Below are 115,343 nucleotides of genomic sequence, written 5' to 3' on the forward strand. Positions count from 1 at the left end.
GGAGCCCAGCTCCGCGCCTCTTTTTGTTTCCCGCTCGCCTTCTCTTTTGCTCCCCTTCGAATGTGCCTGAGGCTGGGTGCCGGTATATCGTGAAGATGTTGTCCTATTCAAGGAGGAAAAATGAAGGTTTTCACTGTCGAGTACCACTACGTCACTGACCGTGATGAGGAAATGGCAGAGGTGCGCCCCACGCACCGCGCCTTTAACTGTGAGCTTGCAGCTCAGGGTCATCTGATCGCGGCGGGCCCCTACACCGGCACTCATGACGCGTTGATCATTGTGCGCGCCGAAGATGCCGCGGGAGCTTTGGAGCTACTGGAAGCCGACCCGTTTAATCAGGCAGGTTTCATTGCTGAGCGTATCCCCCGCGAGTGGAACCCGGTGATTGGGAGCATCCCGGCGGAGGGCTAAAACCAATAGACTCATAACGGTCGATGCAGCGGTAGATTGTTCGAAGACGGAGAATTCAGCACGTCGTTAAGTAGATGTTTGTGGGGGCCATTGGCTATCACCAACGGCCCCCACCCGTACTTTTACCTCAAAGGCCCCAATCTTGAGAAGCACTCACTTTCCCGCACCCGAAAGTTTGGTATTAATACGTTGCTGCGCAGAATCAAGAGCATTTTGCAAGGTTGCGAGGTTTGTCCTCGGAACCCCTGGATCATCTTTAGAACCACTCGCTTTAATCACATTCCCGTTTCCATCTACAGAAACTTGCTCTTTCAGGTAGTCCGCGAACTCTCGACGCTGCTCTTCCGTCATATCATCATATGCGGGTAATGTCAAGTACTGCGATGCCGGAAGGTTAACTTGCGCTCCTCTATTACGAAGAAAGTCATCCATTAAGTATTCTTTCGATAGCCCAACGCTGCTTGGCCACTCATCTCGCTTGATATACGCTGCAGCAAGCGCATCTTGGAATTTCTGACCAGTCTGCATATGTTGCTCAAGTAACGCCGTCGCCTGCTTGCTATCCATATCTGTCGGTAAGAAGTGATCGAGCAGGCCGTCTTTCGCGTAATCAGTGATAGCACTTGGAAGTTTCGTTGAAGGCGCATAACTCAAAGCATAGTCAACAGCCCCGCGAATCATCTGGTTCCGTTGGACGACATAGTCATCTTCTCTGAAACCTGCGTTCGTCGGAGCCTGATCCAGAACGCTAATCAGAGTTTGCCATCCTTGCGTGTTTGAAAAGACATCGGCCATCCACTGATCTCCCACAGGCTGATTGACCCAGTAATCAAGCTGAGGTTTGTAATAAGCCCATGCGGCGGCATTCAACGCCAACATCGCTGGCGGACGTCCGCTGTAGACATCGTCTTCGATAGTTGGGGTGTCTTTCCCACTAACGGGCTCAGGTTTATCAAACATAAGATCAGTAAACAGCCCTGATTTACCGAACATTTTTTGCAGATCCTCGCGCCCAAGATCGATTCTCGCATGCCCAGTTAGCCCGGCAGTGTTATTTGTTCCAACCGTGCCTTCGCCCGCATATTCGTTAGCAAGCTCTGCGAAATCGACAATACGCTGCGTTGCAATATTCCCTACCCACGAGCGCATGTTCGGGTTATTTCTTCCGAACTCATCCTCGCCATTACTCTCGGTGAGGGCGCCTTGGTCGAGACCATCCTGGTAACCCAACATGAAATTCTGAGCGATCTTTGCACGTCGTACATCGTCAGCCTGCCACGCTTCAAAAAGTTTCTGTTGCTTGATCCATGCAGGATTACTCTTCCCCCCTTCATAGTCATCTGGAGATGGAGAAACCATTGCAGCTTCGTTGATCTTCGAAGCGTCATTGATCATATTCCCCAACGCTTCACCGCCGTCATAGTAGACGGCAGCATCAGAACCAGCACGCGAACCAGTTAAGTAACGAGTGGTATTCATCTTAGTGCCGAACTCGGTATTTGAATCCAAAGCGCGTCGAAGAGCTTGCAAGCGAGTTTCTTCAGCCTGATGAAGAACCGTGTCATCATTCGATTCCAAATAATCAGGAGTATCAGATAATTCAATTACACCTTGAAGGGCATCGAAACTCCGTTGGTCTTCAGAGTAAGTTCCTCGCGGGACAAGCGAGTGGAAATAAGAAGTTTGTGCATACGAGTCCGCACGTGCATGTCCCGCAGTGTTGTAATCCCAATCGACCATATCCTCAAATACTGATCTAACATGCGGATCGTTAGGGTCAAGCGGTGCAAGCCCTAGCTGCCTGCGAGTTTCTGGATCAATCGGATAATCGCGGCCTTCAGGATCGAGCGGATCATGATAGAAACCTGGGCCTAGAGTCAATGATGGGTTCTCACGCCCCGCGTACCCCATGAGCTGGCCCAGAATGTCATATCCTTGAAGCTTATACCAGCTTGTAGCAGAGTTAACGTCATTAATTTGATATTCGTTTCGGCCAGTAGCTTTCATATCAGCGAGCTTTGCCTGAACAATCCCGTCAATTCGGGCACCGTCTTTCCCGACTAGCCCCTCTTTGATTACATCAAACGCATGCTGATTTCCTACCATGTCAGCAGAAAGATTACTTCCACCTGTAGACATAGCCATGAAAGCACCCAAATTTTGATTGAAGCGGTAAAGCGCATCCTCAGAACCAGGATTCTGGTAGCTAACGTCTCCCGCTCTCACCACCGTTGCGTAGAGGTCATCCATATTCACATGCTGCGCGATCGCTGCCACATAGAAAGGATTCTGAAGATAACCGCCGTATTTATCGTTAAAAGCGGCAATATCTTCGACCGTAAGAGGCTCTTTCGTGAGAGCATCCGCAATCTCTGGAGCAATCTCTTGGGCGTGAGCCCACTGCGCAGCGCCACTCAGAATAGGTGTGTCTGCACCGAAAAGTTCAACCCCGATCGCATTGCGCCCCTTTGAACCGGCTTCATCAGAGACAATAGTCCGGCGCGTACCATCAATCGCCTTTGCAGCAGCATCGGCGCGGTCGTCTAAATCATTAACGCGCTTTGTGTACCGCTCCAAAATGCGCGTTTGCTTGCTGGACAAAATTGACCCGGCCACAGCAAGATTACCGTCGGGATGAGAAACTGAACCGCTACCATGTGTTCCTGTGGTAGAGGCTGATTCCGCCTCAACGTCATTATATTCTGCGACTGCAGCATTCCATTCTTCTTGGAGCTTGGTTATGTCAGAACACGCAGAGCGCACATCCTCAGCCCACGTGTTAAGAGCCGTCGCAGCAGGGGAGAAAGCTTGAGATAACGTGACGGTCTTGTCACCCAAGCTCTGAATCTCCGCTGAAGCTGCATCTGCTGCCGCACCAGTCCATTCTTCAGGAGGCAAGGATCTGTTCTGAGCCACTTGTGTGTTAGCAATTGCGGTTCCTTGCCGACTGATATCAGTAGCGACTGCCTCTGCGGACATCTCAACAAGAGGGACCTGTGGGAGGGCTTCCGCCCCACGTCTTACATCAGCCATATCAGAGATACTCCCCAACACCTAGACGAGTGGCTGCAGCACGAGCCTTATCTCGATTGTACGTTTCTGTGCTATCCATATTTTGTGAGACTTCTGCGACGCCAGATCCTAATTCTGAACAAGCGTCGGAATACTCCAACACTGCCACACTCATATAGTCGCGAAAGTGATTCAGCGCCTCACGCAACGCTGCTACCCCGCTATTATCACCGGAAGGAAGATCGTAGGCTATACCCACCATATTTAGCTTACCTACAGCAACACCGACCTGTGCGAGGTCGTCACCATCGGTCCACTGATCTTTCATCACAATGCCTAACGCATAGCGATCATAGCTAATTTCCGTCATTTGAACCTCTCAATGCTCGAGCACGCGAAGCGCGGATCACCATCGGTCGTACGTTACCGCTAAAGGATAACATTTCAACCTTACTAGATACTAAAAGGGCGTTGGATGCGAGAATCCTTGCATCCAACACCCTGTTGCTTGAATCAGCGAAGTACTGACCTGAAGATTATTTGTGGCGACCCTGCTCTTGCTTTGTAAAGGCAGACCAAGTCGAATCGCCAGCCTCATCAAGTGAATCCTTCAAATAGGTACGTTCCTTTAAGAAGTCCCTCAAACGGCCTCGTTGGGCTTCATCCATCGTGTTGTACGAGGGAAGGTCACCATCTTTGTCTGCTTTAACGGGATCTGAGTGCGATGCCTCTTCCTTCAAGAATTCAGCGACCAGTTCCTTCTTAGACTTATCATCCGAATTTGGCCATTCATCACGGTCTGTGAAGGTAGTGACCAGCGTATCTGAGACCTTCTGGGTTGCAGCATACTTGTGATTAATCCTGTTTGAAAAGTCTTCGTCAGAAAAATCAGTGGGCAGGATAGAGTCAAGCACCTTATTCTTCCCCTCTTCAAACGCGGAGGAGGCTAAGGAATCCACAATCTTACCGCCTGGAAGCCCATCAAAAGAGACCGTGGAAGCGACGGCATCAATCCCTTGACGAATCAGATTATTTCTGTCGGCAATAGCCTTGTGCTCAGCAACCGACTGATCCGAAATCGCAGACTCAATATGCTGGAAGAGCCCACCCCACTTCTTCACTTGGCCACTAACACCGTCACTCCAAGATGGGCCTGGCGTCGTATCGTTGGGGTTAACGTGATAATCAGAAGCCATGGCTTGGCCGAGATCATGCTTATAACCCGCATATGCGCCAGCTTCAATAGCACTCAGCGCAGGGGGACGCCCACCTTCAAAAGTATCGTCAAACGGGTTATCAGGGGTATCCTTTCCCCCCAATTGTTTCGGATTATCAAAAGCAAGATCCGCAAACAGCCCATCCTTGCCATAAAGCGCATCACGCAGCTTCGGCGAGAGGGTAAAACGCGCCTGAGTGGCCCCTGAACTCATGCGAGCTTCACCGACGGAATCATGTGCATTTCCTCCGACAGCTCCAGCGTCATCACCGTCCATCGCGGCCAGGCTCTCTGCCCAGTTTCCAAGGATCATGCCGGCGTGTGAACGAAGCATCGAATTCGCTGAACCAAAGTGACTCTGGGCTCCATCTTTCTTACCATGGTCACCATCAAGACCGTCTTGATATCCCGCAGTAAAGTTGCCGACAACACTCGCCTGTTGATTCGACGCTTTCTTCCAGTCGTCACCCAGAAGCCCCTTCTCAGCATCGCTCAATGGGTGGGTAGCGTCTTCGATCATCGTGCCAAATGCGTCGCCATGATCAATGAAGCCCTCATACCCGCTATCGCCATAATTGCGGCTTCCTGTCAGATAGCGGACCATAGGAATTTTTTCTGAGCGGTCCTTGCCATCATGGTCCCAGTCTCCATCCACCTCAAACGGCGTATCTTGAGTCAAGAAACCACGTAATGCGCTTAAACGCCCCTGCTCGGCTTTAGCAAGCGCATGATGCTCTGAAGCGAAACTCGAATACTGCAAGCTATCCGGAGTATCCGACAACACATACAGCGATTGAAGCGGGTCCCCTAACTGTATGAACGCAGCCTCATCAGCATCCCTGTAGTGGAGCAAATTCATGTACCCTTGGGAACCGGTTTCCCATTTGAGTCCCGCTTCATACTCGTAATCGTATTGAACAAGTTTTGAAGCGAAGGATTTATCTCCGCCTTCGTAGATTGCTTGCCCAAATGCCAGATCAGGGTTTTTAGCTCCGGCATAAGTCGTTGCTTGAGCAAAAATCTGATATCCCTGCATCGTGGGACCACTACTAGATGGGTTTCGAGGAAATTCCTGCTCGCCCGTCGCTTCGAAGCTCTTGATGTTTGCCTTCTCCATATTGGAGATAGTTGTTTTACCATCTTGTCCAAACAGATGGTCTCTCATCTGAGCGTAGGTCTCACTACGTTGAATGCTCTCAGAGTCAGAAGCGTTCACGCCGCCAGTCGAAAGAACCATTGCGGTTCCGATATCTTTTATCAGCGAATTTCGCGTCGCTATCTCCGAGTCAGCAGGGTACTTGTAGGGATCACCCGAAGTATTAACGACAAGCTTATTGAGCACTTCAGAGAACTCGCCCTTACCACTGTGCTTTTCACGATATACGTCTGACATCGCCTGAACACAGAATGGGTTTTGAAGATCCTTACCCCATTTTTTCTGAAGTTCCTTTACTTGCTCTTCAGTCAGGTACTCTTTTGAGTTTGCCGCTTTCTCAATATCCTTCAGCATTTCAGGAGCGACATCTCGGGCATAGTCCCACTCGGCAGCACCGTCAGCAATGGGCATATCCGAACCGAAAAGTTCAACTCCGACTGCGGTACGACCACCCTTCACGGCCTCTGGCGAAATGATGCCGGCCGACGTCCCTCGTATTTGACTTGCAGCGGTACTCGCAGCTGCACTGAGATCGTGGATCTCTTTGTCGTAAGACTTCTTCAGAGGCGTCTGAGCAGAGGCCAAAGTACTCTCGGCAGCTTTGCGATCCGAATCCGGATTATATTTCTTATCCGCCGCAACACGGGTATCGATTTCGGCCATTGTCTTCTTGTAGGCAGCAATCGCTTCATCCCACTGAGTTTGAAGACCCTCGACGGTTTTGATCCCCTGGCTATTACGTTCTTCCCAAGTAGTGAGCGCACTTGCAGGAGCAGCAAATTTGCCAGAAAGATCCGAAAGCTTCCCACCCAATGCCTGAATTTCAGCCGATGCCGCATCCGCGGCTACTCCCGTCCACGATTCAGCAGGAACCGAGGAATGCTGAGCGGCCTGAGTCTGGCCGATCGCCGAACCGATAGCTTTCCAATGCGAAGCAACTTCGGATGCTCCAGCAACAGGCTCGGGCGACTTAAGGGCGTCCGCGCCAGGTCGAAGATCAGCACTCATTTATTCCACTCCACTCCCAGCTGAGCCGCACGTTCACGGTTGTAACCCTCAGTGTCATCAAAGTTCGCCGACGCACCAGCTGTTGCCGATCCTAAGTTCGATGCAGCATCTGAATACTCATAGATGACCATGGACATCGCCTCATTGAAGTCCTTCACTGCAGAGATCAAATCCTGCGGACCAGGACCTCCGGGAGCAGGAAGAGGCTCTGCGACTTGGTCGGCTGAGATACGTTTGGTTGACGCCCCAATTCGTCCGAGTGACTCAGCGTCCTGCCACTGTTTTTTCTCGATGATCCCCATCGCGTTGCGATCGAAAGTGATCTTATCTGCCACAGTTCAATTCTTTCCGTTATGACCGGCAATACCAGTAGGCGATACGCACGAACCTAGCCTGGTCAGGGAACTTATCAGACGACAAATTACCATCTCAAACATCGAGCTCCCTGAGAGTTTCACGCTTCAAGACTCGATGCGGCCCGAATAAACGACCAGCGTCTACTTCACCCGCGATTCGGACCATGCCATCTGCGCCAAGAAGGTTCCTTGATCACGCGAGACAACCAGGCCTCGCCCCTTGGGAAGAATGCGCGGACGCTCACGGCCAATGACCATGCCCTCGGAAGGATTACCCGACATCATGATGCCGGTTGCCGACAGCTCAGACAGGGATTGCAAAATCTGCTCGTAGGACGCACGCGAAGCACCACCCATACGGCGAGTAATCACCAAGTGGAAACCAATATCTTGAGCCTGCGACAACAGAGGCTGAAGCGGAGCCAAAGGTGAACCGCTCAAACCACCGGTGGAAATCAGGTCATAGTCATCAACGAGAACCCAGGCCTCGGCTCCCTTCCACCAGTTACGCTTACGCAACTGCTCGGGGGTCACGTCCGGTCCCGGAAGGCGCATACGCAGCTGTTCGGCAACTGCCTCCATGCTTCCCTGGATTTCATCACGGTTGGTGATGTACATCGGCATATCCGATTCATCCCACTCGCCCAGCAGGGAGCGTCGCACATCAACGACAACCAGCATGGCGCGACGCGAACCTGGCTTTGCCAGCACCTGGTTGCCCAAGTTGCGCAAGAACGCGGTCTTTCCACACTTCGCGTCACCGTAGACATACATGTGTGATTCGTTTTCCGGATCGAAAGTCCACGGGCTCAAGCGGCGTTCTTCCAAACCAAGAACAATCTTCTGCTGTTTGCCGTGAGTTGCCTCGATCTGAGAAACGGTGATCTTTTCGGGGAGCAAACGCAGACGCGGGCCAGGTTCGGTCGCAGAAGCAATGCGCACAAGCGTCTTTTCGACGCCCTCACCGATCGTTGCCGGATCATGATCGCCATCAGTACGCGGGAGGGCAACCAGCATGTGGTGACCGGTCATAGACAAACCGCGTCCCGGACGCCCCTCGGGGACCTTACTACCGATCTCGCGGCGGAACTCAGAATCCGAAGGATCACCCATACGCAGCTCCATGCGAGAGCCGAAGATGTCCTGCATCTGGATACGGAAGTCCATCTTGCGCAGTGCCGTGGCAATGAAGTGAACACCGAAAGACAGCGCGCGTTCGGCCATCAGACGGATACGGTCTTCTGCGTCCGAGAAATCGCTTCGCAATGTTCCCCAGCCGTCGACAACAAGGAAGATATCGCCGTAACCATCGTCAAAACGTCCCTGAGCGCGACCTCGGCGATAGGTCGCCATGGAGTCGATACGGTTCGCACGGAAGTAGGCAGCTCGGTCCTCAATGATGCCTTCGATTTCAGACACCATACGGTTCAAGATGTCCTCATCCTCTCGAGAGGCAACACCCGCAACGTGAGCGGCCCCCTCGAAAGCGGCAAAAGTACCCGAGAAATCGATGACGAAGAACTGGACTTCCTTCGGAGTATGGGTCAGGGACAGGGCCATGACAATCGAGCGCAATGCCGTGGACTTACCGGAGAGCGGACCGCCCAAAATCGACATGTGACCACCGGCACCGGCGAAGTCGTATTCCAAAACCTCGCGTCGTTGTTCGTGTGGGAGGTCGACGATACCCATGGGGATATGCAGCGGTCCCTTCGCACGCCATTCGTGCGAGATGAAGCCAAGCTCGGGATCCACAGCCAAGTCGGGCATGAGCGAATCCATGGTGTCGGGAACATCCAAAGGCGGCAGCCACACCTGGTGGGCAGGCATACCCTTGCCCTTCATGCGGGCGACCGCAATATCAATCTCGGTCATGCCCTCCCAGCGCTCATCGCCGGGTGCAACCAAGCCGCCCTCGGGAATTGCCTCTTCCTCGGGAGTATTGTCCAAGACCTCTCCCAAAGAGAAGGGAAGCAGTCGGATCTGCGAGGCCTCGGAACCCGAACTGGGAAGCACACTACGAGGCGGCGGCGGGGCTGCGACGTAGGAGGCGCGGAAGCGGATCAGCTGGTCGGTACCCGGCTGGAGGAAGCCCGAACCCGGGTAGGGAGGAAGGTCGTAGGCGTCCGTCACGCCCAGGACTTCTCGAGATTCAGAGGCGGAGAAGGTCTTCAGACCAATGCGGTAGGACAGGTGCGAATCCAAGCCCTTGAGCTTGCCGGATTCCAATCGCTGTGAAGACAGCAGAATGTGGATTGACAAGGATCGGCCCAGACGACCAATTGCCACGAATAGCTCGCCAAAGTCGGGCTTGGCGGTCAGAAGTTCGGAGAACTCGTCAAGGATGATGAAGAGCGCCGGAAGGACTGGGTAGTCATGTTTTCCAGCCAAACGATCCGCTTCATAATCCGTGACATTTGCATAGTTACCGGCATCACGCAGGATCTCTTGACGGCGAACCATTTCACCGTGAAGGGCATCTTCCATACGGTCAACCAGAGACAGCTCCGACTCCAGGTTTGAAATCATCGCAGAGACGTGAGGGAGGTCTGACATACCTGCGAAGGTCGCACCGCCCTTGAAGTCAACCAGAACGAAGTTCAGCTGCTCGGGAGAGTGCGTGAGCGCAAGTGCAAGCACCAAGGTACGCAGCACCTCGGACTTACCGGAACCGGTAGCACCGATCAGCAGGCCGTGCGGACCCATGCCCTGCTGGGCGGCTTCCTTAATGTCCAAAACGACCGGAATACCCTCGGGGGTGACAGCGAAGGGAACGCGCAGACGATCACGTCCATTGCGGCGCTTCCACTGCCGTTCCGCATCGAAGTCACGAATATCGCCGATATTGAGCAGTTCCATAAGATCTTGAGAACGCTTCGGATCGGGCTTGCCGACGGGAGTTGCCGCGTCCCTGCCACCGGCAGTCAGGAAGCGAGTGAGGCGACGGGCCACGGCCTCGGCCTGAGGAATTCCCATGTAGTCGGCGTTGGCGAGCACTGGCTTTGCCTCAAGAAGCAGAACTTCCATGGGGGTGTGCTCATCGTTTGCGGGATGAAGAAGCAGACGAACACCGGTGGGGTTCATGAACATACCCCACGAGGTCAGGACCTTCATGATCGTCACGCCCGCACAGCCCTCGATAGAGCCCAGGTGCGAATCGGGAGGAAGCTCGGCACCGTCGGTAATCACGATCAAATGCGGCCAGGGGCTTGCGTCATTTCGAGGCTGGAAGTGGCCTCGGGTCGTCATTTCCTCACCCAAGAGATCCTCGAGCTCGGCGTAGCTGGTGCACACCATTCGCGCACCACCCAGAGCGTCAGTGACCTCTGCGGAACGGATATGAGGCAGCCACTTCATCCACTCCCAGTTCGGGAGGTTTTCGGGAGTCGTCAATACCGCGATCTTCAGGGCCGAATCCGGCGTCATAACCGCAAGGTGGCAGATCATCGAGCGGACTTCTCCGCGAGCGCGCTCGCCATCACCGGCGACCTCGACGTGAGAGAACTGACCCAAGTCCAGGCTGAAAGGAAGGTCTTCAACGGTCTTGTGGACATCTAAGAAACGGCGCATCGCCGAATGGCAGACGACATCGGGGTTCGCCATCTGGGGAATATCGGGTTCGACCAAGCGCATGGCCAGTTCCTGGTCAGATGTTCCGATTCGAGTGGAGACAGAAGTATCGTCGCCCACTTCTCGTTCCCACAGGCGCGAGCCTTCTTCGGCTAAAAGCACCAGCGAGTCCGGCTCAGGCAAGTACCACTGCATGAAGATTCGCTGCTTCGCGGCAATGTTACGCACGCTGGTTCGAGTCTCTGACAGATAGGAGAGGTATTCGCGACGCTGGGAGTTGACCTTATTACGGTACTGCGAGACCTGGCGGTAGATATTGAAACCAACCATGGAGAGCATCATGAAGACCATGCCGCCCGCCATCAGAAGCATTCGCGTGTTCTGCCCCTGAGTCAGCGCCATGATGACCATGACACCCATGGAGCCCATCATGGGGATCGCGGTAGCAAGGATCGAACCCATACCGCCGGCTTCAACCTGGCTGGGTGGCTTTTCTACAGCGATTTCACCGCTGGGGAGCTCGGGGGCTTCCGTTTCATTGACGGCCATACAGTCTCCTGGAGTGCAATCTCCCGTTTTCCTTCATTTCTGTATGTATCCTAGCTTGTAGCACGAGCAGTCGTGGCATGGCACTGATCTGGTCGGGTAGTCTGAATGATGACTTTTGAACAGAATCGGTGAAAGAACCTCAGCGGATCAATAGCCGGATCGGCACCGAGGACAATTTCCGGCACAACCGCATGAAGGAGGAGGCGTGACCCAGAAACAGGCGGCGGTAACCGTCACCGACGCTTCCGGCGTCAAAGATTTGGTTGTTCCGCTGGGAACAACGGTCACAGGCCTACTCTCCATGCTTGATATCGATTCAAGCGATCCGAGCCTACAAATCACTGGTGCCGACGGTCGTCCCCTTAATCTTGGCGCGGTCTTGGGGACTGACCTTCCCCAGGGAGTCCTCATCTCCATTACCTCTGGCCGCGAGCGCCAGCGTCAAGAACAACGCGCAATTGAGCGAGCTTCCGACCCCTGGTTCCGCCCTTCCCTTGCTCTGAGCATCTGCGCCCTGCTGGCATTTGCAATGGACGCGGTTCTCATTTTCTGCACTCTCTTTGCCCACCTATTGGCCATCATTGCGGGTGTGCCATGGTGGGCACCTTTGACAATCGGCGTGCTCTCGCTTGCTCTTTGCCTTGTCGTCCTCTACCAAAAACACGTCCACTCCAACGCCGGATTGTTGTCCGGCTGGACTCTCGCTGCGGGACTTTCTTTCCTTGGCGTCCTTCCCGCTCTGGGAAGCGCAGGAATCTATCTTGAGGCCTCGCAAATCTCCACAATGTCGCAGGTCGCTGCCCTCCTCTTCCCCCTGTGGGGAGCAACGGGCGTTGCACTTGGGCTCTGGCTCTGGCGCCCAACTCCTCTCACAAGCGCACATGCGCTCAGTTGGGGCATCCTTACGGCAAGTGCGACTGTGTTGACCTATCTCAATGCTTCTCTGACCAGAGTTGCGCCCTTCGCAATCGCTTGCGCAGTATGCGCAATCACCGCCTCGCCCAGCTTGTCAGTACGCATCCCCGCGACCCAGCTGCTGGATATGCCCCTCGTGACGACCTCCGCGCCCACTGTCCGAGCACCCGAGGTTCCCTCTCCTTCGCGCATTACCGGCCGCCGCGTCAACCGCACTGTCACTGATGCGACCTCGCGTACTCGACTGGTCCAATACCTTGGTCTTGGCCTGATCATTGTTGCGCTTCCAGTCATCTACTCGATGATCGGGATTCATTCGTTACAGCAGATCGCCTCACTGGTGCTGGTTTGCGCATCAGTGATCGCGCTTGTCGTTGTTCCCCGCGAGCGCCGCTGGGCATCCTCGCGAGTCGTTCCGCGCGTGGGAGCAGTCATTTTGCTTGCAACGCTACTTATTTCCCCCGCTTCCCGAGCCCTTCTTGGCACGCCCATTGCGGCAGCTGTTCTTGTCTTCATCGGCTGTGTTTCTCTTCTGTGGACTCGCCTGCGTTCAGGCAAAGAACAATCCGCACTTATTGGGCGTTTTACCGACATTTTCCAAGCACTGTCATTGACTGTTGTTTTCCCAGCTGCGTTTTTCGCCGCGGATCTTTTTGAACTCGTTCGACAGGTGGCATCATGAGTGAGCTTCGCATTACCCCGGTTCAGCTCCCCGTTTCTCAGGCAATAGGTGTGGACCCGGCTCATCTGGCCGCTGCTCAACAAGGTAGTATCCAGCGAGGCCTCCCCCAGCCCAGCGTGGCGTATTCAGCGCCCGCGACCGGTGGTGCTCTGGTTACGGCCTACCTCATTGACCTTGCATGCCTTGTCGCAATTACCGCGCTTTCTTGGTGGTTCTATCCTTCGATCGCCATTGCAGTGATCGTTGCGCTTGAGACATGGATCGTTGGCACTCTGATTCGCGCGCATTCAGGAAGGACTCCCGGAGCTTTCGCCATGCAAGTGGCCGCAATTTCAATGGCACCCGTAGCCACCGATGCGGGTCTCGAGGCCGGTCACGCCCCCGGCTTGGCTCGCCAGAGCGCGCACAGCCTGATCATGTTGCTCTTGCACGCGACTGTCGTTGGACCGGCAGTCACTTGGGTGATCGCCCGAGATGGCCAAACCTGGGTTGACCGCGTCTGCGGGATGGGAAACCTTGACGTCCGCGCTGGCCGCACAGACACTGGAGCTTCCGCTTATTCCCAGCAATATTCCCCCTCGTTTGCCGAGGCCTCGGCTGGGGTTGGGGCCGCACCTGCGCAGCTTCAGGGAATGGATCCCGCCGCACTTGCCCCGGCACATCAGTGGGCAGGGCCGCGCGTTACGTCCCCCGAAGTTCCTGCTTCCGATCCTGCTGCTTTGAGTATTCCGCCGGCGGGAGTTCCCGCAGCCGACCTACCAGCACCTTCACCGATGCCCGAGGCTCCCAGCCAAGTCCTCAGCGAGATGCCCGCGCCCATGCCTACGCAGCAAGCTGTACAAACTCCGGCCACACCCAAGGTGCCCACTCCCCCGCGCCACAGCCCGGCCTCGGCAATGCCACGAGTTCCGCAAGTACCGACGCCTCAGGCCACTCCCGCAACGAGCGCACCGGCCTCTGCCCCCGCATTCGCGCAGGCGGCGCCTCTGGCAATCATCGTTGATGACGGACAGCGAATCGAAGTCAATGCTCCCATCGTGTTGGGGCGCGCCCCCGAACAGACACCATCTGATGCACGGGCAGTGGCAATTGCGGATTCCACGCGTTCCCTGTCGCGCACGCACTTGCGTGTCGCACCGGCCGATGGCGATGCGATATGGGTCGAAGACACCTTCTCAGCAAATGGCACGCGACTACAGGCGCCCGATGGCACCACTCAGCCACTCCCCCGCGGTGAACGTGTCAAGGTGCCGCTTGGAACGGTGCTTCTGCTGGGCGAGCGGAAGTTGTCGGTTAGTCGGTAAATCTACTTCTCTGGGATATCGATATCAACACGCCCAGGAATGAAATCACGAGGGTTAGCAGTCGTCCCATCCGATGGACGCAAACCCGTCTGATAGCGCATCAAGGTAGCTTTGCCCTCATGAACGGTCACATAGAGGAAACCACCATTAACCGGATCACTCCACGAAAGCTGACGAACACCACCTTTATCCGAGCCCAATTGATACTCGGGATACGTCTCTGACAAGAGTTCACGGCCGATCTTTTCGACCTCAGGAACGGGAACATAAGGACCAGCAACAACTTGCCCAACAAGCTCCCACGACGGCTGATCATCGCCTGAGGATTGGTCAGTCTCTTTATTGATCTGGGACCCAAAGGCGCGCGCTTCCCACGCGCCTCCACCACCGGCCTCGGCAAGGCGACGACGGAACTCAAGAATCTTCGGCTCCTCATCACGCTGAAATGCCTGAATGGACTGACGCTGCTCCAGGGGGAGGCTTCCATCCCAATAGACAGCCTTCTTGACAGTCGGGGTGGATGTGGCAGTGGACCGGTTAGTGCCCACACCTCCAATAGAGCAGGCACTCAAAGCAATCATTGCCACTCCAAGTACCGCACATACGCGAACAATACCCCGATAGCTCACTACTTCACCCCTGCAACAACTCGGCCAAAGTCCTGAACCGTCTCCGTTCCATCTTCTAAATAGACGCTATGGTTATCAAAATTCGGTGGGTAGACAAGACCGAGTCTAAGCATCGGCAGCCACAAATGCGAATCACTCGGCGGCGCGCCATGGTTATACTTCACATACCCAGTCGCATCATTTGAAAGATGTGTGAATGTCTTGTCGTGCATCGGATCGGTTCCGAGGTATCCCAAGCGGATAGTGCTTCCAGGAAGTAGCGATCCCATACCTTGAACACTATCCCCAATTGGGACACCCGAAACCCAACGATGCCCCTCAGCAACATGTAGATCTGAAGCGTTATAGGTCCCCATACCCGGCGAACCGCAGAGAACGAGATCATCGATTACGCCATCATGAACCTTTGTCGCCGCCATTCCGACGTTGTCGAGCCATAGGAATGACCAACCAAAGTCATGTGCGCATCTCCCGCACCGTGTTCACGCGATGCTTGCATTCCGTTCAAGAAACCAGCTAAACGATCAGAGCCGGCCTGAGCGAGTTTAGGCGAGGTGATATCACTAAGATTCTCAAATTTGGCGTCACCGGGAGCATCGTAACCGAGCCACGCAACCGTTGCTACGTCTTTCAATGCGAGGTTACCTTGATCCGCGGCTGCCTGACGTAAATTCTCCATCTGGCGAATATAGTCTTTGAGACTCCCGTTAACAGTCGTACTAATCCCCGGTACAAAAGTACCGATATGCGCTGCATTATCGACGTCACCTTGAGCCACCGCAGCCTTAACACGGCGTCCGTCATCCTGAAGCGTCAATAGCGAAATAGGCTTTCCCGCCTTGCCATGCTGATAGTCTTCAAGGCTGATGCATTCGCAAGTGTAGAACGGATTTTTTCATAAGCGGCAAGATCCGACTTTGCGCGTTGTATTTTCTCCCCTATCAGGTAGCGATCTTCATTCGTCCGCGCTTTGGTCCAATAACCCTCATAGCGAGCCAGGTTCTCCCTAGCTCGATCTTCCTTGGCATCAAGATTCAACCGATTTGCGCGATCTCGTGCCCAAACCTCAACACCATCAGCGTTACCAATCAGTTCAGGATAGGTATCGCAAAGATGACGTTTCTGCTCATCGCTTTGCGCCGACCAGTACTCTGCTCGTTCCTCTGGAGACATATTCTTGAAACGCTCTTGCTCGGCCTGGGATAGGTCGCGAATTTGTCCGGGTTTCGTGGGTTCCTTTCCCGGGGCTGTCCCAAAAGAACTCAGCTTCTGATTGAGCGCGCTATCTGCGGAATCTGCCAATGCAATTGCACGCGCCACCATTCGTTCAAGGTTCGCATCAGCACCGTGTCGATAGCTTTCACTCTGCACACTTGTCGCGTCTCTCCACGCAACTTTTCCATCTTGGGAAATTACGCAACCATATCCAGCAGCAACTTTCTCTACCTGTTTAATCGCTTCCGCTACTTCAGCAACCTCAAATAGAGCGTTCCTCAAAGCAACTTGGAGGTCACCTAGTTCGTCGCTATAATTCCTGAGCTGCCAACGAGCTTTCCCCACTGCTCTGCGTAGTGCATCTGCGGTTGCTCCTTCGCCGCTGAAAGACAACGTAAGCTGCTGCAGAGCCTCAGTCTGTCTATCCACAACGTCAAGACGAACTCCAACTTTTCCGACATAGATATCCAGATCTGATGCTCTCCAGGTTTTCACCTGCGCCCAGGTTAACGACATTGTTATTCCTTTGAACCCACTGGATGGATACTACAGCACTTGCTTCACAAGCTACTTCTCTGGGATATCGATATCAACGCGCCCAGGAATGAAATCACGAGGGTTAGCAGTCGTCCCATCCGATGGACGCAAACCCGTCTGATAGCGCATCAAGGTAGCTTTGCCCTCATGAACGGTCACATAGAGGAAACCACCATTAACCGGATCACTCCACGAAAGCTGACGAACACCACCTTTATCCGAGCCCAATTGATACTCGGGATACGTCTCTGACAAGAGTTCACGGCCGATCTTTTCGACCTCAGGAACGGGAACATAAGGACCAGCAACAACTTGCCCAACAAGCTCCCACGACGGCTGATCATCGCCTGAGGATTGGTCAGTCTCTTTATTGATCTGGGACCCAAAGGCGCGCGCTTCCCACGCGCCTCCACCACCGGCCTCGGCAAGGCGACGACGGAACTCAAGAATCTTCGGCTCCTCATCACGCTGAAATGCCTGAATGGACTGACGCTGCTCCAGGGGGAGGCTTCCATCCCAATAGACCATGCTTGTTGCCTTTCCGCTCTTAGATGGTGATGCCGATTGTGTAGCCGCACTCTGGGGATCCCTCAGGACGGGCGAGCAAGCTGCCAGGGCCAGCACACAAGCCGCCCCCAACACAGACCGCCACACGGCGCGCATCAGCGCTTCACCCCCGCAACAACGCGACCGATATCCTGAAGCGTTTCGGTGCCGTCTTCCAAATAGATACTGTGGTTATCAAAGTTGAAATTAGACAGCTTACTTGCGGGGGCATCCTTATTGTATTTCGGCGAGCCTGTCGCATCGTCCGAGAGGTGACTAAACCCTGAATCAGAGTCCATGGGGTTCTTACCCAAGCTACCGACGATTCCACCTCTGAATGCCCCCGCACCTTGGACACTATCACCCTTCGGGACCCCCGAGACCCACAGATGATTTTGATCAACGTGGTAGTTTTTCGCATCGTAAGTCCCCATACCAGGAGAACCAAACAACACTAGGTCATCGATCACGCCATACTTGACCTTTGTTGCCGCCATGCCTGAGGTACTCGAACCATAGGAATGCCCGACGAGGGTCATATGCGCATCACCCGCGCCGTAGTCACGCGAGGCCTGCATACCGTTCATGAAACCAACCAAACGATCTGACCCCGCCTGAGCAAGGAAGGGGGAAATAATCCCCGGAACATCCTCAGGGTGCTTCTTCCAATCAAACTCACCCGGAGCATCATAGCCCAGCCAGGCAACAGTCGCCACATCGCTTAAAGCCAGGCTCCCCTGAACCATCGCAGCCATACGCAGGTTTTGGGTTTGTCGCATGTACTCAACCGTGCTGCCTTCAACTGTCGTGCCAATACCGGGAACAAAAGTCGCCACGTTCTTCGCATGATCAACGTCGCCTTGACCCATCGCGGCCTTGACTCGCGCACCATCGTTTTGAAGAGTCAGGAGCGACACGGGATCCCCCTCCTTCCCATGCTGGTAGTCTTCAAGGCTTATGCCCTTGTCGAGCTGTTCTTGCACGATATCATAGGCTTTCACTGCCTTCTCTGCCTTATCCAACTCACTCAGATAGAGCGCACGAGTATTGTCATCAATCCACGGGATCTTCAGGAGCTCCGTGTACATGGAGACATTGTCCTTAGCTTCCTGCTTCAGTTTCGGGAGACGATTTCTGTTTGCGCGATCCCTTGCCCAGCCCTCAACGCCATCAGCGTTACCGATCAGATCCGGGTACGTATCGCACAGATGCTGTTTCTGCGCCTCAGATTGCTGCGACCAATACCTCGCGTGCTCCTCCGGCGTCATCTTTTTGAACTTCTTCTGTTCTGCGTCCGAAAGATCATGAGTTTGCGTCGAGGTCGATTTCGCGGTACTCCCCGGCGTCCCGACGGTTTTTAAGCGAGCATTCAACGTCGTGTCGGCAGTATTGGCCAAGTCGACCGCCTGCCCCACCAATCGATTAACCGAAAATTCAATGCTTTGCCGAGTGTATTCACTCATCGAGTTCCCAGCCGAACTGCATGTCGCTATTCCCGCTGCGGAAATGGTGCAGTGCGTCGAGGACGCTTCTTGCAGCGCCAGCTTGACTGCACTTTCAACCTGGGAAACGTCACCCGATGCAACTTTGACGGCCTCTTGGATTTCTAGAAGGTCATCGGCGAGCGTCGTCAATTCCTTGTGAGCAACGCCCATCTTCGCACGCAATGCATCCGCGGTTGCTCCCTCGCCCTTGAAGGAACTCATGCGCGCCTGAAGAGCTTCAGCCTGCTTAACGACAGTATCTCGCCTTACGCCAACCGCCCCCGCATATGTGGACAAACCGGCTGAACTCCAGGTCTGAATCTGGCCCCATGTTAACGACATTGTCTTTCCTTCGACTTCCTTGAACAGACACTAGAAGTTGAATTTCACAAATTACTTTTCAGGGATATCGATATCGACACGACTGGAGATGAAATCACGAGGGTTAGCAGTCGTCCCATCCGATGGACGTAATCCCGTTTGGTAGCGCATTAAAGTGGCTTTTCCCTCGTGAACGGTCACGTAGAGGAAACCACCATTAACCGGATCGCTCCACGAAAGCTGACGAACCCCGCCCTTATCAGAACCCAACTCATAATCGGGATAAGTCTCAGACAGAAGCTCGCGACCAATCTTCTCGATCTCAGGGATGGCAACAAAGGGACCAGCAGTCACCTGACCTTGCAGCTCCCATGAGTCTTGAGAAAATCCAGCAGAATCGTCATCCCATTTCGCAATGCTCGACCCGAAGCTACGTGCTTCCCACGCTCCCCCACCGGCCTCGGCAAGCCGACGACGAAACTCAAGAATCTTCGGTTCCTCATCACGCTGAAAAGCCTGTACAGACTGACGCGCTTCCAGAGGAAGATCCCCATCCCAATAGTTCATTTTCTTTGTCTTTCCACTTGATGAAGATGATGATGCTGTCGAAGTACCGCTGGTTGGATCAAGCACACCAGGCGAACACGCGGCAAGCATGAGCGCACTTGCTCCAAGGAGGCATAAGGCATGCAGAAACTTCAGAGACTTCATTTCTTTGTCCCTGCAACGACACGGCCAATATCTTGAAGCGTCTCGGTTCCCTGTTCGAGGTAAAAATTATGGTTATCGAAGCTCGGAAGCGAAGGGTGATTATGCGTATAAAGACGCACGATGGTGTCGAGAGCGTAAAGACCCGGGTTGCTGGGCGGTGCATCGTGGTTATAACGTTCATAACCTGTTGCATCATCAGACAGATGGGTGAAAGTGGAATTTGCATCCATGGGATTTTTACCTAATCCGGCGATTCCGATCTTCTTTCTGAGAATCCCCCCTAGGCCCTGAACGTTATCCCCCACAGGAAGACCAGAGACCCAGCGATGGCTCTCATTTACATTTAGCTCGGATGGATCAAAAGTACCCATACCAGGCGAACCGAACAGCACCAAATCATCAATGACACCTGGTTTTACCTTCGTCGCTGCCATGCCAGAAGTCGTCGAACCATAGGAATGCCCGACCAACGTCATATGCGCATCCCCAGCGCCGTACTCGCGAGAAGCCTGCATCCCGGTCAGGAAGCCCGCCAAACGATCCGAACCAGCCTGTGCGAGCTTCGGAGAGGCAATGTCACCGGCATTGGATAGATTTGCCTCACCGGGAGCGTCGTAGCCCAGCCACGCAATGGTTGCAACATCTTTGGTCGAAATATTTCCCTGAGCAGCCGCAGCCTCACGAAGATTTTTTGTCTGACGGACATAGCCCTCGAGTGATCCCTCGACAGTAGTCGCAATTCCGGGGACAAAGGTCGCGATATTACTCGCATGGTCGACATCGCCCTGAGCAACAGCAGCCTTTACCCTGCGGCCATCATTTTGCAAGGTTAGAAGAGAAACCGGATCCCCTTTCATCCCATGTTGATAGTCCTCAAGAGAGATACCGTTCGCCAGAGTCGATTCAACTTTGTTTAGGGCTTTTAGGTCCCTTCTGGCTCGGTCAAGTCTGTCGTCGAGATCCTTATTTCTCTGATAGATATCGTTTCCATAGGCGCCACCTGGATAGGTGTATTGAGCAGAATTACGTACTGAGATTTCAAGGTTTCGAATTAGTTTCTCAGTCTTAGCTTTTTCTTCCCTCAAGTTAATTCGGTTTGCACGGTCTCGCGCCCACGCCTCAACACCATCCGCATTTCCGATCAACTGCGGATAGCGATCACATACATATTGCTTTTGCTCGTAGGTCTGCTCAGACCAGAATTTCGCACGCTCCTCCGGCGACATATTGCGAAACTTTTCTTGTTCCTCTTTCGACCACGGGCGGGCTCCCTTCTCCGGCATTGAGGAGGTGCTTTTCTCGGTGCCCGCCGAAGCTAGCTGCGCTTGGAACGTTGAATCCGCGTAATCCGCCAGTGTTAATGCTTCAAGAACTAGCACCTCAATCTTCTGGATTGCAGCTTGAATTGCACCTGTTCCATCGGTTCCGTAGGGAATATGGCAGGAGACACTACCATCATCAGAAATGTCGCATCCATTCAGCGAGGCGGCCGAGAGAGCATTCTTAACAGCACTTTCAACTTCGGAAACATTTCGTTCCGCGGCAACAACCGCATCTTGAACCTCTGCCAAGTCATCGGCAAGTATTTCGAGTTCTTTCTGGGCAGCGGTCATCTTTTCGCGTAATGCATCTGCAGTTTGCCCCTCCCCTTCGAAGGAGCTCATCCGAGCTTGAAGGGCATTGACCTGCTTAAGAACAGTGTCCCGCCTACTGCCAACCGTCCCTACATAACCTGACAAACTGTCTGAACTCCAGGTTTTAACCTGACTCCACGTTAACGCCATTTTTACGCCTTTAGGCCTTTAGCTTCACTGTGCCACAGGAGCTGGAGCGGGCGATGGGTGAGGAACAGGACCTTGCACAGCGGGACTCGGCGCGTAGGGAGGCATTCCCTGCCCAGGTCGATACACAGGCATTTCAGGTTGAGCACCACCCGCAGTCGTCGGCAAGGTGGGCCCCTGATACCCCCCACGCAGCGGACCTCTGGAAGAACCATTGAGTGCCGATGCTTGTTCAGAATATCTTGCCAGACTCGGAGTCGCCCCCGCTGTTCCTGCAAGAGCAGCCTGGCCCTGAGCATTGGCCTGTTGAGTATTATCTGCTTCGGTCTGAGCAAGGTTGACACCGGCTGCATGCGCAGCTCGAGCGAGTTCCTCAAGAGCTATCGAATGTGAGACAAGAAGGGATGTGTAGCGGCCCTCTACCTCGGTTGCCTTCGCGATCGAATCGGCACCTCTCATTGAAGACTCTACTGCCTCGGACAAGTCATCAATTTTTGCGCCTTGCAATTCGCCGGAAACTTGTTGCAAGGTATTCGCGGTCGCGCCGTACTCTCCGTCAACGACATTGATCATTACCACGGCTGTTTTCCCCTCTAAGGAAGCCCAATTCAACGATCTACCCACTTCGGCCGATCAAGTTGCTGTAAGTACGGCAGTGGGTGAGCAGATTTCTCTACTCACCCACACACCGTTTACGCGCAACACTCACGAGCGCTACGCATGAGTCGCATCAGCGGCCAATACCTAGGCCATTGAAGGTACGCGCACCCGTGTTATCGGTGACGACGTAGTTGCCGGCAAGCTGATCAACCAGACCTGCGAAGGCATCAAGAGCCTGCTGCATCTGGTGCATACCAGCGGTCCACTCACCATGCTTCTGGGTGTAGGACTCCTTCGCAGCACCTTCCCATGTGGCGCTACGTGCTTCAACGTCCTTATTGAACTGCTCAAGGCGGCTGAGCAGATCGGTCGCCTGCGTGCGCAGATCAGCCGAGACCTGCTGGAGCAGCTGCGGGCTTACGCGAAAATCTCCACCGTTCATTTCTTTTCCGATCTACTCACATGTTCAGCATGGCTGCGCCGGTCTTGGCAACAGTCTGCTGGGCATCTTGTTCGTTCTGAATTGTCTGAGCGCCAACCGAGGCAAGTGCGCTTTCGAAATCGGTCAGTGCCTGAGTGGTCTTGGACGAGCCAGCATCCCACTGCTCCATGACGGAGTTGAACGCCTGTGAGGCGCCACCCTGCCAACCACCGATAGCGGTAGCGACCTCACCCTTAACCTTTGCGTTCAGGCCCTGCAGGTAGGCCTGCAGGTTAGTGACAGCTGTGCGAATGGCATCATAGCTGGCTTGTTCTGCAGAAATATTTGCACCGCTCATGGTCCACCCTCCTAGTTTGTCGTTCGGGTCCCCCCGAAGTCTTGCATTGATCGACCCTCTGTAACGGAGGGCACAATCGCGATTTCGGTTATTACATTATCGAAGCGCTCTGGGAATGCAAATACAGGTTTCATGAAACCAGCTAGGCTTAAGGCAGCACTATTGAGCAAAGGAACCTCATGGCAAGCACTACCACATCCAGGCCTCCAGCCCTTATGCCCGTTAGCATTCGCATGGGTGAGAACACCGTCGATATGTCGGTCCCGACGAACGTTGCACTGGCCGAATTTGCCCCAAATATTGTGTCGCAAATCACACAATTATCGGCCAGTTCTGCCTCTCAGGGGTACCGAATTACGAATTCTCAGGGCCGAGTTCTCGATCAGAGCCAGACCCTGATCAACCAAGGAATCCAAGCCGGATCCGTTCTGATTCTGTCCAAAATCGGCGACAGCACACAGGATTTGCGCTATGACGACTTAGTCGAGGCCGTGGGAACCGCAGTCGAAAACGATCAGGCTCCATGGAATTCTGACAATTCGGTAGATCTTAGCACACATGCTTCTGCACTGTTGGTCCTCACTGCAGCCGTTCTGATCTTCACCGGAGGCAAAGGAAGCTACCTTGGTTTAATTACCGGATTGGCCGGAACTTTACTGGCCTCTCTAGCCTGCGCACTGATTTCGCGCTCAACCCAGCGCCTTGCTCCCCTCTCTCTTGCGCACTCAATTCCGATCCTTGCCGGTAGCGCAGTCATGAGCGCAATCCCTGGCTCTTGGTCAGCCCTTCCACTGGCTGGCTTTGGAATTGCAGCGATGGTTAGCGCAGCAATCCTGCTGATCATTCTTCCCAAAACCTTGCACGGCTCCATTGCTGCGCCCCTCACCTATGGCTTATCAGCAGCAATAATCGGCTTGCTTACGGGATTTGCACACCTTTCAACCCAGCGCTCGGCAAGTGCAATCTATACCTTATTAATAGTGCTTATTTTGATCGCTCCCTGGTTTGCGATGGCTCGAATTCCTATTCGCGTGACAGGAAACCCCGAAACTATCGACGCCTACCAGGTTGTTCGTAAGGTAAACGACGGTCATATCCTGACCATTTCTCTTAAAACTGGCGCTTCGCTGGGAATCTTGATCTGTGTTCCACTTCTTCTTGATACCCGCTACTCACTGCTCCTTCTTATCTGCGGAGGCGTTGCTCTTCTGCTTTCAACACGGTCCTTGCGTTCACGAGTCGAGGTCCTGATCGGTGCGATTCTGGGCATCATCCTGATCCTTGTCAGCGCAATCGGTAGCGCAATCCTCATGCCTCAGGCACTCATTCCAATTGTCCTATTGCTCTTCATTGCAACCGGGCTTGTCCTGGCACTGACCGTTATCGATCCGAAGATGCGCCCATGGGTCACCCGAATCGCTGACACTCTCTCGCTTATCACCTTGCTGGCACTGGTGCCCATCACGACTTTGGTATGGGGGGTCCTGTAATGCCATCAAATAAGGACATCCTTGAAGCGCAACGTTTCAATCGTCGCCGCCTGGTCACGGCATTCACCTCTGGTACTCCCGGAGGAAAAGAGCTCGAATCAAAATCAACCACTCGCCCTCTAATCGTCGGAGCCTCGCTTGCGGCACTTGCAGTTCTCATTGCAGTTGCTGTCGGTAGGTTCGTGCCGACGCTTCCCAGCGGCTGGCAAGACTCGCACCTGATCATCACGAAGGCTGAAGGTGCACGCTACTACTCGATCGAAGGAACACTTCGCCCCGTTTCTAACGTCACCTCCGCCAAGCTTCTCAGTGAAAGTGGAAAGCTTGTGACTTCCTCGGTTTCGACTTCCTCGCTCGAGGGAATTCCCCGCGGAAGCGCGATCGGCCTGAGCGATGTTCCCGACGACATCCCAACTGCAGACCAACTGCACTCCTACGACTGGACCGCATGCGCGGCCTCGTCTGGAATCAAAACTTGGGTTGCTGGTAGCCCCGAGGGCCTCAGCAACGCAACCAGCGCCCTCGTTTCCAACGAAGGAAGGCTCTACCTGGTCACAGGTGGGGTCCGCTACCCCATCGAAATTGCGCACGCACAAGCCATTGTCAACGTGCTCGACCTGTCCGGACGCACTATCACCCCGGTGAGCGCGGCTTGGCTGAACTTGTTCACCGAAGGGTCAACTTTGGCGCCCGTCGATATCCCGAACCTGGGTCGCCCGGTTTCTGGAATGTCGCCGCGAATCACCGCAGCACAGGTCGGAACAATTATCGAGGTCGACGAATCCGGAACACCGCGTCGCTACGTCATCACTGACGACGGAACTATTACTCCGCTGACGGACTTCTCGTACAAGCTCTACCAGGCCTCGTGGGCAGATCGCGGAAGTCCGCAAAACCTCATGATTGACCTCTCAGAACTGGCATCACTGACGGTGAATAACCAGGGCGTCATCCCCTCGGATTGGCCCAGCCAGGTTGGTGAAGTTCTGGGGGCCGATGCAGCGCCATGCGCTCAACTCGTCGTGAACCACTCCAAGGCAGAGACCGTTCTTAAGTCCATTCCCACCTCCGAGCTCGCTCAACTTCACCCGCGCGAGGTCAATGTTCGAGGCGGTTCAGGTGCACTGGTCCGTTCCTCCTCCGGTGGGTCAAGCGGCCCTATCGTGTTTGTCTCTGACATTGGTAAGGCCCACGGTTTAGGAAATAACCCCAGCGATACACTGCAACGCTTGGGACTGCCCGAAACTGCGGTCTCCCCCCTTCCGGCAGCATGGCTAGCGCTCATTCCTGAGGGTCAAGAACTCACTTCCGCTGCGGCTTGGGAAACGGTTGGTGCTCAGTGAATCGACTGACAAATTGCACGCTGAGCTCTCTTGCTGCTCTGGCGCTGTGTGGCGCAGTTGCGCTTCCTTCCGCATATGCGGATACGCCCACACCGGGTGAGACTCAGGGAAGCGACCAGACGAACTCGCAGCAAAAGCGGGGATCCGCCACAAAACAGCCCGAGGAAGGCTGCCAAATCGGTATCGATAAGTGGATCACTCAGCCTCCTTCGGCCTACTCGTTCCTCGGAATGAAAGAGGCCCTGAAACTCTCGCAGGGTCAAGTGCGCGTTGCGATCGTTGATTCGGGTGTTGCCGCAGGAAACGCCCACTTCAAGGATTCAGTTGAGCCGGGTACCGACCTGGTTGAGTCTGGTGACGGGCGAAAAGACGCCTTCGGACATGGCACCGCAATCGCCGGACAGATCGCCGCGCGTGAGGTCTCAGGTTCAGGCGTTGTCGGCTTCGCCCCGCGAGCAACCATTGTCCCCGTGCGCGTCTACGTTGACTCCAGTGACGACGCCAAGCGCGCGGGCAAGGGGCCGACAGCTGCGCGCACAGCCGATGGTATTCGTTGGGCTGCCGATCAGGGAATTCGCGTGATCGTCGTCCCGCAATCCTTGACCTCTGACGATGTTTCCCTGCGCACAGCCACTCAGTACGCGCACTCAAAGGGCGCGCTGGTCGTGGCCTCGGCAGGCAATGTCGAGCAAACCCAGTCGGGATCGCAAGACACTGCGGTCCGCTTCCCCGCGGGATACCCCGAGGCCTTGGCGGTCACCGCGGTCGATGCGCAAGGTAACCCCAGCCAATCCGTCGTTCACGGAACCCACGTAGAAATCGCTGCACCCGGTTCGCAAATTGCGTCAACCTTCTTTGCAAACGGTGACTGCATGTTCGCAACGCAGGGAGCCTCGACCTCGTATGCGACGGGGTACGTGGGCGCAATTGTTGCGTTGATTGCTGCAAGGTATCCGAACGAGACCCCTGATCAGTGGAAGTATCGCCTTCTGGCCACCGCACTTCGCCCAACGCCTTCCCAGCGCACTGCCGAAGAGGGATGGGGAATCGTCGCCCCCTTTAACGCATTGAATTTCGTCAATGACGGGAAAATGCCTGGACCCACAAACCCCTTGTACCCACCGATTCAAAAGACAGCAGATCCGGTTATGGTGAAACCTGATCTTCCGGTTGATACGACGACTCCACGTCGAATGTGGGCATTGGGAATCTCCAGTGCGGGCCTCACGATTGTTGTCGCAGTGCTCTTAATTCGCAGGTTGCGCAGTAAAGAGGCCTGAAGTCGCGTATGCCGAATTTCAGAGTAGTTAGTGCTGCTCTTTATTCGTATTTGCGTCGCCCTGTGGGTTCTGCCCATTACCTTGCTGGCCGTTACCCTGCTGGTTCTTGTCGCCCTCTTGATTCTGGCCATTCCCATTTTCAGGGATTGTCACGCAGTTCTTCGTGGGCTGCGAGGAGCGCCCATTCTCTGCCACTGACACGACCTCGATGCATACCTCACCGGGAACTGCCTTCACCGACACCGCATTTTGGCGCGTCTCAGCAACCGCATCATCCGTACCCGGTTTTGAAACGGTGTAGACATAACGCCTATGCCCAGCCGATGTCGTCCCAACCGCGGGGTCAGTCCAACTCCACTGAATATCCTCACCATTCACGCGTGCAACCAATTGGTCAACCGCGGGCGGAGGAACAGCAATCGGGTCTTCACCCTGCGATCCCTGCGTGGAAGAGCTACTTGCCGAGGCCGTAGGGGAAGCAGTCTGATTCCCCACCCCGATGATGCTGCCTCCACCCGTCAGCATTGCAACAATGACGGCGCCTAAAACCACCATCGCCATGACGACAAGCGCGATGATCGCGATGATCTTCTTCGGGCCCGAACGTCGACCATCTGGAAGATAGCCCAAGGGGTGGCCGGTATCGAAGGTATTTTGAGTGGTATGCCCCGGAGCATGCCACGAGTCTGGGGCAGGTGCATATCCGGCACCAAATTGCTCGCTAGCTGCGCCAACCGCAGATGCATCCTGCTGGTGGAGACCAGGGAAATCCTGCTGGTTCTCCGGGGTCTGGGTTGGTGTCGGAGCGTGCATACCCGGGCCTTGCACACCCGAAAGCGAGGCATCGACGGGCTGAGACTGCATTCCACTGGACGCACTCCCTTCCGCGGCATTCCCGCTGACCGGATTGGTTACGGATGCGGGTGAAGGAGATGCGGCCTCGGCAGCGGAAGAAGAGGCAGCCTGCCCCAGGTCAAGGGAAGGCGCACGCAAACGCGTTCGCTCGGCATCGATCGAAGGCATCGCACGCAGACGGGTCGCCTCATCTTGAGCCGCATTCGGGGAATTTTCGCCCTGGACAGCCCCCCACGAAGCCGCAGTGTCATCAGCGGCGCCGGCCGAAGAGCCATGAGCCCCAAAACTGCCTACGGTATTACCGTCACGCAGCTCCATCTTGGTGACCGGGCGTCCCATGAGGGTCTGAATATCTTGAAGCTGCCGGCCCAGTTCAGCCGCTGAGGCAGTCCTCTTCCGGGGATCCAGCTGCATCGCGTGGCGCAAAACGCGCTCAAGTTCCTTGGGGGCATCCGGGCGAGAAAGCCCACGGATGCGTCCCTCATAGACTCGAGCAGCTACCGAGGCAGCACTATTGTCACCAACCGGATCCTCGAATGGGCTACGCCCGCTGAGGAATGTCCACAAGGTTGTTGCCAGTGCCCACACATCCTGAGTCGGATGTGCGTGGGTGGAACGATTGTGTTGTTCAGGTGGAGCCCAGAGCACTGAGAAGCCATCTAGGCTTCCTTTTTCCAAAGCTCCAATACGAGAGGCAACGCCGAAGTCTCCCAAGACCGGGTAGTTGTAGGAGTCGAACATGACGTTCGCAGGCTTGATGTCGCGATGGACATAGCCATTACGGTGGAGCATCTCAACGCCACCGCACAAACGAATCACGACATCAAGTGCCCGATCCACAGCCATCGGCATTCGACGTACCTGTTCGGCAACGTTTGCGACCGGGCAGAATTCCATTTCCAAATAGGGACGACCATCGGGTGAAGTCCCAATCGAATACAACTCCACCACAGCGGGGTGGCCGGCAATGGAGGTCATGACATCGGCCTCGTGACGGATTTGCGCGTACTCAACCTGGTCGCCCACCGAGCGCGCAACCTTCACCGCAACTTCACGCGCAGGAAGCTCCTGGCGGTAGAGGTGAACGTCAGCGAAACCTCCAGAGCCTAGGGCACGCAGCCACGTGTGACCGGGAAGCTCGGGAGGAGGAAGACGCCTAGAGGGAACCGAAGGGGTCATGATTGCTTACCTCTAAAGGGATGACGAAGACGGCGACGAAGCACACCCATCGGTGAAGCACCGTGCTTTTGACGGTAGCGCGCGCTGAGTGAGGACAAGGAAAGCGCACGGCGAATCCGGGTCCAGCGAGTTGCATTTTCGCGCAGCTCCTGAGTCAGCTCATCAACAATCTGCCAGGAATCAGTCGCTTGTTCGGGCTGAACCTCATCACCAGAGAAATCAGCCGTATCTGCCCAACGAGCAACGCGAACAGGCCTGGGAAGTTCTTCGCCAAATTCATACCACTGAGGGGTTGAGGTGCTGCTCTTGGCTGCGCTTGCTGGCCACAACGGTGACGTCGTGAGCATCCACGCGCCCTCTTGACGTGTAAGGTCGGTCGGCACGACAACGCCGGCATCGCGTGCGAGATCAACGACTTCGTCCCATGAACCTGTCAGTGCCTGCGGAGGCGCGGACCAGCGGCGCTTCTTGGTACGGCGACTCTTGGCCAGCACAATAGCCAGAAGTGGGATTGCGATGATCGCAAGAATTCCACTACCGGTTGCAATGATTCGCCACGGAATCTTCAGCCGCGAGTCATCATTCGAATCTGAACCACGATCAGTAGTTGTCGGGGGAAGTTCCGCGGGCTGTTCGGGTGGCTCTGGCGGTTGAAGAACCTGAGGACGTGGCACGGAACGCGGCTTCGGGACATCGGTTTGAGGCACCTGGTCGCGCGGCGGGGTCGGGTCGAAAACTGCCCAACCGACTCCTTGGAACTCGACCTCAACCCAGGCGTGGACATCCGAACCACGAAGATCGACATCGCCGCCCTTCGACTCATTCGGATAGGCGCCCATGACAACCCTGGCGTTCATACCGAGGTTGTGCAGCATCAGAGCCATGAGCACGGAGTACTGCTCATCGTCACCGATCATCTGCTCGGCTTCAAGCATGCGGCTCAGGCGGTCTGCCCGGTTACCCGGGCGTGACTGAGCGTTATCTTCATTCGAATAGAAGCCTTTTTCCTTCAGGTAGCGCTCGATCGCGCGGGCTTTTGCAAGATCGCCCTGCTCGGCTGCTGAGGTCTGAGTCGCCAGATCGCGAACCGAGTCGGGAACGCCTTTATCTCCACCGCGATAGGGAACAGCACGGGTTCCTGACAGCTGACCATCCGACCAGATTGGAGCAACCGTTGAATCCATGGAGTACACCATGGTTCCGCCCTGAACGTTCTTCGATGTCGCAAGTGCAGCATTCGCCCACATGTCGTAGTAGAGACCATCAGAGAGCGTCGTCACCACAGCGGCGTTCGGATTACCCTCTTGTTGGTTCGCCTGGGTACCAGAAGCTGAAGCCGATTGATCAAAATTCATGGTCGAAGGCGTACCGACGATCGGAACCCACGGGCCAAGGAGCTGCGAGGTTGTGAAGGTCATATGAGCTGACGAACTGCCTTCGGGAGCCTGTTGCTGCGGCAAGGTCGATCCCACGTGAATAAAGCCATCGGAGGGACCACTTCCCGGAGCACTCATTGTCATGGTCGTTCCGTCGTAACTATCCATGACGCCGATACGCACGCGTGCGCCTTCTGGAAGACCATCCACGTGGATCAAATTCTGCTCTTGCAAGTCAACGTTGTAGTGACGGAAAGCAGATAGCGGAGAGGGATACTGACGCGCGTCCAACGGGGGTTGGATAACATCGCGAAGCACAACGCGGGTATACCACGGTCCATAGGCATTAGTGAGCGGAATAGCGGCAGCGGCAACAACCGCAATGACCAGCGCGCCACCGGCGATTTGGCGTCCCAGGTGGATACTTCCTTGAGAGCCGCCCTGAGTGGTCTCCCCCAGCGTCGCTGAGGTATCCGATGCGGTTCCGCCGCCGACACGAACATCCAATCCTGCTTCGAGTCGACGGTACTGATCTGCCCATGCACACCAACCCAAGGCAAGTGCCCACCATGCGGCGATCAACCAAATGTTCGGGAAGGTACCGCCCTTACCCCAAGCAATACCGATAACTCCCATTACGGCCACGGGAATAACTGCAGCAATTGCACGCCCAGCGCGAAGCACCAATAGCGCCGAGATGAAGGAGCACAGCAGACCGCTCAGCCACGGGACCATTGCTGGACCAACGTAGGCCGAGGCCGGCGGGGTGATTGTCAGCAGGTCCTTCCACGCATAGACCACCTGCAAAACCAAGAGCTGCAGGGTGCGTGGAGTAGGAAGCCCGTAGAAAGTTGTCGAGGGGTAGGCCGCAACACCGCCAATAAGGAAGTGAGCTGCGATCAGCCCAGCAATTGTCGATAGCCAATCCCAGCGCCAGAAGCTCGAGGCCCAGGCGACGAAAAGCCCCGCAGCAACGCCGGCTGCAGCGGCACGCACGCCAACCCACGAGCCAAAAACGGCCTCGTGAACCCAAATGGTGGGAAGGAAAAGCAGAACTAGACCAATGAGGAACCAGGCCGGCAGGCCTCGGCGAGAGATCTGGAAGCCGGCACGGGCGCCCAGGTGAAAACCGGTGGTGGTTTGAGACATCAGGCCAAACCTCCCGCAGCAACCAAGCGAGGAAGATCCTCAAGAGTCGGGCAATCAGCCAAAGTTCCGTGGCTCAAACGACGCAGCTTCGGATGGCCGGGGCGAACCCGAACCACCGCGCTGCGCACATCAACCGGAATGGCATTCAACAGGTGCGAAGCCTGATCGTCATCAACCGTAGGCGCAGCAATGACCGTGACAACCGAAAGACCGGGACGCTTAGCGATTGCCTCACGCAGACGCGCCATAAGATCGGCTTCACCCGAGTCATGAATTGCACACATCGCATCGAGCATGCGCGTTGCAGCACTGGTCGTGACCCAATCGGAGGCAGTCGTCAACGACACGGTTCGAGAAGCAGCCATGTCGGCAACGGCCAAAGAAGCCGCAATCGATACAGCATTTTCGAAAGAATCACGGTCATTCCACTGTCCCAGACGCGTATCCAAAACAACCAAATGGTGCGAACGTCGCGTTTCCTCAAACTGGCGAACAACAAGGCGCCCGGTGTGAGCGGTCATTGGCCAGTGGACATTTCGGCGGTCATCACCGGGGACATAATCACGAAGCGCATGGAATGAAACATCAGAGGACGACAATTTCGCAGTCGTGACGCCCTCAACATCGGCGTGGATACCCGTCGCATCGAAAGGAACGCGAATGGTCTTCGGGTGGACGTATAGGGTCACCGGTTGAGACCACGTGCCAATTCGACGAATCAGACCCAGAGGATCAGCGCGAAGTGCGCGCGCGGGGCCAACGGTCACCAGGCCTCGGCGATGGGTAACGACAGAGAACACTTCACTCCAGACTCCCTTTCCCGGAAGAGGAGGAACCAAGAACTGAAGTGCAGATGAGGCAATTGGAAGTTCGATGAGACCGGAGCGCGCGCGGCGATCCGACATATTCTCAGCGGTGATCTCGCCAACGGCGGTTTGGCCAGCAACAATGCGCTGACGTGGAAGTCGCACTGACACCTTGTGAGGGGAAGGAACAATCACCCACACAACGGCGATAAGGAAGGCAAGAAGGCATGCGCAGGCAACAAAGAAGGCTTCGACCCAACCAAAAGCGTGAGACACGATGGCTGCGATGAGTGCTGAGAAGAGCACAACCCAGCCAACCGAGGTCACCGAGCGAGCTGCTTGACGCAGGTACTTCACACCCGGAGCAGTCCCCAAAGATTGCGCGAAACGAGAGATTCCCTGGCGGAGTCCGCCCACGCTTGTCTTCACCGTCGCGCGTGCCGAGGCGAAGACTGAGCTCTTTGCCGAGCGTGCGCTTGCATCCTTTGAGCTTGCGCCTTGTTTGGCAGAAGAGCGTTTTCCTTGACGACGTTTTCCGCTGTCAAGGTGCTCTCCCCCTGGGCGTTTTGCGCCGCGGCGCGAACCTGAGGTACGCGAAGCGGCAGGAGCTTTCGAAGCCGAATGCTTAGCCACGATCACCCACCTTCACGCCTTGGACTTCCTTGATGCGCATGTTTAGGCGCTCACCGCCGGGGCGGGAACGGAGGAAAGTGCACGCGCAATAACGCCTTGAGCGGTTGCACCGGAGAAGGCTGCGTCGGGATCGACAACAATTCGGTGTGCCCACACGGGAGCTGCCAATGCCTTGATGTCATCGGGAAGGACGAAGTGACGGCCCTGAGCTGCGGCCCATACTCGTGCACAGCGAACCATACCGATAGCACCACGGGTCGAGACACCCAAGGTAGCGGAATCATCGTCGCGCGTGGCCTCGGCAAGGGCTGCAACATAATCCAGCACTGCGCGCTCCGTGTGCGTCTGCGCAGCGAGTTCAGAAAGGCGAACCACCTGTCCGCTCTCAAGAAGCGGCTTGAGACGCTTGGAACGGTCGGGGGCTGCGGAGCCATCAAGGATTTCAGCCATTGCCGCGCGCGAGGGGTAGCCGACCGAGGCCTTCATCAAGAAGCGGTCGAGCTGCGCTTCAGGCAGCGGGTAGGTTCCAGCCTGTTCCACCGGGTTCTGCGTCGCGATAACCATGAAGGGACGAGGCGCAGCATGGGTGACGCCATCAACCGTCACCTGTGCTTCTTCCATGACCTCAAGAAGAGCCGACTGGGTCTTCGGCGACGCACGGTTGATCTCATCGGCAAGGACGATAGAGGCGAAGATCGGACCGGAACGGAAGTGCCACTCGTTGTTCTTCTGGTCGTAGACATTCACGCCCGTAATATCAGCAGGGAGCATATCGGGGGTGAACTGAATACGAGAGTGCGTGCCAGCAATTGTTGCTGCGATCGCGCGAGCAAGAGCGGTCTTTCCCGTACCGGGAGCATCTTCAAGAAGAAGGTGTCCCCCGGCGAACATAGTCGTCAGAGCCAGGCGAATCACCGGTTCTTTGTCCAGCAGCGCCTGGGAGATACCGCCGACCAAACCGGCGAAGGTTTCGGCGAAACGCTGGGCATCTTGCGAGCTAAGCGCCATGGGAGGGACTCCATTCATCTGTCGGTAGTGAGTGTTCAGTTCTGAAGTGAATATCTTGGATGAGCTGAGGTCTTTGGGCGGTGAGCCCGCAGTTCTCATCGTATGTCGGGGATCCGGTTGCGTGACATGGGTGAATCATCATTTACCGCCCCACCGAACAGTTAATACGATGCAGCAAAATGGGGAGGTTACCCGAGTTGGCCTTACTCAGTCGCACACCGGTTTCTACAGAGGCCCCTGCCGAACCACGAGGTGTGAAGGTCCAATTGGACTGCGAGAAATCATCCCACATCGTGCACTTCATGGGGAGCGCATCGCTGGCCCAGGTCGAGGGAAGCGTCAGATAAACCATCTGGCACTCGTTAACATCCGCGCCACGCGCATTTGCACTTGTGCACTGGCTTGTCGTGCCGTCGAAACCACCGATCACGTTGATCTTCGCGGTGTCGGTTCCAGTTCCAGCCAAGTTACCCCACGTCGTTCCAAGCGAATTACGGGCAGCCACACCAACCTCAATTGCCGAACCAGCGGATGCGGTAATTGTTGCGCTGCCATTGAGGACTGCTCCCTGCGGAACTTCTGTCTCGACGCCACCGACCCTTTGCCAGACCACAACTTGATCGGGTGCAAGATATCCAGCCGGCGGGTTCGCATTCCAGCTCACTGTCACGCTTCCCTCGTGAACCGCAACTGTATAGGTCGGCTTCGTGGGGGCAGAAAGCGCCTTCGCGGTCACGGGAACCGCGCCACCAGCAACCTCTTGACCATTGACGTTGCCAACTTGGCGAATGAAGATCTGGACATCTCCATCGGAACCAATATTGATGATTTCACCACTGGTCACAGAGTTCCAAGGGCCTCCCGCACTGTGCGACCACTCGAGGTGAAGATTGCGGCTATTGAAGCCCTGCCCAGGATTCACGGAGAGTCCACTAACCTTCGTCATACCGTGGTCACCAGTCGGTGTCGAGGAGAAGGAACCCACATTCGGGTTGAGAGGCGAGGTGAACACCTGGAAGGCGACTTCATCGGATTCTGAACTGTCGTTCTTCCAGTTGTACGCGCGAATCTTCACACGGTAGTTCTCACCCACGGGAAGATCGGTAGCGTAGTCATTGCGATCCCCACCAGCTTCACCAACGGTTCGACCATTGACTTCAATGGTGTAGCGAGTAATTGCCGCGCCATTTGTGCGCGGTGTTGTCCACGTGAAACGAACGCGTCCGGTATTGCCCTGTCCGCCAATGTTTTCGACGCGGACTCCATCGGTGCGATCCGGAGGACCGAAGGGTGTCACCTTCGCGGAGTTCTGCGAGGTCGGTGAAGGTTCTTCTGCACCGTTCTTCGCAGAGATTGCGACAGAGTAGGTCTGGCCGTTACGCAATCCATCGACGCGCCATTCAGTGACGTTGCCTGGGACCTCAATCTGACGTGCACCGCCGTTTTCGTACACGTAAAGCGTGTAGTTCTTGATCGCGGAACCCTGGTTGGTCGGAGGCGTCCATTTCACGACAATTGCACCGTTTTCGGGCTCAACTGTAGGTGCCAGGGGCGCTTCGGGACGCATATCGATGAGGACTTCGGGAGAGGGCGCCGAAGGATCTGAAGCACCAACCGCGTTATGGGCAACAACGGTGAAGGAGTGGCGCAGACCATTCTCAAGACCGCTCAGTTCACACGATCCTGACTCGCAAGAGTAACTACGGCCCGTTGCGCGGTCCGTCGCAGTGAAACCGGTAATGGTTGCACCGTTATCGGCACCCGCTTGGAAGGTCACCAGCGCGGTGCCCGGGCCGGTCGCAGTCAGTGAAACATTTGTCGGAGCATCGGGGCGGTCACGGACCACCAAACGCACCTTACCTTCAACGATACGGTCAGGGTCGCCCGTTGCATCCATTAGGCGATAGCGAACGGTCATCTGTCCACGGAAACCAGCCGCAGGAGTGATATTAAGGTTCGTTCCCTGGGGGTCAACGGTTCCTTCACCGATCTGAATAGAAGCCCCAACAATGCGGATTGGCGTCTCGGGGAAGGGATTGATCGTGTAGCGCGTCAAATCAACGACCTCGAGACCACCCGAACGTGCTGCTTCCAAAAGCGCATCCGAGACCTGAATCAGCGGTCGGGTAGATGCGACAACAGTGATCGGAATCTGACCGCTTACTGCACCCGCACCGTCATCAACGCTGACGGTTACCGAACCGACAGAACCCTTTGGACGGTCAACATCAGCTCGGACGCGCAGGATATGCCCGTCGAGGCTGATTGCAACGCCTTCGGGAAGGTTCGAAATGTCGTACTTAAAGCCCGCTGGATCTGCACCTTCTGGGTCACGTACCATCTGCGCGAGGTCAACGGCAGTTGCTTCTTCTCCGGCAGCCACCTTAATCGCGGTAGGAATGAAGGAAACCGGCTGATTTTGCGTGGCTTCTACCTTCAGGGGCAGAGTCAAGGTCGCAGTCAGCGCTGAGTCATCGCCCGCAGCTCCATCAGAGACTTCGAAGGAGAAGGAGGACTTCCCCGACCACTCTGAATTCACGTGGAAGCTCACATGCCGCTCATCGCTCAAGGTCATTCCCTGATCGATGCCGGCAGAAGGACGAAGTGTTGCGGCATTGGTGATACGCGGACTGCGTCCTTCGCGAACGATGACGTAGTCGGAAATATCGAGGGTGACGTCTTCACCGGCACGTACCTTGACGGGGACCTTCGTGGTATCGATTGTCGGCTGGTTGTGCTTAAGTCCAGGTACGGAAACAACTGCCGAGGAGCTCAAACCGTCGGCATCAGTAACCGTGTAGACGATCATCATGCGTTCTTCTTGAGGAGTGATGATCAAGTCGGAACCGTTCACTTCGACGCCTTCGGCCTTCGTGGACACACGCAGGTTGTTGACATCGCCATCCGGGTCTTCATCATTCGCTAAAACCGGGACCTTTACAGTGCCGCCCTTTGCTGGCAACTGCGAGGCCGCAACAACGTCATCGCGCGCAATGGGAGCTTGGAGCAGCGCGTCATTTGCGACGTTGATTGTCAATGTTCCACGTGAAGTACCACCGCGGTTATCGGTGACTTCATAGGACACCAGATAGGAACCATCCTGCGCGGGGGTCGTCAAAACAATGGAATTTCCACGAATTTCAGGCTTTAGTTCAGCGGTCGCAGTCTGAAGAGAGCCGGGGACAATCGAGATTGGATCGCCGTCGGGATCAATATCGTTTTGGAGCACTGCGACACCCAGTTGCCTGTTCGGTCGGGTCAGAACGGTATCTGGAACCGCCGTCGGAGGTTGATTGACTGTTGCAGGCGGGGCAATACCCACGCGTACACGCGCAGATGCTTGCTTCCCCTGGCGGTCCTCAACGATGTAGGTAAAGACATCGGTACCCGTCGTATTGGGCGCTGGGGTGTATTCCAGCCAGTCCACGCCGAGCTCGACAGTGCCCTTGGTCGGGGATTGTTCGATACCAACCAGCGTGACTGAGTCACCGTCGGGATCAATGCCATTCAAAGGCACCGGAATACGGGTCGTTTCACCGCTCACAGCCCAAGCAGTCAGTGCCTTCGGCTGCGGCTGTGCATTGGTTCCGCTCTTGGGAAGAACCTCAAAGGTCACGGTTGAGGTCGCCATGTTCCCAGCGCTGTCGCGCACCGTGTAGGCAACATGCATGACACCGGGAGTATTCCCCGCCTCAAGACGGACCAAGTTGCCCGTCACAAAGGGGGTGCCCACGGCCTCGTTCGGGGTGAATTGGAGGTTCGGGTCGACCTTCAAGGTCAAACCGGAAGGAGAACGATCGTTGGCAAGCACTGGAACCGAGGCGATATCGCCAACACGTACGCGCGTGCGGTCTGGCTGCAACTCGGGAGGCTGCTTCGTGTCCTGTGCGCTAGTTGGAACGACGGTTATTCGTGCCTTAGCAGTATTCGTACCGTTGGAGACGACGTAGTCGAAGGACACTGAGCTCTCGAGGCCGCCGGGGGCAGTAATGCGCAACAGATGGCGGTCGACCAGAGTCACTTCCAAGCCGAGATTTGCAGGGACTTCAATTCTTTGGACGACCAGCACGCCGCCAGCGGGATCTGAGTCGTTATTCAGGGGCGCAACCAGTGCAGAGCCGCCTGCGGGCAGAACGGCGAGGTCATCCTCAGCGATGGGAATTGCCTGCTGATCGGCCTCGACAACGTCAACGCGAATAACACCCAGTGCGGTCGAAGGACCGTCGGAAACGGTATAGGTGAATTGGTAGGAACCGGGAGCTTGGGCAACGAAATTTACCGTTCCCAGTTCAAGATCGGGTGTAATTTGGCTTCCCGCGGGCGCAACTGAAAGAGCAACCAGGGACAGATTGTCTCCGTTGGGGTCAGTGTCATTTGCTAGCGGGGAAATTGTCGCTACTTCACCGGCACGCGCGACGTAGAAGTCTGCGTTCGCTACGGGAGGCAAGTTTCCGGGGTTCTGAACATTAACAGTGAGGGTACCCGTGGTGCTCTGACGGCCATCTGAGACCTCAAGGGTGATCGTGTGCGCACCCACGCTCGCACCGAGATCTCGGATTTGAAGGGTTCCTTCCTCGCGGAATTGAAGTTCAATACCTTCTGGCGCATGAGCATTCGCCAAGAAGATTGGGTCGCCATCCGGGTCTTGCCAGTCAGTCAACACGTTGTACTCGATTTGAGCACGGTTACCCAGAGTGACGCCGGGATCGCGAAGCTGCTTCGGACCAGAGTTCATCTCCCACGGGTGCACGGTCACATTCACGTGAGCGGTGGCAACCGCTTTACCGTCGGATGCCTCATAAGTAAAGTACGTGCTACCGGTCTGCTTATCGGGAACATCCGTAATTTGAAGAGCTCGCCCGCCGCGGGTACGCGTGACCTTCCCAAACTGCGGGTCGGTGACTGGACGAGCGGTCAGGACGTCTCCATCCGCATCAGAATCATTGTTCAGGACCGGAAGCGTAGTGGTTCGACCGGGACGAATGCCGAAGTCGTCATCAACCGCATCGGGAGGAGTGTTCTGCTCTTTTCGCTCTGGGTCTGCGATCTGGTCCGTGACCTGAGGAGAGTCCTCTTGCTTTTCCTTCTTTTCAAGCTGAGATTCGATCTGATCCCAGTCGTTCATCAAGACCATGTCGTGTTCGGGCATCCATACCGATCCCGAAGTGGTGTCATTGAGAACAATACGAGTGCGGTTTGTTCTGAAAACAATTGATTGAGCTGACTTCAATGAGTCAACTGTCATCTGTTTGTTAAGACTGGGATCAGTGCAGTTTCGCAGGTATGCACCGGATTTTGACCACGCGGCGTAGGCACACCCCTTATGGAAGACGGGGCGCGAAGGCTTACCCGATGCACCATCATTTGAAGCCGGAATCTTCGTGGCTGCTCCACCCTTGAGAGGGATGGAAATCAACTCGCGGTCTGTTGCAAGAAGCACAGAAGACGATTCGGGACCAGATTCTTGCAGGGTGATGTTTCCACTGATGCCATCATCGGCAAGGTTGCGAAGCTTTCCATCGGGAAGAACCAAAACACGATTTCGCTGATCCAAGGCAACGGGCTGCTCGCCCACTGCGGTCATCACCAGTTCAGCGTTCCCCGAAAGCCCCTCAACATTCTGCGATTTCAGGCGGTCCAATTGACCTTCGCGGGTGACGGTAATACGACGACCGCCCTGGGCTGAAATCGCAAAAAGAGTGCCCTTCTGAGAAACAGCAACAGCTCCCTGTTCCATATCGCTTGCCAGCGCGCCCTCGTCGGTATAGGCAGTACCGGAAGGACTGGACACTTGAGCAAGCCAAACCTGACCTTGGGACGCATCCATGACAGCAAGTCGTGATCCGCCCTGGACTACCTTCGCATTTTCGGGTAGCGAAGTCGCTGCGCCTACAGAAACCTGAGCAACGTCAATGGGGGCAACCGAGTGACTTGTTTTATCCGTGAAGCTGACATCATTACCCGATTGACCGATATCAAATTCGGTTGTTTTTGTGCGCAGGGCACCGTCAAGGATCCGGGAATCATAGTTCAGGTGGCCAACAAGCCGTTTCGAAGAGTTTGTCACCCAAATACCGCCATCATCGACGTCGACTTCAGCGGTCGTGACACCCTGGTGAAGGATGGCAAGAGTCGAGACGGTAACGGTAAAAGCAGCAACCAACGCAGCCGGTAGACGGCGTCGATGAACGCGCGATGCGGATGCACCATGCTGCTGCTTCATATATTCTTCACCACTCTTGCTGATGGGTAGGGGAATTTATTCTTCTATTTAGCCTCTTTTAGTGTCCCACGAGGTGCCCTCATTTGAAGAACTCAAGTCAAACATCACATTGACCGTTTTCAGATTTTCCGCAATATTTCGCGGAAAAAATCCTACAAATTACATTCATGTATGTACTGAGTACCTCAGTTTGAATCGAACACAAACCGGGCGGGGGCCTGCGCAACAATTCTCGCAGACCCCCGCCCGGCCTCGTACAACACGTCACGGCGAACTCAAAGAAACCATCCAAGGAGCCCCGCAACTATCGGTCTTACTGACCGTTGAAGGTGAACTCGCGTTCTGCACCTTCTCCCTTCACGCCGACAGTGACAACCTGTCCCGGAAGGATATCGCCGAAGAGAATACGCTCGGAAAGCGCATCTTCGATATCGCGCTGAATCGCGCGGCGCAGCGGACGAGCACCCAGAACCGGATCGAAACCGCGATCTGCAAGCAGCTCGCGCGCCTCGTCGGTGATCTGAAGCTTCATATCCTGAGCCTCCATGCGCTTGGCAAGGTTGGCGATCATCAGATCCACGATCTGCTTGATCTGCTCCTTATCGAGCGGCGGGAAGACAACGACCTCGTCCACACGGTTGAGGAACTCGGGGCGGAAATGCTGCTTGAGCTCTTCGTTAACCTTTGCCTTCATGCGCGAGTAATCGTGAGTGATGTTCTCGCTGGACTGGAAGCCCGTGAGCACGCCCTTATTGATATCGCGCGTACCCAGGTTCGTCGTCATGATGATGACCGTGTTCTTGAAGTCAACCTTGCGGCCCTGCGAATCGGTCAGGCGGCCCTCTTCCAGAATCTGCAACAGGGAGTTGAAGATATCCGGGTGAGCCTTCTCGACCTCGTCGAAAAGAACGACAGAGAAGGGGCGACGACGGACCTTTTCGGTGAGCTCGCCGCCTTCGTCGTAACCGACGTAGCCGGGAGGGGCACCGAAGAGACGCGAGGAGGTGTGCTTCTCAGAGAACTCGGACATATCGAGTTGGATCAGCGCATCCTCATCGCCGAAGAGGAATTCGGCCAGAGCCTTCGCAAGCTCCGTCTTACCGACACCGGTCGGGCCGGCGAAGATGAAGGAGCCACCGGGACGCTTCGGGTCCTTCAGGCCGCTTCGAGTACGACGGATCGACTGAGCCAGAGCCTTGACCGCGGCATCTTGACCGATGACGCGCTTGTGTAGCTCGTCTTCCATCTTGAGTAGCTTCGCAGACTCGGTCTGGGTCAGCTTGAAGACCGGAATACCCGTCGACATCGCCAAAACCTCGGCGATATCATCCTCACCGACCTCGGCAATCGCCTCGCGCGAACCATCGCGCCAGCTGGATTCCTTCTGCTTGCGCTCTTCGGTCAGCTTTTGTTCCTCATCACGAAGAGCAGCGGCCTTCTCGAAGTCCTGATCGTCGATCGCGGACTCCTTATTGCGCTTCACTTCGGCGATCTTCTCGTCCAGCTCGCGCAACTCCGGCGGCGCAGTCATGCGGGAAATACGCAGGCGAGCACCGGCCTCGTCCATCAGGTCAATAGCCTTATCCGGAAGGAAGCGGTCAGAAACATAGCGGTCGGCCAGCTCAGCAGCAGCCTGGATCGCGGCGTCGGTAATGATGACGCGGTGGTGGGCCTCGTAACGATCGCGCAGGCCCTTGAGGATGCCCACGGTCTCTTCGACGCTGGGTTCGTCAACCTTCACCGGCTGGAAACGACGTTCAAGAGCCGCATCCTTTTCGATGTACTTGCGGTACTCGTCGCTGGTGGTTGCACCAATCGTCTGCAGCTCACCGCGCGCAAGCATGGGCTTGAGCATTTGCGAGGCGTCGATGGAGCCTTCCGCGGCACCTGCACCGACCAGGGTGTGGATCTCGTCGATGAAGAGGATGATGTCGCCGCGAGTACGAATTTCCTTGAGGATCTTCTTGAGGCGCTCTTCGAAGTCACCGCGGTAGCGCGAGCCAGCGACCAGCGCGCCCATATCGAGGCTGTAGATCTGCTTGTCCTTGATCGTTTCGGGCACGTCACCGGCAACGATTGCCTGGGCAAGGCCCTCAACAACGGCGGTCTTACCGACGCCCGGCTCACCAACCAGAACCGGGTTGTTCTTCGTGCGGCGCGAGAGGATCTGCATCACGCGCTGCATTTCCGTGCGGCGACCAATCACCGGGTCGAGCTTATTTTCACGGGCAGCCTGGGTGAGGTTACGACCAAACTGTTCGAGAATTGCCGAATTTGTCTGACCTGAACTGGTGGAAGAAGCACCAACACCAACGCTTTCGCGGCCGTCATCGCTATTGCGCTGGTAGCCGGAGAGAAGCTCAATGACGGTCTGGCGAACCTTGCCCAGATCGGCACCGAGCTTGATGAGAACCTGGGAGGCAACGCCTTCGCCTTCCTTGAGCAGACCAAGGAGAAGGTGTTCGGTGCCAATGTAGTTGTGGCCGAGCTGCAACGCCTCACGCAGGCTGAGCTCAAAAACGCGCTTGGCACGAGGGGTGAAGGGAATGTGCCCTTCGACCGGCTTCTCGCCTTCACCGATGATGTCGATGACTGCTGCGCGGACCGCATCCTTATTGATGTCAAGGCTTTCCAAGGCCTTCGCGGCCACGCCTTCACCCTCGGTAATCAGACCAAGCAGGAGATGCTCGGTACCGATGTAGTTGTGATTGAGGCTGCGCGCTTCATCTTGCGCGAGGACGACGACCCGTCGGGCTCGGTCCGTAAAGCGTTCAAACATCGTTTCTCCCTTTGGTTCAGGTCACAGTCTCACGTACGCGACCTGCTTTTCACTGAGTCCCACACTACGGGGTAGCGAGGCCCTGCGCGCGTTTGTTCACCAAGGGCAGATGCAATTAGTTGACGCGAGTTCCACGAGCGTCCCCTTCACGGCATAGTGCGTCTTTCCAGACGCGCATCTGGCCTATTCTCTAGACCTCAATAACTAGGGTGTAGGGGCCGTCATTGACAAGTTCCACGGACATCATTGCGCCGAAACGCCCGGTCTCAACATGGATTCCGCGGGTACGCAGCTCCTCAACAACGGCGTCGACCAGAGGTTCGGCGACGGGTCCCGGCGCCGCCTTTGACCACGAGGGACGCCGACCTTTACGCACATCTCCATAGAGCGTAAATTGCGAAACAACGAGGACACTGGCTTCTTCCGCGCGATCCTGAATAGATGTCTCGTCCTCAAAGATCCGCAATTCTGCAATCTTCCGCGCAAGAGTTTTTGCCTGATCGAGGGTGTCCTCGTGAGTGACACCGACAAGGACAAGAGCTCCCGGCCCCGGGCATTCGCCGATGACCTCACCATCGACCGATACCGAGGCGTGAGTGACGCGCTGCAAAATTCCACGCATGAACGTGCTCCTTGGCTCTTAAGTGTTGTGTCCACGAACATGTTCTGTCCGCAGATTATTCCGCTGATCAGTCTGTTACCGGCCGCCGATTGATTTGCCGCCGAGTGCGGGGACATCGGGCCTGCGCAGATCTGGATTGTGCAATCCAGCGCCCGGCCGTTCCTTCGGCGACACCGAGGACTTCCCATCGATCGGGACAATAAGTTCTTGCGCTGCTGCAATTCCATCCAAGTCCAGAACGACATCGGGTGAGAGCGCGCGTGAAATCACAGCAAGAGCAATCGGCCCCATATCGGCATGACGAGCAACCGATGTCACCACGCCCACGCGACGTCCACCCACTTCGATGAATTGTCCCGGATTTGGAAGATCTCCCCTGGAACCATCCAATTGCAGGAAGACCAACCGCCTTGCAGGACGCCCCAGGTTCAAGATCCGAGCAACAGCTTCTTGTCCTCGGTAGCATCCCTTATTCGTGTGGACCGCAGTACGCAGCCAGTCCAGTTCAGCCGGCATCGAGCGCGCGTCAGTCTCATGGCCCAGACGTGGGCGCCACGCTGCAATCCGCGTTGCTTCCCATGCTGCAATTCCCGCAGCCCGACGCTTCGGCGCACCTTCACTCCACACGCGCCAGAATTCGTGGGCCTGTTCTCGTGGAACAAGGTGGATGTGGAAGGCAAGAGATTCACCCGGGTGCTTCCCCTGGTAATACGCCGCTCCCCCATCGACGACTCCCGGCCAAGGATCATTCCATGTCAGCGCAACCTGATCACACTGGGAAACCCCACTGTCCCCCATGCTTCCAAGCAACCACCAGCGCTGCGAAATCGTTATTTCGACACGAAGCGCAAAACGCATGGAGTTGAGCCAATCAGCCAACGCGTGGGCGTCAGAGGCCTCGGTTATGAGGTAGAGAATTTCCCCATCATCGATGGTCCCGCATGCGTGCTCGATATGCCCCTGGGGGTTCATAATCAGCAGTTCGCGTGATTCTCCGGGAGTCATACCCGTCAAAACCTGGCTTGATATTGAGGTCAGCCACGTCAGTCGATCAGGACCTGATACTTCAACAACGGCAAGGTCAGGGCGGTCGGTAATTGCTCGACCTGCCTCTAGGGCCCACTGTTCCCCAGAGGGATCACCATAGTGAGCAGTTACGCCAAAAGCGACATCGTCTTCTACGTCTTCAAGGGCGACCGCGCCTGGAAGCGTCGCCAGTGGAGACTTCCACTGCGTTTCGCTCTTTGTCACTTACTCGCCATCCTTCTGCTCAGTTTCCTCAAGCTCATCGACGCGCATGAGTCGTCCAGAAAGCTCAACATGACTTTCATGGTCATCTCCCTGGCGCTCATTCGCCCAGAGCATTTCGCCCGCGACCAGGCCATACATTCGCGAAAAACGTTCAAAATCGCCAACCTTAGGGTCACGAATCAGCAGATCAGTCTCCATCTGAATTCGCGGTCCCATTGAACGACCAACCCAACGAGCGCTGTAACCATCACTTTGAGCACCCTGCGCAACCATTTCACGGGTTTCGTAGTGACCGGGTTCGGGCAGCACGCCTGAACCGGGAAGCAATGAGACGTACAAAGTTTCCTCACGCATCAGGTCACCAACTTCCAGCGCCGCAATACCGCGAGCCGCATCCCAAATCGGATCGATACTTTCGCGGGCAGTTGCAGAGTAGATTCGCGTGACGAGCTTCATCTGCTTTCCGCAGATCGTGCCTTCTGCCTCTTCATAAATCGGCTGGTCATCACCTTCGTCGATGCTGAGCATTCCCCAGCCCTTCCACGGGCCAAGCATCCAAGCCAAAGGAGCGATTTCTAGGGGCAGGTTTTCTGGAATGGAGAACATGACTCCAGCCTAAGCGGCTACACCCCCATCTGCGAACTGAGTTTGGATTAAATTCCACCGATTCGGAACATGATGTACACCGGTAGCGAGGCCATGAGGAACTTCGCGCTCCCCCGCGCAATCGCGCCAATTGTCGGCCGCGCCCACTCGGTATCGCCCATCAAACCATCCAGAACAATCACGACCAAGGCGACAGCAACCCCCGTGAAAATACCGAGAATTGCAACAGCGGTTGTCAGTCCCGAATAGGCCGCAAGCCCGGGCAGAACGATCGGGCTGAGATCCGCGCTTTGACCCAGTTTCCACACCGCAACCGAGGCGATCACTCCAGAAAGCAGCGCCGCACCCAGAGCGCCTAGAGATTGCGAACGGAAACCCGCTCCAATCTGGTCGCCCCACACGGTACACGAAACAATAACGCAGGCGATGGGAACCGCAATCCTCCAGCCCTGCGAAGATGCAAGCGTCACCCACGAGGATCCCGAAACCACGACAAGCAGCGCAGTAAGCGAGCTCATTAACGAGGCCGTTGTTGAGCGTGTCGCCCAAGAACCGTGACCGCTGGAAGAGTAATCGCGCGGCGTCGAGGCAGTGAAGACTTCCACCGCGACAACCGCAACCGTCCCCAGGCCCATGACTGCAGTAGCAGCCATCAAGTCAGCACTGATTGTCACAACCAACGCTGCAATGCAGCCGGCGAGGCCGACGGTAACTTGGGCCGGAACCGTAACCTTCGTATTCGTCAGAGAGGGCCAGCCTGCGGCAAGCAAGCACGAGGCCAGCGCGACGACTAATGAACAGGCCCATGATTCCCATGGAGTGAACCACAGGATGAATGTTGCCAGCGAAAGAGCTGCAACAGTGAACGCGGAGGTATGAAGCCCTCGGCGCAGAGCGGGGTTAATTGATTCGCTCTCACTCATCGCATAGGGCACGCGCGTGGTATCTGGAGCGTGCCGAACTCTATGTCGAATGCGAATAATCCCCGTGTGAGTGCTCACGTGCTCACGCGTGGGGGCATATTCCTTAGCTTCGCGTGTTGTCGTCCGATGAGACGCATCTTGCTTATGTGAGTGGCGACCTGAAGATAGCTGCTTTTCACCCGAACTTTGAGCGCTTTCCTGCGCGTGTGCTGCAGCGCGTTGCCGTTGGCGCTCGCGGCGCGAGGGCAGTTTCGCAGGGGAAGACTCAAGATGCTCCATTCCTCTATGGTCCCACATGGCTGCTATTGAGGCCTCAGCGGCACGGAATGCGTCGACCAGTGCTGTGCTCTATGCTCGGTGATGCGTACCGAGTTGTTAAGCCCCGGGCTCCAACCTCTGCCGCTACGAGCGGCCTTCGCGCCGACAGGCGCTTTCGGCTCGGTGCGCGCTTTTTTATTGGCCAAAATGCACCAACGCCGCACCCCACACTGTGGGAGCGCGACGCCGGCCTCGAAAAAACAACCGCTCAGCAGAGGGTTACTCCCCCAGCAGCGGGAAACGGATAATGGTCGCCTCGCGGCCAGGGCCAACCCCAATCGAGGAAATTCGGCAGCCCACTAGCTCCTCAAGACGCAGGATGTACGCCTGCGCGGCCTCGGGAAGCTCATCGAAACTCCGGCATCCGGTGATGTCTTCACTCCAGCCTGGAACCATTTCGTAAACGGGGAGTGCGCGGGCGAAATCAACCTGATCCGGTGGCATTTCATCGACGACAATGCCGTCAAGTTCATATCCCACACACACGGGAATTTCCTTGTACCCGGTGAGAACATCCAGTTTGGTCAGGCACAGGTCGGTCAAACCATTCACGCGTGCTGCATAGCGCACGACAACGGCATCAAACCAGCCGGTACGGCGCGGACGGCCGGTGGTCACACCGAACTCGCCACCGCGGGTACGCAAATCCTCGCCGACTTCATCATCAAGCTCGGTCGGGAAGGGCCCCTCACCCACGCGAGTTGTGTAGGCCTTCGCCACGCCAACAACGCAATCGATGCGAGTCGGGCCAACACCCGCACCCGCGAGCGCACCACCAGCGGTCGGGTTGGAGGAGGTCACAAAGGGGTAGGTTCCGTGGTCGATATCGAGCATGGTCGCCTGACCGCCCTCAAATAGAACGGTTTCACCGCGGTCGAGTGCCTCATTCACCACCAAGGACACATCGCACATCATCGGCTCGATACGGTCTGCGAAAGACAGAAGGTGATCGGTCACTTCGGCAGGGTCCAAGGTAGGCAGGCCCACGGCCTCGAAAATCGTGTTCTTCGGCCCCAGAGCGGCTTCAACCTTGGCACGAAGGGCATCGGGGTGGAAAAGATCCTGAATACGGATGCCAATGCGGTTCATCTTATCGGCATAGGTCGGGCCAATACCGCGACCTGTCGTGCCGATCTGATTGTTGCCGCGAGCACGCTCATTCGCCTGATCCATCAGGCGGTTATACGCGGGAATGATGTGTGCATTCGCTGAAATAAGCAGTCGTGAACAGTCCACTCCGCGGCCTGAGATCTCGGCAAGTTCCTCGAAAAGAACATCGAGGTCGACGACAACGCCATTGCCAATGATCGGTGTGACGCCCTCGGAGAGAATCCCCGCGGGAAGTAAGTGAAGCGCATACTTTTCACCGTCGATAACAACCGTGTGACCTGCATTGTTACCACCGTTGAACTTAACGACGTAATCGGTGTGTTGTCCCAGCTGGTCGGTAGCTTTTCCCTTGCCTTCGTCGCCCCATTGGGCGCCGAGAACGATGACGGCGGGCATGTTTTCTCCGTTTTTCAATGCATTGCGGGTATGAAGTTGTTGCGTGCGCAAGGCGCAACGGGTTCAAGTTTAGCCGAGGATCGCGCGAGGCGAGAGGGACCTTGCGGGCAAGGCCGCTGAGTAGCAATCTCGGGGCGTCCTCACTATTCCCAGTCGCTACTTAGGCCGCAGCGGGACTCTGGAGTAGCAGGCCAACAACCCACAATGTCGCGGCGCTCAGAGCGGTAATCAATTCAATCGCAATGGTCCAACCAAAAGCCTTGAGTGCAACAACCGTGGCCTTCCACGCCTTTTGAGTGTCCTGGTTGCGCAAATACTCCACAATGAAGATGGCGGCAATCATGCCCAAAATTAGCCCGAGAGGCAGACCAATAAACCAACCGACGAAACCGCCGATTCCTCCCCACACCAGGGTGGATTGGGGGATTCCTGCCTTAGTCATTCCTCGGGCGGGGACGATGTACTTCAGGATTGTTCCGACAATCAAGATGGCAGCGGAAATTGCAAAAATAATCCACGCGCTGCGCGTCCCGGTCATCCATGCCCACACCAAAATTGCGCCGCCAACGAAGGGTGAAGACGGCCACACTTGGACAACCGCACCGATCACGCCAAAGAGAATGACGACTGCGATGATCAAGACTGCTGTAAGACTCATGAATGGATCATAGCGTTTTTGAATTGAGAATCTTTCGCGGCATGATTGACCCAGTACCCCAGCGAAGGAGTGAACGATGGGTTTCATTAAACGCCGAGATCCCAATAAGCATCCCGGTATTCTGACAACGTCGGTCGCTCGCTATTCAGCGATGTACCCGGTCAATGAATCACCCGAGCACGCGGTGGGACGCTGCCTTGACTTTTGGAATCGCTTCGGCGCTCGCGGAGAAACTCCCGGCTATAGGGAGGAGCTTGCCCTTCACGGATGGACGGGCACCGAGATCATTATCGGCTCAGACTTCAAAGAGCTCATGTGGACTGGAGTTTCTGATTGGGTGGAGGTTGTGCCGCATTTGTTCCCCCAAAAACTCAAGCGTTCGATGCTGGGGATGAATCGATTGGTGATTGCCGCGCGCCGTGTGTCCGCAGGAGGCGAGTTCTTCACAGAGCTTTACTGCACCCCAAGCGACATCATCGCGAATAATGACTCGATTCTGAACGATGTTTTATACGTGACACTGCACCAGTTCGAAGAGGAATACCGAAACACTGGTTTCTTACGCGGGGGCGCAACGTATTTCTACGCCGACGACCTGCCGAAAGACCATTTCTTAGAGACTCAAAACATCTACTGCATCCGCAGAGACGTCAAGCGCCGCCGCAAGGGCAAGATTTAAGGAAACACCCCCCCCCAGCCAAGTCTTAGGTAGGGGGGTGTTGTTCCCTTTGAGCGCTATTTTCGCTGCTCTCACTACTTTTCTGCGCGGGCGCGACGAAGCGAATCGACCTCGTAAAGAGCAATTCCCGTTGCAACTGCTGCGTTCAGGGACTCAACCGAGGAAGCAATCGGAATTGAAACGATTTGATCGCAGGTCTGGCGAACGAGGCGAGAAAGGCCATTGCCTTCAGCACCCGTGACGACAACCAGCGGGCCATCGGCCAGCTTCAGGTCGCGCAGTTCAGTGTCGCCACCACCATCGAGGCCGACGACGAAGAACCCCGCCTTCTTGCAGTCTTCCAGTGCACGAACAAGGTTCGTGGCGCGTGCGACGGGCACGCGAGCTGCGGCACCGGCCGAGACCTTCCACGCAGTGGTATTCACACCCGCACTGCGACGCTCTGGGATGATCACACCATCAGCGCCGAATGCACCCGAACTACGCAAGACGGCGCCAAGGTTATGCGGGTCGGTGACCTGATCCAGTGCTACCAAAAGTGGAACACCCAGCTGCTGCAAAGAATCTGCAATGAGATCCTCAACGTCACGGTATTCATAACCACGCACTTCGATGGCAACACCCTGGTGCACTGCGCCATCGGTGGCAACATCAAGGTCGCGGCGCGTCACTTCGTAGACGGGTGCGCCCAGTCCCGAGGCCAGGCGGACAACTTCCTCAACGCGGTCATCCTTCACGTTGTCAAGGACAAAGACACGTTCGATCGGCACTCCCGCACGCGCGGCCTCGGCAACAGGATTGCGGCCGGCGATAAGTTCATGTCCCTCGGCGATCTTGATGGAGGATTTCGCGCGAGCGCGTGCGATTGCGGCTTCTTGGGCCTCGCGAGCTTCACGTGCTTTCTTACGCTTGAACGCGGGATGGTAGGTGCGGTCTTCGGCCTTGGGGGTCGGACCCTTACCTTCGAGGCGACGGCGCGAGTGACCACCGGTGCCAACCTTCGGGCCCTTCTTCGAGCCAGGCTTCCTTACGGCGCCGCGCCGTCCATCATTTCCAGCCATCGTGTCTCCTTGTTTTGTCGTGAACTGACACAAGCATACGGTGTCAGCTCAGCATCGGGGCGGCTAGGGCGCGCATTAATCGATTTCGCACCCGCATGCGAGTCGCCTCCGCGAGCCGGCCGAATTATCCAAGGCTCCAGGTTGCTCCGTCTTTTCCATCCGCAACCTGAACACCGGCCTGGGCCAGTCGATCACGGATTTGATCGGCAGTAGACCAGTCCTTATCAGCACGCGCCTGAGCACGCTGTTCAAGCAATGCCCCGACAAGCACGTCAAGCGCATGCTTTTGCGGGTCCTCAGCCACTTCTCCCGAGGCCGATACCCCCGCCCCAGCATATGCCCACTGGGGTGATGCCGGATCCAACCCAAGCACATCGAGCATGGAGCGGACCAAGATTTGCTGGCGTTTAATCGCCTGGTTATCCCCTTCAGCCAAGGCAATATTGCCCAGTTTGAGCTGCTCATGAACCGCTGCCATTGCACCGGCAACATTGAGATCATCATCCATAGCAATGGTAAAGGCCTCGGGGAGCTCTTCAGGGCTCAAGAACAATTCTTCCGGGCTTGCTGCGCCAACGGCCTCGATTGATCGGGTAACGAAAGCTGAGAACTTCTCCCAGGCAGCGTTTGCATCCGGAAGAGTGTCAGGTCCCCACTCGATGGCACTGCGGTAATGCACCGTTGAAAGTGCCCAACGCACTGCAGCTGCGGGGAAATCCTGTGTCAGAGTCTCAATTGAAAGGACATTTCCCAAAGACTTCGACATCTTTTCGCCCTTGGTAGTCACCCAGGCGTTATGGACCCACAACTGCGCAAAATCCCATCCCGCAGCGTGCGATTGTGCCTGTTCATTTTCGTGGTGAGGGAAGCGCAAATCGATGCCACCACCGTGAATATCAAAGGTTTCACCCAAGTAGCGGTAGGACATCGCAGAGCATTCGAGGTGCCAACCCGGGCGGCCCCTCCCCCAAGGAGAATCCCACGAAGCCGTGGCTGGTTCTTCGGGCTTTGCGGCCTTCCAAAGCGCGAAGTCACGCGGATCCTTCTTCCCGGCCTCGGTCGCGGAATCAATCTGCGATTCGTCTTCGGTCGTGCGCATATCTTCAAGACGCTGGTGGGTGAGCGAGCCATAGTCTTTTTGCGAGGCGACCGAGAAGTAGACGTTTCCTGCGCCGTCGCTGTACGCGTGACCGCGATCCACCAAACGTTGGATCAGAGCAATTTGCTCTGGGATATGTCCGGTCGCACGCGGCTCATAGGTGGGGTCAAGCACACCGAGCTTGTGATAAGCCTCAGTAAATTCACGCTCATAGCGCTGCGCCCATGCCCACCAGGGCACGCCAGCTTCTGCAGACTTGCGAAGGATTTTGTCATCAATATCCGTGACATTACGGATATAGGTCACCTCAAGACCGCTGCGCTTAAGCCAACGAATCAAGGAATCGAAAGCGACCGCAGAACGCAGATGCCCAACGTGAGGAGAACCCTGAACGGTTGCACCACACAGGTAAATTCCCACATGTCCGGGCACCACTGGATTCAGTGGCTGCAAGCGTGCGGTTTTCGAATCGTACAGGTGAAGGCTCATACCTTCATGGTAAAGGGTGCCACCTTCATTTGGAGACCGGTTCGGCTTCCGGGACCGTGTAACGAAGAAATTAGCGCTCTGGCTTGACCTTGCTCTGAATAAGCTCTTTCAAGGCATCAACGTCGCGAGGCAATTCAACAACCCTCTGCTCGTGCCCTTCAATATCTGCAAAACGGGGCGGTACCGGTGGGACGAAACCAACGGCCTCGGCAATGGTTTCTTCGAACTTCACGGGAAGCGCAGTCTCCATCACCACAACGGGGCCGTCCAGCTGCCCAGCGATTTGGCGAGCAACCTGCACCCCATCGGCGGTGTGTGGATCCAAGAGGTAGTGCGATTCCTCCCAGGTGCGCCGAATTTGGGCCAGCCGATCTGCGTGAGTGGACGAGGCCGCGAGGAAACCGAAGTTCTGCTGAAGTTGTGCGAATTCTTCAGTTTGAGAAAGGTCGAAATATCCCTGAGTGGCAACGTGGTTGAAGAGATCGCGCGTACGGGCCGCGTCCCGACCGAGGAGATCAAAAATAAAACGTTCGAAGTTCGAGGCCTTCGAGATATCCATCGAAGGTGAGGAGGTCGCAAGAGTATCTTCACTGCTTCGAACCCGGTATACGCCCGTTCGGAAGAACTCCTCAAGAACGTTATTTTCATTTGTAGCAACGACCAGAGACTCAAGGGGAAGCCCCATCTGGCGGGCAATATGCGCCGCGCAGATGTTGCCGAAATTCCCACTGGGGACGACGACATTGAGGCGTAGGTCAGGCATTCCTGTCTGAAGACGAATGCGCAGCCAAGACGCAATGTAATACACAACCTGTGCCAGCAAACGGGCCCAATTGATGGAGTTAACCGCACCGATATGCCACTGCTGTTTGAAGTCGGCATCGATGTTGACGGCTTTAACAAGGTCTTGACAGTCATCAAAGACGCCATCAACTGCAACATTGACGATGTTGTCGTCAAGGAGGGAGAACATCTGTGCGCGTTGGAAGGGAGTCATGCGTCCGGCGGGAGTGAGCATGACGACGCTGAGGCCTAAGCGGCCTCGGAGCGCGTATTCCGCTGCGCTTCCGGTATCACCCGAGGTTGCACCAACGATGGTCAACCAATCCCCACGTCGTCCCAACTCGTATTCGAATAGCTCACCAAGAAGCTGCATTGCCATGTCTTTAAATGCAGCCGTAGGGCCATTAGACAGGTGAGCAAGCCAAAGGCTTTCTTCTGCGTTCACACACGTAACCGGCACAATTTCGGGGTCCGAAAATACGGGGGTACGGTATGCACGAGCGCAGATACCATCGAGATCCTCACGCGGAATGTCATCGATGAAGAGCGCCAGTACCTCAGCAGCAAGCGCGGCGTAGCCGTGCTGAGTGAGCACATCCTGCCAACGATTCAGCTGCTCAGCACTGAGCTGAGGGTATGTTTCGGGCAGGTAGAGCCCACCATCCGGAGCTAGACCTGCGAGCAAAATATCGCAGAAGGAGGCGGAAGCGGCCTGAGGATCTCTGGTCGAAATGTAACGCACGCTCTCACCCTACCGTGAGCGGGTGGCTCGAGAAGGATGAAGCGTTTCATCTGAGACGCTTTGTGGAGAGAACCCGAAAGTAGACGCAAATGCCCGCCCGGCGATTTAGGCTACTGGCATGAGTGAAATGTCTTCGCTTCCTTTCCCCTACCGGGTTGGGCAAGCAATTGATGTCCATGCATTCGCTGATCCGCAGTCAGATTTCGGGAACAAAACGCTGTGGCTTGCATGCCTTGAATGGCCGGGAGAAATCCCCCTTGAAGGGCATTCGGATGGCGATGCTGCCGCTCATGCCACCTGCGACGCGCTCTTGGCCGCCGCAGGACTTGGAGATCTTGGAACAAATTTTGGAACCGATCGCCCCGAATGGGCAGGAGCGTCAGGGAAAGCATTTCTTGAAGAAGTCCGCCGAATGCTGGCAGATGCCGGTTGGTTCATTGGGAACATCACGGTTCAAGTCATTGCAAAGCGTCCGCGCATGATGAAACGCCTTGAAGAAGCCTCGCAGGCGATGAGCCAGATTCTTGGGGCCCCCGTCTCTGTTTCGGCAACAACAACTGACGGCCTCGGGTTCACTGGCAGGGGTGAAGGTATCGCTGCAAGTGCTACGGCTCTGATCTATCGCAAGTAACAGCGAACTTCACGTGAGTTTCACGCAAAAAACAGGGCGGAGCCTAAACTCTCCTCGCGCGTACTCGAAAGCTACTTCAGCGAATCCAGCCTTGCCTTTGCCGGGTGAACAAAGAGTGTCATGACCAATCCCAACGCAAGGATCAAGATGATGCCAAGGATTCCCCAGTAGGTGTAGTCGGCACCGGCAGGCGTCCAATTGCGACCAAACGCCAGAAAGATGCCGTACATCGCTGGTGCAAGGAAGGACACTGCACGACCGGTCGTCGCATACAGCCCGAAGACCTCGCCTTCACGCCCCTCGGGGATCATGCGTCCAAGGAAAGATCGTGATGCAGACTGAGTTGGACCCACGAAAACGCAGAGGGCCAGACCGAAAGTCCAGAAAATAATCTTTCCGCCATTGTGCAAGAAGAAGACGCTCATGCCCGCAATCACCATGCAGCTCAGCGAGATCACAATGAGGCGCTTCGGTCCGATGATGTCGTCCAAGGCACCCATGGCGATAGTGGCGATTCCTGCAACGATATTTGCCGCAATCGCAAAGATAATCACCTCGCCAGATGAGAAGCCGAAGGCCGTTCCCGCAAGGATCGCGCCGAAGGTGAATACACCCGCAAGACCATCCCTGAACACGGCAGAGGCAGCGAGGAAGAACAGCGTGTGCGGCGATTCCTTCGCCAGAGACTTCACCGTGCTCCACAGCTTTCGGTAAGAATCCCATAGAGTTTCGTGCTCACCGTGGTGCTCATCAATATGCCGAGGCTTGACGGGGTGAAGCATCAAAGGCAGTGCAGACAGCAGCATCCACGCTGCAGCAATCACCATTGAAACGCGAATGTGCAATCCATTCGCATGGGTAATACCAAACCATCCGACCTCGGGGCTGATCAGTCCAACGTACAGAATCAGCAGCAAAACAATGCCACCGACATAGCCCGATCCCCATCCCAGACCGGAAATACGGCCCATGTTTTCTTTGGTCGAGAGGTGGTTGAGCATCGCGTTGTAATTGACCGATGCAAATTCGAAGAAAATATTGCCAATGCCCAAGAGCGCAATGCCAAGGAAGAGGCCTCCGCGCGGCCCCAAAGGTCCTTCCGGAGCGACAAAGAACATCAGTGCCAGACAAATAACGACCAAGATCGTGAATACTGTTAAGGCAAGACCACCTTTTCCGCGGCGATCAGCGCGTTGACCGGTAATCGGTGCGAGAAGCGCAATGATGATGCCTGCAGCAAAAAGACCCCACGAAAGGTAATCACTAGCGGTTCCCTTATCGGTGAAAGTCCCATCACTGGTCAGATAGACCGAGAAGACGAAAGTCGTTGCAACAGCATTAAATGCTGCCGAACCCCAGTCCCACAAAGCCCATTCAATGACCGGCTTCGTCAGAATCGATGCTTTCTTCTTCGCCGAAGGTGCCATCGATTGAGGGGGCGTCGATTCACTCATGTTCACTCCTTATACGCCTACCACCGTAGGCCTACCAGTGAAACTATCACGGAGAAGCAGCGAAAAAGAAAAAATACAAGTAAGGGTCGTCACGCACGAGCGTCTTCAGCAAGGATTGCGCGCGCAAAAACCAGATCAATTGGCGTCGTAATCTTCAATGCGCGACCTTCACCGGGAACAATGCGAACGGGAATTCCCGCCTGCTGAGCAAGCCCGGCATCATCAGTAAGCGCTGTGGCTTCGCTATTCGCCGAGGCCACGGCACGCCGATGCAGCTCACGAATAACTTTCCAGGGGAAACCCTGCGGAGTCTGAACGGCAACCAAACCAGCACGGTCAACCGTCGCCTCAACGTAGCGCGCGCCCCGCACTTGCCCTGCCGAGGCCTCGGGAACTTCATGGAAGCTCTTCAGCGTATCCGCCACCGCAAGGCCTGGGATCACCGCCCGCTCTCCCGCGCGAAGAGCATCAATCACGCGAGAAACCAGCTGAGGGGAAACCAGAGGGCGGGCTGCATCATGAATCAAGACGGGGCTGTCATCGCTCAAAGCGACCGCTGTTTGGGCAAGCGCCTCGAGTCCAGCCGCGACGGAAGCCTGCCTAGACAGGGGGGAACCCGGAACAACACGGACAACATCACGAAACTCAGCAGTATCAAGAAGTGCGCGGAACTCTTCAAAACGTTCTGGAGGTGCTGTCACAACGGCACAATCAACGCCACCAGAATGGAGGCTCCTGAGCGCGTGCTCAACCAAAGATATTCCGTCGAGCTCAACCAAAGCTTTCGGGCGATCTGAGCCCAAGCGCGTACCCGATCCGGCCGCAGTAATGACCGCGAAAACCTGAGCCGGGGATGTTGAGGTCACTCTTGTTCCGCGTCTTCTTCCGGGAGGTCATCCGCGATTGCGAGGGACTCATCGTAGCCCTCAGCCAAGACTTCGTCGAGGCGCGCAGCCGCAGCGGTCTTATCGATATCGCGGGCAAGTGCAAGTTCAGAGCTGAGGATCTGACGAGCCTTCGTCAGCATGCGCTTCTCACCGGTCGACAGCTTCTTCTGATCATCACGGCGAGTAAGATCTCGAACAACCTCGGCAACCTTGACGATATCGCCAGTCGCAATCTTCTCTTGGTTGGCTTTGAAACGACGCGACCAGTTTGTGGGCTCTTCAATGTAGGGGGCGCGCAGGACCGAGAGCACCGTCTCCAAACCGTCTTCGTCAACAACGTCACGCACACCGACAAGATCAACGTTTTCGGCGGGTACCTGAATGGTGAGATCACCCTGACTGACGCGCAGAGTCAAGTAGGTCTTCTCTTCGCCGCGAATAACACGGGTGGAAATTTCCTCAATCTTCGCGGCGCCGTGGTGAGGATAAACAACGGTCTGACCGATCTCAAATGACATAGAAGAAACTCCTGCGCTTCAGCTGAACTGCGGTCTATATTCTATCAGTTCACATACTTTCTGCGCCTTTGAATGGTGAGCAGCTGTGCACAGACGCACGTGGGACCAGAAAGCCCTGCCCATCACACTCACGGTGAATTTTCCAGAAGGACAGCTTTCAAGAGGGCCAGCGCGATCGCAACAAAACGCAAACGCGGCGGTCCCGAAATTCGGAACCGCCGCGCCTATTGCAGAAATTACTTACCTTGGTTGGCGACCGCAGCGATCTTCGCCTCGGCTTCGGGATCCAGGTAGGTGCCACCCTTCTTGATGGGCTTGAGGGTTTCCTCGTCAAGCTCGTACACCAGCGGAATGCCGGTGGGGATGTTGACACCGGCGATGTCCTCGTCGGAGATCTCATCCAGGTGCTTGACGATCGCGCGCAGAGAGTTGCCGTGCGCGGCGATCATAACGGTCTTGCCGGTCTTGATCGCGGGAACGATGGTCTCATCCCAGTAGGGCAGCAGACGTGCGATGACGTCCTTGAGGCACTCGCTCATGGGAACGGGTTCACCGGCGTAGCGGGGATCCTGATCCTGCGAGAACTCAGAACCTGCTTCGATTGCGGGCGGAGCCACGTCGAAGGAACGGCGCCACAGCATGAACTGCTCCTCGCCGTACTCGTCGCGAATTTCCTTCTTATTCTTGCCCTGGAGCGCACCGTAGTGACGCTCGTTGAGGCGCCAGTTGCGCTCAACGGGGATCCAGTGACGGTCAGCAGCGTCAAGTGCCAGGTTCGCGGTCATGATCGCGCGACGCAGCATCGACGTGAACAGGAGATCCGGAAGAACACCGGACTCCTTGAGGAGTTCACCACCGTGGGTTGCTTCCGCGCGGCCCTTGTCCGACAGCGGAACATCCACCCAACCGGTGAAGAGGTTCTTTGCATTCCATTCGCTCTCGCCGTGGCGGAGCAGCACCAGTTTGTAGGTCATGCACATATTCTTTCATTCTTTTCGCATATGTGTCACGGGACCTGCGTCACGCGTCCCGCCTTTTCCCCTGTTTCTCGGAGATGAGAAGAAATACAGCGACATCCTGCATGCGTCCTGTCCACAACACCCCAGCGCATGAGCTCTCAAACTCATCAAATAACCGCAACCTAATCAACTTCGATCAGTGTCTCAGTAGGGGCTATCCAGCAACTGCTCAGTATGTTCCTTTTAAACTTTGGGCATGAGTGACACAACATCAAAGCGCCACTTTTTCCGTACGGCGACCGCATTGTCCACCTTGGCAGCACTCGTTTCACTGAGTGCATGCTCTCAGAGCGCGCCTTCCGCATCGACCTCCGCAACGAGCGAGGCAACCCCCGAGGCAACCGCTTCAGCCACCTCCGCAGTCCCCGCTGTCGCAGGCTACAAACCCGGCGAGATTCCGCCAGTTCCTCTTTTCAAAGTTCCACCAATCGGCGTATTCGCCTCAAATGCTGACAAGGCTGTCATTGACGCGACCTCTAAGATTTCCTCCGTTCCCGGCGTAACCGTTGCCCCCGCCGTGTGTGACGGTTCCGGCTTGGTGACCAACGGTGGAAATACCGTACTTGGTGGCGACGGATCAGGTGTCTCCACTAACGGCGATAAGCAGGTCGTCAACAGTGGTGACGGCTCCGGCGTTATTAACGAGGGTCCGGTAAGCATCGTTGTCGATGGCACGGGCGGTGGCGTCTACAACGATTCATCCAACGGACTGAACATCACGATTAGTTCCGATGGCTCCGGTACCTACACCTCAAACACTCTGAACATCACGGTTAGCCCTGACGGTTCCGGCGTCTACAACAACTCCGAAACCGGCGAAAAGATCGTGATTAGCTCCGACGGTTCCGGCAACTACAGCAACAGCAAGACTTCGGTGACCTACAACCTTGATGGCAAGGGCGGCGGCGTCTACAACGGCCCGAACTTGAACATCATCAACAACGGCGATGGCACCGCGATGGTGAACGGCCAGCAGGTGAAGGCTGACAAGGCACCGACCGTTGGCAAGGTTGGTAAGTTCCCCAAGGTCGATAGCCTCAAGCCCGTCGAGAGCTGCGGCACAACCATCACCTTGGAAGATGGCGTCCTCTTCGACTTCGGCAAGTCCGATATTCGTCCCGAGGCAGCAGCAACCCTGAAGAAGCTTGCTGAGGTACTCACGAGCGCAAAGGTTCCGGCTGCGCACATATACGGCCACACCGATTCGATTGGTGACGATGCTTCCAACCAGACCCTGTCTGAGGAACGCGCTACTGCAGTCGTCAACGAACTGAAGAAGGATGGCGTCACTGCAACCTTGGATTCTCAGGGCTTCGGCGAAAGCAAGCCGGTCGCACCCAACACGAACTCCGATGGTTCGGACAACCCCGCCGGTCGCCAAGCGAACCGCCGCGTGGAGATCTTCATTCCTGCATTCTGACAGTAAGTGGCTGGGGCACACCTTTCATCGACGGGGCTAACAACTCTGTCAACCTAGAATCCGCAAAGAAAATTACTTTTACGGGTTCTCAAGACGTCGTACGCTACACTTCAGGTGACCCCGACATCAGCGATTCCGGTACGGGTAATTCCGTCTCGGAAGACTGATAGGGCACTGAATTTAACTTTCAGCAAGGAAGCCGGGGTACATAACTACCTCAGCTTTTTGCACTTAATTTCGACTGTTTAATTTCAACTGAGCCCCCCGAACCAGTCGATCACTCTCAAATGAACTTCTCCCCCACAGCCAGTGTCCAACCAGATGGAAGGTACGCATGTCTACTCACCAGCCCACTACCGAGGCCTCGATGAACCCCGAAATGACAAGCGGAACTCACCCCGCAGATCAGGGTGATGCAGGCTACGATAAGGCCCTTAAAAACCGCCACCTGCAGATGATTGCAATCGGTGGATCAATTGGAACTGGCCTCTTCCTTGGTGCAGGCGGACGCCTTGCACAGGGAGGTCCGCTTCTTGCTCTCGCCTACGCGGTTTGTGGAGTTTTCGCCTTCCTCATGGTCCGCGCACTCGGTGAGCTCGCAATCCGTCGTCCCTCCTCTGGAGCCTTCGTCTCGTACGCACGTGAATTCCTCGGTAGACGCGGCGCTTTCATCACCGGCTGGTTCTTTTTCCTTGACTGGGCAGTGACGGTGATGGCTGATATTACGGCTGTCGGCGTCTACATGCACTACTGGAATCTCTTCGAGTCGATCCCACGTTGGGTGATCGCTCTGATCGCTCTTGTCTTGGTTTTCTGCCTCAACATGCTGTCGGTAAAAGCCTTCGGTGAGGCCGAATTCTGGTTTGCTCTCATCAAAGTTACAACAATTTTGATCTTTATGGCGCTTGCCATTTAGGCGATCATCACCCAAGCTCAGATGGGCGACCACACCGCCGGCGTCCACAACATCGCTGAAAATGGCGGCCTACTCCCACAGGGCATCGCACCGATCTTCGCACTGACTTTGGGCGTTGTCTTCGCTTTTGGTGGCACTGAAATGGTGGGCGTTGCTGCCGGTGAAGCGAAAGACGCACAGAAGGTACTTCCCAAGGCAATCAACTCGATGGCCCTTCGAATTTTCTTCTTCTACGTCGGCACCGTTACTCTCATGGCCTTAGCCCTGCCCTACACCGTTTATTCCTCCGACGAGTCTCCCTTCACCACCTTCTTCGCTTCGCTCGGAATTCCTCACGCCGGCGACATTATTCAGGTTGTCGTTCTGACCGCAGCGCTTTCCTCGCTCAACGCGGGCCTCTACGCGACGGGCCGAACCCTGCGCTCAATGGCCGTTTCAGGCGAAGCTCCACGCTTCGCCTCGCGACTTAATAAGCACCACGTCCCCTACGGCGGGATTATTATCACCGCCTCGCTGGGACTGCTGGGGGTACTGCTCAACGCATTCCTCCCCGATGATGCTTTTGAAATTGTCATGAGCCTTGCTGGAATTGGCATTGCGGGAACCTGGGCGATGATCCTCATTACCCACCTGGCATTCCTCAAGCGTGTGCGAGCCGGCGAGGAGGAGCGCCCCTCATACCGCATGCCGGGTGCACCTTTCACGAACTACATCTCGCTAGCTTTCTTTGCGATTGTCGTCGCTTCAAATGTCACCAGCACCAATGGCCGTTGGACTCTCGCGCTCTTCGGAGTAGTGGTCGTGGCAATGGTTTGTGGTTGGTATGCAATTCGGGGTAAGTTTTCTTCAAACGACGAGGCCCCGCGCCACTTAGGCGAATAACCACCCCTCTGCTCTCGTTTCTTTTTCGCTCTCTAATGATGGAAGAGGACGCACTATGAGGATTCACGTGACATATGCAGGCGGAACAATCGGGATGGTTGATTCTCCTGACGGTTTGCGACCGGGCGCAGATATGGCATCGTGGCTCAACACTCAATTCGATGGAATCGAGCTTACGGGACAGGTGTCAATGTCTCAGCTCTCACCGCTGGTCGATTCGTCGGAAACAACACCGACCCACTGGCAGATGATCATCGATGATATTCGCGCTCATGCCGATGAAGCTGATGCTTTTTTGGTGCTCCATGGGACCGACACCATGGCCTATAGCGCTGCCGCACTGTCGTACGCGCTGGCTGATTTCACAAAACCCATTGTTTTAACGGGCTCTCAATATCCGCTTGGCGTTGTCGGCACCGATGCCTCCGCGAATGTGACGGGCGCATTACGCGCTGCTGGAAGTTCCCAGGTCAGCGGCGTAACTCTGTTCTTTGGTCATATGCTGCTGGCAGGAAATCGTTCAACAAAGACCTCATCATGGGCCTTCGCTGGCTTTGACTCACCTTCAACATTGCCGATCGCACGCACAGGTGCCCCCTGGCGCTGGTATCACAGTATCGAGGCCGGTGAAGGTTGGGCTAATCCTGCGCCTTACACCCGACACGACGTTGCAGTTGTGGACATTGTTCCCGGCCTAAGCGCCGCTCGTTTACGTTCCATGTTCACTCCCCTGCCCGAGGCCGTCATCATCCGCGCATACGGCGTAGGAAATATTCCTGCTTCAGACCCGGGTTTTGTGGATGTTTTACAGGAACTGCGTGAGGCCGAGGTTCCCCTGATCGTTGCATCGCAGTGCCACCAAGCCGAGGTCGTGTTGGGCCATTACGAGGCCGGGAGCACTCTGGCGCGCTTGAGCGCGATTAGCGCGCATGACATGACTCTTGAGGCCTTGTATGCGAAGACAATCTTTTTGCTCTCGCAGGGATTGCAAGGCGAAGAGTTCGCACAGTGGATGAATCGATCTATTGCTGGCGAAGTGAGCCTTCCAGGCATTGCGTAGCTGACCTGCGGTTTTAGCTATTTCAGTGCATACAAGGTCAATCTAAACCGGTACAGGTTACGAAAACTGACCACTCGATACAAAACGTATTGAATACAAATATAAATGCGGGGTATTTCGATAGAAATACCCCGCAAAATATCGAAGGAATTCAGAACAAAAATCAGCGATTTTCCTTTTCAAACTGCTCAATAATGGCAGACGGAATCCGGCCTCGACCGCTCAGTTCGATCCCCTTTTCACGAGCCCAACGACGTACGCGGACACTCTTTGCTTCAGCATCCCCACACGGCGTGGTGCGGCGACTGTTGAGACGCCCGCCCACCCTACGAGCTGCGGAAATCCATGGTGACATGTCACGCTCAAATTGTTCGGCATTCTGGTCGGAAAGATCAATTTCATACGATACACCTTTGAATGCGAATGAAATTGTCTGCTTGGCAACCGAGCCATCACGGTCATCAACTAATACAACGACTTTCTTCTGCATAGTTTTCACCCTTCGAAAACATATCAATCACAGAGAAGAATTCTTTTTCTGCGATCGAGTAATGCACTTTTCGAAGCCACGCTATCACATTTTCGATATTAACTATTAATTTTCTATACCCTCAAAATTACCTGTCTCATTTTCGATTCCAGCGTTGTATGGCCTGATCAAAACCTATAAACTGTCCTTTCGTTAGAGAACCTCGAGGATGAAGGCTAAAACGGAGAAGGGACATGAACCAAGCAAAGCGGGCTCGCGAGATCGAACAGTTTTTCATTACTATCACTAGGGCTTCTGCGGCTCTGGAGGCAACGCTCAAGCGCGAGTTCGGACTTTCACTCGGTGAATATCGCGTCCTCGATGAGGTGGCTTCAGCCGGTAAAATTGGAATCCGCATGGGAGAACTTGCCCAATCGGTCATTTTTAGCCCTTCGCGTCTGACACACACCTATCGTCGTCTTGCAGATCGCGATCTCATTGTTCGCACCGCCTACGAATTCGATCGTCGCGGTGGCACAATCACCATCACCGATGCAGGCAAGAAACTTGTCACCTCCGCCCAACAGGCTGAGCGAGCACTTCTGCGCGACATCATTAGCGACGACATCTCCGATGAAGACCTCAACGTATTGATCCGCGTGGGTTCAGACGTTAATACGCGCTTGGATGAACTCGAGAAGCGCTAGTATTCTCAACTAGTGTGAGCACACCCGGTAGACCAATCTCTCGGCTCTCCCCCCGTATTCGCATGGGGCTAGCGGTCCTTATGACCGCGATAACGGTAGGGCTAGTTGGTGCCGGGTGTTCGCATCTTCTCCACCTGATCGAGGGCCTTGTCTTTGGCGACGCGAGCGGAACGCTTCTTCACGCAATTTCCTCAGTCCCTTGGTGGCATAGGATTTGCGCACTGGGGGGAGCAGGCCTCGTCGGAGGAATTTCCTGGTATCTCTATGCGCGTGCCGGGGGCAAACCCGTCACACTCTCCAAAGCAGTTAATGGCCAGAAAATGCCGATTCTCCTGACTTTCTGGCACTCAATTAACCAGATCATCATTGTCGGAATGGGCGCTTCTATCGGTCGCGAAGTTGCACCTCGCGAGATTAGTGCTTCCCTGGGTGGGAAGATCGCCGATTTTCTTTACCTTCCGCCTGAGCAGCGACGCATTATTGTCGGCTGCGCGGCCGGTGCAGGTCTTGCTGCAGTCTATTCGCTCCCTCTATCCGGAGCAGTATTCGCACTTGAAATTCTTCTCATCGAGGTCACAGCCAACGCGGTATGGCCTGCGCTGATCATCAGTGGCGGAGCGGTCCTTGTCGCACACGGCTGGGTTCGAAGCGTTCCTTTCTACACACTTCCCGAGGCCACCCAGCTCCTTCCGACCGCATCGCTCACACTTTGGGCCGTCATCATCGGGCCTCTCCTTGGAATCATCGGAGTCCTCTTCAAGAGCGCTGTTTCAGCATGCTCCGCTGCTCGCCCCACCGGTTGGCGTCTACTTACCTGGATGATTCCAACCTTCACCCTCATTGGAGTGATCACTGTCTGGGTTCCATCAATTGCCGGAAACGGACAATCGACCGCTCAGCTTGCTTTTGATGGAGCTGTTTTGGGCCAGGGTGAACGCGCGGCTGCAGGAATTGGAGTCGCATTACTGGTTTCTCTTGTGATCGATGGATTTACAAAACTTATCGGAACGCTCGCCACTATTCGCTCGGGCGCATGGGGTGGAACTCTTACCCCCGGTCTTGCGCTAGGCGCATCTTGCGGTGCGATACTGGGGATCCTCTGGTCCTACATCTACCCCGGTGATACAACCGCGATCGCTTGCTTCGCCTTCATCGGCGCTGTGGTTGTTCTTGGCACATCAATGAGTGCGCCACTAACGGCATTGTGCTTGGTTATTGAATTTACGCACCGAGGCGCAACCTTGCTTGTGCCAACCGTCATCGCACTGGGACTAGGGGTTGGTGCGTCGCGCATATGGAACAAATGGCGCGCGAAGGAAGCTCAACAGCGCAGAAGCAGCTAGGCCTCGTCAGGGAAATGAACCCAACCCGCTAACCCACGACGGGCAAGCGCACCCAAAGTATCAACGGCACCGGCAGATGCATTACCCCAGGGGATATAGGTAAAGTCCGTGCCACCGGCTTCGAGGAAAGCATCACGGTTGAGCTTTGCAATCTCATCGACGGTTTCCAAGCAATCCGTCATAAAGCCAGGGCAAATGACATCAAGACGCCGGGTCCCATGACGAGCAAGCTCGGCGACGGTATCGATGGTTGCCGGCCCCAACCATTTCGCGGGCCCAAAAACCGATTGGAAAGTCACTAGAAGCTGGTCTTCGTCAAGATTTAAACGGGCTCGGAGCGCATTTACCGTCGCCATACACTCATGCTTGTAGGGATCACCCGCATCGTGCATTTTCTGAGGGATGGAGTGGAAAGACGCAAGGAGGTGGTCGCCAGATGCGAAATCGGGGCGACCCCGACGCGCCCAATCCTCCTCGATTGCGTGAGCCAAAGCTTCAATATAGGCGGGTTCTGTGGGGAATGAACGAATTGTGCGCACTTCCATATGATTGCGACGTTTCAGGATGTAACGCGCTAAGGCGTCAGAAACTGTTCCCGCAGACGATGCGGCATATTGCGGATAGGCGGGCAGAAGAAGAACTCGGCGATGCCCCTTTGCGAACACGTCATCGAGGACGCTCTCAATAGAGGGCTTTCCGTAGCGCATAGCAAGCGCAACTTTCGCTTGACCGCCAAGCAGCTCTGATAGGGATTCGGCTTGGGCAATGGAATACGCCATGAGTGGCGAACCGTGCTCAGTCCAAATTGAGCGGTAGTTTGGGGCTACTCGAGAAGGACGGAAGGGAAGAATCACGCCTTCCAGAACTGGCTTCCAGATCAGAGGACGAAGTTCGATCACACGACGATCGCTCAGGAATTCACGCAGGAAACGGCGAATATCCCTGGGCCTAGGCGATTCTGGAGTACCGAGGTTAACCAGGAGCACTACGGGGATGTCAGCTGGATTTTCTGACTTTTCGTCATCTTCTGTCAACACAATTCAGCCTAACATTCGCCGGGCGATCTGACTCTTGAATCGCACATTGCTGTGCGGGCAATCCCACATCACCTCTGTCACGAAACGTTTGCTTCTCACAAGTGGTAACCGCTAAAGTACTTCAGGTAGCTTTTCTCCACCTCAGTAGTGAAGTGCAGATAAGCCCGGCCGCCTTAGCTCAGTCGGCAGAGCGATTCACTCGTAATGAATAGGTCGTGGGTTCGATTCCCACAGGCGGCTCAGACAAGCCCGAGATATCAGCGAAAACTTCGTTGACATCTCGGGCTTTTGTATTGAAACTGAAATGCCCGCGAGCGCGGGGCTCGCGGGCATAAAGCGTCCGAAGATCAGGACAGACGCGTCACGCGGTAGCGCCAGTCAACCGGACCGGTCTCGATGGTCTCAACGCGGTAGTGCGATTCACTTTCCTGCAGGTAGTTGAACAGCGGGACGGGCTGATGCGGAGCAACAACGATCAGCGATGCGCCAAGCGGCAGGTTGTCCATCGCGGCAAACAACAGTGCATGGCGAACAACCTTAGGCAGGGAATGAATAACAAGCTCGTCTTCACGAACGGCGGGATCCTGCGATACAACGTGCGCTGTTCCCTGGCCGTGATCACCGCAACCGCAGCCCCCATGAGCAGCTGCCTCAGCCTTTGGAGCTTCCTGAGCACCGTGTCCATGTCCGCCACAACCACAACCGCCGTGTGATTCAGGTGCAGGCGCGGCCTCGGCCTGATGTCCGTGCCCACCGCAGCCACAGCCTCCGTGCGACTCGGGTGCAGATGCTGCAGGAGCAGCCTGTTCCTTCTTTCCGTGGCCACCACAACCGCAACCGCAGCCGCCCTCAGAGGGGGTGGTCGATACGTCAACCAGCTTGAATTGCTGTCCAGTTCCCGGCGCTGCTGCCTCGGGCAAAGTCTCTGCCATTTTGTCCTCTTCCTTGGAATAAAGGTGTAAACCAGCGGGCACTCACAGGAACGCCCGCATACAAACCTTTATTTCAGTTTAAATCCTTGCTAAATAGAACGCTGAGCGATCCCATTCATTTGGAACGGAGTGCAAACTCAACTTCAACCTCAACCGAGGCATTCAACGGCAAGGCTGCAACACCCACAGCTGAACGCGCGTGCTGCGAGCCAAAAACCTCGCCCAGCAGTTCAGATGCTCCATTAACCACAGCAGCTTGTCCGTAGAAGTTCGGCAAGGAAGCAACAAAGGCAGTCACCTTAACTACCGAAGCCAAACGATCCACACCGCCCGCAACTGCAGCTGCAGCCGCCATTGCGTTCAACGCACAAATGCGTGCGGCCTCGTAAGCGTCTTCGGGATCCGCACCATCTTCACCGACCGCACCAATGCACGCCAACTCGCCATTTTCCAGGGGAAGCTGGCCGGAGGTGCGCACAACACCGCGATCCTCAATGGCGGGGACATAGGCGGCAACAGGCTTAGCGACCTCAGGCAGTTCAAGGCCGAGCTCAGCAAGTTTCTCCGAAGGCAGTGTCATTTTTTCCTCACGATCTCATTAGAACTGGGGGGTATGGAATCTCCACACCCCCCAGCCTAGTCCCGAGCAGCACCTCTGGGTCATCACGCACACTACGCGGGACAGCTTGTGTACGGGATCAATCCCGCAGTCGGCTCATGCGGCAAGCGCCTGCTGAACCGCCGGCCTCATCGTAAAGAAACGATCGATGACCCGAGTCCACCGATTCGTCTGCAAGTCCGGAGTCAGCAGAGCCATCGCAGTCGCGTACTTCGAGATACGCGACGGCCGGATCCTGTTTGCCCACAGCAGTCGGTCTAGCTCAGAAGGAGCGGCACCAGACTTCGTTTCGATAATTGCAATGTGGGGAGCCTGAAGCTCACGTCCCCATGAGTCCCAGTTCAGATCAGTGTCAATCGTCGCTCGCCCCTGACCGTCTGCCATGAGAAGCGTCGAACGCGTGTAGGTTCCAGTCACTACGGGGACCAGGGAATCAACTCGGCCAAAACCGTCAAAGCACTGAGCGGCCTCGAGCCTTTCGGCCACCCACAGCCTGCCCTCGCGACTGAGTTCCATCCGCGCTGCCTGAGCGAAGTCGTAGGCCAAGCGCTTCTTGACGGTGTGCCCACGCGGGCCTCGGGTCTTAACTTCAAGGAAGGCCAGCTCCGAATCAAGGTAAGAGCGCGTACGAACCTTGTAGCGGCGGCGGCGCTTGTGCGCGGTGTCCATGAAGGAGTGCAGCTCGGGAGTATCGAAGTAGCACGAGGCATATCGCTGCTCAATCTTCCCCCCGATTTCAAGGATCTGCGTTGCGGGGTTCATGAGCGCGAGCAACTCATCCAAGCAATCCGTGGGCACGACGTACTTGCGGTCGACTCGCGTGAGCATCGCGGCGCGTGCGTTCATATCATCGAGGCTGATTCCTTCAAGGTTCGTCAGGTTGTGTAGTTCGTGCGTCATAGTGTCCTCCAGTTCTTTCACGAGGCCGAGGCTGAGGTGGTCGTTTGCGCAGGCTCAGCGCTTGGCCGGGACCCGGTAGCGAACATCAACCAAGGTGAGATCGTTGACCATGTCGAGTTTGATGACCTTGACTCCGGTCACCTTGACACCCATGCGGGCTTCAAGTGCTTGGCGAAGTTCCTTCTCGTCTGCGATTGCGCGGTCGAATTGGACTTGCTGCGAGCCGGAGCGCCCAAGGATCAGAGTTGAATCACCAACGACCAAAGTCGCAAGCACCAATGCGACCATTGCGTAAGAGTAGATCGCGGTGCTCATGCCAAGGAGCAGGCCAATGGCGAGGGAAGCAAAGTAGTAGGCGATTTCTCGCTGGCTGATTTCGTCGGAACGAAGTCGAATGATCGACAAGACACCGAAGAGGCCAAGTCCTAGGCCTGCGGAAATCGTTGAGTTTGCCATGACGCTTGCGACCGCAAGGACGCCGATGTTAACTACGAAAAATGCAACGACAAGATCGGCGCGTCGGTGGCGGGGGTAATAGAGGGCTCCAACCAGGATCAACATTGCGAGAAGGTCGATGACGATCGGCAGAACCATGGCTGTGGTGAGTGCGCTCATTTGATGCTCCTCAAGGGCGTTTCGTGCGTGACGTAACTATTGAGCCAGTGGAGTCTATGAATGAGCTATGTGGGAGACTTGTTCTAGCAATGCGTATTGGAAAGAGATCGGATGCTTCCTTTTTTCTTCTTGGCGACAACCGTTTGCCTCTTGATTGGTCTTGGTTGTGCGATCTATGGACGCAACTCCCAATGCTTGATCTTCGTTCGGGCGATCGGCTACCTGACGGGAAGCGCAATTGTTAATGCGGTTCTCATGCTGATACTGGTCTCTCTATTTGGTAGCCTCATCTTGCTTCTACCATCATCGCTGTGGGGAAGTGAGAATCTCCTTGACGATACGGCCTCGACTTTCTCTACCGGTCTTGGAAAGTTCCGTGCAGGGACTTTCTTGCTCATGACCTTGACACTGATGATGGCTGCTGCGCTCATTCAGATATACATTCACCGTTTTCTTTCAAAGCACTTCACCTTTTTGACCGTCAGTAGCAAGACCTATCAGATCGCTGAGTACATCATTCAGTGGACAACCATCTTCCTTGCCGCGTACCAGTTCTTCTTCAACGGCCTTCGCGATCTCGTAACCTCAATATGGAGTCAGAACGAAGCCAGTTATATGTTCAAAATCGTGCTTTCACCTGAGAACATTAACTTGATTCTCCAGCCTGTCCTTTTCTCAACATGGATCATGGTCGTTGTCGAGAGCCTGTATGCGCGCCGGCTAGCGAGCATCGAGAAAGATGCTGAGCGAGGAGGGACATGCCTTGGATCAACTGGACAGTCCTGACACAGAACTACACGCCCTTCAGTGAGCTTTTGGCGACGGCTACCTGAAAATCACTTAGTGGGGGGATGCAACCGAAGTTGCATCCCCCCACTACTTCACTCAGCGGCCACCCTGGCGGTTTCCGCTAGGAGCACCCCCCTGACCGCCGGGTGCTCCCCCACCGGGACCGCCCTGGCTGCCGGTCGCCTGCCCGGCAGTGACAGAGGTCGAATTCGAATCCACACTTACCGTGTAGCTCTGACCATTCGACACATCCGCAGATGAGAAGACCACATTCTGGAAGGTCTTTGCGGACTTAACATTGGCCAAGACCTTTCCACTGGAATCCTTAATGGTTACGGTCGAGTTCGCGTTACCGGAAGCCGAAGCCTGTAGCCATCCCTGTGAAGAGTTGGTCGATGGCGATTCGGCCATTCCGGAAGAACCAATGGCAAGAAGCGTTCCACCACTGACCAAGAATTCACCGTTCGAATCCAGTGCGCCGTTCCCGCCATCCGTGGGGCCGTAGACAATCGTGTTACCGCCGGAGATTTCCACCGAGCCATTGGAGTCGATGCCATCGCCACCCGCGTTGACCGTCACGGTTCCGCCCGAGATCAGGATCTTTTCGCCGGTGTCCTGCATGGAGCCACCACCACCGGGTCCGTTGTTGGTCGTGGTCGTCTTGGTCGCGGTCTTCGCCGCTTCAACTGCCGCAACGGTGGTCGAACCGGAGCCGTTGATACCGTCATCACTGGAGGTCAGATTGACCTCACCATTGGAGATGGTGATCAAGCCGCCCTCAAGGGCTTCATTGGACTGTTCAACCGTAACCTTCGCGCCGTCAAGAACAGCCGCGCCTTCTGCGTGAATACCATCGTCAGCGGTTGATGCAACGATCGTTCCCGAGACCAGTCGGATTGCACCATCGGAGTGCAAAGCATCGTCGCCGGAGTCAATCGTGACCTCGCCACCGTCTTCAATCAGGAAGACACCGGCCTTAATTCCCTTGGTGGAATTGTTGGAGTCCTTTCCAGACGAAGCCCCACCGCCGGCAATGATTGTCGTATCACCACCGGTGATGATAACGTCAGTTTCCCCCTGAATACCGTCACCCGTTGAGGTGATTTCGATGGTTCCACCAGTGATATTGACGTAGCCCTTGGTGGTATCGCTATCTTGGTCAGACTTCAGGCCGTCCCCTCCTGAAGCGACCTTGATAGTTCCGCCGGCAACCGTCAGTGAGTCCTTGCCACGTAGCGCATCGTCCTTCGACGTGAGCGTGATGTTACCCGACAGAATGTAGAGGTCGTCCTTGCTGGTAATGCCGTCGTTGTAGTTGGCATTGACCGTCAGCGAACCGCTACCCGTAATGGTGAGGTCGGCATCGGAATAGATCGCCGCGTTGTCCTCAGCATTCGTATCCGAGGGAGTGCCGTCAGTGACGGTGTTTGAACCATTCAATGACAGAACAACATCATCTGCTGAGACCACATTGATCGCGCTCCCGGAAGAGTTCGTGATGGTCGCTCCATCAAGGATCAACACAACGCGAGCATCTTTCGCCGCTTCTACCTTAACCTGTCCATTCAAGGTGCCCGAGAGCTTGTAGACTCCAGCCTCGGTGATTGTCACCGTGGAGCCATCGACCTTTACTCCGGATGCTGAGGTACTCGCGCTACTTCCATTCAAAGTAATGGTTTGAGCCGAAGAAGCATCCCATTCGCTGTCCTCAACATGAGAGGCTTTCGCGTTGGCAGCTAAGGCTTCGGCAGCACTCGGGGGAGCAATGACAGTCCCGGACTCGGCGGATACCGAGGAACTTGAGGCAGCCTTCGCGCTGACGCTCGACGAGGCCGAGGAAGCGGTGCCGGAAGTCGATGAGCAAGCGCTCAGCGCGAGCGCGCCGACCGCGGCTACGGCCGATAACCGTACAAGAGTCGATGCTGGCGTTTTCATGTGAGGTCCTTTCGTGGATCGTGATGATCCAATTGAGCCAGCCAACTCTATGAATGAGCTGTGCCTAGCTCAGGCCTCACATAAGAAAGAAATTTACGTCCTTCACTACCCTTACAGCGCCGCCGAATCAACGAAAGATGACTGGTTTTCCAAGAATTCTGAGAGCATCCGGTTGAGCTGTTCGTATTCGATCAGGAAGCCATCGTGCCCATGTGGAGAGGAAATACATTCAAACTTTGCGCCTGTGATTCCTTCAGCGAGCGCAAATCCCTCTTTTGCAAAGAACAAACGATCCGAATCTACTGAAACAATCAGGCTCTGCGCGGTAATTTGCCGCAGGGCCTCGGCAATTCCCCCACGATCGCGACCGATGTCGTAGCTGAGCATGGTGCGACACATGGATACATAGGACCCTGCATCAAATCGACGAACAAGCTTCGCACCGTGGTAGTCCAAGTAAGACTCGACGGCAAGACGCCCACCGCTCAGAACATCTTCATCATCTTGAGGTGCACGACCAAAACGTGCATCCAACTCGTGAGGACAGCGATACGTCGTGTGTGCGATCTGACGGGCAAGAGAGAGTCCAGCGTGAGGTCCTTCCTCTTGGTCGTAGTAGTCGCCGCCATTCCAGTTCGGATCCAATTCAACTGCACGAATCTGCGTGTGTGCCCACGCAGCCCGCTCGGCATTCGTGCATGCTCCCGAAGCGACAACGATCAATCGCTCGCAGCGCAGCGGGTAGGTGACGGCCCACTCAAGAGCGCGGTGCCCTCCCAGGGAAGCACCTATGACTGTATTCCACGTCGGAATGCCAAGGTAATCGGCCAGCCTGGCCTCGGCAAGAACCTGGTCCCGCGTGGAAATAATGGGGAATCGCGATCCCCAAGGCCGGCCATCAGGAGCGGCCGAGGACGGGCCGGTACTCCCCTGGCAGCCACCAAGGACGTTGGGGACGACAATGAAATAGCGCTCGGGATCCAATGGCTTACCCGGACCAACGGCTTCTTCCCACCAACCGGCGGTTGACTGGCCGGGAGCTGCGGGACCGGAAATATGCGCATCTCCAGTCAGCGCGTGCAAAACGAGGATTGCATTGGAACGGTCCTCGTTGAGGGTCCCGAGGGTTTCGTACGCAAGGGTCACTTCGGGCAGGAAAGAGCCATTTTCGAGGCGTAGTGGCCCCAATTGCGCAAACTTACGGAATGCGATGGGGTCTTGGGGCGTCCATGCGCCGCTAACGGGGATAGGTCCCAGTGTGCGTCGATTCATGGTGATCTCCTTACTGTCCGAGCGACCGTTGCGCGAGCAGCCTTATGCCAAGTGTGCCACGGCCTCGAAGCCCTGCGTCAAATCGGCAATGATGTCGTTGACGTTCTCAATACCAATTGACAGGCGAACGGTTCCGGGTTCAATTCCCGCAGCGCGCAGCTGTTCCTCATTGAGCTGAGAGTGAGTGGTGGATGCGGGGTGAATAACTAGGGACTTCGCATCTCCGATATTTGCAACCGTCGGGAGAAGCTTGAGCGAGGTCGCAAATGAAGTTCCAGCTTCGAGGCCACCCTTGATGACGAAGGAGAGAAGGCCACCGGCACCGCGGGGGTTGTACTTCTGGTGGAGCTCGTAGTAGGGCGAGGATTCGAGGCCCGCGTAGTTGACGGACTCGACTTGCGGGTGGGCCTCGAGGAACTTCGCGACTTTCAGCGCGTTGTCAACGTGGCGCTCAACGCGCAGCGATAGGGTCTGGATGCCCTGCTCGATGAGGAAGGAGTTGAAGGGCGAGGGAGCACACCCGACATCTCGCAGGCCAATTGCACGTGCGCGAATGATGTAGGAGAGGTTTGCTCCGAGCTTCTCGGCGCCCAAGTCATGTCCGAAAACAAGGCCCGCGTAGGAAGATTCGGGTTCATTGAAACCGGGGAAACGCTTGGGGTCCTTCGTGTAGTCGAAGTTACCGGCATCGACAATTGCACCCGAAATTGCGGTTCCGTGTCCGCCCAGGTACTTCGTGGCCGAGTGAACGACAATGTCGGCGCCCCATTCGATTGGCCTGGTCAGGTAGGGGGTGGCGACAGTGTTGTCGACGATCAGCGGAACGCCAACGGAGTGTGCGGCCTGTGCGATCTTCTCAATGTCAAAGATATCGCCCTTGGGGTTGGGGATGGTTTCACCGTAGAAGGCAACGGTGTTTTCATCGGCTAGAGACAGCCATTCATCCACATCGTAGGGATCGTGAACAAAGCGGGCATCGATTCCGAGGCGACGCAGGGTGTTGTTGAGCAGCGAAGTTGAACCGCCGTAAAGCGAAGGCGAAGCAACAATGTTGTTCCCCGCAGATGCCAGGTTCAGGATTGCAAGAGTAATTGCAGATTGGCCAGAGGAAGTCAGAAGCGCACCGACACCACCTTCGAGGGCAGCAATTCGGGCCTCGACGTAGTCATTTGTCGGGTTGCCCAAGCGAGTGTAGATGGGGCCAAGTTCTTGAAGGGCGAAGCGAGCTGCAGCGCGTTCCGCAGAGTCAAAGGCAAATGAAGTGGTTTGAAGAATCGGGATGGAAGTTGCACCGGTTTGGGGATCGCGGTCCCAGCCCGCGTGAATTTGCTTGGTCTCAAATGCCCAAGAGTTCTGGTAGTCGGTGTCCGTTGCTTCAATTGCGCCCATTGTTACTTCTCCTAGTGTTCACGTTTTTTGATTCTTGTGACGTGAGGAGAGGCGATGGCTGTGGGGTCGAGCCGCTACGCTCACGATTTGGCGATTGCGGCAGTTTCCAACGCAAAGACGTACGACCCGGGCGAGTAATCTCTAGCCATCAGTAGGTCTGGTCAAAAGCTGACGCGAGGGTCAGCTACGCATTCGCTGGAACATAGCCTCATGCTATGGCTCAGGCGTGGGTCACGCACGACTTGTTCACATCGTGGGCGAATGTAACATCCCCGCCTGCCTTGCGGCTCCTAGGGCGACGTATTCTGCTGCCTCGGGAAATTCAACGGGCACCCCCAAGAATTCGGGTGCCAAGCTTTGCACTGCCCGCGAGCGCGCTCCGCCGCCGACAACGAGCACTTTCTCGATCGGAACGCCCAGCTCACGCACGCATTCGAGCGCGAAACGCATGTGGGCAAGCAGCCCCTCAACACCGGCCCGAGCAAGATGTGCGCGCGTCGAGTTCCTGAGCGTCATTCCCTCCAATCGGGCGGTGGCATCAGGCAGGTTCGGCGTGCGTTCGCCTTCAAAATAGGGAACCAAGCGCAGCCCTCCGGCATCGGGAACCGACAGTGCCGCTTCGTCCAGTTCCTCATAGCCGAGGCCACTCATCGCCCCGACCGCGTCGAGGATTCGCGAGGGGTTGAGCGTGCACGCGAGAGGAAGCCAGTGTCCACTTGCGTCAGCAAAGCCGGCGACTTGACCACTGGGGTCTTCGACGGGAGTGTCGCTGACAACGGCAACCACCCCGGAGGTTCCCAGCGAGAGCAATGCCTGTCCAACACCGAGGCCAACACCGAGCGCAGCCCCGGCATTGTCCCCACATCCTGGGCCGATTGCGATTTCTCCCCACCCTTGCGCCAGGTCCCCACACCCCATGGCCTCCATGGGCTCGCAGATCTTCGGAAGGATGATTCCCTCGGCCTCTTCCGGCGAAATTCGCAGGGCCTGAGCCAAGATTTCGCGCCTGTAACTGGGGTGCTCGCGGTCCATGTAGCCAGTTCCCGAGGCGTCGGAACGGTCGGTGCACAGGCCTTCCAACCCGACAGCCTCAAAGCCGCCGCGGATTTTCCAACTCAGCCAGTCGTGGGGCAGGCAGATTGCTGCGATCTTCCGTGCGTTCTCTGGCTCGTTGTCGGCAAGCCAGCGCAGTTTCGTGACCGTAAACGAGGCAACGGGAACGAGTCCCGTAGCGTGGGCCCACCAACGAGCGCCGCGCTCGCGGTCTCCATCTCCGCGTTCAAGAATCAGCTCCCGCGCGGCCTCGGCACTTCGCGTATCGTTCCACAAAAGCGCCGGGCGGATAACCTCACCTCGCTCATCCAAGCAGACCATTCCGTGTTGCTGGCCGCCCACGCTCAGCGCCCGCACGTCATCGAATCCGCCTGCCGCGCGCACGGCCTCGCCGAAGGCATCCCACCAGGCCTGAGGGGCAATTTCGCTTCCCTCGGGGTGCGATGCGCGACCTTCGCGGACGATCCTTCCGGTGACCGGATCACAGATGACAACTTTGCACGATTGCGTGGAGGAGTCCACTCCCGCAACAAAGGGTCTGCTTTCGCTCACGGTCTTAGCCAATCAGGTGTCGCATTGCGTGATGGTAGAGCTCGACGTAGTGGTATTCGCGCGCTCCCTTCGCATCAGCATCGAAATCCTCGTAGGCACTGCGGTCAGCAAGGAAGTCATCGATCGTCTCGCCCGGATCCAAGGTGGGCTGGGCGAGTTCGTAAACAGAGGCCTCTTCCATGAGCTCCTGGGTGATGGGATCAGCGCGGAATTCGCGCGCCTTCTCAGCCAAACGCAGGTACATGTCCATATTGGCCCGTGCTGACTCCCACACTCCTTCCATCCCCTCGGTTCGGCTGGGCTTGTAGTCGAAGTGGCGAGGCCCTTCATAGCGAGGCCCGCCCCCGGGGAAGCCGTTCTCAAGGAGGTCAACCGTGAAGAAGGCACTGGCTAGATCTCCGTGACCAAAAGCCTTGTCCTGGTCGTACTTGATTCCCGACTGCCCATTGAGGTCAATGTGGAAGAGCTTGCCGGCGTTCAGCGCCTGCGCCAAGGCGTGCGTGTAGTTCAGGCCAGCCATTTGCTCGTGTCCGGTTTCAGGATTGAGGCCCACAACGTCGCCATTATCAAGCTGCGCGATGAGTGCCAGCGCATGACCAACGGTCGGCAGGAAGATATCACCACGAGGCTCGTTGGGCTTGGGCTCAAGACCGATATGGAGGTTGTATCCGCGGGACTTGATGTATCCCGCAACGGTATCGAGGCCTTCGCAGTAGCGATTAAAGGCAGCGTTTAGATCCTTTGATGAGTCGTATTCGGCGCCTTCGCGCCCGCCCCACATGACGAAGGTTGTTGCGCCAAGTTCTGCGGCAAGGTCGACATTTCGCAAAATTTTACGCAGGCCAAAGCGACGGATCTCTCGGTCATTATTGGTCAGGCCACCGTCTTTGAAGACCGGGTGCGTGAAGGTGTTCGTCGTGACCATCTCAATAACAAGGCCGGCGTCTTCGACAGCATCTTTCAGCTGCATGACCCGCTGATGACGCTCCGAATCTGACGCATCGAAATCAAAGACATCATTGTCATGGAAGGTAATTCCCCATGCGCCTATTTCTGCGAGCTTCGAAGCATATTCCCACGGGTCAAGCACCGGACGGGTTCCGGTTCCAAAGGGATCAACTGCATTCCATCCCACGGTCCACAGGCCGAAAGAGAAATGATCTTCGGGGCGAGGTACATACGCCATAGCATGGCCTTCCATAGATTAAATGACTACTGCGTCACGTTTTGTTATGACTCATAACATAATCCTCCAGATGCGATAGAGTCAAGATATGTCTCACGCCGCACGCACATCGAACCCCGATTCCGGGGCAACCAATCAATCCCTGCGTGCCCACAACCTTTCCTTGGCATTGCGCCATATTCTGGCCCATCCCGGCGCAATCAACCGCGCGGGCATCGCTGCCCAAACCGGAATTTCACGTGCAACGATGTCGCGGCTTGTCGACGAACTCATCGCCTCCAGCCTCGTCGAAGAAAGCGAAGACAAACTCTCAACCGGACAAAGGGGACGCCCCACCAGCGTGCTCTCCCCGACCTCGGGAAAGGTTATTGCGCTGGGTCTACAGGTCAACGTCTCAGCGCTCGGCGCCTACCTTGTTGACTTGAGCGGGACGGTCTTGGCCCACGAATACGTGAGCGGCGATTTCTCAGGAGCAGACCCGACCTCAACCCTGCGCAAACTCGCACGAATCGCCAGACGTGTCTTGCGTGAGGGAAGCAGTGCAGGCGCGCTTTTCCTTGGAAGTTCACTTGCCCTCCCCGGCCTCTTTTCCGCCGACACCCTGACCATCGCACCCAACCTTGGCTGGCGAAATATCCCCCGCAAGGAAATCCTTCACCCCCTCCACGACCTTGCCGTGACCCTAGTTGCGAACGAGGCCGACTTGGCAGCCTACGCTGTCGCCTACCCTCGCCCCGGGGTCCCCGAAGGGCCGGATTCATTTATCTACGTCTCGGGAGAAGTCGGCATCGGCGGCGGGTTGATCGTCAACCATCAACCGCTGAGTGGCGCGCATGGCTGGTCGGGCGAAATCGGGCATATTTGTGTGGAACCCGAAGGTGCAATCTGTTCGTGTGGCGCGCGCGGCTGCTTGGAAACTGTCGCAGGATTGAAAGCTCTTGGCCACGCGGCTGGACTGGGCGACAATGCAAGCACACGCGAGATTCTGCAGCACGCGGGCCACAGCTCACGCGCTCAAGACGCCATGACTCATGCCGGCCACGCATTGGGGCAAGCACTGTCCGCAGTCGTCAACACTGTTGATATCTCTCAGGTCTACTTGGGCGGCTTGGTTGCCGAGATCGCACCCTACCTGCTGCCAAGTCTTCGCGAAGAACTTGCGACGCGTGTCCTTCAAGCCCCCTGGCATACACCGCAGATCGATATCCTCCCCCATTCAGAGGATCTGTCACTGCGAGGTGGCGCGCATCGAGTCCTCGAGCTGATTGTGGACGATCCAATCCACTGGAAGGATCAAGCGATCACCCTTCTCTAAGCAATTTTCACAGGCCCCACATAGCTATCCGGCAAGCGATAGCAAGGCTCCTGTGTTGCAATGAGAACATGTGCGGAATTGTTGGACACGTTGCATGCCAAGCCTCTCAGCGGAGCCGTCAGGTCGTTCTTGACGGGCTTTCACGCCTGGAATACCGCGGATACGACTCCGCGGGAATTGCCTTAGCAAGCCCGGGGAAATTAAATGTCATCAAGGCTGTCGGAAAGCTGGTTAACCTGCGCGAGGCCGTTGACCAGGATGCGCCCGCCGACGCTTTCGCTGGGATCGGACACACCCGTTGGGCAACCCACGGTCGCCCAACCGTTGCGAATGCACACCCACATGTGAGTCCCGATGGACGTTTTGCATTGGTCCACAACGGGATTATCGAAAATGCCGATAACCTGCGCGCCCAGTTGCGCACACAAGGCGCGGTATTCGCCTCGGAAACCGATACGGAAGTAGTCGTGCACCTGCTTGCACACGCCTACGACCAGGCGGATCCAGCCTCGTACACGGGTGAAGTAGCGGGACTCAGCGGCACTGACGAGGCCGTCGCACGCCGACTAGTCGTCGCTATGCGCGAAGTGACCGCGAAGCTTGAAGGGACCTTCACGCTGCTTGCACTCTCTACTGAATCTCCCAAGGTTATTGTTGCCGCCCGCAGATCATCGCCGCTGGTTATTGGCTTGGGCGAAGGAGAGAACTTCCTTGGCTCGGATGTACTGGCATTTATCGAGCACACAAATCGCGCGGTAGAAATTGGGCAAGACCAGCTGGTTGTCGTGAGCGCTTCCGCTGTAACGGTGATCGGCACGGATGGACACCCGGTTCCCCTGAAGGAATATGAAGTCGATTTTTCGGCGGATCGCGCGACCAAGGGTGGGTGGCCAACCTTCATGGAGAAGGAAATCCACGAACAGCCTCGAGGGGTTGCGGATACTTTGGCTGATCGTCTGGATTCCCACGAGCACCTGGCATTGGATGAAGTTCGAATCCCAGAACACGTGCTTCGCGGAATCGACAAGATCATCATGATTGGTTGCGGGACTGCGTCATATGCGGGACAGGTCGCTCGTTACGCGATTGAGCACTGGTGCCGTATCCCCGTCGAAGTCGAGCTTTCCAGCGAATTTCGCTACCGCGACCCGGTTGTCGGAGAAAAGACCCTGGTTGTCGCAATTTCTCAGAGCGGCGAAACCATGGATACGATCCAGGCGATCCGCCACGCCCGCGAACAGGGCGCGAAGGTCGTCGCGATTGTCAATACTCCCGGTTCGACCATCTCGCGCGAATCGGATGCCGTCATTTTGACCCATGCGGGGCCTGAAATCGCGGTTGCCTCAACGAAAGCCTTCACATCGCAGGTCACTGCGTGCTTCATCCTTGGTCTGTATTTGGCACAGGTTCGCGGAAACAAGTACGCCGATGAAATCACCGACTACATGGAGAAGCTCGCCCGCGTTCCCGAGGCGATCCAGAAGGTCCTGGATAGCGGAGAAACCGTTCGCCAGTTCGCCCGCACGATGAAGGACGCAACCTCCGTGATCTACTTGGGGCGGCACGTAGGCTACCCCGTCGCTCTTGAGGGCGCGCTCAAACTTAAGGAAATCTGCTACATCCACGCGGAGGGTTTTGCGGCCGGTGAACTCAAGCACGGGCCGATCGCTCTGGTGGATGAAGGCCAGCCGGTCGTCGTCATTGTGCCGACTCCGCGCCGCCCCGAACTGCACGCGAAGGTCTTGGCAAACATCCAAGAAGTTCGTGCGCGCGGGGCCCGAACCATTGTCATTGCAGAGGAAGGCGATGCATCTGTTGATGAGTTCGCTGAAGTTGTCTTCCGCGTGCCTCCGGTTCCAACTTTGTATGCGCCGCTGCTGACAATTGTTCCGCTGCAAATTTTTGCGTGCGAGCTTGCGGCGGTGAAGGGGCTGGATGTTGATCAGCCGCGAAACCTGGCCAAGTCCGTCACTGTGGAGTAAGTCGACCGTGGGATTTTGCCTGTGCTGCAGCAACTTCTGCACGGAGCAATCGAACTTCTTGAGTCAGCTCTGCGATCTGCTTTTCTAATTGAGCATGAGCCTCCGGCTGTTGCACAGCAGAGGCACTGGTAACTGAAGGCACTTCATTCTTTACACCCTCTTCTTGCTTAATCCTTTCAAGGAACCAAGAGGAGAAAATGCCGGTTACGATTCCAATGAGCGCAATCCCAAAGAGCATGTAGATCGCCGCAACCACACGCCCTGTAACTGTTACAGGTGCGATGTCGCCGTATCCAACCGTCGTCACAGTAACTAGAGACCACCACAGTGCTTGTCCAAGGTCGGTCAGTGTCGCTCCCTCGGCATGGCGCTCGGCCTCAAGGACAGTGAGTGCCCCAACCCAAATGAGCAAGGCAGATATCGCTCCTGTATAGAGAGAAATTTTGTTTCGCAGTTCCGCATCTGCAGAACGCTGAAAGATGCGCAGGAGTGCTACCAAACGCACAAGACGTAGTGGCCGAAGGAAAGGCAAGGCGACAGAAAAGAAATCAACCAGATTCGCCTTAAACCACCGCCATTTTTCAGGCGCAGTAACGAGCCTGACAAGATAGTCGATACCAAATACGGCCCAACAGATATTCAAGACAAGTTCATAACGCTCGTAGTCGACCCCACTCGCATCCGTCACAATTTGCGCAGAATAGGCAACCAAGAAAACGACGGCAACAACCATGAGCGGCCACTCCATTGTCCGCTCCCATTTTTCATGCATGTGATCTTTATACATGTTTACACAAAGAGTAGGGGCGGAGCCACTCCCCGACTCCACCCCTACGACACATCTTCAACGAGCACTGAGGCGCGCACGCTTACTGAAAATTGCAGGCCTTGTAGACATGGGTGAGCATCGCAAGTCGCTCCTCCAATGTCGCGTCCTTGGGCACGCACATCTTCGCACCCAGATAGTTGCATCCGCCTTCGATTGCAGCCTGTGCACAACGCTTAATTTCTGCGTTACTCATCAGTGATGCCGGCTCATCAACCTGGGCGGGCAGGTGCCCATCAACCCACGAATAGCCGTATTGAGTTTCCTCGGGACCTGCACCAGAGAAGACGACGCCATCCAGAACTCCGCGTTTTCCAGCCGCGATGATGTGATCGTAGGCAGCATCAGCACTGCGTTCTTCTAGAGCGGAGCGTCCCCAGTTAATCAGGACACCGACCTCAAATTCCGCAGCGATCTGGATTTCTTCTTCGATCGAAAGGAATCCCTTTTCTGGCTTTTGCTCTGGGATGAAGCGATCGCAGTGCTCAATCACGAGCTTCGCACCGTACCAGTCCCATTCGCGTAGAACTTCCAGTGAACGCCTGAAGGCATCCCCTTCGGCGGTTCGCGTGGGAGCCGAGTGCACCTCGATGCGCGTCACCACGTTGCGGTCAGCATGCTCGCACAACTTACCCAAGTCCTCGCGCAGCTGGCGGGTGAAAGCCAGCGCGGCCTCGCGACCGTCCCGATCTGGCGAGGCCAAACCGAAGTTCGCGTCTTTGCCGACGTTTTGCATGGTGCCGGGGATGGCGGTGATAGTGTTGAAATCCCAGTCCGCGGAGAGTAGACCGGCCAAAAGTTCGTTGTCGGTGGCGATCTGTCCGGGATAGGGCATTTCGAGGCCGTTAATCCACGGCTGCTGTGCGAGAAGTTTGTAGTAGTCCTCTTGCAGCTCGGGCGCCGGATGCGAGGCGTAAGCACCAATAATGAATGGGATTGTCATTGTGATCATCCTTCTGTGATGATGTCTCCGTCGTTGGGACACGCACGAATAAGTCTGACAGGTCAAGCCCAAAAACGCAGCATATTCGTCAGACAAATTTACCCTCGGAAAAGACCTGCATCAAAGTCTTCATCCGGCCTCAATCCAACTCTTTCAAATATGAAAAACGATAAACTTAGTCCATGGACCGTAATGAACTGATTCAACGCACTTTCCCCTACCTTTTGAAGCGCCTGGAAGACGCTGGCATCAATGCAACTCCCCAAGTCGACCCTCAAACAAACGGCTACATTTTGACCGTCGACACCATGCGCTTCAACGTTGAAAACCTTCTGTCAGATCTCTCGCGCTCCGACCCATCCCAGCATCAGGAACGGATCGAACGCTGGGTCGCATTCATGATTGAGACCCTGCGGATGCCCGAAAAGTCACTCAATGATCCCGATGAGCTTCGCCGACGAATTCGCACACGCATCATCCGGGACGGGCAGAGCTCAGATCTCCCCATCACCTACATTCGCCCATTCACCGCCGGATTAGCCAAAGCGCTCTATCTGGATTTCCCAAACAGCGTGTCATTGGTGACTGATCAAAGCCTTGCGCGTTACCCGCTTTCAGTCGACGAGCTCTTCTACTACGGTCAGATCAATACCGATAACGAGCCAATCGATACCAAGCAACAGGTGGGTCCATTCACCGAACTTCTGGGAGAATCTCCATTTATTGCCGGCAAGGCCGCAAACATCGGCGCATTGGTAAGCAATCTCCACATTAACGCTCCCCACGGATTATTCTTCGCCATTCCGCAACGATCCATCCTGCTCTATGCGCCCATCGATACGGAAGACATCTCACGGCAGATACTCCAGATGGCCGACTACATGCGCTTTGCAGTCATGGAAGAATTCGGTAATAACAACGGTTTCGCAATCAGTCGCGATATCTTCTACTGCCTACCCACTGGAGAATTCGGCCCGATTACCCGGGGTGATAATCCCGAACTTCACGAGCTTTTCAGCAATCCCAAGATCGACTTCGAGACCTTTATGGGGCTTACAGAAAAGTACCTGTATCTACCCGAAAGTTTCGTCCAGCGCTTCCTTGCGAAGTAAAAGAAGAACGGAAGCTAGCCGTGCGCGAGTGGCGATCAACTACAGGAAGAGCATCTCCACGCTTCTCAAGGTGACGCTCACCGCCTTTCACACTTCGGTTTGACTTCTGCGTCCTCATTCCCTAAAGTTTCCACGTACGCGCGAGTGGCGGAATAGGCAGACGCGCACGGTTCAGGTCCGTGTCCTAGTGATAGGGTGGGGGTTCAACTCCCCCCTCGCGCACGTAGTAAGGACCCAGCGAAAGCTGGGTCCTTTTGTTTTACCTACTCAGTCCTGCTCGACGCCCGCAAGGAGCTCGCGCACCCAGGTTCGTGCGCGTCGATAGTCCTCGTCATCTTGAGGGACATCCGCGCTATTGACCGTCGAGCTGGGGTACGAACCCATGAATCGCACATCCGGAGACACTCGATACAACCCGCGCAGCGCCGCCTGAATATGTTCCTGAGCGACGTGTCCAACCATGTCAATCGAGAAGGTATAGGCACCCAAACCATCACCACTGGGACGCGATTCGATTCGTGACAGGTCGACGTCATGCACCGAGAACTGTTCAAGCAAACGCATGAGCGATCCCGCTTGGTTGACAGGCAGCGCAACTTGAATGGTCGTCTTATCGTGTCCAGTTGGCGCAGTCAACGCCCCTTCAATCGGCCTTCTCACGCACACAAAACGCGTAATCGCACCAGGATTATCCGCAACATCCGTGAACAGCGATTCCAAACCGTAACGATCCACCGAGGTTGCGTTACACAGAACCGCCTCGAATGCGCTTTCGCCCGAACCCAAGGTCTCGGCCGCTGCAGCAGTCGAGGTCGTGGGGACGTGAACAACGCCAGGGAAGGTTTCCTCAGCCCAGTTTCGACACTGCGCCCACGCGTGCGGGTGGGTTCCAATCTTGCGAATATCCGCTACTTGGGTACCGGGTCGAACCGCCAGGTGGAAGGTAATGGGCACCAGCATTTCCGCATGGATCACCAGCTGAGGGTAGTCTGCTAGGGCATCGAGCGTTGCATTGACTCCACCTTCGATGGAGTTCTCAATGGGTACAACCGCCCAGTCTGCCCTTCCCTCACGCACAGCCTTCATCGCCAGAGGAGGAGAGGTTAGCGGAATGAGTTCTGCCCCTTCGGGAGCAACCTGACGCAGGGCCTGCTCAGTAAAGGTTCCAAATGGGCCAAGAAATGCGATTCGCAAGGTGCTCACTCGGAACGATCCTCCTGCGCGGATACGACATTCTCAGTCGCATCCTTGGCTTGAGCGCCACCATTACGCTTCTGCCCAATGATTTCTAGAATCACGGGTAGGACCGAAACCAGAATAATGACGCCCAAGATCAGCGTGAGGTTGTCGTGAACGAAGGGGACATTGCCCAGCAGCGAACCGACAATAATGAAGCCAGCGCCCCACAGCAGTGCACCCAGGGTATTGAACAGCAGGAATTTACTGTAGGGATAGCGTGCAATTCCCGCAGCGAGTGGAATGAAGGTCCGCACGAAGGGAATGAAACGACCAATCACCAGCGAACGACCGCCGTAATCACGGAAGTAGTGCTCAGCCTTCTCCAAGTGCTCGGTCTTCAGTACTCGCGCATCCGGCTTGAAGAGCTTGCGCCCCCACTTTGCACCCAGGAAGTAACCAATTTGCGCACCAATGAAGGCTGCAACAACAACCATGATGATCAGGGTTGGCAGGTGCAGGCCCAGTCGATCGTGCAGCAAACCTGCTGTGAAGAGCAGAGATTCTCCGGGAAGAACAGGGAAAAGAACACCCGACTCAATGAGGACAATGAGCATCGTCCCCCACAGAACCCACGGTCCCATTGCGACCAGCAGACTTTCGGGGTCTTTAAACCAGTGAATGAAGGTGTCAAGCCCTGAGGCGTTCACCAGGATGGCGTTCAGCATGCAGAATTCCTTCAATTGGGTACAACGAATGACAAAGTGCACGGCATGTTACTTGAATCAACCCTACCGGTCTTTACACAACAGATAGGATGTCATCCATGGAGAATTCCGAGGAACTGGTCACGTCTGACATAACCGAGGCCCCCACATCCTCTGTGGAACCACCGGTGGATCCCCCTGAATCGACTGCATCCACTTCCTTGCACTCTCGGCTTCCCGAACCTGTTTTCTTTGCCGATCACCTGCTTTCCCGTCGCCGGCGCCGGGCTGATCTCTACGAGGCCATCATGTGCCTTGTGGGAATTGTCCTTGTGTGGGGCCTGGGATTCGTCGCATCCTCAACGACAGAAGGCGTCGCTCAAGACGTTCTACGAGTTACAGTGATCCGCGATCTCCTCCTGATGCCCCTGTCGCTCTTGGAGGGCCTGACTATCTTGGTCACCCCGATCGCCGTCATTGGAATGTTGCTTTTCCGCCGACAGATCTCCACTGCCATCGAAGCTCTCACCACCGCCATGATCGCCGGCGTGGCCTCGTATGTCATCTTGCTGGGACTTCGCCAACTTCCTGAAACCATTACTGGTCCACTCAGGATCACGAACGTGGAGAACGGACAGACGGCCTCGCACATCGCGATCAACCTGGTCGCAATCGCTCTCATTGCCCTCTTCACAGCTGCGGGTGAAGCGGAAGCACTTCGTTCAGTCCGCTGGTCCTACTGGGCTCTGGGCATCATCATCGTCATTTGGGTACTTCGCGGGCAACTCACTCTTCCATCCGCGTTGATCTCCGTTCTTCTTGGTCGCACTTTTGGTGTCTCATCGCGTTTCTTCTTGGGCTTCCAAGACCGCAGTGCCTCGGGCGGCCAGATTGTGAAGGCGCTGCTCTCGATCCGGATTATTCCCTCACGCATCATCCGCACAGACCTTCTTCCCGCCGGAGTCACGCTAGACACATGGGCTGTTACGGAAACATCACACGGCCACTTCCGTATGGGGACCGCTGAAGCTGATTCAGCGGAATACACGATTGCCCGCCGACCACCGGCCGACGGAAACCGCCACTACCAGGTCTGGGATACCTACGGCGTCCCATACGAAATCACTATTTTGGATCCGGGCCGCGGTATGGCCGGCACACTCCTGGAAGTATGGAACAACGTTCGCCTGCGCGGGATTTCTCGCTGGGTATCCCCCTCGGTAAAAGCAGCTGCAGAGCGCTCCATGCTGACCGCTATTTCAGCTAAACGTTCCGGTGTTCGCTTGCCTGAGCCCATGGGTATTGCTCAAGCTGGGGACTCGATCATGACGGCGATGCGAGCCCTTCCCCCAACAGCTTCCCTCAAGGATCTGGCTGACACCGATGCACTGAGCGATGACATTCTTGATCAGGCGTGGAAGCAGCTCCTCTTGGCACACTCTCACGCGATCAGCCACCGCCACATCGCCCCTTCGTCCGTCGTACTCGACCAGTCCTCAGAGGTTTGGCTGATCCACTGGGATGAAGGCGAAGTTGCAACTACTGAGCTCAACCAACGCATTGATATCGCTCAGCTCCTTACCCTACTTGCTATCTATGCTGGGCCCGAACGAGCTCTGGCCTCGGCACGGCGAAACCTCAGCGAAGCGGAATTGGTCGCCTGCGCGCCGGTTCTTCAAAAGCCGGTTCTTCCTTCCGAGGTTTCCTCCGCTCTTCGACGTAGCGACCTTCTGGATCGCCTGCGCGAGGCGATCGTCGCCGACACCCCGCAAGAATCCGTTCAGCCCGCAAACCTTCAGCGCTTCGCACCGAGGACAATGATTACCTTCGGTGTTCTGGCAGTTGCGGTTGTCGTGTTGATGGGTTCGCTCAACTTCTCCGATATCGTCGCTGCGGTGAAGCAGGCAAGCCCTATTTGGATCGCTGTCGCTTTCGCTTTCGCAGCAACAACCTGGGTTGGAGGAGCCGTTCCCCTGGTTGCCTTCAGCCAAGAGAAGGTCAAATTTGGCGATGCCATCTTGGCGCAGATCGCAGCCTCAATTATCACTCTTGTTGCTCCCGCTGGAATCGGTCCGGCGGCACTCAACCTGCGTTTCCTGACAAAGCAGAAGATGTCGACAGCCGCTGCCGTCACCACCGTCACTTTGCAGCAGATCTCCCAGTTCCTGGTGACCGTTTCATTGTTGGTCATCGTCCTGTTCTTCTCGGGTTCGTCGCTGTCGGTTTCACTCCCCTACGGCGCGATTATTGCCGGAACCGCTGTCGTAGCTGTGATTGTCATCGTGTGCATTTCGATTCCGAAGATCCGAAAGTTCATCTGGTCGAAGATCGAGCCAACATGGAAGCAGGTGTATCCGCGTCTCCTGTGGGTTGCCGGTCAGCCTCAGCGCCTCCTCGCGGTGCTCGGTGGAAACCTGCTCATGAATATTGGTTTCGTTGGAGCCTTCTGGGCGTCCCTGACCGCAATGGGCGGGTCATTGAACTTGGTAACGCTCTCCATCACCTATTTGGCCTCGAACTCACTGGGTTCTGTCGTCCCCTCCCCCGGTGGCATCGGTCCGGTCGAGGCCGCACTCACCGGTGGCCTTCAAGTTGCCGGAATCGCCGTGTCTGTGGCTCTTCCGACCGCGATCATCTACCGTCTGGTGACCTTCTACGGCCGCGCTCCCTTCGGTTGGGTGGCCCTGAAGATCATGCAGAAGCGAAACCTGATCTGATCCTCTGCTGACTTTGCCGCATATTGACAGGCCGACATGGGGCTGCCAGTAAAAATTTTTCAGCCCTTCACAGCCCCAGACACCATACCGGTTGACATCCGGTTCTGAACGAAAATGAACAGGATCAGCACGGGGATTGTGATGAGTGTCGAGCCTGCCATCACACCGCCCCAGTCCGAACCTTGCAGGCCCTGCTGGAAGGATTGCAGCCACAGTGGCAAAGTCACTGCCGAATCGCGAGAGAGCACAATCAGGGCCAGCGTGTATTCATTCCAGGAGTGAAGGAAGGCAAATACCGAGGTCGATACCAATCCCGGTGCGAGAAGCGGTAAGGTCACACGCATGAATGCTTGGATTCGGGTGCATCCGTCGATCATTGCGGCCTGCTCGAGCTCTTCGGGAACGGCCTCGACATAACCGCGCATCATCCACGTGACGAAGGGGAGCACGCCACCCACGTACAGCAATGACAGGCCAGCAACCGAGTTCAACAGCGCCCAGGAGTCCAACATCCTGTACTGGGAAATAAAGAGCGCTTCGGCGGGGATCATCTGAATCACAAGAATTGCAACGATCAGAGTCCGACGGCCTCGGAAATTAAAACGTGCTAAGGCCAAAGCTGCAAGAAGTGAGCACAGGGTTGTTGCCACAACGGTGATGACTGCCGCACCCAAGGACATGAGCAACGCGGAGTGAAATGCGGGAGATGTGAGCACCTTGGTGAAGTGTTCGGTGGTCAGCGGCGCGGGTATCAGCTTTGGCGGGCTCGACAGAAGGTTTCTCTCGGTTTGGAATGCTGAGTTCACCATCCAATACACGGGAAGGAGCCAGACGAGCGAAGTGATGACCAAAATCGCATTGACTGCAATCTTGCCGGGATGGATTTTCTTGCGATTGAGGGGACGAGGCACAGCCTGGTGTGCGCGTTCCCAAACCTGTGCGGTGCTCATCGTGCGTCCCCCTTCGTGAAGAGCATGTGAATGTATTTCGCTGTAATCACCACGGTGATCAGCAAGATGACCGTTGCAAGGGCCGAGGCCATCCCGTAGTTACCCTGAGAGATACCAAGGCGGTACACGTAGGTACCCAGAAGGTTTGTTTCAGTCGAAATCGAACCCGACTGCTGAAGAACGTAGATGTGGGTGAAGACACGCAGGTCCCAAATCACCTGAAGGACACCAATGAGTGCGATCACTGGAGAAATCGACGGGAAGATCACGTAACGAAGGCGTGAGATATAGCCCGCTCCATCAATCTGCGCGGCTTCAAGCAAAGAGTCATCGATCTGCGTGACAGCTGCGTAAATGGAAATCGTTGCTAGGGGCATGGATGCCCAGATAATCATTGCCGAGGCGACTAAGAAGAAGGTCCAATACGAGGCTGAGAGCCACGCGAACCCCTTGAATGGAAGGCCAATCGATGCCAAAAGGAAGTTGATCAGACCAAAGTTCGGGTCGACCAACCATTGCCACACAGTCAAAGAGGCAAGAAGTGGCATTGCCCAGACAACAATCAGAGTGGAGTTCATGAAGGTTCTGGCAGCAGGAGATGCCGCGCGCATCATGAGCGCCAGGGAGATTGCACCGACCATGGTCAGTCCGGCAGTCCACGCGCAGAAGGCAAGGGATTTTGCCAGGACAGACCAGAAATAGGGGTCGGAGAGAATCGCAACATAGTTATCCAGCCCCACCCATGTTGGTGGCTTCCCAAATTGCTGTTCCAATCCGAATTTTTGGAACGACATGAGGAACTGGCGAACCATGGGGTATCCCAGAACAACCAGGACCAAAACAACGGCTGGGATTAGAAGGAGGAAGGGTGCCAGTGTGCGCATGAGTTTCTTGCGTGGGCTGCCCGCACGCACTGAGCTTTGCGAGGAGGTCATCGTTGCTCTCTCCGAGTATTGGGAAGGTTCGGGGAGCCACCCGTGAAAGGTCGGGCGACTCCCCGATTCGGATGCGCCTTTCTGTCTATCCTTCAGATTGGCGCGAGATATGAAGGAGTATCACTCCTACTGCTTATTCAGCGTGGTATCGAGCTTCGCGCCCGCATCCTTTGCAACTGTCTTTACGTCCTTGCCCTGAGCGATTTCGGTGAAGAAGTCTCGGATGACGTTATCGCCTGCAACAACACCCCACTGAGGTGTGTTCGGCGTGAGCTTGGAGTTCTCGATAACAGTGGTGGAAATGTCCGCAAATGCACCTTCCGAGGCCGAACCGTACTGGGTATTACCGGGAGTCCATCCAGCCTTGGCAACCATGGTCTGGAACTTCTCAGAGAAGATCACTTCAAGGGCCTTCTTGGCCAGCTCGGGGTTCTGCGCGTTTGATGCCAGCGAAATGGAGGAGCCACCCGCGAAGGTCTGTCCGACACTTCCTTCCTTGACTCCGGGGATCGGCATGACGCCAACCTTTCCTGCGTCCCACAGTTCCTTATCGATCTTCTTGGCAACCGAGCCGGTACCGACCAGAATACCGACCTTGTTCTCATTGAAGTACTTCTGGAAGCTCTTCTGCGAAGCGGAGGAGTCCATCGCGTATGCGGTGCCGTCCTTAAAGATCTTCTGCACACGCTCGAGCGAGGCGACGGTGGCCGGATCGGTGAGCTTTTCTTGCCACTTCCCATTGCTCAAGGTTGCGTAGTCGCCGCCACCGGCAAACATCAGGGATTCAACACCGTGGATATCCACTGCCGACAGGTACATGCCGGAGAATCCTTCGACGTTATCGGGGTTGGCCTTACCCAGCTTGATTGCCGCGTCTGCCAGCTCATCGATGGTCTTCGGGACAGGGATGTTGGCCTTTTCGAAAAGATCCTTACGGTAGATAATTCCGCGAGCGCCCGCATACAGCGGAAGTGCGTAAAGCTTGTTATCCCAGCGTCCTGCATCGATGAAGGACTGAATAAGCTTGTCGCCACCGACCTTGTTGTAGAGGTCATCGACAGGTGCGAATGCGCCGACCGATGCGAAGACAGCGGTCTGGGTGTTACCGGTTTCGACCAGATCGGGGCTTTCTGACTTGGAAGCCAGCGAGGTTTGCAGCTTGGAGACGATTCCGTCCCAAGGCTGGATTTCAACCTTGAGGGTGTTTCCGGGGTTCTGTTCTGCAAAGGTCTTTTCCAGGTATGCAATGGCATCGTCCGAAATCGAGCCTTCCATAAACCACACGCGGACGGTCTTTCCTGTCAGCGCGGAGGTGTCAGAAGATGCGCTTGCATCGGGGGTCGAAGACTTTCCGCATGCGGCGAGGCCGAGGCTAAGGACACATGCTGTGGCCAGAGCGATCACACGCCTTCTGGTTGTGTGCTGAGACATCTGTATTTCCTCTCAAACGCTACGCGCCTATGCGTAGATGAGTTTTAGTATCACTGCCGACAAAAAGTTTGTCAAGAAGCGTAACACTTTTGTTATGCAACAGAGCGGACTATCGATTCGACGATTTCCTCATCGTGAACGATCACCCGGAAGGCTGCAGCAGCCATTTCCTGTGCCGAGGCCGGCTCCCCCGCACAGGAAAAACGAACGTTGTGCGCAGACAGAGGAAGGCCTCGGCGACGAACAACGCGACGAAGCGGCTCGAGAAGGTGAGCGCCCACCTTTGCAAGCTCTCCCCCAAGGATAATTTCCTCGGGATCAAGAAGATTCGTCACGGCGACCATCGCAACGCCCAGCTGTTCACCAATTTCTTCAACCAAGCTCACGCAGGCATGATCGCCATCATTCACAGCATCAACAAAATCGGATACCCCCGCTTTTTCGCCCAGAATTGGTCGAAGGCGAGCGAGGATTGCAGGGCTCGACACATACTGCTGCAGACAGCCCCTATTAGAGCATTCGCAAGGAATTCCCATGGGATCAATACTGATATGCCCCAGCTCGCCCGCTCCCCCGTGCCCCCCTCGAATCAGCGCCCCATCCAACACATATCCCATGGTGATGCCATGAGAAAGATGGACGTAGGCCACGGAAGATGCCGGCTCACCCATTCGTTCATACTCAACAAATGCGGCCAGTCGCGCCGTATTCTCGACACAAATCGGAGCATTCAGTAGTGCGCCCATCGCCTTAAGCGGATTAGTGCCCTTCCACATCGACGAGGCCGCACTCCCGACCACTTCACCCGTGCGAACGTTGATCTGAGTATTAACCGCAACATGACCCGCACGCACCACAGGATCGCCAAGTTGGGCACGCATGACAGACAGCGGCGCTGCGACGTGTGAGAGGCGAACTTTTCCGCTTTCGTGAGGGTTTTCTGCGATTTCTCGAGAATTGAGAAGGCGGCCATCAACACTGGCAATCGAAATTAACGTCCGATCAATCCAGAAGACAACCGACACCAGAACACCCACTTTTTCCGTGAGTTTGACGGTGGATTTCAATGGAGATTCTCCATCATCGGCCATGTATCCCTCGGCAATGAGGTCCTGGACCAGATTCGTGACGGTTGTGCGAGAAACCGAAAGACCGCGAGCCAAGGCAGCACGATGCTGCGGCCCCTGCGTCACAAGAGCTGCAATTGCACGCTCTTTATTTGTACTCAGCACTTTTACTCCATTCAGACCTTGGCACACACAGAATCTGATGTTACGATTCGTAACACTAAAGTCGGTTGACCTAATTAAAGAGGATTAACGTGTCACCCTCAATGATCCCACATGATCGCGAATGCACACCAGCCTTCGCATGGCGTGGATTTATGCTCGATTGCGCACGGACATTCTGGCAGCCCGAGCTTATCCACGAGATCATCACTCTGCTGGGACGCTATGGCTTCAACCGCCTTCATCTTCATCTCACCGATGATGCTGGCTGGCGTATCCAGATCCCCGAATTCCCCGAACTCACTCAAACGGGCGCGCATTTACCGCGCGAAGCTTTCGACTGGTACGACAATGTGGACTCGGATAAACGCGCGGTCATGATCACGAGCGCTCCACAAGACTCCACGTGGGGCTATTACACAGATGATGAGATCCGGGAAATTATCACCCACGCTTCCTCAGAAGGAATTGAGGTCATCCCAGAAATTGACCTTCCCGGTCACATGCATGCAGCAATTCGCTCCTACCCCGAGCTGGGAGATCCAGCATTGGCAAAGCTCCCTCCCGAGCAATGGAGCCATCGTAATGACCTTCTTTGGCCCACAGATCAATCCTGGGCTTTGATTGATGCCGCACTCACCCACGTCGCTCTTCTCTTCCCATCGCCAATCATTCATATTGGCGGGGACGAATGTCGTTTCGAGGCCTGGGAAAACGATCACGCCTTGATGGATTCTCTAGCATCCCAAGGAATTCATAGCGGACGTGAGCTCCAAGAATCCATGACTCGACGCGCACTCGAAATCCTTCATTCTCTGGGTAAGCGCGCTGCCGGTTGGGATGAGCTCACCGAAATCGCCCCGGCAGATGTTCTTGATGACACTCTCATCATCGCGTGGCGAGGATTCGGTGAAGGACCCCGACGCGCAGCGCTCTCTGGACAACCATGGGTATATGGATGCTGCGACCAGCTCTATCTGAATCGCCTGGCTGGAGAGGCCTCGGATGAACCGGCGGCAATGTTCGGAGTGATTACTCCCAAACGAATCCTCACCGAGGTCATGGAGGAGATCACACAAGCGGCCTCCGCGCCAATTGGCATTCAAAGTGCACTGTGGTGCGAATTCGTTCCCACACGTGAGCAGTTGTACTACCAGCTTTTCCCGCGTTTGCTTGCCGTCGCCGAAGTCGCCTGGCATGGTTTGTGCGCCCTTGACGAGGCCGAGATTCACGAGCGCATTCGCGCGGAAATGCAGTGGCTGGCCGAACGCGGAATCTACGGTCGGAAAGCTTAACTTTTTCTACTGACGTTCCGAACGCGAGAGATTTTCGCGAATGGCCCGGCCGATCCTTTCATGGGTATCATCCTGAATCCACCGTGAATCCAAGCCAAAGTGCGATCCCGCGTTTTTCTCATCCTCACGAAGCCCTAAAATCGCTTCCCACAGCGGAATGAGTTCTTCGTGATAGGTGTGCCCATGACCACCCGGAGCCGTACCCGCAACCGGCATATCGACGAGGACCTGAATATAGGTCGCACCTCGCGTGTATTGCATATGGGGACTGACATCCCCATCAACCTTTTCTGAAATCCAGTCGGGCTTGTGCCACACTAACTCCGAATTCCACCAAACCACCGGATCCGAGGGGTGCTGAGCATAGACAACCCTGGGATAGTTCCAATCGCCGAGTTCACGGCCGTAAACATCTGCCCAAAGATTCTCTGGAACATTAACGAAACGAACGTGGCGGCCATTTGCAACAACGGGGGCAACCTCGGGACTGCCTCGGTGACGAATGGCAGTCAGTTCCGCGTGCATCGGCGTGAACGCAGGAGTCCCCACCCAGAGCGCACCGTCAGTCCGACTTAAAACATCGATGATTCCCGAGAAGACATGTTGCGAGGCGTAGGCACCTAAAGATTCTCCGCAGACGAAAAGCGCTGGCCTACGGTCTTCTGGAAGCTCATCCACCGCGCGACGAATCGTTTCAAAGAGAATGACCGCTGCTTCTTCAGAAACATCCAGATCCGTCAGGAAGTTAATCGAGGAAGGAACGAAGGAGTACTGCATCGAGGCTGTCGCACAATTCCCACAAGTCAAGTACTCCAGGGGTTGAACCTGCCATTCATCAACCCATCCAGATCCCGTCGAAGTGGCAATCAAAATGACAGCGCGATCAAAAGCACCCGTCCGATGCAATTCTTCAACAACAAGATCAGCGGCACTTTGCAGGCTCTGTCCTTCTTCGGGCATCCCTGCATACACGCGAATAGGCTCCATAGCCGAGCAACCCGTAACGGCCTCGATATCGGCGCGGCTAGGACCTCGACCAAGAAAAACGCGGCCCTGCCCGCCCACGGCACGCCAGGAGGAATGCGACTGCGACGAACCCGAACGCTCAGGCACCTGGGGCTGGATAATCCCCTTTGCCGTACGGTTATTCATCTGTCGTGCATGACGGGTGAAGAAATTAATACCCAGCTTCAGAAGAACCTGCGAGGTCAAGGCATACACAATGACGACAAGAATGAGCAGGGAAATAGCCAGCGCGAAGACCATGTGCATCCACCGGCTCAAGATGAAAACAATTGCCCGGCCAATCCACTGTAAGCCCCACGCAATACCGAGCAAAGCCAGCATCAGAATGAAGGCTAAGAAAGTTCCCAAGAGGTATTCCCCTAAGGTCTCACCACGCATTCCGACCAGATGATTGGCATGCTTGCGCTCGCGATAGGACTGGAGCAACCAGCGGAGGAACCACAAGAAGAACCCCAGCAGTAGCACAGCCCTAAAAGCAATCGATACCGATTGTGGAGCGGTAATCTCAACACCAAGCCTGGGCACAACCAAGGCATAGAAACGCTGGATCGTCAGTCCAACGATGTAGCCAACAGCCGAGAGAACACCGGAGGCAACCGCGTGCCACTGCCACGATCGAGCAAGAAGAGAAGGCGAAACGGATACTCCGTACATCACCAGTGCGCCGACGACGCCAATGAGTGAAATATCCATAACACCTCCTGTGAATATGTCTCATTCTGCCCGATCTGCAACCCAGACGAGCGTGAAATAGGGCAGTTTCACAGTGGAGTGGGGCTCAAAGCCCAGATGCTCATACAGGTACCAGCGCAGATTCTCTTGCATTTTTTCGCGTCCCGCAGCTGTGGAGCGCAAGTAGGACGAGCGCGTCGTCCCCAGCTCCATAATGGCTTCGGGGGTCATGGAATCATTCCAATCGAAACGATTCAATACCGGTTGGGACCAGTGCCCACCCACGGTCGGAGGACGGTCGGGACGGTGAACATCACCCGAACGCATAATTCTCGTGAGCCTGTGAACCCATGGGATTGTCACATCCAGTTGATTCCACACAATCATCAACTGCCCGCCGGGACGCACAATTCTGTGCATTTCCTGCCCCGCTGCCTGTGGATCCACCCAATGCCACGATTGTGCGAATACGGCGCGGTCAACACTCGCATCCGGCAGCTCAGTTGCTTCAGCGCAGGCATCAACGACCTGCACATTCTGATCGTGTCCCAGGAGCGTCACCAGTTGTTCGCGCATCGCCTGAGCTGGCTCAACTGCGATCACCTTCGCCCCGCGCTCAAGAAGCTCCGCGGTCAGTTTTCCCGTCCCCGCACCGACATCCGCAATGGTGACTTCCGAGGCCTTCTCCCCCGCAAGAATCGTATCGATCGCCTGACGCGGGTAGCTTGGACGAACAGAACCATAGGAATCTGTCGCGTGTTGAAAGGGATTGGTCACGAGTGAAGCCTAGTGGATTGTCCCCCGAGATGCCCGGACCTGAACCCTCTGGCCAACAGAAGGGATCGGATTGTCGAAAGGAACTCGCATCAACTTTGGTTCTGCACTAGAAGAAGATTCCAACTGAACGGGAATCACAGAGAATCCCCGTCCGCGGCTCAGCACAGTACCGCACACAACCGCCCAGAGCTCACCTTCTTTGCCAGCAAGCTCCAGTTCTTCCTTCTCGACTCCCAAAAAGCGCGCCACTTCCATGTCTCCCGGGTCCTCCCACATGGCCTCGGGACTATCAAGGCGACGAAGACGCCCGGCGATCATCACGCCAATCTGATCGGCAACGGTAAAAGCCTCATCCTGGTCATGGGTGACGTAGATGCTCGTGATTCCTTCGCCTGTGATGATTTCACGCAATTCGATCGACAAACTTTCACGCATCGAACGATCTAGCGCGGAAAGCGGTTCATCCAAGAGAAGGAGACGAGGTCGTGGGGCCAGAGCGCGGGCCAAGGCCACTCGCTGCGCTTGGCCTCCCGACAGGGAATCGATACTCCGCGGGCCAAAACCTTCCAAACCGACAATCTCTAAAACCTCTGCAACACGCGCAGAGCGTTCGGAGGCGGGAAGAGCGCGCAGGCCGTAGGCGACATTTCCTTCAACACTGCGATGCGGAAAGAGCTGTCCGTCCTGGAACATCAAGCCAAAACCACGCCTATACGTAGGAGTGCGAAGAATTGACTGTCCAGCCCATTGAATATCGCCCTGCTGAGGACGTTCAAGGCCCGCGATTGCGCGCAACAACGTCGACTTTCCACATCCACTTGGGCCGAGAAGCGCAGTGATTTGGCCGGACTGAAGAGAGAAAGAGACACCATTTACCGCACGGAAAGAACCGTAATCAACGCTCACATCAATGCACTCTAAAGCCGTCGAATCGGTCATAGTCTGTCTCCAATCTCCGCTGGACGCAGCCATTCCATACAGGTAATCAGCAGTGCACATACCGCTGCAAGAAGGACACAAGAAGCCATCGCCACACCCTGATCTAAGGCGTCAGGGCGTGAAATCAAACGATAGATGACCACGGGAAGCGTGACTGCATCCCCCTTGGCAAGGAAAGAGGTCGCACCAAATTCCCCCAATGACGTCGCAATCGCAAAACCCGCAGCTATACCCACGGAGCGCGCAAGGACCGGTCCATCGATTGTTACTAAAACTCGAGAATCGCTGGCCCCCAAACTTGCCGCAGCCTCGCGGAGCCGGGGGTTAATTGCTCTCAACGAGGGCGCGATCAGGCGAACGACCAGAGGAAGAGCAACGACGGCCTGCGCACAGGGCACCAGGATCCAGGAACTGCGCAGATCTAGAGGCGGACGGTTCATGGTGATGAGGAATCCAAAACCAACCGTCACAGCAGAAACACCCAAAGGAAGCATGAAGACGCTTTCCACCACAGCTAATGCACTTTGTCCCACTCGTGAACGGGGATGACGCGTCACAAGAAGAACCACGCAAACGCCCACGCCTAAAGCAATTACCATTGCGGCAAGGGCGACAAGAAGCGAATGCCCCAAAGCCTGCAGGGGTGAGACACGAAGAGCGGGAGTGAAGGAAGAATCTGCCAACTTCGCGTAGTGCTCAAAGGTTAAACGGCCTCGTCGGTGAAGGGAACGCCACACCAGTGCGGCCAGGGGCAGAAGGACAAGCACACAAATAACAAAACCGCTGAAAACCAGTGCCCACAGATCTCCCGCGCTCACGGGCCTCTGCGCCCGAGGCGCACCCAAAGTTGCCGCGTTCTTCCCACGTCTGCGCGCGGCCTCGGCGATGATCAAGGACAGTGCAATGACGACTAACTGAACAATGGACAGCACCGAGGCGCTGCGAAGATCTAAGAACTGGGTGGTGAGCATGTAGATCTCGGACTCGACGGTCGTGAGCTTCGAACCACCCAAAATCAACACAATCCCGAAGGAAGTGGCGCAATACAGGAAGACTAACGAGGCCGCAGAGGCAATCGCGGGAAGGAGTGCCGGAAGGGTGACACTCAGGAAAACTCGGCGTGGTGGAGCACCCAGACATGAGGCGACCTGAGCGGGACGCTCATCTAATTGGGACCAAAAACTGCCAACATTGCGTACAACCAGCGAGTAATTGAAAAACACCATCGCTGCGACAACCGCGGTCATCGTGCCATCCAGCCCCAAGAAGCCTAGCCACCCCTGAGGCGCAAGAAGAGAGCGAAAAGCAACACCCACAACGACTGTGGGCAGAACAAAGGGCACCGAAATGACTGCGCGAAGGAATCGACGTCCGGGGAAACGACAGCAGTACAGGGCGTAGGCACCCGGAATCCCCAAAATCAATGAAAAGATCGTACCCAGAAGGGCCATCCACAGGGTGCGGCCAATGACCTTCCAAGTTCGAGAAGCCCCCAAAAGCTCACCTAAGCCCGAAAGGTCAATCCCACCTCCCTTAGCACTAAATCCCTGAGCGATGAGAGTCGCCGCTGGCCAGGCAAAAAACAGCGTAAGAAACGCCAGGGGGACGCCGAGGGCAATTGCCCCGGCGCCCACCCTAAGCACACGCTGCCGAAAATCTGTCACCCAAGGACCGTTTCTTGCCAGGACTTGAGCCAAGCAGTCGAGTTCTTCTCAATGTCCTGAGGATCAACACGCAGGGGCTTATCGGTCAGAGGGCCAAACTTTTGCAGAGCCTCGGGTGCCTGTCCCTTGTAGGGGTACATGTAGGTTGCCTTCGAAATTGCGCTCTGGACTTCGTCAGAGAGCAGGAATTCGATGAACTTCTTTGCTCCTTCGGGGTTCTTCGCTCCCTTGAGGACACCGGCGTATTCAACCTGACGGAAGCAGGTATCGGTGATGACACCGGTCGAGCTTTCGGTTCCTGCATCATTGACCGCATAGGCAGGAGAGGAACCGTAGGACACCATCATGGGGTAGCTGCCCTTGCCTTCACCAGCGCTGTAGTCAACGTTGAATGCCTGCGACCAGCCCTCGGTGATCTTCACGCCGTTGTCCTTGAGTGACTTCCAGTACTGGGCGTACCCATCGGGACCAAACTTTGCGATCGTTGCCAGCATGAATGCCATTCCCGGAGTTGATGATGCCGGGTTCATGGCGACAAGCATGTCCTTGTATTGAGGCTTCGCCAGGTCTTCGAAGCTTGTCGGCACAGCAAGCTGGTGGTCGGCGAACCACTTCTTGTCGTAGTTCACGCAGACATCGCCACGATCGATGGGAACCAGACCGGGTTCGCCCTGGAAATTGTCATCTGCGTTGGGCGAGGTGATATGTGCATCCTCGATGATTCCCTGACCGCCAATACGGGTTGAAACCGTATTATCTAGGCCAAAAACTGCGTCTCCCAGGGGTGAATCCTTAGTAAGAACCAGCTGATTGGCCAGCTCCCCGCCGTTACCGATCGCTTGGATTTTCGCAGTAATTCCGGTCTTCTCATGGAACTTGTCCAGAAGGTCCTGGGGGAAGTCGAATGAATCGTAGGCAAGAATAGTGATACTTTGATCACCCTGTGCCGAGGCCGTGCCAGCCTGCGTTGCGGCACCATCCTTAGCGCTTCCCGCGCAAGCTGCAAGAGAGCTTGCTGCAACCAAAAATGTCGCAGTTGATGCGATCAAACGGACGCGACGATGCGCCGAAAAAGTAGACATTTTCTTCCTCCGCTAATGGTGGGAGGGCTGGACCGCCTCGGGGGAGGCAGTCTGGAGATTGCGACTTCCTACGCCGGCATAATCCGGATCAGGTGTAAGGGTCTGCATTCGCACTCTCAGCCCACGGTGGGCTCCCCTGTCTTACTCGCCAAGCATAGCGCATCAAGCAGAGAGGGATGTACGGCCTCGGCGAACCAGAGAACGGTGGCGACGAATTACGCCGACGACAGTGATGCCAACCATCCACGCAGCCGACATCAGTAGCCCCTGCAGACTTTCCATATCCAAGGACAGCACGACGACCACCACAGCAATGAAGGCGATAAACAGCCAGGCGGAGAAGACACCGCCAGGAAGCGGGAAGGTCGAGCTGCGGTGTTTGTTCGGGTACTTCCGCACGTAGAACAGGTAGGCGATAACAATCAAAACCCACACGACCATGAAGAGTGTGGCCGACATTGAAGTCACCACAGTGAAAACGCTCAGGATTGAATCGCCAAAAGCCAGAAGAACAGCGGCGGAAAGCAAGAACACACACGAAAGGAAGAGCGCGTTCTGGGGGACGTGGCGCTTTGACAGACGACCAAAGAAGGGGGCCGCATCACCCTGAAGTGAGAGGGAGAAGAGCATCCTCGAGGTCGAGTAGATCCCCGAGTTGGCCGACGAGGCCGCAGAAGTGAGCACGACCAAGTTGACCAGTGAAGCCGCCGCTCCCAGCCCCGTCATTGAGAACATCGTGACGAAAGGCGACTGGGCCTTATCAATCTGATCCCAGGGCGTCACCATCATGATGACCGCAAGAGAGCAAATGTAGAACAGAACAACGCGAACGGGAATCGAGTTGATTGCCTTGGGAAGAGTTTGCGTGGGGTTCGCGGTCTCGGCAACGGTCGTTCCAACAAGCTCGATACCAACGAAAGCAAAAACTGCGATCTGGAAGCCACCCAGAAATCCGCTCAGTCCCGTTGGGAATAGGCCTCCGTGACTCCACAGGTTCGAAACCGCCGCGGCTGTACCGTTGCTGTCACGCATACCAATGGCAATCATCACGACACCGACAACAATCAGAGCAATGATTGCAACGATCTTAATCATCGCAAACCAGAATTCGGTCTCTCCGAAAGCCTTAACGGTCATCGCATTGAGAGTGAAGAGAAGGAGCGCCGTAGCAAGAACGGGAATCCACGCGGACAGGTTCGGAAACCAAAAACGCACGTAACCGGTGATGGCAACGACGTCAGCAATACCTGTAACCACCCAACACAGCCAGTAGGTCCATCCCATGACAAACCCCAGGGTTGGGCCGAGGAAGTGCCGAATGATATCGGCAAAAGTACCGTATCTCTTATCCGAAAGGAGGATCTCACCCATCGCACGCATGAACAGAAAGAGCGCGCTGCCAATAATCAGATAGACCAAAAGGATCGAGGGACCAGCCGTTGCAATGGTCTTTCCGGAGCCCATGAAGAGGCCGGTACCGATTGCGCCGCCAATAGCGATGAGCTGGATATGGCGGTTCGTTAGATTGCGCTGAAGCTCGCGACCCGAGGCGTCGCCGAAGCTCTGCTCATCGTCTTCGCTGGTGCTCATTGTGATCCGTTCTCTCAGTTGAGCTTTCCACGCTAGCATGCCCCATCGGGATAGATGGGAGAAAATGGCTTGTATGAGTGAAGTGATGATTTCCGTCGCCAATGTTTCCACCGAGCGCGCACGTCGATATGGGCATCAGCTTGCCTCACATATGGGACGGAAAATCGACGCACAGTGGGATGATGAATCAGCTCGCGGAACGCTGATCTTCACTCGTGAGGGGATGCCCGGCGGCGAGTGCGCAATCTCGTGTACAGACCAGCACTTGCGTCTTGAGCTGAAGACTTCACCCGAGGCCGCGGAACACCTTGAGTTTGTCGTCGGGATTCACCTGGCTCGCTTTGGGTATCGCGACGGGCTTGAGGTTGCGTGGATGAGGAAGAATCCTAGCGATGGTGTGGAAACTCCCGGAACCACGCAGGGCCCCTTAACAGCAGAGGATATCGAGTGTCACCGACGCTCTAAGTAATCCTTCGCGCTATCAACGGCCTGATCCCACAAACCGGCTTCGTCTTCCCAAAGCTGGTAGGCCTCGTCCTCATCATCGCTGAGGGCAGCAATTCCCGATTCCTCAACGTGAAGTGCGATCTTGCCTTTTTCTTCTGAGAGTGAGACCTCGACAGTCGTCAGTGTTTCTTCGGGGAATTCATCACTGGCCACGGGGTACCAGCGGAAGCGCACAACGTCCATGGGATCTTCGTCGAGTTTTTCGACAAGCCATGTTCCCGCTTCCGGATCGGTCACGTGGTACAGCCCGTCATCACCGTGCTCAACATCATGGTCACCCAGCGGTCCATCATTGATCCACCAGCCGGGCTCAGAGACCAAGGCCCAGGCATTCTCGATGGTGGTGTCAATAAGCACGTCGGCTTCAACACTATCCGTGTTCTGACCGGGGGTTTCTGTTTCGTCATCACCGAAGAAGTCCATAGCTCAACGTTAGCGAGCCCAGACCCAGCTGCCAAGGCCAGTGGGGAAATTGACGACAGGGTAAGCCTCTACGGGCCTAGCCGGTCCCAGTCATTTCCAGGCGTATCTTTGAAGAATCAGTGCTTCTAGGAGTCAGCCCCGCACTGAAGATCGGCACTGGGAACGGCGTTACGCAGGAAGTAACCTTCGACAGCCGTTGCCACACACTTGCTTCCGTTCTTCGAGTACGCGGTGTGGTTCCAACCATCCCAAGTCACCAACACGCCCGACGACAGCTGCTTCGCAAGATTCTGAGACATCACGTAGGGGGTTGCAGGATCATGAGTCGTACCAACGACCATGATGGGGGCTGCACCCTCAGCCTTGATTGCGTGGCGCTTCGCATGCGTGGTCGGCCACCCTTCAAGTCCGGCGGAGGTGTAGCCGGCCAGATCACCAAAGATCATCAGCTCTTGCTTCAGTGCTGTCGCGTCCTTCTCCCACTGGGCTGCGTTACCAACAGGCTCATAGTCCAAGGAGTTAATAGCAACGATCGCATCCATCGAATTCGATGAGTAGCTTCCGTCCTTATTGCGTTCGCTCAGCAAATCCGCAACATAGAGCAGCGTCGAGCCGTCCTCTGAGTTCAGCGCTTGCTGCATTCCCTGCGTGAGAATTGAATACGTCTGCGTCGAGTACAGCAGCCCAACGACAGCGCTCATTGCGAGGTCGTGAGTGAGCGGGCGATTCGGATCTGAGGTTTGGAGTGGCGAGTTGTACAGGCGGTCGAAGAAGTTCTTCATCTGCTTCATGCCGGCATCTACATCGCCCTTGAGCGGACAGTTATGTGCTGCCTGGCAATCCTCCACCCAGTGACGCAGGGAAGCCTCAAAGCCACGCATCTGCATGGCGGAGAGCTCATCACCGCTCACCGAGGGATCAAGTGCTCCGTCAAGCACCATGTGACCGACGTTTCCGGGGAATTGTTCGGCGTAGGTGGCGCCCAGGAAAGTTCCGTAGGAGTAGCCCAGGTAGTTGAATTTCTCTTGCCCAAGCAGCGCGCGAACCATATCGAAGTCCTTCGACGCATTCACGGTATCGATGTGCTTGAAGATGTCACCGCTGAGGTCTTGACATCCCTTGGCAAGGCCTCGAGAAGTATCTTCTGCGAGCTTGATCATTTCTGCGGGGCTTGCGTTCGGGTCGATCGGGTTTCGCGTTCCAGCTGCGTCGCCGTCACGCTCTTTATCAGTTCGGCAACGGACGGGGGTTGATGCTCCGACGCCTCGCGGATCCAGAGCAACAATGTCAAAAGCCGAGACAAGCCCACTGCCCAAAGAGGTGGTGACCTGTGAGGTAATTGAGGACACCGATGCTCCACCGGGGCCGCCAAGATTGTAAAAAAGCGCCTTACCTTCACTCTGGTCCCCGCGGTGGACCGCCAATGCAAGGGTGATTTGATTCCCGTCGAGGTTCTCCCAGTCCAGCGGTGCGGTCAGCGACGCACACTGGTACTTGTTGATATCGCGCGGTGCAGACACCCCGGTGCTTGTGATTTCCGAGACCTCGCACTGGCGCCAATTGAGCGGCTGAGAGTAAAACTGCTCTTTCGTGGGCTTGCCGGGAAGCGGGTCTGCCGCATGCGCAACAGTCACCTTGTTTTGGTTGTTCGAGGTGCCTGAGGCGGCGCTGGTGGCAGCCTGATCGATGGCATTCTTCGCGTAGTATGCGATGCCAAAGTTTGTGGCAAGCGCAAGTACGATCAACACGGAGACGATCAGGCGGGAGCGTGAATTCATGCCTCTACCCTATTCGATGTCTAGACCTGCGGTCGAAGTGAGAGTGCCATCGACTCCAAAATCAGAGGGACTGACATGTTTGTTGTCAGCCGCTTTCGAGCTTCCTCAATCGCTTGGACTCTCTTCATGGTCTGCTGCGGGGTGGATTGAGAACAGAGCTGGTCGATGAGATCTAGGCAGTCATCATTGATCGGCTCTTGATCCGTTCCCAATTGTCGCAGAAGAACATCCCTATAGATTCCCAAAAGGTCGACGAGGGCTCGATCAAGAGAATCTTGAATGGCTCGCTTTGAGCGTCGCTTCTGGTCTTCTTCGAGTTCACGGATACGTGCACGCTGATGCGAGGCCGGGCTCTGGCCTTCTTCCATTCCCAATTGACGCATGAGTTCGGCCTTTTCGCAGGCGTTGCGTTCTTCAGATTGGGATTCTGCTTGAGTTTTCGCAATGGAGAGGAGGTCCTCTGCGGCAAAGACCGCTTCACCAACAGAACGCACCTGTGCCGGGGCGGTGATGATCTGTCGGCGACGCTGACGCATCTTGGGGTCTTTCGCGAGGGCTCGAGCCAATCCGATATGCGATTGAGCTGCGCGGGCTGCGGATAGCGCATCCGCAGGATCAACACCATCACGACGAACAAGAAGGTCCGCAACAGCGTGCGGATCTGGAATTCGCAGTCCCAGATGCCGGCATCGCGAACGGATGGTGGTGATCATGTCTTCTGCACTGGGAGCACAGAGCAGCCACACTGTGCGCTCTGGCGGTTCTTCAATTGCCTTGAGAAGAACATTCGCCGTGCGTTCCATCATACGGTCAGCATCTTCAATGACGATGACCCGCCAACGTCCCTGCGAGGGCGCGGTCTGTGCGCGCAAGACGATCTGGCGAACCTCATCGATACGAATTTGCGTAGATTCCGTGGTGAGGATCGAAACATCGCCATTCGTCCGAGCCATTGTGGTCCGGCATCCGGGACACTGTCCGCATCCGGGGAACTCTCCGGTGCACTGAAGGGCCGCTGCAAAAGCGATTGCCGCAACCGAACGCCCCGAACCGGGAGGCCCGGTGATGAGCCATGCATGGGTCATTGAGCGAGATGAGTCATCAGTGGGCTGAGTGAGCGACGAGGCATCTGCGCGCACGGAGCCGGAAGTTTCCGCAGCTGGATGCGCCTCTTGGGTATGGTCGACGATTGCTCGGGCGCCTTGAGCCGCCTGTTGCAATACCGCCAGGGCATGTTCCTGGCCGACCAATTCATCCCAAACGCTCACAGAAGAATGCCATCCTCTTCCAGAAGAGCCCAGAGCGTTGCCTGAGACTCAACGGGCTTGGCATCTTCTACAGCTTCTTCGGGCAATCCCTGGAATGCCGCATCAACACGTTCTTCCAGAACTCCGCGAATTTCACTGAAGACCTGATCTTCAGTTCCCACACCATCGATGACGACGATACGATCCGCTTCTGAGTCCGCAAGCGCCAAGTACTGGTGGCGAACGCGCTCATGGAATTCCATAGATTCGCGTTCCATTCGGTCCGGTTCGCCGCCGCGACGCCTGGCGGCAACTTCCGGTGGAACATCAATCAGCAGAGTGAGATCGGGGAGCAAACTTTCCGTTGCCCACATAGACAGGCTGCGGATTTCATCCACACCCAAGCTGCGCGCAGCTCCCTGATAAGCCAAAGACGAGTCAATGTAGCGATCGACCAGAACAATTTCCCCTCGTTCAAGGGCCGGCCTGATCAGGGTCGCGACATGGTAGGCGCGATCAGCGGCATACAGAAGTGCTTCAGTGCGGGGATCAACATCTTCCGGTCCGTTCTGAACCAATTGACGCAAAGTCGTCCCCAGCTCTGTTCCACCGGGTTCTCGGGTGACAACCACCTGTTGTCCGCGTTCTTCAAACCACCGGCGAACCCGCTGAATTTGGGTACTTTTACCGGTCCCATCACCACCTTCAAAGGTGATGAAGAGTCCGCGCCCCGCCTGTGCACCACTACCCATTGATCTCATGTCTCTATCTTGACAGTGCCCACCCGCATTTGCGTCCATTTTGGCAGCGGGTGGGCGAAAGAAAATTCCTTCTCATTACTTCTTTGTCGAAGTCTTCTTGGTTGTGCGTCGAGTTGTTGTCTTCTTCGCGGTGGTCTTACGGGTGCGCTTGGGAGCCGGACCCTTCGCGCGCTTATCGGCCAGAAGTTCGTAGGCGCGTTCAGCGGTCAAATCCTCGACGGTTTCCGCGCGAGGAACGGTCACATTGGTTTCACCATCGGTGATGTAGGGACCGAAACGGCCATCCTTAACGGTGACCTTCTTACCCGACACCGGGTCCTCACCAAACTCACGCAGCGGGGGCTTTGCTGCCCCGCGGCCTCGTTGCTTGGGCTGAGAGTAAATCTCAAGCGCCTCATCCAAGGTGATCGTCAAAAGCTGATCCTCGCTGGGAAGGGTGCGCGAATCGCTCCCCTTCTTCAGGTACGGGCCGTAACGACCGTTTTGCGCGGTGATGACCTCACCGTCAGAGGGATCAACACCGACCTCGCGCGGAAGCGAGAGCAGCGCAAGCGCGTCCTCCAGCGTGATGGTCGCAAGATCCATCGACTTGAACAACGAGGCCGTGCGCGGTTTTGCCGCAGCCTTCTTTCGCGTCTTCTTCGCGGGCTTCCCATCTTCAGAAGCTTCCGCTTCCTCGGCTTCTTCGGGCAGAATTTCCGTCACGTAGGGACCGTAGCGGCCATTCTTTGCAACCAGCATGTGTCCGCTTGCGGGATCAATTCCCAGTTCGCGTCCATCATCTGCAGCAAGCGCGAAGAGTTCCGTGATCTTTTCTTCGGTGAGTTCATCAGGTGCGACCTCGGGCGGCACATTTGCGCGCGTCCCATCGACCTTCTCCATGTAGGGTCCGTAACGGCCCACTCGCAAGGTGACACCATTTCCCATGTCAATGGAGTTCACTGCGCGAGCATCAATATCGTCTCCCAGGGATTCGACCTGGAACTTCAGTCCGTCAGCATCGCCCTTTCCGTCTGCACCAAAGTAGAAAGTGCTCAAGAACTCGTGGCGATCTTCGCTTCCCGCAGCAATCTGGTCCAGATCGTTTTCCATCGATGCTGTGAAGTCGTAATCAACCAAGTTCGACAGATTCTCTTCCATCAGTCGTGTGACCGAGAAGGCCAGCCAAGTCGGGACCAAGTACTGGCCCCGGTGGGTGACGTAGCCGCGATCGCCAATGGTTTGAATCGTTGCCGCATAGGTTGAGGGGCGACCAATTCCAAGCTCTTCCATGGTCTTCACCAAAGTCGCTTCGGTGTAACGTCCCGGGGGCTGAGTCTGGTGTCCCTGCGCCTGCGCCTCTTCAAGCAGCGCAACTTCCCCTTCGCTCACCTGCGGAAGGGTCTTCTCAGCATCGGTCGTTTCCGCGTCGTAGCGTCCCTTGTCCTGACCTTCTTGGTAGGCCAACCTAAAGCCGGGGGAAGTAATAACAGTTCCCGAGGCACTGGACAGCACTGCATGAGGCTGACCTTCGACCTCGACATCGGTACGCACGCGGATGGTTGCGGTAAAGCCAAGGGCATCTGCCATCTGCGAAGCGACAGTTCGCTTCCAGATCAAGTCATACAGTGCAAGCTGCTGACGATTCAAAACCGAGGCAACTTGCGCGGGAGCGCGGAAGTGATCCCCGGCGGGGCGAATGGCCTCGTGAGCTTCTTGCGCACCCTTAGAGGTGGTGCCGTAGATGCGCGGCTTCTCAGCCACGGCCTCGGCCCCATAAAGTTCCTTAGCCTGCTGGCGAGCAGCCTTAATAGCCTGCGAAGACAGGGCCGTAGAGTCGGTACGCATGTAGGTGATGAAGCCCGACTCGTACAGGGACTGAGCGGTACGCATCGTCGAGGACGCATTCCAGTGGAGCTTGCGGGAAGCTTCCTGCTGAAGCGTCGACGTCGTGAAGGGCGCTGCCGGGCGGCGGCGGTAGGGCTTCTGCTGGACAGAATCGATAGCGGAATCACGCGCGGCCTCGAGCGCTGCGGCAAAGAGCGGCGCGGAACGGGTGTCCAAATGGAAGGCCTCGTTCTTCTTGGCCTTCGCGGAAAGCCGACCGTTTTCATCAAAGTCAGAACCGGTTGCAACGGGGGAACCGTCAATATGCGAAACTTTTGCGCCAAAAGACTGACCCGACGCAGCAAACTGGGTATCGATCGACCAGTACTCAGCACTCACATGCGCCATACGGTCGCGCTCGCGATCCACAACCAAGCGCGTTGCAACCGACTGAACGCGGCCCGCGGACAGGGAAGGGCGAATCTTGCGCCAGAGCAGCGGCGAGACCTCGTAGCCGTAGAGGCGGTCAAGGATTCGGCGAGTTTCTTGGGCGTCGACAAGGTCCGTGTCGAGTTCGCGGGTATTTTCCAGAGCGCGTTGGATTGCTTCCTTCGTGATTTCGTGGAAGACCATGCGACGCACGGGAACCTTGGGCTTAAGGACTTGGAGAAGGTGCCAAGCGATAGCCTCACCTTCGCGATCCTCATCAGTTGCCAGGAAGAGTTCGTCGGACTCTTTCAGCAGCTTCTTGAGCTCGGTGACCTTTTTCTTCTTGTCGGGATTGACAACGTAGTAGGGAGTGAAACCATTCTCAACGTCGACGGCGAAGCGCCCGTAGGGGCCCTTCTTCATATCGGCAGGAAGCTCAGAGGGCTGCGGAAGGTCGCGAATGTGACCGATCGAGGCGGTCACGTGGTAGTCGGGTCCCAAGTATCCTTCGATCGTCGCCGCCTTGGCGGGAGACTCCACGATCACCAGCTTGGTCGCTGCCATTGTTTGTCCCTTCCGTTGCTACCTCGTATTTGTAGCACTCTTTGCTGGTCCTCCGATGGCGAGCGCCGACGGAGTACCACTGGGTAGGACCTTACCGCGTTACGGGGCTTTCCGGGAACCGATGTGCTTTCCCGCGCGTCTTCTGTGGATAATTCCCGAGGCCTAGATGGCGTCTTGCGGACGGGCGCGCACCATATCCATCGGCAGCAAGCCAAGTAGAGACATACCATAAGAATCCGTACAATATTCTGTACATACATGAAGAAGGGGGGAGCACCCATGAAGACCATGACCTACAGCGAGTCGCGCGCACGCTACGCCGAGGTCCTCGATCAGGTCGTCAACGACCGCGAGGAAATCATCATCACCCGCCAGGGCCACGAAAGCGCCGTCATCATGGCGCTCGACGAGTACGAATCTCTCATGGAAACCGTCTACCTCATGCAGTCCCCTGCAAATGCCCGTCACCTGCGCGAATCGATCGCGCGTCACCGCGCTGGTGAGGGTGTCGTCCACGACCTCGTTGAGCTCGACGAGGACTGACCCATGCACATCACATGGGACGAGGAAGCCTGGAACGACTATGTCTGGTGGCAGTTCGAGGATCGCAAAACCCTCAAACGTATCAACGCACTCATCAAGGACATCCAGCGCAACGGGAACGAGGGCATTGGCAAACCTGAACCCCTCCGTTACGAGTTCTCGGGGTACTGGTCACGTCGAATCGACTCACGTCACCGCCTGATCTACCAGATTAGCGACGACGGTAAAACCCTCTGGATCATCTCCTGCCGCTACCATTACGGCCAGTAGCTCCCGCGGTTTTAGAGCAGTGCACTGCCCAGGCGGCAGATGTTATCGATGTAGTGCTTGTACCAGGGAAGCGCGTTCCATTCCTCAAGGCTGAGCAGTCGCGAAGATGCTTCGATTCGCCTGTTATTCCCCTCCAGAAGTTGGACAAGATAAGGATCCTGAGCCAAAAGCATGGCTTCGTAGTTCAAGCCAAAGGATCGGTAATCCATATTCGATGAGCCGATTGCGGCAAGCTCCCCATCAACCACGACGTATTTCGAGTGGAGCATATGGGGCGGCGCATACAGGTGGATATTAACTCCGGATACTAAAAGAGACTCGTAGTATGCACGCTGAGCATGTCCTACCAAGAATTGGTCGAATTGCTCTGAAACGTAGAGGTCTACGCGAACTCCTGACATTGCTGCACCGGTGAGTGCGGCAAGCAAGGGTTCGTCCGGGATGAAGTACGGGCTGGCAATAGAGACATGATGCCGAGCCTGTGACACCATCGAGATGAACATCCGCAGATTCGGTTCTGAGGGATACGAAGGCCCGGATGGAATGATCTGCATCGGTTGCCCCATGGCGTTTTCAGGTGCTTCGCCATCCTCGGAAAGATTAAGTTCTTCAAGCGAAAGCTCCTGTTTGGTGGCGTAGTACCAATCTGAAGCGAAAACAGCTTGAACCTGGCGGACCACTGCACCGCTTACTTCAACGGAAGTATCGTGATATTCAATTCCCGCCTTTTGGTAGGCAGGAGTGTCATAGTCTGAGGCCACCAAATTATGTGAACCGATGAAGGCTTTCTGGCCATCAATGATGAGCAGCTTGCGGTGGTTACGCAGGTCAGGACGTCGAATGTGACCTTTAAAGATGCTCATGGGCAGCATCAAGTGCCATTCGATCCCAGACTCGTCGAGCATTCGGCTGAAACCACGCCATCCGGGAATAGTGCGAAGCCCGTGATGATCTATCAGCAATCGAACTTTGACCCCGCGAGTACGGGCACGAACCAAGGCTTTGTAGAGCGGATCAGTGGAATGATCCCACGAGGTCTGGAAGTACAGGACATTCACGTGATGGGTCGCTTGATCGACCTCGCGTGCCATCGCTTCAAAAGCTTGGTCAGTATCGCCGAGAAGCTGCAGAACACGCCCATGGCTGGGCGGGAAAGAGGTTTGTTTGTAGTTAAGCCGCATCAGTGAGGCTGTGCGCTCATCCATTCCGTCATTAACGAGGCCACTTTCGCTTCCACTATCACCGCGCAAGATTCCCTTGACCAGTTGGTGCGCCGCCTGATCCGATCGTAGGGCTTTGCCCATGGCCCACCATGAACCGAAAAATAAGTACAGCGGGACGCCAACAACTGGCCATAAAAAGATCAGTAACAGCCATGCCGTCGAGGTTGATGCCCTGCGCTTTTTAGGGACAACACCCAAGGCAATCAATCGAATCGCTAGGTCAATAGCCCCGACAAGGAGCCACAGCCACAGGGGTGGCTGATGGGTTAGAGGCGCGGGGAGAGGCATCGCAGTTACTCCTCATCCGATTCGACTCGAAGGAATCCCCAACGAATTAAGGTGTGCACCTGCGGGAAGAGTTCGCCCTGAAGCTGCCGGGAATCGCATTCCAATAGGGCTGCAAGAGCCCCGCAGATTTGACCAACGCTCAGCTCGCCATCTGAAGCACCAACCAAGGCACTCAAAGCAGTGGTCGAGGCAACCGATTGTCCAAGTCCTCCCCCTTGGTGAAGGATCAAGGCGGAGGGGTCTTGTGCCCCGGGTAGGAAATGCCGTTCTTCCGTCACATCGGAAGCAAAGTAGAGGTGAAGGTCGCTGAGATCATCGGGAAGCCGCAAGGATGCAAGCGCGCGCTGAACGTCTTCGCCGGATGGGGATTCTCCCCCTTCAAGCTCATCGCATTCGCACACGCCGGGGCGCGGCGTATCGAGCTTTCTCAGGGCGACCATGCCCATGCCAATTTCGACGACTCCTGCCTGAACGAAATCATCAAGCCACTGGGCGTATTCGCGTTCGTAGTCTTCGCGCTGATGCCATTGCTGACCGGAGTCACGAAGCCACATTTCAACGTAGTGAGCGGGATCAAGCCTGTCGCGCTGCACAATCCACGCGTCAATAGGAAGGTCTTCGACCCATGAGCGCACGACATTTTCCCAGTCCTCAGGGTGTCCCAATCGTCCGGGAATTTCCCAATTCGCAAGGAGTTGCGTCACACCGCCGGGCTTGAGGTAGTTCGGGCTTTCCCGAATCACCGTGCGCACCAGATGATCACGGCTCATTCCACCGTCCCGGTATTCCAGAACCCCCGAGGTACGAAGTGAATCTGGGGTGATAACAAAGGGCGGGTTCGAGGCGATCAGATCGAATTCTTCGCCTTCGACCGGTTCAAAGAGGGATCCTTGGCGAACATCCAATTCGACACCATTGAGCGCGGCATTAAAGCGCGTGATCTCACACGCCCGCGACGACAGGTCAGTTGCAACAACGCGAGTAGCGTGTGTGGCCAAATACAAGGCTTGGATTCCGCATCCACACCCCAGGTCCAAGGCGGATTCGACAGGAGTTCGAAGCGTCGCCTTCAAAAGAGAGGTCGTTGCCCCGCCGATTCCTAAAACGTGATCTGGGCGAATGGGTTCTCCCGTCACGTCTTCACCCAGGTCCGACAGGATCCACCAGTTTTTAAGGCCACCTTGAAGCTGTGCCGCGTGAGGACGCAGGTCGTAATTTGCTTTGAAAAGTTGCTGTCCTTCTGGTGATTTCGCATCGAGTGCGGGAAAAATCAATCCCAGGTCGACCGCGCCGCGCACCCCAAGAGTGGGCAGAGCCTGCGCAAGAACATCCCCACTTTCCGCGCAGCCCAAGACAAAGAAGCGCGTCAACACCGCAGCCGGGGTATCTTTCCGCTGAAGTTCGCGAAGTGCCGGAACCCTTTGATTACGCATGAGCGCAGCACGCGCGACCGGGCTGATCATGGCCTCCATCGCGTCGACACTCCACCCGGCACTACCCAGATCTGCAGCCAAGCGAGCGATCAGTCCGGGTTCCAATCCCGGTGTCGGACTGGGAAGAGTGTCAATCAGTAATTCCGTCATAGCATTACTTTCTCACGCCTGACATGCATCTGCGTCGACTTATTCACGCAAGTTCTCAGGCGCATATTCCCATGAGCTCCCCCACTGCGCAGATCCTTCACCTCCCCCATTAGAATGCCTGTGTCTCCAAGGAAAAGGATGAGTGGATGTCTGGCGGACTGGTAGCACTTCTGGACGATATTGCGGCACTCGCAAAAGCCACGGCTTCGTCTATTGACGATGTCGCATCGAGCGCGGTGAAGGTATCGGCCAAAGCGGTTGGCGTCGTCATCGACGACACCGCTGTCACTCCGCAGTACGTCTCCGGGCTTTCCCCCAAGCGCGAGCTGCCAATTATCGGGAAAATCGCCAAGGCCTCGTTAATCAACAAGCTGGTCGTCATTCTGCCTATCGCGCTTGTGCTCACGTGGTTTGCGCCGCAGGTTTTGCCCTTCCTCTTGATAGCGGGCGGCGCTTACCTGTGTTTTGAGGGCGGCGAGAAGGTTCTCGAGGCCCTGCACTGGCTTCCCGAACACGAAGACTCAGCCGAAGACACAGCTCCTCAAAGCGCGGAAGACCTCGAAAAAAGCATCGTCTCTTCGGCCTCACGCACCGATCTCATTCTTTCCTCGGAAATCATGCTGGTCTCCATGGATGGACTGAACTCCGAGTCCATGTCGATGCGCGTTGCAGTCCTCATCGCGGTCGCTTTCTTCATGACTTTCTTTGTCTACGGGATCGTTGCAGTCCTGGTACGAATGGACGATTTCGGGCTTCGCTTGGCCAAGGGCGCGACTCATCCGGACGATAATCGCCCCGGTCCCGCGGATAATATCGGCCGTGGAATTGTGCGCGTGATGCCCAAGGTTTTCAACGCAATCGGCCTTGTTGGAACGGTTGCAATGCTGTGGGTCGGTGGCCACCTCGTCATCGAAAACCTCGCGAAGGTGGGCGTCGGCTTCTTCCACAACGTCGTGTCGACGATTGAGCACACGCTCGCTTCGGGCGGCGCTTTCCTTGGCTGGCTCGTTGAGACCACGTGTGCGGCAGTGTTTGGCATTGTGCTCGGCTCGCTGATCACCGGAGTTGTCGTTGGGGTTTCCCACCTTTTCCGCCGAGGCCGAGGCCACTGAGCCTTTCCCCGCTCCCCTTTTGTATAGTGCGTTGAGCGCTGAGTGAACTCGCCCACCTCTACGCCCACACCTAGGGACTTAAGTACTAGGCTTGGGATATCAACCCCTAAGTGTAAGGAGAGCCCGATGAGCGTTTACACCCTTCCCGAACTTCCCTACGATTACGCGGCACTGGAGCCCCACATCTCTGCAAAGATCATGGAGCTGCACCACGACAAGCACCAGGCCAACTACGTGGCCGGCGCAAACACTGCACTGGAGAAGCTGGAAGCAGCCCGCGAAGCCGGCGATTTTGCCGCAATCAACCTGTGGGAAAAGAACCTGGCCTTCAACCTGGGTGGCCACACCAACCACTCGATCTTCTGGACGAATATGACCGGTGACGGCGCTTCTCGCCCCGAAGGCAATCTGGCCGACGCCATCAACGAGTTCTTCGGTTCCTTCGAGAAGTTCCAGGCACAGTTCGCCGCTGCAGCCCTCGGTCTTCAGGGCTCCGGCTGGGCCGTTCTCGCATGGGACACCCTGGGCAAGCGCCTCGTCACCTACCAGCTGACCGATCAGCAGGGCAACATCCCCGTTGCAACTGTTCCGCTGCTCATGCTGGACATGTGGGAGCACGCTTTCTACCTGGATTACCTCAACGTCAAGGCCGACTACGTCAAGGCTTGGTGGAACGTTGTGAACTGGGAGAACGTCGCACAGCGTTTCGCAGCAGCCCTGTGATCACTGCTTGTTTGTTTTAAAGGTTGTGGCCCCCGCCTTCAGGCGGGAGCCACAACCTTATCTACGGAAGTTATCCAAGGCGACTCTGGAGCTCTCGGTACTGGGCGAGCTTTTGCTGAACATCAGCGATGTAGCTAATCAGCATGACTTCATCGACGCGGTGATTCCGTGCAAAGTTCGCAATCGTCTGAGCAACCTGGTCGTAGGTACCGATGATGATCGAACGATCGCGTTGTGCCCATCGCAGTGCGTCTTCTCGATCTTCGACGCTCATCTGCTCAGGGCGCTGGAATCGCACGGGGCGTCCCAGTCGTAAACACATACGGAAACTCAAGGCGGGAAGTGCTTGTTCTAGGGCTTCGGCTTCAGTTTCTGCAGCGCTCACCGCGAGCGCGGAAAGGGTCTGTCCTTGGCCCTCGCCCAGGTTTTCGGGCAGGTGTGCACGGTAATGGTCCATGACCTCGGGCTGTTGCTGGCCGCTGAAGAACTGCGC

The 115,343-nt window shown here is 56.0% G+C and carries 92 protein-coding genes, 2 tRNA genes, 1 pseudogene and 1 riboswitch (1 of these 96 running past the window's edge); of the genes and pseudogenes, 27 read left to right on the forward strand and 68 right to left on the reverse strand.

Features of this window, described 5'->3' with window-relative positions:
* Positions 1-120 precede the first annotated feature (120 nt).
* Positions 121-411, forward strand: a complete 291-nt coding sequence (locus tag QZR18_RS01515) for a YciI family protein (RefSeq protein ID WP_178703595.1) — start codon at positions 121-123, stop codon at positions 409-411.
* A 153-nt stretch (positions 412-564) separates the two neighbouring features.
* Here QZR18_RS01515 and QZR18_RS01520 read toward each other — a convergent pair whose 3' ends face one another.
* From QZR18_RS01520 to eccCa, 5 genes are all read right to left on the reverse strand, one after another.
* Positions 565-3,444, reverse strand: coding sequence for a hypothetical protein (locus tag QZR18_RS01520; RefSeq protein WP_178703598.1), 2,880 nt, complete (start codon positions 3,442-3,444; stop codon positions 565-567).
* Between the two features lies 1 nt (position 3,445).
* A complete protein-coding gene (locus QZR18_RS01525) occupies positions 3,446-3,793 on the reverse strand; it encodes a hypothetical protein (RefSeq protein WP_178703601.1) in 348 nt (115 codons plus the stop codon).
* Between the two features lie 166 nt (positions 3,794-3,959).
* Positions 3,960-6,803 carry a hypothetical protein gene (locus tag QZR18_RS01530; protein WP_178703604.1) on the reverse strand — a complete coding sequence of 948 codons (2,844 nt, stop codon included), beginning with the start codon at positions 6,801-6,803 and terminating at the stop codon, positions 3,960-3,962.
* Positions 6,800-7,138 carry a hypothetical protein gene (locus tag QZR18_RS01535; RefSeq protein ID WP_178703606.1) on the reverse strand — a complete coding sequence of 113 codons (339 nt, stop codon included), beginning with the start codon at positions 7,136-7,138 and terminating at the stop codon, positions 6,800-6,802. The genes QZR18_RS01530 and QZR18_RS01535 overlap by 4 nt, the downstream gene beginning before the upstream one ends.
* A 162-nt stretch (positions 7,139-7,300) precedes the next feature.
* Positions 7,301-11,278 (reverse strand): type VII secretion protein EccCa, encoded by a 3,978-nt coding sequence (gene eccCa / locus QZR18_RS01540; RefSeq protein WP_178703609.1) that lies wholly within the window; start codon positions 11,276-11,278, stop codon positions 7,301-7,303.
* Positions 11,279-11,483: 205 nt separating this feature from the next.
* Here eccCa and QZR18_RS01545 point away from each other — a divergent pair, with 205 nt between their 5' ends.
* Together QZR18_RS01545 and QZR18_RS01550 are read left to right on the forward strand one after the other, a co-directional pair.
* The gene (locus QZR18_RS01545; protein WP_178703612.1) at positions 11,484-12,875 is read left to right on the forward strand and encodes a hypothetical protein; all 1,392 of its coding nucleotides are present in this window, start codon (positions 11,484-11,486) and stop codon (positions 12,873-12,875) included.
* Entirely contained in the window at positions 12,872-14,179 is a 1,308-nt protein-coding gene (locus QZR18_RS01550) for a hypothetical protein (protein WP_178703615.1), read from the forward strand. Before QZR18_RS01545 ends, QZR18_RS01550 begins: the two co-directional genes overlap by 4 nt.
* Positions 14,180-14,181: 2 nt before the next feature.
* Here the strand turns inward: QZR18_RS01550 and QZR18_RS01555 are convergent, their stop codons facing one another.
* The 11 genes from QZR18_RS01555 to QZR18_RS01605 all read right to left on the reverse strand — a co-directional run bounded on the left by QZR18_RS01555 (position 14,182) and on the right by QZR18_RS01605 (position 22,782).
* The gene (locus QZR18_RS01555; RefSeq protein WP_295910100.1) at positions 14,182-14,808 is read right to left on the reverse strand and encodes a DUF4853 domain-containing protein; all 627 of its coding nucleotides are present in this window, start codon (positions 14,806-14,808) and stop codon (positions 14,182-14,184) included.
* A complete protein-coding gene (locus tag QZR18_RS01560; RefSeq protein WP_295910102.1) occupies positions 14,808-15,227 on the reverse strand; it encodes an alpha/beta hydrolase in 420 nt (139 codons plus the stop codon). The genes QZR18_RS01555 and QZR18_RS01560 overlap by 1 nt, the downstream gene beginning before the upstream one ends.
* Complete coding sequence (locus QZR18_RS01565; protein ID WP_295910104.1) at positions 15,197-15,625, reverse strand: alpha/beta hydrolase; 429 nt, start codon at positions 15,623-15,625, stop codon at positions 15,197-15,199. Before QZR18_RS01565 ends, QZR18_RS01560 begins: the two co-directional genes overlap by 31 nt.
* Entirely contained in the window at positions 15,622-16,539 is a 918-nt protein-coding gene (locus QZR18_RS01570) for a hypothetical protein (RefSeq protein WP_295910105.1), read from the reverse strand. The genes QZR18_RS01565 and QZR18_RS01570 overlap by 4 nt, the downstream gene beginning before the upstream one ends.
* A gap of 51 nt (positions 16,540-16,590) precedes the next feature.
* Positions 16,591-17,088 carry a DUF4853 domain-containing protein gene (locus QZR18_RS01575; RefSeq protein ID WP_295910108.1) on the reverse strand — a complete coding sequence of 166 codons (498 nt, stop codon included), beginning with the start codon at positions 17,086-17,088 and terminating at the stop codon, positions 16,591-16,593.
* Between the two features lie 134 nt (positions 17,089-17,222).
* Entirely contained in the window at positions 17,223-18,932 is a 1,710-nt protein-coding gene (locus QZR18_RS01580; RefSeq protein WP_178704171.1) for an alpha/beta hydrolase, read from the reverse strand.
* A gap of 51 nt (positions 18,933-18,983) precedes the next feature.
* A complete protein-coding gene (locus QZR18_RS01585) occupies positions 18,984-19,622 on the reverse strand; it encodes a DUF4853 domain-containing protein (RefSeq protein WP_178704173.1) in 639 nt (212 codons plus the stop codon).
* A complete protein-coding gene (locus QZR18_RS01590) occupies positions 19,619-21,286 on the reverse strand; it encodes an alpha/beta hydrolase (RefSeq protein ID WP_295910110.1) in 1,668 nt (555 codons plus the stop codon). Before QZR18_RS01590 ends, QZR18_RS01585 begins: the two co-directional genes overlap by 4 nt.
* Before the next feature lie 144 nt (positions 21,287-21,430).
* The gene (locus QZR18_RS01595) at positions 21,431-21,976 is read right to left on the reverse strand and encodes a hypothetical protein (RefSeq protein ID WP_178704379.1); all 546 of its coding nucleotides are present in this window, start codon (positions 21,974-21,976) and stop codon (positions 21,431-21,433) included.
* A gap of 157 nt (positions 21,977-22,133) precedes the next feature.
* Positions 22,134-22,445: a WXG100 family type VII secretion target gene (locus QZR18_RS01600; RefSeq protein WP_178704179.1), complete on the reverse strand. Its 312-nt coding sequence runs from the start codon at positions 22,443-22,445 to the stop codon at positions 22,134-22,136.
* A 16-nt stretch (positions 22,446-22,461) separates the two neighbouring features.
* Positions 22,462-22,782 carry a WXG100 family type VII secretion target gene (locus tag QZR18_RS01605; protein WP_178704182.1) on the reverse strand — a complete coding sequence of 107 codons (321 nt, stop codon included), beginning with the start codon at positions 22,780-22,782 and terminating at the stop codon, positions 22,462-22,464.
* A 179-nt stretch (positions 22,783-22,961) separates the two neighbouring features.
* On the opposite strand from QZR18_RS01605, the gene QZR18_RS01610 reads away from it, so the two are divergent.
* From QZR18_RS01610 to QZR18_RS01620, 3 genes are read left to right on the forward strand one after another with little or no spacing between them, the layout of a single operon-like run.
* Positions 22,962-24,272 (forward strand): EsaB/YukD family protein, encoded by a 1,311-nt coding sequence (locus QZR18_RS01610; protein WP_178704184.1) that lies wholly within the window; start codon positions 22,962-22,964, stop codon positions 24,270-24,272.
* Positions 24,272-25,615 (forward strand): type VII secretion protein EccB, encoded by a 1,344-nt coding sequence (gene eccB, locus QZR18_RS01615; protein WP_178704187.1) that lies wholly within the window; start codon positions 24,272-24,274, stop codon positions 25,613-25,615. Before QZR18_RS01610 ends, eccB begins: the two co-directional genes overlap by 1 nt.
* Positions 25,612-26,895 (forward strand): S8 family serine peptidase, encoded by a 1,284-nt coding sequence (locus tag QZR18_RS01620; protein WP_178704190.1) that lies wholly within the window; start codon positions 25,612-25,614, stop codon positions 26,893-26,895. The genes eccB and QZR18_RS01620 overlap by 4 nt, the downstream gene beginning before the upstream one ends.
* 27 nt (positions 26,896-26,922) lie before the next feature.
* On the opposite strand, the gene QZR18_RS01625 is transcribed toward QZR18_RS01620, so the two are convergent.
* The 12 genes from QZR18_RS01625 to QZR18_RS01680 all read right to left on the reverse strand — a co-directional run bounded on the left by QZR18_RS01625 (position 26,923) and on the right by QZR18_RS01680 (position 48,787).
* Positions 26,923-28,929, reverse strand: coding sequence for a serine/threonine-protein kinase (locus tag QZR18_RS01625; RefSeq protein WP_178704192.1), 2,007 nt, complete (start codon positions 28,927-28,929; stop codon positions 26,923-26,925).
* The gene (locus tag QZR18_RS01630; protein WP_178704195.1) at positions 28,926-31,454 is read right to left on the reverse strand and encodes a transglutaminase family protein; all 2,529 of its coding nucleotides are present in this window, start codon (positions 31,452-31,454) and stop codon (positions 28,926-28,928) included. The genes QZR18_RS01625 and QZR18_RS01630 overlap by 4 nt, the downstream gene beginning before the upstream one ends.
* Positions 31,454-32,893, reverse strand: a complete 1,440-nt coding sequence (locus QZR18_RS01635; protein WP_295910115.1) for a DUF58 domain-containing protein — start codon at positions 32,891-32,893, stop codon at positions 31,454-31,456. The genes QZR18_RS01630 and QZR18_RS01635 overlap by 1 nt, the downstream gene beginning before the upstream one ends.
* A gap of 42 nt (positions 32,894-32,935) precedes the next feature.
* Positions 32,936-33,901: a MoxR family ATPase gene (locus tag QZR18_RS01640; RefSeq protein ID WP_019126856.1), complete on the reverse strand. Its 966-nt coding sequence runs from the start codon at positions 33,899-33,901 to the stop codon at positions 32,936-32,938.
* A 142-nt stretch (positions 33,902-34,043) separates the two neighbouring features.
* Entirely contained in the window at positions 34,044-40,124 is a 6,081-nt protein-coding gene (locus QZR18_RS01645) for an Ig-like domain-containing protein (RefSeq protein WP_178704198.1), read from the reverse strand.
* A gap of 313 nt (positions 40,125-40,437) precedes the next feature.
* Positions 40,438-42,903 (reverse strand): ATP-dependent Clp protease ATP-binding subunit, encoded by a 2,466-nt coding sequence (locus tag QZR18_RS01650; protein WP_178704201.1) that lies wholly within the window; start codon positions 42,901-42,903, stop codon positions 40,438-40,440.
* 190 nt (positions 42,904-43,093) lie between these two features.
* Positions 43,094-43,525 (reverse strand): D-aminoacyl-tRNA deacylase, encoded by a 432-nt coding sequence (dtd, locus tag QZR18_RS01655; protein ID WP_178704204.1) that lies wholly within the window; start codon positions 43,523-43,525, stop codon positions 43,094-43,096.
* Between the two features lie 75 nt (positions 43,526-43,600).
* The gene (locus QZR18_RS01660) at positions 43,601-44,776 is read right to left on the reverse strand and encodes a folate-binding protein YgfZ (RefSeq protein ID WP_178704207.1); all 1,176 of its coding nucleotides are present in this window, start codon (positions 44,774-44,776) and stop codon (positions 43,601-43,603) included.
* A complete protein-coding gene (locus QZR18_RS01665) occupies positions 44,777-45,382 on the reverse strand; it encodes a heme-binding beta-barrel domain-containing protein (RefSeq protein ID WP_178704210.1) in 606 nt (201 codons plus the stop codon). It lies immediately after the preceding gene.
* A 47-nt stretch (positions 45,383-45,429) separates the two neighbouring features.
* Positions 45,430-46,584, reverse strand: a complete 1,155-nt coding sequence (locus tag QZR18_RS01670) for a hypothetical protein (protein ID WP_295910126.1) — start codon at positions 46,582-46,584, stop codon at positions 45,430-45,432.
* A gap of 258 nt (positions 46,585-46,842) precedes the next feature.
* Positions 46,843-48,129 carry an adenylosuccinate synthase gene (locus QZR18_RS01675; protein WP_178704212.1) on the reverse strand — a complete coding sequence of 429 codons (1,287 nt, stop codon included), beginning with the start codon at positions 48,127-48,129 and terminating at the stop codon, positions 46,843-46,845.
* A 160-nt stretch (positions 48,130-48,289) separates the two neighbouring features.
* Positions 48,290-48,787 (reverse strand): DUF456 domain-containing protein, encoded by a 498-nt coding sequence (locus QZR18_RS01680; RefSeq protein ID WP_178704215.1) that lies wholly within the window; start codon positions 48,785-48,787, stop codon positions 48,290-48,292.
* A gap of 76 nt (positions 48,788-48,863) precedes the next feature.
* Between QZR18_RS01680 and QZR18_RS01685 the strand changes: the two genes are divergently transcribed.
* Positions 48,864-49,466 (forward strand): hypothetical protein, encoded by a 603-nt coding sequence (locus QZR18_RS01685; RefSeq protein ID WP_178704218.1) that lies wholly within the window; start codon positions 48,864-48,866, stop codon positions 49,464-49,466.
* A 74-nt stretch (positions 49,467-49,540) separates the two neighbouring features.
* Here QZR18_RS01685 and rlmB read toward each other — a convergent pair whose 3' ends face one another.
* The 3 genes from rlmB to thrC form a co-directional block, all read right to left on the reverse strand.
* On the reverse strand, positions 49,541-50,527 hold the full coding sequence (gene rlmB, locus QZR18_RS01690) for a 23S rRNA (guanosine(2251)-2'-O)-methyltransferase RlmB (RefSeq protein ID WP_178704221.1): 987 nt from the start codon (positions 50,525-50,527) through the stop codon (positions 49,541-49,543).
* A 124-nt stretch (positions 50,528-50,651) separates the two neighbouring features.
* The gene (gene cysS, locus QZR18_RS01695; RefSeq protein WP_178704224.1) at positions 50,652-52,115 is read right to left on the reverse strand and encodes a cysteine--tRNA ligase; all 1,464 of its coding nucleotides are present in this window, start codon (positions 52,113-52,115) and stop codon (positions 50,652-50,654) included.
* Positions 52,116-52,185: 70 nt separating this feature from the next.
* Positions 52,186-53,640: a threonine synthase gene (thrC, locus tag QZR18_RS01700; protein WP_178704227.1), complete on the reverse strand. Its 1,455-nt coding sequence runs from the start codon at positions 53,638-53,640 to the stop codon at positions 52,186-52,188.
* Positions 53,641-53,767: 127 nt separating this feature from the next.
* On the opposite strand from thrC, the gene ispF reads away from it, so the two are divergent.
* Positions 53,768-54,271 (forward strand): 2-C-methyl-D-erythritol 2,4-cyclodiphosphate synthase, encoded by a 504-nt coding sequence (gene ispF, locus QZR18_RS01705; protein ID WP_178704388.1) that lies wholly within the window; start codon positions 53,768-53,770, stop codon positions 54,269-54,271.
* Positions 54,272-54,342: 71 nt separating this feature from the next.
* Here ispF and QZR18_RS01710 read toward each other — a convergent pair whose 3' ends face one another.
* The 4 genes from QZR18_RS01710 to QZR18_RS01725 form a co-directional block, all read right to left on the reverse strand.
* Positions 54,343-55,725 (reverse strand): MFS transporter, encoded by a 1,383-nt coding sequence (locus QZR18_RS01710; protein WP_178704230.1) that lies wholly within the window; start codon positions 55,723-55,725, stop codon positions 54,343-54,345.
* 89 nt (positions 55,726-55,814) lie between these two features.
* Positions 55,815-56,591 carry a 2-C-methyl-D-erythritol 4-phosphate cytidylyltransferase gene (locus QZR18_RS01715; RefSeq protein WP_178704233.1) on the reverse strand — a complete coding sequence of 259 codons (777 nt, stop codon included), beginning with the start codon at positions 56,589-56,591 and terminating at the stop codon, positions 55,815-55,817.
* On the reverse strand, positions 56,588-57,130 hold the full coding sequence (locus QZR18_RS01720; RefSeq protein WP_156334706.1) for a CarD family transcriptional regulator: 543 nt from the start codon (positions 57,128-57,130) through the stop codon (positions 56,588-56,590). The genes QZR18_RS01715 and QZR18_RS01720 overlap by 4 nt, the downstream gene beginning before the upstream one ends.
* A gap of 236 nt (positions 57,131-57,366) precedes the next feature.
* The gene (locus QZR18_RS01725; RefSeq protein WP_048713089.1) at positions 57,367-58,104 is read right to left on the reverse strand and encodes a phosphoglyceromutase; all 738 of its coding nucleotides are present in this window, start codon (positions 58,102-58,104) and stop codon (positions 57,367-57,369) included.
* A gap of 241 nt (positions 58,105-58,345) precedes the next feature.
* Between QZR18_RS01725 and QZR18_RS01730 the strand changes: the two genes are divergently transcribed.
* The 4 genes and pseudogenes from QZR18_RS01730 (at position 58,346) to QZR18_RS01740 (ending at position 62,427) form a co-directional block, all read left to right on the forward strand.
* Positions 58,346-59,569, forward strand: a complete 1,224-nt coding sequence (locus tag QZR18_RS01730) for an OmpA family protein (RefSeq protein WP_178704236.1) — start codon at positions 58,346-58,348, stop codon at positions 59,567-59,569.
* Positions 59,570-59,595: 26 nt separating this feature from the next.
* Positions 59,596-59,736, forward strand: a complete 141-nt coding sequence (locus QZR18_RS08260) for a DUF3060 domain-containing protein (protein WP_366921405.1) — start codon at positions 59,596-59,598, stop codon at positions 59,734-59,736.
* Between the two features lie 200 nt (positions 59,737-59,936).
* Positions 59,937-61,367: pseudogene (locus QZR18_RS01735) on the forward strand (amino acid permease).
* Between the two features lie 55 nt (positions 61,368-61,422).
* The gene (locus tag QZR18_RS01740; protein WP_178704238.1) at positions 61,423-62,427 is read left to right on the forward strand and encodes an asparaginase; all 1,005 of its coding nucleotides are present in this window, start codon (positions 61,423-61,425) and stop codon (positions 62,425-62,427) included.
* A 163-nt stretch (positions 62,428-62,590) separates the two neighbouring features.
* Here the strand turns inward: QZR18_RS01740 and QZR18_RS01745 are convergent, their stop codons facing one another.
* The gene (locus tag QZR18_RS01745; RefSeq protein ID WP_178704241.1) at positions 62,591-62,917 is read right to left on the reverse strand and encodes an Lsr2 family protein; all 327 of its coding nucleotides are present in this window, start codon (positions 62,915-62,917) and stop codon (positions 62,591-62,593) included.
* Between the two features lie 233 nt (positions 62,918-63,150).
* Between QZR18_RS01745 and QZR18_RS01750 the strand changes: the two genes are divergently transcribed.
* Positions 63,151-63,603 (forward strand): MarR family winged helix-turn-helix transcriptional regulator, encoded by a 453-nt coding sequence (locus QZR18_RS01750; protein ID WP_178704243.1) that lies wholly within the window; start codon positions 63,151-63,153, stop codon positions 63,601-63,603.
* A 14-nt stretch (positions 63,604-63,617) separates the two neighbouring features.
* Positions 63,618-64,946: a chloride channel protein gene (locus QZR18_RS01755; protein ID WP_295910136.1), complete on the forward strand. Its 1,329-nt coding sequence runs from the start codon at positions 63,618-63,620 to the stop codon at positions 64,944-64,946.
* Here QZR18_RS01755 and hemH read toward each other — a convergent pair.
* On the reverse strand, positions 64,943-65,983 hold the full coding sequence (gene hemH, locus QZR18_RS01760; protein ID WP_178704246.1) for a ferrochelatase: 1,041 nt from the start codon (positions 65,981-65,983) through the stop codon (positions 64,943-64,945). The genes QZR18_RS01755 and hemH overlap by 4 nt on opposite strands.
* A gap of 167 nt (positions 65,984-66,150) precedes the next feature.
* Between hemH and QZR18_RS01765 the strand changes: the two genes are divergently transcribed.
* A tRNA-Thr gene (locus QZR18_RS01765) sits at positions 66,151-66,223 on the forward strand.
* Positions 66,224-66,330: 107 nt separating this feature from the next.
* On the opposite strand, the gene QZR18_RS01770 is transcribed toward QZR18_RS01765, so the two are convergent.
* From QZR18_RS01770 to QZR18_RS01785, 4 genes are all read right to left on the reverse strand, one after another.
* The gene (locus tag QZR18_RS01770) at positions 66,331-66,915 is read right to left on the reverse strand and encodes a DUF2249 domain-containing protein (protein ID WP_178704249.1); all 585 of its coding nucleotides are present in this window, start codon (positions 66,913-66,915) and stop codon (positions 66,331-66,333) included.
* Between the two features lie 115 nt (positions 66,916-67,030).
* On the reverse strand, positions 67,031-67,495 hold the full coding sequence (locus QZR18_RS01775; RefSeq protein WP_009408440.1) for a RidA family protein: 465 nt from the start codon (positions 67,493-67,495) through the stop codon (positions 67,031-67,033).
* Between the two features lie 135 nt (positions 67,496-67,630).
* Positions 67,631-68,434, reverse strand: a complete 804-nt coding sequence (locus QZR18_RS01780) for a polyphosphate polymerase domain-containing protein (RefSeq protein WP_178704252.1) — start codon at positions 68,432-68,434, stop codon at positions 67,631-67,633.
* A gap of 54 nt (positions 68,435-68,488) precedes the next feature.
* Positions 68,489-69,049 (reverse strand): DUF4956 domain-containing protein, encoded by a 561-nt coding sequence (locus QZR18_RS01785; protein ID WP_178704255.1) that lies wholly within the window; start codon positions 69,047-69,049, stop codon positions 68,489-68,491.
* A gap of 111 nt (positions 69,050-69,160) precedes the next feature.
* On the opposite strand from QZR18_RS01785, the gene QZR18_RS01790 reads away from it, so the two are divergent.
* A complete protein-coding gene (locus tag QZR18_RS01790; RefSeq protein WP_178704258.1) occupies positions 69,161-69,835 on the forward strand; it encodes a hypothetical protein in 675 nt (224 codons plus the stop codon).
* A 99-nt stretch (positions 69,836-69,934) separates the two neighbouring features.
* On the opposite strand, the gene QZR18_RS01795 is transcribed toward QZR18_RS01790, so the two are convergent.
* From QZR18_RS01795 to xylA, 5 genes are all read right to left on the reverse strand, one after another.
* Positions 69,935-71,773 carry a carbohydrate-binding domain-containing protein gene (locus tag QZR18_RS01795; protein WP_178704261.1) on the reverse strand — a complete coding sequence of 613 codons (1,839 nt, stop codon included), beginning with the start codon at positions 71,771-71,773 and terminating at the stop codon, positions 69,935-69,937.
* A gap of 111 nt (positions 71,774-71,884) precedes the next feature.
* Positions 71,885-73,045: a homoserine O-acetyltransferase gene (locus QZR18_RS01800; protein WP_178704263.1), complete on the reverse strand. Its 1,161-nt coding sequence runs from the start codon at positions 73,043-73,045 to the stop codon at positions 71,885-71,887.
* 42 nt (positions 73,046-73,087) lie between these two features.
* Positions 73,088-74,434, reverse strand: a complete 1,347-nt coding sequence (locus QZR18_RS01805) for an O-acetylhomoserine aminocarboxypropyltransferase/cysteine synthase family protein (RefSeq protein WP_178704266.1) — start codon at positions 74,432-74,434, stop codon at positions 73,088-73,090.
* A 246-nt stretch (positions 74,435-74,680) separates the two neighbouring features.
* The gene (locus tag QZR18_RS01810) at positions 74,681-76,039 is read right to left on the reverse strand and encodes a xylulokinase (RefSeq protein ID WP_178704269.1); all 1,359 of its coding nucleotides are present in this window, start codon (positions 76,037-76,039) and stop codon (positions 74,681-74,683) included.
* 4 nt (positions 76,040-76,043) lie between these two features.
* Complete coding sequence (gene xylA, locus QZR18_RS01815) at positions 76,044-77,225, reverse strand: xylose isomerase (protein ID WP_178704272.1); 1,182 nt, start codon at positions 77,223-77,225, stop codon at positions 76,044-76,046.
* Between the two features lie 88 nt (positions 77,226-77,313).
* On the opposite strand from xylA, the gene QZR18_RS01820 reads away from it, so the two are divergent.
* Positions 77,314-78,540: an ROK family transcriptional regulator gene (locus QZR18_RS01820; protein WP_295910144.1), complete on the forward strand. Its 1,227-nt coding sequence runs from the start codon at positions 77,314-77,316 to the stop codon at positions 78,538-78,540.
* A 68-nt stretch (positions 78,541-78,608) separates the two neighbouring features.
* The gene (glmS, locus tag QZR18_RS01825) at positions 78,609-80,522 is read left to right on the forward strand and encodes a glutamine--fructose-6-phosphate transaminase (isomerizing) (RefSeq protein WP_178704275.1); all 1,914 of its coding nucleotides are present in this window, start codon (positions 78,609-78,611) and stop codon (positions 80,520-80,522) included.
* Here glmS and QZR18_RS01830 read toward each other — a convergent pair.
* Positions 80,509-81,294: a potassium channel family protein gene (locus QZR18_RS01830; RefSeq protein ID WP_295910146.1), complete on the reverse strand. Its 786-nt coding sequence runs from the start codon at positions 81,292-81,294 to the stop codon at positions 80,509-80,511. The genes glmS and QZR18_RS01830 overlap by 14 nt on opposite strands.
* 97 nt (positions 81,295-81,391) lie before the next feature.
* Positions 81,392-82,291: a DUF4862 family protein gene (locus tag QZR18_RS01835; RefSeq protein ID WP_178704281.1), complete on the reverse strand. Its 900-nt coding sequence runs from the start codon at positions 82,289-82,291 to the stop codon at positions 81,392-81,394.
* 182 nt (positions 82,292-82,473) lie between these two features.
* On the opposite strand from QZR18_RS01835, the gene QZR18_RS01840 reads away from it, so the two are divergent.
* A complete protein-coding gene (locus QZR18_RS01840) occupies positions 82,474-83,403 on the forward strand; it encodes a hypothetical protein (RefSeq protein WP_178704284.1) in 930 nt (309 codons plus the stop codon).
* A 138-nt stretch (positions 83,404-83,541) separates the two neighbouring features.
* Positions 83,542-83,625 (forward strand) — tRNA-Leu (locus QZR18_RS01845).
* 45 nt (positions 83,626-83,670) lie between these two features.
* Here the strand turns inward: QZR18_RS01845 and pheA are convergent.
* Entirely contained in the window at positions 83,671-84,606 is a 936-nt protein-coding gene (gene pheA, locus QZR18_RS01850) for a prephenate dehydratase (RefSeq protein ID WP_178704286.1), read from the reverse strand.
* On the reverse strand, positions 84,603-85,307 hold the full coding sequence (locus tag QZR18_RS01855; RefSeq protein ID WP_178704289.1) for a DedA family protein: 705 nt from the start codon (positions 85,305-85,307) through the stop codon (positions 84,603-84,605). The genes pheA and QZR18_RS01855 overlap by 4 nt, the downstream gene beginning before the upstream one ends.
* 98 nt (positions 85,308-85,405) lie before the next feature.
* Between QZR18_RS01855 and QZR18_RS01860 the strand changes: the two genes are divergently transcribed.
* The gene (locus QZR18_RS01860) at positions 85,406-88,003 is read left to right on the forward strand and encodes a lysylphosphatidylglycerol synthase transmembrane domain-containing protein (RefSeq protein ID WP_178704292.1); all 2,598 of its coding nucleotides are present in this window, start codon (positions 85,406-85,408) and stop codon (positions 88,001-88,003) included.
* Positions 88,004-88,062: 59 nt separating this feature from the next.
* On the opposite strand, the gene QZR18_RS01865 is transcribed toward QZR18_RS01860, so the two are convergent.
* From QZR18_RS01865 to QZR18_RS01880, 4 genes are all read right to left on the reverse strand, one after another.
* The gene (locus tag QZR18_RS01865) at positions 88,063-88,953 is read right to left on the reverse strand and encodes a carbohydrate ABC transporter permease (protein ID WP_178704294.1); all 891 of its coding nucleotides are present in this window, start codon (positions 88,951-88,953) and stop codon (positions 88,063-88,065) included.
* Positions 88,950-89,888, reverse strand: a complete 939-nt coding sequence (locus QZR18_RS01870) for a carbohydrate ABC transporter permease (RefSeq protein WP_178704297.1) — start codon at positions 89,886-89,888, stop codon at positions 88,950-88,952. Before QZR18_RS01870 ends, QZR18_RS01865 begins: the two co-directional genes overlap by 4 nt.
* 126 nt (positions 89,889-90,014) lie before the next feature.
* A complete protein-coding gene (locus QZR18_RS01875) occupies positions 90,015-91,319 on the reverse strand; it encodes an extracellular solute-binding protein (RefSeq protein WP_295910149.1) in 1,305 nt (434 codons plus the stop codon).
* A gap of 92 nt (positions 91,320-91,411) precedes the next feature.
* Entirely contained in the window at positions 91,412-92,551 is a 1,140-nt protein-coding gene (locus QZR18_RS01880; protein ID WP_178704300.1) for an ROK family protein, read from the reverse strand.
* 89 nt (positions 92,552-92,640) lie between these two features.
* Between QZR18_RS01880 and QZR18_RS01885 the strand changes: the two genes are divergently transcribed.
* Entirely contained in the window at positions 92,641-93,843 is a 1,203-nt protein-coding gene (locus tag QZR18_RS01885) for a family 20 glycosylhydrolase (protein WP_178704302.1), read from the forward strand.
* 6 nt (positions 93,844-93,849) lie between these two features.
* On the opposite strand, the gene QZR18_RS01890 is transcribed toward QZR18_RS01885, so the two are convergent.
* The 6 genes from QZR18_RS01890 to QZR18_RS01915 all read right to left on the reverse strand — a co-directional run bounded on the left by QZR18_RS01890 (position 93,850) and on the right by QZR18_RS01915 (position 101,593).
* The gene (locus QZR18_RS01890) at positions 93,850-95,562 is read right to left on the reverse strand and encodes an alpha/beta-hydrolase family protein (RefSeq protein WP_178704305.1); all 1,713 of its coding nucleotides are present in this window, start codon (positions 95,560-95,562) and stop codon (positions 93,850-93,852) included.
* Positions 95,563-95,583: 21 nt separating this feature from the next.
* On the reverse strand, positions 95,584-96,318 hold the full coding sequence (locus QZR18_RS01895) for a class I SAM-dependent methyltransferase (RefSeq protein WP_178704308.1): 735 nt from the start codon (positions 96,316-96,318) through the stop codon (positions 95,584-95,586).
* Positions 96,319-96,327: 9 nt separating this feature from the next.
* Positions 96,328-97,257, reverse strand: coding sequence for an ABC transporter ATP-binding protein (locus QZR18_RS01900; RefSeq protein WP_178704311.1), 930 nt, complete (start codon positions 97,255-97,257; stop codon positions 96,328-96,330).
* On the reverse strand, positions 97,254-98,921 hold the full coding sequence (locus tag QZR18_RS01905; protein WP_295910154.1) for an iron ABC transporter permease: 1,668 nt from the start codon (positions 98,919-98,921) through the stop codon (positions 97,254-97,256). The genes QZR18_RS01900 and QZR18_RS01905 overlap by 4 nt, the downstream gene beginning before the upstream one ends.
* Positions 98,918-100,003, reverse strand: a complete 1,086-nt coding sequence (locus tag QZR18_RS01910; RefSeq protein WP_178704317.1) for a thiamine ABC transporter substrate binding subunit — start codon at positions 100,001-100,003, stop codon at positions 98,918-98,920. Before QZR18_RS01910 ends, QZR18_RS01905 begins: the two co-directional genes overlap by 4 nt.
* Before the next feature lie 48 nt (positions 100,004-100,051).
* Positions 100,052-100,151, reverse strand: a riboswitch (TPP riboswitch).
* 14 nt (positions 100,152-100,165) lie between these two features.
* A complete protein-coding gene (locus QZR18_RS01915; protein WP_178704319.1) occupies positions 100,166-101,593 on the reverse strand; it encodes an amino acid permease in 1,428 nt (475 codons plus the stop codon).
* A gap of 73 nt (positions 101,594-101,666) precedes the next feature.
* Here QZR18_RS01915 and QZR18_RS01920 point away from each other — a divergent pair, with 73 nt between their 5' ends.
* Positions 101,667-102,062: a DUF2218 domain-containing protein gene (locus QZR18_RS01920; RefSeq protein WP_178704322.1), complete on the forward strand. Its 396-nt coding sequence runs from the start codon at positions 101,667-101,669 to the stop codon at positions 102,060-102,062.
* Here the strand turns inward: QZR18_RS01920 and QZR18_RS01925 are convergent.
* The 5 genes from QZR18_RS01925 to topA all read right to left on the reverse strand — a co-directional run bounded on the left by QZR18_RS01925 (position 102,044) and on the right by topA (position 109,108).
* The gene (locus tag QZR18_RS01925; protein ID WP_178704324.1) at positions 102,044-102,523 is read right to left on the reverse strand and encodes a toxin; all 480 of its coding nucleotides are present in this window, start codon (positions 102,521-102,523) and stop codon (positions 102,044-102,046) included. The genes QZR18_RS01920 and QZR18_RS01925 overlap by 19 nt on opposite strands.
* A gap of 125 nt (positions 102,524-102,648) precedes the next feature.
* Positions 102,649-104,301, reverse strand: a complete 1,653-nt coding sequence (locus QZR18_RS01930; RefSeq protein WP_178704327.1) for an alpha/beta hydrolase — start codon at positions 104,299-104,301, stop codon at positions 102,649-102,651.
* Positions 104,302-104,321: 20 nt separating this feature from the next.
* Positions 104,322-105,569, reverse strand: a complete 1,248-nt coding sequence (locus QZR18_RS01935; RefSeq protein WP_178704330.1) for a DNA polymerase III subunit delta' — start codon at positions 105,567-105,569, stop codon at positions 104,322-104,324.
* Positions 105,566-106,300, reverse strand: a complete 735-nt coding sequence (gene tmk / locus QZR18_RS01940; RefSeq protein ID WP_178704403.1) for a dTMP kinase — start codon at positions 106,298-106,300, stop codon at positions 105,566-105,568. Before tmk ends, QZR18_RS01935 begins: the two co-directional genes overlap by 4 nt.
* Before the next feature lie 84 nt (positions 106,301-106,384).
* Entirely contained in the window at positions 106,385-109,108 is a 2,724-nt protein-coding gene (topA, locus tag QZR18_RS01945; RefSeq protein ID WP_178704333.1) for a type I DNA topoisomerase, read from the reverse strand.
* A 279-nt stretch (positions 109,109-109,387) separates the two neighbouring features.
* Here topA and QZR18_RS01950 point away from each other — a divergent pair, with 279 nt between their 5' ends.
* Positions 109,388-109,651, forward strand: a complete 264-nt coding sequence (locus QZR18_RS01950) for a type II toxin-antitoxin system Phd/YefM family antitoxin (protein WP_156334770.1) — start codon at positions 109,388-109,390, stop codon at positions 109,649-109,651.
* Between the two features lie 3 nt (positions 109,652-109,654).
* Positions 109,655-109,921, forward strand: coding sequence for a Txe/YoeB family addiction module toxin (locus QZR18_RS01955; protein WP_009408398.1), 267 nt, complete (start codon positions 109,655-109,657; stop codon positions 109,919-109,921).
* 11 nt (positions 109,922-109,932) lie between these two features.
* Here the strand turns inward: QZR18_RS01955 and QZR18_RS01960 are convergent, their stop codons facing one another.
* Both QZR18_RS01960 and QZR18_RS01965 read right to left on the reverse strand, forming a co-directional pair.
* Entirely contained in the window at positions 109,933-111,432 is a 1,500-nt protein-coding gene (locus QZR18_RS01960; protein WP_178704336.1) for a phospholipase D-like domain-containing protein, read from the reverse strand.
* 5 nt (positions 111,433-111,437) lie between these two features.
* A complete protein-coding gene (locus tag QZR18_RS01965) occupies positions 111,438-113,015 on the reverse strand; it encodes a methyltransferase (protein WP_178704339.1) in 1,578 nt (525 codons plus the stop codon).
* Positions 113,016-113,161: 146 nt separating this feature from the next.
* Between QZR18_RS01965 and QZR18_RS01970 the strand changes: the two genes are divergently transcribed.
* Positions 113,162-114,127 (forward strand): DUF808 domain-containing protein, encoded by a 966-nt coding sequence (locus tag QZR18_RS01970; RefSeq protein WP_178704341.1) that lies wholly within the window; start codon positions 113,162-113,164, stop codon positions 114,125-114,127.
* Positions 114,128-114,253: 126 nt separating this feature from the next.
* Complete coding sequence (locus tag QZR18_RS01975) at positions 114,254-114,850, forward strand: superoxide dismutase (protein WP_178704344.1); 597 nt, start codon at positions 114,254-114,256, stop codon at positions 114,848-114,850.
* Positions 114,851-114,920: 70 nt separating this feature from the next.
* On the opposite strand, the gene QZR18_RS01980 is transcribed toward QZR18_RS01975, so the two are convergent.
* Positions 114,921-115,343, reverse strand: the 3' end of a protein-coding gene (locus QZR18_RS01980) for an MsnO8 family LLM class oxidoreductase (RefSeq protein WP_178704347.1). 564 nt of this gene lie beyond the right edge of the window; 423 of the gene's 987 nt are visible here — the last part of the coding sequence; its start codon lies beyond the right edge, outside the window — the gene reads right to left on this strand; it ends in the stop codon at positions 114,921-114,923.

Source organism: uncultured Actinomyces sp. (genome assembly GCA_900541895.1).
Taxonomy (GTDB): Bacteria; Actinomycetota; Actinomycetes; order Actinomycetales; family Actinomycetaceae; genus Pauljensenia.

Excerpts from the sequence above, each read along its gene's own strand:
- QZR18_RS01805 (WP_178704266.1), bottom strand. The coding sequence starts at position 74,434 with ATGGGCGCAATTGAAGCAACGGACACCGACTACCAGAACTCTTGGGCA.
- eccCa (WP_178703609.1), bottom strand. The coding sequence starts at position 11,278 with ATGGCCGTCAATGAAACGGAAGCCCCCGAGCTCCCCAGCGGTGAAATC.
- QZR18_RS01520 (WP_178703598.1), bottom strand. The coding sequence starts at position 3,444 with ATGGCTGATGTAAGACGTGGGGCGGAAGCCCTCCCACAGGTCCCTCTT.
- QZR18_RS01590 (WP_295910110.1), bottom strand. The coding sequence starts at position 21,286 with ATGAGCTCCTTCGAAGGGGAGGGGCAAACTGCAGATGCATTACGCGAA.
- QZR18_RS01960 (WP_178704336.1), bottom strand. The coding sequence starts at position 111,432 with ATGCCTCTCCCCGCGCCTCTAACCCATCAGCCACCCCTGTGGCTGTGG.
- QZR18_RS01865 (WP_178704294.1), bottom strand. The coding sequence starts at position 88,953 with ATGAGCACCGCACAGGTTTGGGAACGCGCACACCAGGCTGTGCCTCGT.
- QZR18_RS01745 (WP_178704241.1), bottom strand. The coding sequence starts at position 62,917 with ATGCAGAAGAAAGTCGTTGTATTAGTTGATGACCGTGATGGCTCGGTT.
- rlmB (WP_178704221.1), bottom strand. The coding sequence starts at position 50,527 with ATGGCTGGAAATGATGGACGGCGCGGCGCCGTAAGGAAGCCTGGCTCG.
- QZR18_RS01965 (WP_178704339.1), bottom strand. The coding sequence starts at position 113,015 with ATGACGGAATTACTGATTGACACTCTTCCCAGTCCGACACCGGGATTG.
- QZR18_RS01580 (WP_178704171.1), bottom strand. The coding sequence starts at position 18,932 with ATGTCGTTAACATGGGGCCAGATTCAGACCTGGAGTTCAGCCGGTTTG.
- QZR18_RS01530 (WP_178703604.1), bottom strand. The coding sequence starts at position 6,803 with ATGAGTGCTGATCTTCGACCTGGCGCGGACGCCCTTAAGTCGCCCGAG.
- QZR18_RS01950 (WP_156334770.1), top strand. The coding sequence starts at position 109,388 with ATGAAGACCATGACCTACAGCGAGTCGCGCGCACGCTACGCCGAGGTC.
- QZR18_RS01870 (WP_178704297.1), bottom strand. The coding sequence starts at position 89,888 with ATGACCTCCTCGCAAAGCTCAGTGCGTGCGGGCAGCCCACGCAAGAAA.
- QZR18_RS01860 (WP_178704292.1), top strand. The coding sequence starts at position 85,406 with ATGGAGAATTCCGAGGAACTGGTCACGTCTGACATAACCGAGGCCCCC.
- QZR18_RS01625 (WP_178704192.1), bottom strand. The coding sequence starts at position 28,929 with ATGACCCCTTCGGTTCCCTCTAGGCGTCTTCCTCCTCCCGAGCTTCCC.
- QZR18_RS01600 (WP_178704179.1), bottom strand. The coding sequence starts at position 22,445 with ATGAACGGTGGAGATTTTCGCGTAAGCCCGCAGCTGCTCCAGCAGGTC.
- QZR18_RS01525 (WP_178703601.1), bottom strand. The coding sequence starts at position 3,793 with ATGACGGAAATTAGCTATGATCGCTATGCGTTAGGCATTGTGATGAAA.
- QZR18_RS01930 (WP_178704327.1), bottom strand. The coding sequence starts at position 104,301 with ATGAATTCACGCTCCCGCCTGATCGTCTCCGTGTTGATCGTACTTGCG.
- QZR18_RS01790 (WP_178704258.1), top strand. The coding sequence starts at position 69,161 with ATGCTTCCTTTTTTCTTCTTGGCGACAACCGTTTGCCTCTTGATTGGT.
- QZR18_RS01675 (WP_178704212.1), bottom strand. The coding sequence starts at position 48,129 with ATGCCCGCCGTCATCGTTCTCGGCGCCCAATGGGGCGACGAAGGCAAG.
- QZR18_RS01925 (WP_178704324.1), bottom strand. The coding sequence starts at position 102,523 with ATGGACTTCTTCGGTGATGACGAAACAGAAACCCCCGGTCAGAACACG.
- QZR18_RS01785 (WP_178704255.1), bottom strand. The coding sequence starts at position 69,049 with ATGAGCGCACTCACCACAGCCATGGTTCTGCCGATCGTCATCGACCTT.
- QZR18_RS01605 (WP_178704182.1), bottom strand. The coding sequence starts at position 22,782 with ATGAGCGGTGCAAATATTTCTGCAGAACAAGCCAGCTATGATGCCATT.
- QZR18_RS01685 (WP_178704218.1), top strand. The coding sequence starts at position 48,864 with ATGGGTTTCATTAAACGCCGAGATCCCAATAAGCATCCCGGTATTCTG.
- eccB (WP_178704187.1), top strand. The coding sequence starts at position 24,272 with ATGCCATCAAATAAGGACATCCTTGAAGCGCAACGTTTCAATCGTCGC.
- QZR18_RS01670 (WP_295910126.1), bottom strand. The coding sequence starts at position 46,584 with ATGGAGCATCTTGAGTCTTCCCCTGCGAAACTGCCCTCGCGCCGCGAG.
- QZR18_RS01800 (WP_178704263.1), bottom strand. The coding sequence starts at position 73,045 with ATGAATCGACGCACACTGGGACCTATCCCCGTTAGCGGCGCATGGACG.
- QZR18_RS01795 (WP_178704261.1), bottom strand. The coding sequence starts at position 71,773 with ATGAAAACGCCAGCATCGACTCTTGTACGGTTATCGGCCGTAGCCGCG.
- QZR18_RS01820 (WP_295910144.1), top strand. The coding sequence starts at position 77,314 with ATGTCTCACGCCGCACGCACATCGAACCCCGATTCCGGGGCAACCAAT.
- QZR18_RS01970 (WP_178704341.1), top strand. The coding sequence starts at position 113,162 with ATGTCTGGCGGACTGGTAGCACTTCTGGACGATATTGCGGCACTCGCA.
- QZR18_RS01835 (WP_178704281.1), bottom strand. The coding sequence starts at position 82,291 with ATGACAATCCCATTCATTATTGGTGCTTACGCCTCGCATCCGGCGCCC.
- QZR18_RS01710 (WP_178704230.1), bottom strand. The coding sequence starts at position 55,725 with ATGAGTGAATCGACGCCCCCTCAATCGATGGCACCTTCGGCGAAGAAG.
- QZR18_RS01640 (WP_019126856.1), bottom strand. The coding sequence starts at position 33,901 with ATGGCGCTTAGCTCGCAAGATGCCCAGCGTTTCGCCGAAACCTTCGCC.
- QZR18_RS01550 (WP_178703615.1), top strand. The coding sequence starts at position 12,872 with ATGAGTGAGCTTCGCATTACCCCGGTTCAGCTCCCCGTTTCTCAGGCA.
- QZR18_RS01910 (WP_178704317.1), bottom strand. The coding sequence starts at position 100,003 with ATGTCTACTTTTTCGGCGCATCGTCGCGTCCGTTTGATCGCATCAACT.
- QZR18_RS01515 (WP_178703595.1), top strand. The coding sequence starts at position 121 with ATGAAGGTTTTCACTGTCGAGTACCACTACGTCACTGACCGTGATGAG.
- QZR18_RS01720 (WP_156334706.1), bottom strand. The coding sequence starts at position 57,130 with ATGTCATTTGAGATCGGTCAGACCGTTGTTTATCCTCACCACGGCGCC.
- QZR18_RS01665 (WP_178704210.1), bottom strand. The coding sequence starts at position 45,382 with ATGTTCTCCATTCCAGAAAACCTGCCCCTAGAAATCGCTCCTTTGGCT.
- QZR18_RS01610 (WP_178704184.1), top strand. The coding sequence starts at position 22,962 with ATGGCAAGCACTACCACATCCAGGCCTCCAGCCCTTATGCCCGTTAGC.
- QZR18_RS01575 (WP_295910108.1), bottom strand. The coding sequence starts at position 17,088 with ATGGTCTATTGGGATGGAAGCCTCCCCCTGGAGCAGCGTCAGTCCATT.
- QZR18_RS01740 (WP_178704238.1), top strand. The coding sequence starts at position 61,423 with ATGAGGATTCACGTGACATATGCAGGCGGAACAATCGGGATGGTTGAT.
- tmk (WP_178704403.1), bottom strand. The coding sequence starts at position 106,300 with ATGGGTAGTGGTGCACAGGCGGGGCGCGGACTCTTCATCACCTTTGAA.
- cysS (WP_178704224.1), bottom strand. The coding sequence starts at position 52,115 with ATGAGCCTTCACCTGTACGATTCGAAAACCGCACGCTTGCAGCCACTG.
- QZR18_RS01890 (WP_178704305.1), bottom strand. The coding sequence starts at position 95,562 with ATGGATATTTCACTCATTGGCGTCGTCGGCGCACTGGTGATGTACGGA.
- QZR18_RS01955 (WP_009408398.1), top strand. The coding sequence starts at position 109,655 with ATGCACATCACATGGGACGAGGAAGCCTGGAACGACTATGTCTGGTGG.
- QZR18_RS01855 (WP_178704289.1), bottom strand. The coding sequence starts at position 85,307 with ATGCTGAACGCCATCCTGGTGAACGCCTCAGGGCTTGACACCTTCATT.
- QZR18_RS01650 (WP_178704201.1), bottom strand. The coding sequence starts at position 42,903 with ATGTTTGAACGCTTTACGGACCGAGCCCGACGGGTCGTCGTCCTCGCG.
- QZR18_RS01595 (WP_178704379.1), bottom strand. The coding sequence starts at position 21,976 with ATGATCAATGTCGTTGACGGAGAGTACGGCGCGACCGCGAATACCTTG.
- QZR18_RS01630 (WP_178704195.1), bottom strand. The coding sequence starts at position 31,454 with ATGTCTCAAACCACCACCGGTTTTCACCTGGGCGCCCGTGCCGGCTTC.
- QZR18_RS01725 (WP_048713089.1), bottom strand. The coding sequence starts at position 58,104 with ATGACCTACAAACTGGTGCTGCTCCGCCACGGCGAGAGCGAATGGAAT.
- QZR18_RS01570 (WP_295910105.1), bottom strand. The coding sequence starts at position 16,539 with ATGTCGTTAACCTGGGCGCAGGTGAAAACCTGGAGAGCATCAGATCTG.
- QZR18_RS01770 (WP_178704249.1), bottom strand. The coding sequence starts at position 66,915 with ATGGCAGAGACTTTGCCCGAGGCAGCAGCGCCGGGAACTGGACAGCAA.
- QZR18_RS01875 (WP_295910149.1), bottom strand. The coding sequence starts at position 91,319 with ATGTCTCAGCACACAACCAGAAGGCGTGTGATCGCTCTGGCCACAGCA.
- ispF (WP_178704388.1), top strand. The coding sequence starts at position 53,768 with ATGTCTTCGCTTCCTTTCCCCTACCGGGTTGGGCAAGCAATTGATGTC.
- QZR18_RS01830 (WP_295910146.1), bottom strand. The coding sequence starts at position 81,294 with ATGCATGAAAAATGGGAGCGGACAATGGAGTGGCCGCTCATGGTTGTT.
- QZR18_RS01730 (WP_178704236.1), top strand. The coding sequence starts at position 58,346 with ATGAGTGACACAACATCAAAGCGCCACTTTTTCCGTACGGCGACCGCA.
- QZR18_RS01915 (WP_178704319.1), bottom strand. The coding sequence starts at position 101,593 with ATGAGCACCAGCGAAGACGATGAGCAGAGCTTCGGCGACGCCTCGGGT.
- QZR18_RS01900 (WP_178704311.1), bottom strand. The coding sequence starts at position 97,257 with ATGACCGATTCGACGGCTTTAGAGTGCATTGATGTGAGCGTTGATTAC.
- QZR18_RS01840 (WP_178704284.1), top strand. The coding sequence starts at position 82,474 with ATGGACCGTAATGAACTGATTCAACGCACTTTCCCCTACCTTTTGAAG.
- xylA (WP_178704272.1), bottom strand. The coding sequence starts at position 77,225 with ATGGCGTATGTACCTCGCCCCGAAGATCATTTCTCTTTCGGCCTGTGG.
- QZR18_RS01585 (WP_178704173.1), bottom strand. The coding sequence starts at position 19,622 with ATGAAGTCTCTGAAGTTTCTGCATGCCTTATGCCTCCTTGGAGCAAGT.
- QZR18_RS01560 (WP_295910102.1), bottom strand. The coding sequence starts at position 15,227 with ATGGCGGCGACAAAGGTTCATGATGGCGTAATCGATGATCTCGTTCTC.
- QZR18_RS01645 (WP_178704198.1), bottom strand. The coding sequence starts at position 40,124 with ATGAAGCAGCAGCATGGTGCATCCGCATCGCGCGTTCATCGACGCCGT.
- QZR18_RS01975 (WP_178704344.1), top strand. The coding sequence starts at position 114,254 with ATGAGCGTTTACACCCTTCCCGAACTTCCCTACGATTACGCGGCACTG.
- QZR18_RS01750 (WP_178704243.1), top strand. The coding sequence starts at position 63,151 with ATGAACCAAGCAAAGCGGGCTCGCGAGATCGAACAGTTTTTCATTACT.
- glmS (WP_178704275.1), top strand. The coding sequence starts at position 78,609 with ATGTGCGGAATTGTTGGACACGTTGCATGCCAAGCCTCTCAGCGGAGC.
- QZR18_RS01680 (WP_178704215.1), bottom strand. The coding sequence starts at position 48,787 with ATGAGTCTTACAGCAGTCTTGATCATCGCAGTCGTCATTCTCTTTGGC.
- QZR18_RS01775 (WP_009408440.1), bottom strand. The coding sequence starts at position 67,495 with ATGACACTGCCTTCGGAGAAACTTGCTGAGCTCGGCCTTGAACTGCCT.
- topA (WP_178704333.1), bottom strand. The coding sequence starts at position 109,108 with ATGGCAGCGACCAAGCTGGTGATCGTGGAGTCTCCCGCCAAGGCGGCG.
- QZR18_RS01780 (WP_178704252.1), bottom strand. The coding sequence starts at position 68,434 with ATGACGCACGAACTACACAACCTGACGAACCTTGAAGGAATCAGCCTC.
- QZR18_RS01920 (WP_178704322.1), top strand. The coding sequence starts at position 101,667 with ATGAGTGAAGTGATGATTTCCGTCGCCAATGTTTCCACCGAGCGCGCA.
- dtd (WP_178704204.1), bottom strand. The coding sequence starts at position 43,525 with ATGCGTGGAATTTTGCAGCGCGTCACTCACGCCTCGGTATCGGTCGAT.